This is a genomic window from Amycolatopsis tucumanensis (assembly GCF_021654135.1).
Classification (GTDB): domain Bacteria; phylum Actinomycetota; class Actinomycetes; order Mycobacteriales; family Pseudonocardiaceae; genus Amycolatopsis_E; species Amycolatopsis_E tucumanensis.
In genome coordinates, this window is the sequence record NZ_JAKGSD010000007.1 from 1 (window position 1) to 112,677 (window position 112,677).

The 112,677-nt window shown below is 71.6% G+C and carries 107 protein-coding genes, 1 tRNA gene and 1 riboswitch; of the genes, 42 read left to right on the plus strand and 66 right to left on the minus strand.

The window, feature by feature from the left end; genetic code table 11:
* Positions 1-254: 254 nt before the first annotated feature.
* From L2C96_RS09815 to L2C96_RS09825, 3 genes are all read left to right on the plus strand, one after another.
* Positions 255-1,994 (plus strand): sodium/solute symporter, encoded by a 1,740-nt coding sequence (locus tag L2C96_RS09815; RefSeq protein ID WP_237335923.1) that lies wholly within the window; start codon positions 255-257, stop codon positions 1,992-1,994.
* Positions 1,995-2,071: 77 nt separating this feature from the next.
* The gene (locus L2C96_RS09820) at positions 2,072-2,407 is read left to right on the plus strand and encodes a DUF485 domain-containing protein (protein WP_020421212.1); all 336 of its coding nucleotides are present in this window, start codon (positions 2,072-2,074) and stop codon (positions 2,405-2,407) included.
* Positions 2,404-4,002, plus strand: coding sequence for a monocarboxylic acid transporter (locus tag L2C96_RS09825; RefSeq protein ID WP_020421213.1), 1,599 nt, complete (start codon positions 2,404-2,406; stop codon positions 4,000-4,002). Before L2C96_RS09820 ends, L2C96_RS09825 begins: the two co-directional genes overlap by 4 nt.
* Positions 4,003-4,483: 481 nt before the next feature.
* On the opposite strand, the gene L2C96_RS09830 is transcribed toward L2C96_RS09825, so the two are convergent.
* Positions 4,484-5,431 carry an ArsR/SmtB family transcription factor gene (locus tag L2C96_RS09830; protein WP_020421214.1) on the minus strand — a complete coding sequence of 316 codons (948 nt, stop codon included), beginning with the start codon at positions 5,429-5,431 and terminating at the stop codon, positions 4,484-4,486.
* Between the two features lie 190 nt (positions 5,432-5,621).
* Here L2C96_RS09830 and L2C96_RS09835 point away from each other — a divergent pair, with 190 nt between their 5' ends.
* Positions 5,622-6,236 carry an RICIN domain-containing protein gene (locus L2C96_RS09835; RefSeq protein WP_020421215.1) on the plus strand — a complete coding sequence of 205 codons (615 nt, stop codon included), beginning with the start codon at positions 5,622-5,624 and terminating at the stop codon, positions 6,234-6,236.
* A 50-nt stretch (positions 6,237-6,286) separates the two neighbouring features.
* On the opposite strand, the gene L2C96_RS09840 is transcribed toward L2C96_RS09835, so the two are convergent.
* From L2C96_RS09840 to L2C96_RS09850, 3 genes are read right to left on the minus strand one after another with little or no spacing between them, the layout of a single operon-like run.
* The gene (locus L2C96_RS09840; protein ID WP_237335924.1) at positions 6,287-8,449 is read right to left on the minus strand and encodes a xanthine dehydrogenase family protein molybdopterin-binding subunit; all 2,163 of its coding nucleotides are present in this window, start codon (positions 8,447-8,449) and stop codon (positions 6,287-6,289) included.
* The gene (locus L2C96_RS09845; protein WP_237335925.1) at positions 8,446-9,438 is read right to left on the minus strand and encodes an FAD binding domain-containing protein; all 993 of its coding nucleotides are present in this window, start codon (positions 9,436-9,438) and stop codon (positions 8,446-8,448) included. Before L2C96_RS09845 ends, L2C96_RS09840 begins: the two co-directional genes overlap by 4 nt.
* Positions 9,435-9,920 (minus strand): (2Fe-2S)-binding protein, encoded by a 486-nt coding sequence (locus L2C96_RS09850; RefSeq protein ID WP_237335926.1) that lies wholly within the window; start codon positions 9,918-9,920, stop codon positions 9,435-9,437. The genes L2C96_RS09845 and L2C96_RS09850 overlap by 4 nt, the downstream gene beginning before the upstream one ends.
* Positions 9,921-10,016: 96 nt before the next feature.
* On the opposite strand from L2C96_RS09850, the gene L2C96_RS09855 reads away from it, so the two are divergent.
* Both L2C96_RS09855 and L2C96_RS09860 read left to right on the plus strand, forming a co-directional pair.
* The gene (locus L2C96_RS09855) at positions 10,017-10,679 is read left to right on the plus strand and encodes a TetR/AcrR family transcriptional regulator (RefSeq protein WP_237335927.1); all 663 of its coding nucleotides are present in this window, start codon (positions 10,017-10,019) and stop codon (positions 10,677-10,679) included.
* A gap of 74 nt (positions 10,680-10,753) precedes the next feature.
* On the plus strand, positions 10,754-11,719 hold the full coding sequence (locus L2C96_RS09860; RefSeq protein ID WP_237335928.1) for an acetylxylan esterase: 966 nt from the start codon (positions 10,754-10,756) through the stop codon (positions 11,717-11,719).
* A gap of 284 nt (positions 11,720-12,003) precedes the next feature.
* On the opposite strand, the gene L2C96_RS09865 is transcribed toward L2C96_RS09860, so the two are convergent.
* Entirely contained in the window at positions 12,004-12,714 is a 711-nt protein-coding gene (locus L2C96_RS09865; protein WP_020421221.1) for a FadR/GntR family transcriptional regulator, read from the minus strand.
* 160 nt (positions 12,715-12,874) lie between these two features.
* Between L2C96_RS09865 and L2C96_RS09870 the strand changes: the two genes are divergently transcribed.
* The 7 genes from L2C96_RS09870 to L2C96_RS09900 are packed head-to-tail and all read left to right on the plus strand — an operon-like array spanning position 12,875 to position 23,138.
* A complete protein-coding gene (locus tag L2C96_RS09870) occupies positions 12,875-14,476 on the plus strand; it encodes an ABC transporter substrate-binding protein (protein ID WP_020421222.1) in 1,602 nt (533 codons plus the stop codon).
* Positions 14,477-14,487: 11 nt separating this feature from the next.
* Positions 14,488-15,447 (plus strand): ABC transporter permease, encoded by a 960-nt coding sequence (locus L2C96_RS09875; RefSeq protein ID WP_020421223.1) that lies wholly within the window; start codon positions 14,488-14,490, stop codon positions 15,445-15,447.
* Positions 15,447-17,423 carry a dipeptide/oligopeptide/nickel ABC transporter permease/ATP-binding protein gene (locus L2C96_RS09880; RefSeq protein ID WP_237336053.1) on the plus strand — a complete coding sequence of 659 codons (1,977 nt, stop codon included), beginning with the start codon at positions 15,447-15,449 and terminating at the stop codon, positions 17,421-17,423. Before L2C96_RS09875 ends, L2C96_RS09880 begins: the two co-directional genes overlap by 1 nt.
* Positions 17,420-18,376 carry an oligopeptide/dipeptide ABC transporter ATP-binding protein gene (locus L2C96_RS09885; protein ID WP_237335929.1) on the plus strand — a complete coding sequence of 319 codons (957 nt, stop codon included), beginning with the start codon at positions 17,420-17,422 and terminating at the stop codon, positions 18,374-18,376. The genes L2C96_RS09880 and L2C96_RS09885 overlap by 4 nt, the downstream gene beginning before the upstream one ends.
* A complete protein-coding gene (locus L2C96_RS09890) occupies positions 18,373-19,296 on the plus strand; it encodes a dihydrodipicolinate synthase family protein (protein ID WP_237335930.1) in 924 nt (307 codons plus the stop codon). Before L2C96_RS09885 ends, L2C96_RS09890 begins: the two co-directional genes overlap by 4 nt.
* Positions 19,293-21,266 carry a beta-galactosidase gene (locus tag L2C96_RS09895; RefSeq protein WP_237335931.1) on the plus strand — a complete coding sequence of 658 codons (1,974 nt, stop codon included), beginning with the start codon at positions 19,293-19,295 and terminating at the stop codon, positions 21,264-21,266. The genes L2C96_RS09890 and L2C96_RS09895 overlap by 4 nt, the downstream gene beginning before the upstream one ends.
* 15 nt (positions 21,267-21,281) lie before the next feature.
* Positions 21,282-23,138 (plus strand): sialidase family protein, encoded by a 1,857-nt coding sequence (locus L2C96_RS09900; protein ID WP_237335932.1) that lies wholly within the window; start codon positions 21,282-21,284, stop codon positions 23,136-23,138.
* Between the two features lie 38 nt (positions 23,139-23,176).
* Here the strand turns inward: L2C96_RS09900 and L2C96_RS09905 are convergent, their stop codons facing one another.
* Positions 23,177-23,992, minus strand: a complete 816-nt coding sequence (locus tag L2C96_RS09905; protein WP_237335933.1) for a haloalkane dehalogenase — start codon at positions 23,990-23,992, stop codon at positions 23,177-23,179.
* On the minus strand, positions 23,989-24,807 hold the full coding sequence (locus tag L2C96_RS09910; RefSeq protein ID WP_237335934.1) for an NAD(P)H-binding protein: 819 nt from the start codon (positions 24,805-24,807) through the stop codon (positions 23,989-23,991). The genes L2C96_RS09905 and L2C96_RS09910 overlap by 4 nt, the downstream gene beginning before the upstream one ends.
* 80 nt (positions 24,808-24,887) lie before the next feature.
* Between L2C96_RS09910 and L2C96_RS09915 the strand changes: the two genes are divergently transcribed.
* A complete protein-coding gene (locus tag L2C96_RS09915) occupies positions 24,888-25,262 on the plus strand; it encodes a winged helix-turn-helix transcriptional regulator (protein WP_027936321.1) in 375 nt (124 codons plus the stop codon).
* Between the two features lie 3 nt (positions 25,263-25,265).
* On the opposite strand, the gene L2C96_RS09920 is transcribed toward L2C96_RS09915, so the two are convergent.
* A complete protein-coding gene (locus tag L2C96_RS09920) occupies positions 25,266-26,384 on the minus strand; it encodes an FAD-dependent oxidoreductase (protein ID WP_237335935.1) in 1,119 nt (372 codons plus the stop codon).
* Between the two features lie 63 nt (positions 26,385-26,447).
* Between L2C96_RS09920 and L2C96_RS09925 the strand changes: the two genes are divergently transcribed.
* Positions 26,448-27,110: a TetR/AcrR family transcriptional regulator gene (locus tag L2C96_RS09925; RefSeq protein WP_237335936.1), complete on the plus strand. Its 663-nt coding sequence runs from the start codon at positions 26,448-26,450 to the stop codon at positions 27,108-27,110.
* Between the two features lie 66 nt (positions 27,111-27,176).
* Positions 27,177-27,524 carry a hypothetical protein gene (locus tag L2C96_RS09930; RefSeq protein ID WP_237335937.1) on the plus strand — a complete coding sequence of 116 codons (348 nt, stop codon included), beginning with the start codon at positions 27,177-27,179 and terminating at the stop codon, positions 27,522-27,524.
* Between the two features lie 130 nt (positions 27,525-27,654).
* Here the strand turns inward: L2C96_RS09930 and L2C96_RS09935 are convergent.
* The 5 genes from L2C96_RS09935 to L2C96_RS09955 form a co-directional block, all read right to left on the minus strand.
* Positions 27,655-27,728, minus strand: a tRNA-Arg gene (locus L2C96_RS09935).
* An 82-nt stretch (positions 27,729-27,810) separates the two neighbouring features.
* Positions 27,811-28,548, minus strand: coding sequence for an SDR family oxidoreductase (locus L2C96_RS09940; RefSeq protein WP_039791834.1), 738 nt, complete (start codon positions 28,546-28,548; stop codon positions 27,811-27,813).
* Positions 28,549-28,601: 53 nt separating this feature from the next.
* The gene (locus L2C96_RS09945) at positions 28,602-29,510 is read right to left on the minus strand and encodes an NADP-dependent oxidoreductase (protein WP_020421243.1); all 909 of its coding nucleotides are present in this window, start codon (positions 29,508-29,510) and stop codon (positions 28,602-28,604) included.
* A gap of 66 nt (positions 29,511-29,576) precedes the next feature.
* Positions 29,577-30,974, minus strand: a complete 1,398-nt coding sequence (gene lpdA / locus L2C96_RS09950; RefSeq protein WP_017984268.1) for a dihydrolipoyl dehydrogenase — start codon at positions 30,972-30,974, stop codon at positions 29,577-29,579.
* Between the two features lie 66 nt (positions 30,975-31,040).
* Positions 31,041-31,445, minus strand: a complete 405-nt coding sequence (locus tag L2C96_RS09955) for a nitroreductase family deazaflavin-dependent oxidoreductase (protein WP_020421245.1) — start codon at positions 31,443-31,445, stop codon at positions 31,041-31,043.
* A gap of 169 nt (positions 31,446-31,614) precedes the next feature.
* Between L2C96_RS09955 and L2C96_RS09960 the strand changes: the two genes are divergently transcribed.
* Complete coding sequence (locus L2C96_RS09960) at positions 31,615-32,664, plus strand: LacI family DNA-binding transcriptional regulator (RefSeq protein WP_237335938.1); 1,050 nt, start codon at positions 31,615-31,617, stop codon at positions 32,662-32,664.
* A 725-nt stretch (positions 32,665-33,389) separates the two neighbouring features.
* On the opposite strand, the gene L2C96_RS09965 is transcribed toward L2C96_RS09960, so the two are convergent.
* Positions 33,390-34,328 carry an MCE family protein gene (locus L2C96_RS09965; protein ID WP_237335939.1) on the minus strand — a complete coding sequence of 313 codons (939 nt, stop codon included), beginning with the start codon at positions 34,326-34,328 and terminating at the stop codon, positions 33,390-33,392.
* 115 nt (positions 34,329-34,443) lie between these two features.
* On the opposite strand from L2C96_RS09965, the gene L2C96_RS09970 reads away from it, so the two are divergent.
* Positions 34,444-35,061 (plus strand): TetR/AcrR family transcriptional regulator, encoded by a 618-nt coding sequence (locus L2C96_RS09970; protein WP_237335940.1) that lies wholly within the window; start codon positions 34,444-34,446, stop codon positions 35,059-35,061.
* Here the strand turns inward: L2C96_RS09970 and L2C96_RS09975 are convergent.
* From L2C96_RS09975 to L2C96_RS09995, 5 genes are all read right to left on the minus strand, one after another.
* Complete coding sequence (locus L2C96_RS09975; RefSeq protein WP_237335941.1) at positions 35,048-35,710, minus strand: histidine phosphatase family protein; 663 nt, start codon at positions 35,708-35,710, stop codon at positions 35,048-35,050. The two genes, L2C96_RS09970 and L2C96_RS09975, sit on opposite strands and share 14 nt — an antisense overlap.
* Positions 35,711-35,745: 35 nt before the next feature.
* Positions 35,746-36,909, minus strand: a complete 1,164-nt coding sequence (locus L2C96_RS09980) for a S8 family peptidase (RefSeq protein ID WP_237335942.1) — start codon at positions 36,907-36,909, stop codon at positions 35,746-35,748.
* Between the two features lie 950 nt (positions 36,910-37,859).
* Positions 37,860-38,432: a DUF3558 domain-containing protein gene (locus L2C96_RS09985; RefSeq protein WP_237335943.1), complete on the minus strand. Its 573-nt coding sequence runs from the start codon at positions 38,430-38,432 to the stop codon at positions 37,860-37,862.
* Complete coding sequence (locus L2C96_RS09990) at positions 38,389-38,814, minus strand: hypothetical protein (protein ID WP_237335944.1); 426 nt, start codon at positions 38,812-38,814, stop codon at positions 38,389-38,391. The genes L2C96_RS09985 and L2C96_RS09990 overlap by 44 nt, the downstream gene beginning before the upstream one ends.
* A 725-nt stretch (positions 38,815-39,539) precedes the next feature.
* Positions 39,540-39,794 carry a site-specific integrase gene (locus L2C96_RS09995; protein ID WP_237335945.1) on the minus strand — a complete coding sequence of 85 codons (255 nt, stop codon included), beginning with the start codon at positions 39,792-39,794 and terminating at the stop codon, positions 39,540-39,542.
* 296 nt (positions 39,795-40,090) lie between these two features.
* Here L2C96_RS09995 and L2C96_RS10000 point away from each other — a divergent pair, with 296 nt between their 5' ends.
* Positions 40,091-40,996, plus strand: coding sequence for a hypothetical protein (locus L2C96_RS10000; protein WP_237335946.1), 906 nt, complete (start codon positions 40,091-40,093; stop codon positions 40,994-40,996).
* 39 nt (positions 40,997-41,035) lie between these two features.
* Here the strand turns inward: L2C96_RS10000 and L2C96_RS10005 are convergent, their stop codons facing one another.
* The 5 genes from L2C96_RS10005 to L2C96_RS10025 all read right to left on the minus strand — a co-directional run bounded on the left by L2C96_RS10005 (position 41,036) and on the right by L2C96_RS10025 (position 46,065).
* Positions 41,036-41,323, minus strand: a complete 288-nt coding sequence (locus L2C96_RS10005) for a hypothetical protein (RefSeq protein WP_020423395.1) — start codon at positions 41,321-41,323, stop codon at positions 41,036-41,038.
* A 530-nt stretch (positions 41,324-41,853) separates the two neighbouring features.
* On the minus strand, positions 41,854-42,228 hold the full coding sequence (locus L2C96_RS10010; RefSeq protein ID WP_237335947.1) for a hypothetical protein: 375 nt from the start codon (positions 42,226-42,228) through the stop codon (positions 41,854-41,856).
* A gap of 169 nt (positions 42,229-42,397) precedes the next feature.
* Positions 42,398-43,552 (minus strand): MFS transporter, encoded by a 1,155-nt coding sequence (locus L2C96_RS10015; protein ID WP_237335948.1) that lies wholly within the window; start codon positions 43,550-43,552, stop codon positions 42,398-42,400.
* Between the two features lie 8 nt (positions 43,553-43,560).
* A complete protein-coding gene (locus L2C96_RS10020; protein WP_027936682.1) occupies positions 43,561-45,189 on the minus strand; it encodes an acyl-CoA synthetase in 1,629 nt (542 codons plus the stop codon).
* 666 nt (positions 45,190-45,855) lie between these two features.
* Positions 45,856-46,065 (minus strand): hypothetical protein, encoded by a 210-nt coding sequence (locus L2C96_RS10025; protein ID WP_237335949.1) that lies wholly within the window; start codon positions 46,063-46,065, stop codon positions 45,856-45,858.
* A gap of 206 nt (positions 46,066-46,271) precedes the next feature.
* Here L2C96_RS10025 and L2C96_RS10030 point away from each other — a divergent pair, with 206 nt between their 5' ends.
* Positions 46,272-47,930: a bifunctional 3'-5' exonuclease/DNA polymerase gene (locus tag L2C96_RS10030; protein ID WP_237335950.1), complete on the plus strand. Its 1,659-nt coding sequence runs from the start codon at positions 46,272-46,274 to the stop codon at positions 47,928-47,930.
* Here L2C96_RS10030 and hrpA read toward each other — a convergent pair whose 3' ends face one another.
* Together hrpA and L2C96_RS10040 are read right to left on the minus strand one after the other, a co-directional pair.
* The gene (gene hrpA, locus L2C96_RS10035) at positions 47,931-51,752 is read right to left on the minus strand and encodes an ATP-dependent RNA helicase HrpA (protein WP_237336054.1); all 3,822 of its coding nucleotides are present in this window, start codon (positions 51,750-51,752) and stop codon (positions 47,931-47,933) included.
* Between the two features lie 196 nt (positions 51,753-51,948).
* Positions 51,949-53,112: a lactate 2-monooxygenase gene (locus L2C96_RS10040; RefSeq protein WP_237335951.1), complete on the minus strand. Its 1,164-nt coding sequence runs from the start codon at positions 53,110-53,112 to the stop codon at positions 51,949-51,951.
* 139 nt (positions 53,113-53,251) lie between these two features.
* On the opposite strand from L2C96_RS10040, the gene L2C96_RS10045 reads away from it, so the two are divergent.
* Positions 53,252-53,890: an HNH endonuclease family protein gene (locus L2C96_RS10045; protein ID WP_020422517.1), complete on the plus strand. Its 639-nt coding sequence runs from the start codon at positions 53,252-53,254 to the stop codon at positions 53,888-53,890.
* A gap of 34 nt (positions 53,891-53,924) precedes the next feature.
* A complete protein-coding gene (locus L2C96_RS10050) occupies positions 53,925-54,899 on the plus strand; it encodes a MerR family transcriptional regulator (RefSeq protein WP_237335952.1) in 975 nt (324 codons plus the stop codon).
* On the opposite strand, the gene L2C96_RS10055 is transcribed toward L2C96_RS10050, so the two are convergent.
* A complete protein-coding gene (locus L2C96_RS10055) occupies positions 54,820-56,001 on the minus strand; it encodes a cation:proton antiporter (protein ID WP_237335953.1) in 1,182 nt (393 codons plus the stop codon). The two genes, L2C96_RS10050 and L2C96_RS10055, sit on opposite strands and share 80 nt — an antisense overlap.
* 72 nt (positions 56,002-56,073) lie before the next feature.
* Positions 56,074-56,394, minus strand: coding sequence for a hypothetical protein (locus L2C96_RS10060; protein ID WP_237335954.1), 321 nt, complete (start codon positions 56,392-56,394; stop codon positions 56,074-56,076).
* Between the two features lie 158 nt (positions 56,395-56,552).
* Here L2C96_RS10060 and L2C96_RS10065 point away from each other — a divergent pair, with 158 nt between their 5' ends.
* Both L2C96_RS10065 and L2C96_RS10070 read left to right on the plus strand, forming a co-directional pair.
* Positions 56,553-57,770 (plus strand): Bcr/CflA family multidrug efflux MFS transporter, encoded by a 1,218-nt coding sequence (locus L2C96_RS10065; RefSeq protein WP_237335955.1) that lies wholly within the window; start codon positions 56,553-56,555, stop codon positions 57,768-57,770.
* Between the two features lies 1 nt (position 57,771).
* Positions 57,772-58,164 (plus strand): hypothetical protein, encoded by a 393-nt coding sequence (locus tag L2C96_RS10070; RefSeq protein WP_237335956.1) that lies wholly within the window; start codon positions 57,772-57,774, stop codon positions 58,162-58,164.
* Here the strand turns inward: L2C96_RS10070 and L2C96_RS10075 are convergent.
* From L2C96_RS10075 to L2C96_RS10095, 5 genes are all read right to left on the minus strand, one after another.
* A complete protein-coding gene (locus tag L2C96_RS10075; RefSeq protein WP_020422523.1) occupies positions 58,145-58,456 on the minus strand; it encodes a hypothetical protein in 312 nt (103 codons plus the stop codon). The two genes, L2C96_RS10070 and L2C96_RS10075, sit on opposite strands and share 20 nt — an antisense overlap.
* 11 nt (positions 58,457-58,467) lie before the next feature.
* Positions 58,468-58,854 (minus strand): hypothetical protein, encoded by a 387-nt coding sequence (locus tag L2C96_RS10080; protein ID WP_237335957.1) that lies wholly within the window; start codon positions 58,852-58,854, stop codon positions 58,468-58,470.
* 149 nt (positions 58,855-59,003) lie between these two features.
* Positions 59,004-59,753 carry an NBR1-Ig-like domain-containing protein gene (locus tag L2C96_RS10085; protein ID WP_020422525.1) on the minus strand — a complete coding sequence of 250 codons (750 nt, stop codon included), beginning with the start codon at positions 59,751-59,753 and terminating at the stop codon, positions 59,004-59,006.
* A gap of 117 nt (positions 59,754-59,870) precedes the next feature.
* Positions 59,871-61,214 (minus strand): FAD-dependent oxidoreductase, encoded by a 1,344-nt coding sequence (locus L2C96_RS10090; RefSeq protein WP_237335958.1) that lies wholly within the window; start codon positions 61,212-61,214, stop codon positions 59,871-59,873.
* Between the two features lie 43 nt (positions 61,215-61,257).
* The gene (locus L2C96_RS10095) at positions 61,258-62,478 is read right to left on the minus strand and encodes an NAD(P)/FAD-dependent oxidoreductase (protein ID WP_237335959.1); all 1,221 of its coding nucleotides are present in this window, start codon (positions 62,476-62,478) and stop codon (positions 61,258-61,260) included.
* A 133-nt stretch (positions 62,479-62,611) separates the two neighbouring features.
* On the opposite strand from L2C96_RS10095, the gene L2C96_RS10100 reads away from it, so the two are divergent.
* On the plus strand, positions 62,612-62,812 hold the full coding sequence (locus L2C96_RS10100; RefSeq protein WP_017984299.1) for a hypothetical protein: 201 nt from the start codon (positions 62,612-62,614) through the stop codon (positions 62,810-62,812).
* On the opposite strand, the gene L2C96_RS10105 is transcribed toward L2C96_RS10100, so the two are convergent.
* A complete protein-coding gene (locus L2C96_RS10105) occupies positions 62,813-63,817 on the minus strand; it encodes a glycoside hydrolase family 172 protein (protein ID WP_020422528.1) in 1,005 nt (334 codons plus the stop codon).
* Between the two features lie 59 nt (positions 63,818-63,876).
* On the opposite strand from L2C96_RS10105, the gene L2C96_RS10110 reads away from it, so the two are divergent.
* Genes L2C96_RS10110 through L2C96_RS10120 form a run of 3 tightly spaced genes read left to right on the plus strand, consistent with a single transcriptional unit; the run spans position 63,877 to position 65,752 of the window.
* Positions 63,877-64,698 (plus strand): ABC transporter ATP-binding protein, encoded by an 822-nt coding sequence (locus L2C96_RS10110; RefSeq protein ID WP_020422529.1) that lies wholly within the window; start codon positions 63,877-63,879, stop codon positions 64,696-64,698.
* An 11-nt stretch (positions 64,699-64,709) separates the two neighbouring features.
* Complete coding sequence (locus tag L2C96_RS10115; RefSeq protein ID WP_237335960.1) at positions 64,710-65,366, plus strand: O-methyltransferase; 657 nt, start codon at positions 64,710-64,712, stop codon at positions 65,364-65,366.
* Positions 65,363-65,752 (plus strand): NUDIX hydrolase, encoded by a 390-nt coding sequence (locus L2C96_RS10120; RefSeq protein ID WP_237335961.1) that lies wholly within the window; start codon positions 65,363-65,365, stop codon positions 65,750-65,752. Before L2C96_RS10115 ends, L2C96_RS10120 begins: the two co-directional genes overlap by 4 nt.
* On the opposite strand, the gene L2C96_RS10125 is transcribed toward L2C96_RS10120, so the two are convergent.
* The 7 genes from L2C96_RS10125 to L2C96_RS10155 form a co-directional block, all read right to left on the minus strand.
* Positions 65,742-67,337, minus strand: a complete 1,596-nt coding sequence (locus tag L2C96_RS10125; protein ID WP_237335962.1) for a transglycosylase domain-containing protein — start codon at positions 67,335-67,337, stop codon at positions 65,742-65,744. The two genes, L2C96_RS10120 and L2C96_RS10125, sit on opposite strands and share 11 nt — an antisense overlap.
* A gap of 44 nt (positions 67,338-67,381) precedes the next feature.
* Complete coding sequence (gcvT, locus tag L2C96_RS10130) at positions 67,382-68,467, minus strand: glycine cleavage system aminomethyltransferase GcvT (protein ID WP_372491193.1); 1,086 nt, start codon at positions 68,465-68,467, stop codon at positions 67,382-67,384.
* Positions 68,468-68,469: 2 nt separating this feature from the next.
* Complete coding sequence (gene gcvP / locus L2C96_RS10135) at positions 68,470-71,292, minus strand: aminomethyl-transferring glycine dehydrogenase (protein WP_237335963.1); 2,823 nt, start codon at positions 71,290-71,292, stop codon at positions 68,470-68,472.
* A gap of 125 nt (positions 71,293-71,417) precedes the next feature.
* Positions 71,418-71,512, minus strand: a riboswitch (glycine riboswitch).
* Between the two features lie 33 nt (positions 71,513-71,545).
* Complete coding sequence (locus tag L2C96_RS10140) at positions 71,546-72,310, minus strand: 3-oxoacyl-ACP reductase (RefSeq protein WP_020422535.1); 765 nt, start codon at positions 72,308-72,310, stop codon at positions 71,546-71,548.
* Positions 72,311-73,657, minus strand: coding sequence for an aldehyde dehydrogenase family protein (locus L2C96_RS10145; RefSeq protein WP_237335964.1), 1,347 nt, complete (start codon positions 73,655-73,657; stop codon positions 72,311-72,313).
* On the minus strand, positions 73,648-74,379 hold the full coding sequence (locus tag L2C96_RS10150; RefSeq protein ID WP_272882323.1) for a gamma-glutamyl-gamma-aminobutyrate hydrolase family protein: 732 nt from the start codon (positions 74,377-74,379) through the stop codon (positions 73,648-73,650). The genes L2C96_RS10145 and L2C96_RS10150 overlap by 10 nt, the downstream gene beginning before the upstream one ends.
* Positions 74,330-75,661 carry a glutamine synthetase family protein gene (locus L2C96_RS10155; protein ID WP_272882342.1) on the minus strand — a complete coding sequence of 444 codons (1,332 nt, stop codon included), beginning with the start codon at positions 75,659-75,661 and terminating at the stop codon, positions 74,330-74,332. Before L2C96_RS10155 ends, L2C96_RS10150 begins: the two co-directional genes overlap by 50 nt.
* A gap of 83 nt (positions 75,662-75,744) precedes the next feature.
* On the opposite strand from L2C96_RS10155, the gene L2C96_RS10160 reads away from it, so the two are divergent.
* Entirely contained in the window at positions 75,745-76,557 is an 813-nt protein-coding gene (locus L2C96_RS10160; protein WP_237335967.1) for an amidohydrolase family protein, read from the plus strand.
* A gap of 707 nt (positions 76,558-77,264) precedes the next feature.
* On the opposite strand, the gene L2C96_RS10165 is transcribed toward L2C96_RS10160, so the two are convergent.
* From L2C96_RS10165 to L2C96_RS10200, 8 genes are all read right to left on the minus strand, one after another.
* Positions 77,265-78,329 carry an FAD-dependent oxidoreductase gene (locus L2C96_RS10165; RefSeq protein ID WP_237335968.1) on the minus strand — a complete coding sequence of 355 codons (1,065 nt, stop codon included), beginning with the start codon at positions 78,327-78,329 and terminating at the stop codon, positions 77,265-77,267.
* A gap of 797 nt (positions 78,330-79,126) precedes the next feature.
* Positions 79,127-79,804 (minus strand): SRPBCC family protein, encoded by a 678-nt coding sequence (locus L2C96_RS10170; protein ID WP_237335969.1) that lies wholly within the window; start codon positions 79,802-79,804, stop codon positions 79,127-79,129.
* A 422-nt stretch (positions 79,805-80,226) separates the two neighbouring features.
* Positions 80,227-81,084, minus strand: a complete 858-nt coding sequence (locus L2C96_RS10175; RefSeq protein WP_237335970.1) for an FAD binding domain-containing protein — start codon at positions 81,082-81,084, stop codon at positions 80,227-80,229.
* A complete protein-coding gene (locus L2C96_RS10180) occupies positions 81,081-83,519 on the minus strand; it encodes a xanthine dehydrogenase family protein molybdopterin-binding subunit (protein ID WP_020422543.1) in 2,439 nt (812 codons plus the stop codon). The genes L2C96_RS10175 and L2C96_RS10180 overlap by 4 nt, the downstream gene beginning before the upstream one ends.
* A gap of 1 nt (position 83,520) precedes the next feature.
* Positions 83,521-84,063: a (2Fe-2S)-binding protein gene (locus L2C96_RS10185; RefSeq protein WP_020422544.1), complete on the minus strand. Its 543-nt coding sequence runs from the start codon at positions 84,061-84,063 to the stop codon at positions 83,521-83,523.
* 213 nt (positions 84,064-84,276) lie between these two features.
* On the minus strand, positions 84,277-85,389 hold the full coding sequence (locus L2C96_RS10190; RefSeq protein WP_027936543.1) for an XdhC family protein: 1,113 nt from the start codon (positions 85,387-85,389) through the stop codon (positions 84,277-84,279).
* The gene (locus L2C96_RS10195; RefSeq protein ID WP_237335971.1) at positions 85,382-86,491 is read right to left on the minus strand and encodes a vWA domain-containing protein; all 1,110 of its coding nucleotides are present in this window, start codon (positions 86,489-86,491) and stop codon (positions 85,382-85,384) included. The genes L2C96_RS10190 and L2C96_RS10195 overlap by 8 nt, the downstream gene beginning before the upstream one ends.
* 10 nt (positions 86,492-86,501) lie before the next feature.
* Positions 86,502-87,995 carry an FAD-dependent monooxygenase gene (locus L2C96_RS10200; RefSeq protein WP_237335972.1) on the minus strand — a complete coding sequence of 498 codons (1,494 nt, stop codon included), beginning with the start codon at positions 87,993-87,995 and terminating at the stop codon, positions 86,502-86,504.
* A gap of 61 nt (positions 87,996-88,056) precedes the next feature.
* On the opposite strand from L2C96_RS10200, the gene L2C96_RS10205 reads away from it, so the two are divergent.
* Together L2C96_RS10205 and L2C96_RS10210 are read left to right on the plus strand one after the other, a co-directional pair.
* Positions 88,057-88,713, plus strand: coding sequence for a TetR/AcrR family transcriptional regulator (locus L2C96_RS10205; protein WP_237335973.1), 657 nt, complete (start codon positions 88,057-88,059; stop codon positions 88,711-88,713).
* Between the two features lie 368 nt (positions 88,714-89,081).
* On the plus strand, positions 89,082-89,705 hold the full coding sequence (locus tag L2C96_RS10210) for a class I SAM-dependent DNA methyltransferase (RefSeq protein ID WP_027934495.1): 624 nt from the start codon (positions 89,082-89,084) through the stop codon (positions 89,703-89,705).
* Here the strand turns inward: L2C96_RS10210 and L2C96_RS10215 are convergent.
* Positions 89,590-90,357: a FadR/GntR family transcriptional regulator gene (locus L2C96_RS10215; RefSeq protein ID WP_237335974.1), complete on the minus strand. Its 768-nt coding sequence runs from the start codon at positions 90,355-90,357 to the stop codon at positions 89,590-89,592. The two genes, L2C96_RS10210 and L2C96_RS10215, sit on opposite strands and share 116 nt — an antisense overlap.
* 160 nt (positions 90,358-90,517) lie before the next feature.
* On the opposite strand from L2C96_RS10215, the gene L2C96_RS10220 reads away from it, so the two are divergent.
* Positions 90,518-92,047 carry a 2-isopropylmalate synthase gene (locus L2C96_RS10220; protein ID WP_237335975.1) on the plus strand — a complete coding sequence of 510 codons (1,530 nt, stop codon included), beginning with the start codon at positions 90,518-90,520 and terminating at the stop codon, positions 92,045-92,047.
* Here L2C96_RS10220 and L2C96_RS10225 read toward each other — a convergent pair.
* Entirely contained in the window at positions 92,044-92,913 is an 870-nt protein-coding gene (locus L2C96_RS10225) for an AAA family ATPase (RefSeq protein ID WP_237335976.1), read from the minus strand. The two genes, L2C96_RS10220 and L2C96_RS10225, sit on opposite strands and share 4 nt — an antisense overlap.
* Before the next feature lie 85 nt (positions 92,914-92,998).
* Here L2C96_RS10225 and L2C96_RS10230 point away from each other — a divergent pair, with 85 nt between their 5' ends.
* Positions 92,999-93,382 (plus strand): tautomerase family protein, encoded by a 384-nt coding sequence (locus L2C96_RS10230; protein ID WP_237335977.1) that lies wholly within the window; start codon positions 92,999-93,001, stop codon positions 93,380-93,382.
* A 539-nt stretch (positions 93,383-93,921) separates the two neighbouring features.
* Here L2C96_RS10230 and L2C96_RS10235 read toward each other — a convergent pair.
* The 10 genes from L2C96_RS10235 to L2C96_RS10280 all read right to left on the minus strand — a co-directional run bounded on the left by L2C96_RS10235 (position 93,922) and on the right by L2C96_RS10280 (position 101,943).
* On the minus strand, positions 93,922-94,485 hold the full coding sequence (locus tag L2C96_RS10235) for a nucleotidyltransferase family protein (RefSeq protein ID WP_308191144.1): 564 nt from the start codon (positions 94,483-94,485) through the stop codon (positions 93,922-93,924).
* Positions 94,478-95,272 (minus strand): IclR family transcriptional regulator, encoded by a 795-nt coding sequence (locus L2C96_RS10240; protein WP_017984324.1) that lies wholly within the window; start codon positions 95,270-95,272, stop codon positions 94,478-94,480. Before L2C96_RS10240 ends, L2C96_RS10235 begins: the two co-directional genes overlap by 8 nt.
* Before the next feature lie 63 nt (positions 95,273-95,335).
* On the minus strand, positions 95,336-95,737 hold the full coding sequence (pcaC, locus tag L2C96_RS10245; RefSeq protein ID WP_020421705.1) for a 4-carboxymuconolactone decarboxylase: 402 nt from the start codon (positions 95,735-95,737) through the stop codon (positions 95,336-95,338).
* Positions 95,734-96,495 carry a 3-oxoadipate enol-lactonase gene (gene pcaD, locus L2C96_RS10250; protein WP_237335979.1) on the minus strand — a complete coding sequence of 254 codons (762 nt, stop codon included), beginning with the start codon at positions 96,493-96,495 and terminating at the stop codon, positions 95,734-95,736. The genes pcaC and pcaD overlap by 4 nt, the downstream gene beginning before the upstream one ends.
* Complete coding sequence (pcaB, locus tag L2C96_RS10255; protein ID WP_237335980.1) at positions 96,492-97,817, minus strand: 3-carboxy-cis,cis-muconate cycloisomerase; 1,326 nt, start codon at positions 97,815-97,817, stop codon at positions 96,492-96,494. Before pcaB ends, pcaD begins: the two co-directional genes overlap by 4 nt.
* Complete coding sequence (pcaG, locus tag L2C96_RS10260; RefSeq protein ID WP_237335981.1) at positions 97,810-98,355, minus strand: protocatechuate 3,4-dioxygenase subunit alpha; 546 nt, start codon at positions 98,353-98,355, stop codon at positions 97,810-97,812. The genes pcaB and pcaG overlap by 8 nt, the downstream gene beginning before the upstream one ends.
* Positions 98,356-98,428: 73 nt before the next feature.
* Positions 98,429-99,172, minus strand: a complete 744-nt coding sequence (gene pcaH / locus L2C96_RS10265) for a protocatechuate 3,4-dioxygenase subunit beta (RefSeq protein WP_020421709.1) — start codon at positions 99,170-99,172, stop codon at positions 98,429-98,431.
* Positions 99,173-99,191: 19 nt separating this feature from the next.
* Positions 99,192-100,367, minus strand: a complete 1,176-nt coding sequence (locus L2C96_RS10270; protein WP_237335982.1) for a thiolase family protein — start codon at positions 100,365-100,367, stop codon at positions 99,192-99,194.
* Positions 100,364-101,092: a CoA-transferase subunit beta gene (locus L2C96_RS10275; RefSeq protein ID WP_051123640.1), complete on the minus strand. Its 729-nt coding sequence runs from the start codon at positions 101,090-101,092 to the stop codon at positions 100,364-100,366. The genes L2C96_RS10270 and L2C96_RS10275 overlap by 4 nt, the downstream gene beginning before the upstream one ends.
* A gap of 32 nt (positions 101,093-101,124) precedes the next feature.
* Positions 101,125-101,943, minus strand: a complete 819-nt coding sequence (locus L2C96_RS10280; RefSeq protein WP_237335983.1) for a CoA transferase subunit A — start codon at positions 101,941-101,943, stop codon at positions 101,125-101,127.
* 86 nt (positions 101,944-102,029) lie between these two features.
* Here L2C96_RS10280 and L2C96_RS10285 point away from each other — a divergent pair, with 86 nt between their 5' ends.
* The 5 genes from L2C96_RS10285 (at position 102,030) to L2C96_RS10305 (ending at position 106,071) form a co-directional block, all read left to right on the plus strand.
* Positions 102,030-102,197: a hypothetical protein gene (locus tag L2C96_RS10285; protein ID WP_237335984.1), complete on the plus strand. Its 168-nt coding sequence runs from the start codon at positions 102,030-102,032 to the stop codon at positions 102,195-102,197.
* A 35-nt stretch (positions 102,198-102,232) separates the two neighbouring features.
* Positions 102,233-103,207: a 2-hydroxyacid dehydrogenase gene (locus L2C96_RS10290; RefSeq protein WP_237335985.1), complete on the plus strand. Its 975-nt coding sequence runs from the start codon at positions 102,233-102,235 to the stop codon at positions 103,205-103,207.
* Positions 103,208-103,217: 10 nt separating this feature from the next.
* Entirely contained in the window at positions 103,218-103,910 is a 693-nt protein-coding gene (locus tag L2C96_RS10295) for an HAD family hydrolase (protein WP_237335986.1), read from the plus strand.
* A gap of 54 nt (positions 103,911-103,964) precedes the next feature.
* Complete coding sequence (locus L2C96_RS10300; RefSeq protein WP_237335987.1) at positions 103,965-104,558, plus strand: acyl-CoA-like ligand-binding transcription factor; 594 nt, start codon at positions 103,965-103,967, stop codon at positions 104,556-104,558.
* Between the two features lie 64 nt (positions 104,559-104,622).
* Positions 104,623-106,071, plus strand: a complete 1,449-nt coding sequence (locus L2C96_RS10305; protein WP_237335988.1) for an FAD-dependent monooxygenase — start codon at positions 104,623-104,625, stop codon at positions 106,069-106,071.
* Positions 106,072-106,114: 43 nt separating this feature from the next.
* On the opposite strand, the gene L2C96_RS10310 is transcribed toward L2C96_RS10305, so the two are convergent.
* Together L2C96_RS10310 and L2C96_RS10315 are read right to left on the minus strand one after the other, a co-directional pair.
* A complete protein-coding gene (locus L2C96_RS10310; protein WP_237335989.1) occupies positions 106,115-106,429 on the minus strand; it encodes a HesB/IscA family protein in 315 nt (104 codons plus the stop codon).
* 133 nt (positions 106,430-106,562) lie between these two features.
* The gene (locus tag L2C96_RS10315; protein WP_039791883.1) at positions 106,563-106,952 is read right to left on the minus strand and encodes a hypothetical protein; all 390 of its coding nucleotides are present in this window, start codon (positions 106,950-106,952) and stop codon (positions 106,563-106,565) included.
* A gap of 122 nt (positions 106,953-107,074) precedes the next feature.
* Here L2C96_RS10315 and L2C96_RS10320 point away from each other — a divergent pair, with 122 nt between their 5' ends.
* Both L2C96_RS10320 and shbA read left to right on the plus strand, forming a co-directional pair.
* Positions 107,075-107,539, plus strand: a complete 465-nt coding sequence (locus L2C96_RS10320) for a GtrA family protein (RefSeq protein WP_237335990.1) — start codon at positions 107,075-107,077, stop codon at positions 107,537-107,539.
* Between the two features lie 274 nt (positions 107,540-107,813).
* Positions 107,814-108,479: an RNA polymerase sigma factor ShbA gene (shbA, locus tag L2C96_RS10325; RefSeq protein WP_237335991.1), complete on the plus strand. Its 666-nt coding sequence runs from the start codon at positions 107,814-107,816 to the stop codon at positions 108,477-108,479.
* Positions 108,480-108,639: 160 nt separating this feature from the next.
* Here shbA and L2C96_RS10330 read toward each other — a convergent pair whose 3' ends face one another.
* Genes L2C96_RS10330 through L2C96_RS10340 form a run of 3 tightly spaced genes read right to left on the minus strand, consistent with a single transcriptional unit; the run spans position 108,640 to position 110,486 of the window.
* Positions 108,640-109,626 (minus strand): TIGR03557 family F420-dependent LLM class oxidoreductase, encoded by a 987-nt coding sequence (locus L2C96_RS10330; protein WP_237335992.1) that lies wholly within the window; start codon positions 109,624-109,626, stop codon positions 108,640-108,642.
* Positions 109,605-109,934 (minus strand): WhiB family transcriptional regulator, encoded by a 330-nt coding sequence (locus L2C96_RS10335; RefSeq protein WP_020421721.1) that lies wholly within the window; start codon positions 109,932-109,934, stop codon positions 109,605-109,607. Before L2C96_RS10335 ends, L2C96_RS10330 begins: the two co-directional genes overlap by 22 nt.
* 60 nt (positions 109,935-109,994) lie before the next feature.
* On the minus strand, positions 109,995-110,486 hold the full coding sequence (locus L2C96_RS10340) for a GNAT family N-acetyltransferase (protein ID WP_237335993.1): 492 nt from the start codon (positions 110,484-110,486) through the stop codon (positions 109,995-109,997).
* A gap of 268 nt (positions 110,487-110,754) precedes the next feature.
* Between L2C96_RS10340 and L2C96_RS10345 the strand changes: the two genes are divergently transcribed.
* Both L2C96_RS10345 and L2C96_RS10350 read left to right on the plus strand, forming a co-directional pair.
* Entirely contained in the window at positions 110,755-111,909 is a 1,155-nt protein-coding gene (locus L2C96_RS10345) for a saccharopine dehydrogenase family protein (protein WP_237335994.1), read from the plus strand.
* Positions 111,910-111,989: 80 nt separating this feature from the next.
* The gene (locus L2C96_RS10350; RefSeq protein ID WP_237335995.1) at positions 111,990-112,655 is read left to right on the plus strand and encodes a TetR/AcrR family transcriptional regulator; all 666 of its coding nucleotides are present in this window, start codon (positions 111,990-111,992) and stop codon (positions 112,653-112,655) included.
* Positions 112,656-112,677 lie beyond the last annotated feature (22 nt).

Genomic DNA, 112,677 nt, shown 5'->3' on the forward strand with positions numbered 1-112,677 from the left:
ACAAACCGAGCGACGCAGATGAACAGCCACTCCGCACTCGCCCCGCACCCCGCCGCCCAGCACGCCCAGGCAACGGCCCCGCGCCCAACAAACCGAGCAGCCCTGATGATCGATCTCCTACCGGCCGCCCCGAACCCCGCCGCCCGCCACTCCCGCGCACTGGCCCCGCGCCGAACAGGCCCAGCGACGCTGATGGTCGGTCCCACCACCGCCGCCCCGCACCCGCCCCGCGCCGAACCAACCGGGCAGCCCTGATGGTCGGTCTCTTCGCGGTCGCCCCGGTCGTCCTCGTCACGCTCTTCATCGGGCTGCGCGGGGTCGCCGCCATGCGCACCACCTCCGACTTCCTCGTCGCCTCCCGGCGGGTCACCCCACTGCTCAACTCGGCCGCCGTGTCGGGCGAGTACCTCTCCGCGGCCTCGTTCCTCGGCGTCGCCGGGCTCGTCGTCAAGGACGGGGTCGGCGCGCTCTGGTACCCGGTCGGCTTCACGGCCGGCTACATCGCCATGCTCGTCCTCGTCGCCGCGCCCATGCGCCGCTCCGGGGCGCTCACCGTGCCCGACTTCGCCGAGGCCCGGCTCGCCTCGCCGGCGCTGCGCAGGCTCGCCGCCGTCGTCGTGCTGGTCATCGGCGCGCTCTACCTCGTGCCGCAGTTCCGCACGTCCGGCCTGGTGCTGAGCGTGGTCAGCGGCACGCCCTACTGGGTCGGCGTCGTCCTCGCCGGGGCCGCCGTCGCCACCACGCTCGCGCTCGGCGGCATGCGCGCGGCGACCTACGTGCAGGCCTTCCAGTTCGTGCTGAAGGTCGTCCTGTTCGCCGTCCCCGCGCTGTGGCTGGCGATCACGGCCGGCGCCGCCGCCCGCGACGAGGCCCTGCACCCCGCCGAATTCACCCAGCTGCGCCAGGACACCCGCGTGGTCTTCCGCGTCGACGTCACCCTGGAGGCCGCCCAGCCCATCCAGGCCAGGGAGCCCGACGGCACACCGGTCACCCTCGCCCCCGGCCCGCACGCCTTCGCCGCGGGCGAGGAACTCGTCTTCCTCGCCGGACAGCCGGTCCCACAGCTGCCAGGCACCGCCCCGCCGGGCGCCCCGGGCTGGGAACGGCCGCTGCTCAACCTGAACAACGAAGGCCACCCGCTGCTCGGCACGCTCGCCGTGCTGGTCGCGACCGTGCTCGGCACCATGGGCCTGCCGCACGTCATCATGCGCTTCCACACCAGCCCCGACGGCCGCGCCGCCCGCCGCACCGCCGCCCTCACCGTGGCGCTGCTGTCCGCGTTCTACGTGTTCCCCGGCGTCTACGGCGTGCTCGGCCGGGTCCTGGTGCCGCACCTGTACCTGTCCGGCGCCACCGACACCGCGGTCGTCGCGCTGCCGATGCAGGTCGACACCGGCTGGGCGGGCACGTTGTTCACGGGCCTGCTCACCGCGGGCGCCTTCGCCGCGTTCCTTGCCACGTCGCTCGGCCTGCTGCTGGCGGTGTCCGGCGCGATCGCGCACGACCTCGCGCCGGGCGGGCTGGCCCGGCTGCGCGGCACCGTCGTCGCCGCCGCGGCCGCGGTCGTGCTGCTCGCGCTGTTCGCCGTGCACCTCGACGCGGGCGTGCTCGTCACGTGGGGGTTCACGGTCGCGGCGTCCACGTTCTGCCCGCTGCTCGTGCTCGGCATCTGGTGGTCGCGGCTGACCGCGCGCGGCGCGATCGCCGGGGTCCTCACCGGACTGCTCGCGACGTCCGGGGCGATCCTCGCGACACTGGCCGGTGCGGACGTGCACGGCGTGCTCGCGATCCTGCTCGCCCAGCCCGCGCCCTGGTCGGTTCCGCTGGCTTTCGGCACGATGGTGGTGGTGTCCCTGCGCGGGCGGCCGCCTGCCTGGGCGATCACCGCCATGTTGCGGCTGCACCTGGACGAGAACCCGCCGCGGCAGGCCGCTCCACGCCGCCGTTCGACCGGTTTCCGCGACCGCTTGTCGACCGTTCGTCGCGCCCGCTGACGGTTGGTCGCCACGCCACGGCGTCGCACGTCGTGACCTCCTAACGTGTCCGCCACCACACGACAAGGAGGTCTCCAGTGGCGGCCACCGAGCACGATCTCGGCCACGAGGAGTGGACGAAGGTCCACTCCAGCCCCGAATTCGCGCAGCTGCGCCGAAGGCTGCGGGGCTTCGTCTTCCCGATGACCGCGTTGTTCCTGGGCTGGTACCTGCTCTACGTCCTGCTCGCCGACTACGCGCACGGGTTCATGTCGACCAAGCTGATCGGCAACTTCAACGTCGGACTGCTGCTGGGACTGCTGCAGTTCGTGTCCACGTTCCTGATCACCGGCCTGTACGTCCGCTTCGCCAACCGGAAGCTGGACCCGATCGCCGACCGCATCCGTGAGGACGTCGAGGGAGGCGCGCGATGAACCTCGCCGCGGGAGTCGCGGGCAGCAGCCCCGCGCTCAACATCAGCATCTTCGGCCTGTTCGTGGCCGTCACACTGGTGATCGTGCTGCGCGCCAGCCGGAACACCAAGACCGCGTCGGACTACTACGCGGCCGGGCGCGCGTTCACCGGGCCGCAGAACGGGGTCGCGATCGCCGGTGACTACCTGTCGGCCGCGTCGTTCCTCGGCATCGCGGGCGCCATCGCGGTGTACGGCTACGACGGGTTCCTGTACTCCATCGGCTTCCTGGTGGCGTGGCTGGTCGCGCTGCTGCTGGTCGCGGAACTGCTGCGCAACACCGGCAAGTTCACGATGGGCGACGTGCTGGCGTTCCGGATGCGGCAGCGGCCCGTGCGCGCGGCGGCGGCGACGTCCACGCTCGCGGTGAGCTTCTTCTACCTGCTGGCGCAGATGGCCGGCGCCGGCGTGCTGGTTTCGTTGCTGCTGGGCGTGTCCAGCGGCGTCGGGCAGTCGGTGGTCATCGCGGTCGTGGGTGTCGTGATGATCATCTACGTGCTCGTCGGCGGCATGAAGGGCACCACCTGGGTGCAGATCATCAAGGCGGTCCTGCTGATCGCGGGCGCCGCGCTGATGACCGTGTGGGTGCTGGGCAAGTACGGGCTCAACCTGTCCGCGCTGCTGCAGGGCGCGGTGGACCGCTCCAGTGAGGCGGTGCTGAACCCGGGCGCCCGCTACGGCGCGACCGGCACGTCCAAGATCGACTTCCTGTCGCTGGGCCTGGCGCTGGTGCTCGGCACGGCCGGTCTGCCGCACGTGCTGATGCGGTTCTACACCGTGCCGACGGCGAAGGAAGCCCGTCGTTCCGTCGTGTGGGCGATCGCGCTGATCGGCCTGTTCTACCTGTTCACGCTGGTGCTCGGCTACGGCGCGAACGCGCTCGTCGGCGCGGACGTGATCCGCAAGGCGCCGGGTTCGGAGAACGCGGCGGCGCCGCTGCTGGCGCTGGAACTGGGCGGGCCGGTGCTGCTCGGGTTCATCGCCGCGGTCGCCTTCGCGACGATCCTCGCCGTGGTGGCCGGGCTGACGATCACCGCGTCGGCGTCGTTCGCGCACGACATCTACGCGAACGTGATCAAGAAGGGCAAAGTGGACGACCCCAACGGCGAGGTGCGGGTCGCCCGGATCACCGCCGTGGTGATCGGCGCGGTCGCGATCGTCGGCGGCATCCTGGCGAAGAACCAGAACGTCGCGTTCCTGGTGGCGCTGGCGTTCGCGGTGGCGGCGTCGGCGAACCTGCCGACGATCCTGTACTCGCTGTTCTGGAAGCGGTTCAACACCTCGGGTGCGCTGTGGAGCATCTACGGCGGCCTGGCGATCACGATCACGCTGATCGTGTTCTCGCCCGCCGTGTCCGGGACGTCGAAGTCGATGCTGCCGAACGCGAACTTCGACTGGTTCCCGCTGCAGAACCCGGGCCTGGTGTCCATTCCGGCGTCGTTCCTGCTCGGCATCGTCGGCACGTTGCTGTCGAAGGAGCACGACGAGCGCAAGCACGCGGAGATGGAGGTCCGCTCGCTGACCGGCGCCGGCGCCGAGAAGGCGACGGCGCACTAGCCGCCCCGCCTTCTCCCCGAGCCCCGGCGCCGCTGCCCTGGCGCCGGGGCTCGCTCATGCCGGGGGTGCCGTCCACGGCAAGTGCCACACGGTGGCCACGCGCGATCCCTCCCCGCGCCTCAACCCGCACCGACGCGCCGCCCCATCCAGCGGCGCCCCGCCAAGCCCGAGCACCATCGCCGCGCTGGCAGGCCACACCCAAGCCGAAACGCCGTCGCACCCGGCAAGTGCCATTCGGCGGAGCCGCGCCGCTGCCCCGGCGCCGGGGCTCGCTCACGCCGACGCGCCGCCCACGGCAAGTGCCACACGGCGGTCCGGCCCCAGGCGGGCCGGGCCTGGTTGCAATCCCCCTGCGCTCCTCAACGTCGCACCCGCATGCCGCCCCTCCGGGGGCGTTCCACCACCGCTGCCAGACGTCGTGGCCCCCTTACGCCGGGCGAGCCATTCCGCCCGGAACGCCATCCCGGATGCCGGGCCACCTTCACGTCGAAGCGCCGTCCACCAACGCCATTCCCAGCGGGGTCAGTGAATGACGCACCGTGTTGCGGTTGCGGTGGCTCGCGATCAGGCCGGCCGCCCGCAGCACCGACATGTGCTTGCTCGCCGCGGACGGGGTCACTCCCAGGCGCGCCGCGAGGTCCGAGGTGCTGCACCCGGCCGCCGCCAGGACCATCGCCGCCGCGCGGGTCGGGCCCAGCAGCGCCGCCAGGGCGCGCGGGGTGGCGTGCGGGGCACGGCGGACGCGCGGGTCTTCGGCCGCCGCGGGGTATCCCAGGCGCACGGGGCCCGTCGAGCCGGGCACGATCCACGGCTGCACCGTGAAGTAGGTGGGCACCAGCAGCACCCCGGCCGTCCGCCGCGGCGTGCCGGGGCTCGCCACGCCCGTCACCAGGTACGGCGGCTCCCACCGCAGCACCGGGCGCAGCGTGGCCAGCAGACCGTCCACCCCGCCGTCGGCCAGCGCCTGGATCCGCGCCTGCCGGTCCACTTCGACCCGCGCCCGCACGGTGTCCCAGTGCGGCGCCAGCGCGACCATGAAGTACTCCCGCAACGCCTGCACCAGCCGAGACAGCGCGGCGTCCGAACCGGACCGCAAGGCCGCGGCCCACGGCGGCAGTCCACGCGGCTCCGGCAGCGCCGCCAGCGCGGCCCGCACCCGGTCCGGCGGCGTGCCCAGCACCGCCGCGAGCCCGGACGCCAGGTCACCGCCCGCGGGCAGCAGGAACTCCGGCACCTCCCCCGAGGTGTACAGCCACCGCAGCACCGGGAACGACTCCGGCAGCCGGCCCTGGACCCGGCGTCGCCACCAGCCGAACGCCACCTCCTCGTCCCGCAGCAGCCGCACGCTGCTCGCCAGCTCCCAGCACGGATCGGCGGCGTTGCACAGCCCCACGCGGGTCAGGTCGCGCGATTTCAGCTCCAGGCGCACCGGCGATCCTCTCCGCGAAAAACTGTGGCCGCACTGGAGAGATCGTTCGCGATACCGGTCCGTTACACCGTTGAACAGCGTTGTTGAGCGTCCGGGAAATGTGGTCGACTCCGGAGCGCCCCCGCGGCGAAGATCCAGACTCCGGGGTGCGGCCGGAGGATTCCGCGCCCCGTCACGGAATGGGGAACCCATGAGAAGACTGAAGCGGCCGTTCGCGGCCGCGGCACTGCTGGCCGGCCTGCTCTCGCTGTTCGTGGCGCCGAGCGCGGGCGCGGCGCAGCAGGCCGGCGAGCCGGTCACGTCGCTGGACGGGCTGGTGCTGCGCCCGGCGCACCCGAACCAGGTCAAGGGCGGCGTCAACACGATGGCCGAGGAGCAGGCCTACCTGCTCGGCCCGGCCTCGGACCCGGGCCGCTGCCTGGACGCCGACCTCAACACCATCAACCGCAACGGCACCAAGGTGCAGCTGTGGGCGTGTGACGAGTACGCGGCTCAGCAGGCCTGGTACATCCGGCAGATCCCGGAGGGCTACTACCGGTTCCAGAACGCGTACAGCGGCCGCTACCTCGACGCCGACCTGAACACGATCAACCGCAACGGCACCGTCGTGCAGCTGTGGGACTACGTGGCCGGCGCGAAGAACCAGTGGTTCGCAGTCAACGAGATCCCCGAGGGCTACCTGCGGCTGCAGAACGTGCAGAGCGGCCGGTACCTCGACGCGGACCTGAACACCAGCTACCGCAACGGCACGGTCGTGCAGCTGTGGCAGTACGTGGCGGGCGCGCAGAACCAGTGGTGGTTCTGACGCTCCCGTGAACGCCGGGCGCCGGTTGCCGGCGCCCGGCGTTCGTCCGGTCAGAGCAGTTTGTCCAGCGTGATCGGCAGGTCGCGCACCCGCTTACCCGTCGCGTGGAACACCGCGTTCGCCACCGCCGCCGCCACTCCCGTGATACCCACCTCCCCGGCGCCGACGATGCCCAGCGGCGTCGTGGGGTCCGGGTCGTCCAGTGTGGACACTTCGATGCGTGGCACGTCGGCGTGCACGGGCACGTGGTACTCGGCCAGGCTGGGGTTCATGATCCGCCCGGTGCGCGGGTCCACCAGGGTCTCCTCGGACAGGGCCATGCCGATGCCCATCACGATCCCGCCGCGCAGCTGGCTCGCCGCGGTCTTCGCGTTGACCACCGTGCCGATGTCGAACACCCCGAGCCACCGCGAGATCCGCACCTCGCCGGTGTCCGGGTCGACGCGCACCTCGCAGAACTGCGCCCCGGTCGCGGCCCGCACCCGCCGCCGGTCGCGCAGGAACCGGCCGATGAGCCGGGCTTGCCCGGCGAGGCGGCCGAACCGGCTGTCCGACCCGACCGACACCTCCATGTGCGGCACTCCCGCCCGCCGCACGGCCGCCACCAAGTCCCCGGCCCCCTTCGGCAGCCGCCGCTTCAGCTTCTCGGCCGCTTCGAGCACGCTGGCCGCCACGCTCGCGGTCTGCGTCGAACCGCCCGCGGTGGGCGCCACCGGCAGCGCCGAGTCGCCGTACTCGACGCGCACCGCGTCGACCGGCACGCCGAGCGCGTCCGCGGTGATCTGCGCCTGGGCCGTCGCCGCACCCATGCCCATCTCCTGGAAGCCGCAGCGCAGGAGGACCGTACCGTCGGCCGACAGCCGCAGCGTCACGTTGGCGGTGAACAGCCACGCCGGGTGGTAGGCCGTGGCGACCCCCATCCCGACCAGCCACCGGCCGTCGCGCGTCGCGCCGGGCTCCGGCGCCCGGTCCCGCCAGCCGAACCGCGACGCGCCGGCTTCGTAGACCTCCCGCAGCCTGCGGTGGGTGAACTCCTTGCCGTCCAAGGGGTTGCGCTCGGGCTCGTTGCGCATCCGCAGCTCGATCGGGTCCATGCCGAGCTCGGCGGCCAGCTCGTCGACCGCCGACTCGACCGCGAACGTGCCGATCGACTCGCCGGGCGCGCGCATCGACGTGTTCGGCACCAGGTCCAGCTCGACCGTGCTCGCCTGGATGAGGATGTGGTCCGCACCGTAGAGGTGCCGCGACTGCGAGGTGACCTGCTCGGGCGCGCCGCCGACGCGGCCGGTGCGGGTCACGCTGGTGTGGATCAGCGCGGTCAGCGAGCCGTCGCGGTCCGCGCCGAGCGCGACGCGCTGGATCGACGGCGTCCGGCCGCCGACCGTGCGGTACACGTCCTCGCGGGTCAGCACGAGGCGCACCGGCCGTCCGGTCGCGCGGGCGGCCAGCGCGGCGAGGACCGTGCCCGGCCAGACCATGGCCTTGCCGCCGAAACCGCCGCCGACGAACGGCGCGATCACCCGCACGTCGGCGACGGGCACGCCGAAGCGGACGGCGAGGTGGTTGCGGCACCAGTCGATGGACTGGGTCGATTCGTGCACGGTGAGGCGGTCGCCGTCCCACTCCGCGATGGTGGCGTGCGGTTCGATCGCGTTGTGCTGGTGCGGCGGCGTGGTGTACCGGTGGTCCACGGTCACCGGCGCCTCGCCGAACGCCTTCTCCGCGTCGCCCTTCTTCGCCTCGCCCGGGGAGACCGGGCTGTACGGCTGCTTCTTCGCGTGCGGCGCCATCGACTCGAAGTCCACAGTGGAGGGCAGCAGGGCGTACTCCACGCGCACGAGCGCCGCCGCTTCCTTCGCCGCGGCCGAGGTTTCCGCCACCACCACGGCGACCGGCTGCCCGTCGAAGTGGACCTCGTCGTCCTGCAGGTAGTTCACCGAGGTGCCGGACACCAGCGTGCTGAGGTTGAGCGGGTTCACCTTGGGCGCCGGCTTGAGCGGGGGCGCGTTGTGGTGGGTCAGCACGGTGATCACGCCGGGCACCGCGCTCGCCGCCGTGGTGTCGAGGCGGGTGACGCGGCCGCGGCTGATCGTGGCGTGCACCAGCGCGGCGTGCGTGAGGCCGGGGCGGAGGTGCTCGGCCGCGAACCGCGCCGCGCCGGTCGTCTTGGCCGGGCCGTCGCGGCGGTCCAGCGGGGCGCCGATGACGCTCATGCCGCACCTCCCCCGGTGGCCAGCTGACGCAGGGTCGCCACGGTCGTGCGGACGGCCAGGCCGACCTTGAACGCGTTGGCTTCCCGGGTGATCGCGGACGCGAGTTCGGCTTCGGCGGCGCGGCGGAAGGTGTCATCGGTGGCAGGCGCGCCGACCAGGAGCCGCTCGGCCTCGACCGCGCGCCACGGCTTCGTCGCGACACCGCCGAGCGCCACGCGTGCCTCGGCGATCTCCCCGTCCTCGACGCGCAGCGCGGCGGCGACCGAGACCAGCGCGAACGCGTACGACGCGCGGTCGCGCACCTTGCGGTACCGGGAGTTCGCGGCCACCGGCACCGGCGGCAGCTCGACCGCGGTGATCAGCTCGTCGGGCGCCAGCGCCGTTTCGACGTGCGGGGTGTCGCCGGGTGCGCGGTGGAAGTCGGCGATGGGGATCCGCCGGGTGCCGCGGGTGCTCTCGACCTCGACGACGGCGTCGAGCATCGCCAGCGCGACGGCCATGTCGGAGGGGTGGGTGGCGATGCAGTGGTCGCTCACGCCGAGAACGGCCGTGGAGCGGGCGAACCCGTCGAGGGCGCCGCAGCCGCTGCCGGGCGTGCGCTTGTTGCACGGCGCGGCGTCGTCGTAGAAGTAGAGGCAGCGGGTGCGCTGCATCAGGTTGCCGCCGACGGTCGCCATGTTGCGCAGCTGGGCCGAGGCGCCGTGCAGGATCGCGTGCGCCAGCACCGGGTACCTGGCGCGGATGACCGGGTGGGCGGCGAGGCGGCTGTTGCGCACGAGGGCGCCGATGCGGACGCCGCCGCCGGGCAGCTCCTCGACGGCGGTCAGCGGCAGGCGACTGACGTCGACCACGGTGGCCGGCTGTTCGATGCCCTCGCGCATCAGGTCGACGAGGTTCGTGCCGCCGCCGAGGAACTTGGCGTCGCCGTCCGCGACGGCCGCGAGCGCGGCGGGCACGTCCGGGGCGCTGACGTAGGTGAACGATCTCATTCCGCGACCTCCCGGATCGCCTCGACGATGCCGTTGTAGGCGCCGCAGCGGCACAGGTTGCCGCTCATCCGCTCGCGGATCTCCTCGTCGCTCAGCTCCGGCGAGGTGGTCAGGTGCTCGGTGACGGCGCTCGGCGCGCCCTCCTTGTGCTCGGCGAGCATGCCCACCGCCGAGCACAGCTGGCCCGGCGTGCAGTAGCCGCACTGCAGGCCGTCGGCGCGGACGAACGCCTCCTGCAGCGGGTGGCCGAGCCCCTCGACCGTGGTGATCTCCCGCCCGTCGTACTGCACCGCCAGCGCGAGGCAGGAGTTGATGCGGTCGCCGTCGGCCAGCACGGTGCACGCGCCGCACGCGCCCTGGTCGCAGCCCTTTTTCGTGCCCGTCAGACCCAGCTCCTCGCGCAGCGCGTCGAGCAGGCTGACCTGGGGCGGGACGTCCAGCCGTTGCGCGGATCCGTTGACCCGCAGTGACACCTCGACCATGTCTGCTCCTCCCGGTTTCTCCCGAAGCTAGCAGGACACCGTCCTGTTAACAAGAGAACAGCGTCCTCTAATCGGGGGTCGTAGAATGATCCGGCGATGTCGAAAGAGTTCCTCCGCGCGCGGCGCCCGGAGCACAAGCAGCAGCGACGCGAGGCGATCCTCGCGGCCGCGCGTGAGCTCGCGCTCACCTCGGGCGTGCGGAACGTCAGCTTGGGCAGCCTCGCGGCCGCGGTCGGGCTCGCGAAGTCCAACCTGGCGCGGTACTTCGCCACCCGCGAGGAGATCTACCTCGAACTGGCGGCGCAGGAGTTCCACGACTGGGAGACGGCTGCGCTGGAGCGCATCGCCGCGGCCCCCTCGCCGGACGGCGTGTTCGACGCGCTGGTGGAGACGCTCGAGGAGCGTCCCCTGTTCTGCGACCTGCTCTCGCACAGCTCGATCACGCTGGAGCACAACGTGACCGTCGAGGCGGCGCGTGCCTTCAAGCTCCGGACAGCCGAGGCGCTGGCGAAGGTGTCATCCGCCGTCGCGCGGGCGCGGCCGGACCTGACCGAGGACGAGGCGGGCGAACTGGTCGGCGCGGCGGCCGGTCTCGCCGCACTGCTGTACCCGGCGGCCAACCCGCCGCCGGTGATGGCGAAGCTGTACGCGGAGGACCCGGTGATCGCCGAGTTGTGCATCCAGTTCGCCCCGACGGCGAAGCGGATGCTGCGGGCCCTGGCGGCGGGGCTGCCGACCCTGCGTGAGGGCCGGGACTGACCTTTTTTGTCCGGTGTGGACAGAATCGGCTGAACCCCTCGTCGGCCGCGGTTTCCGGCGCTAGGGTCCCCAGCGTGACGACGCTGTACGACCTGCCGCTGTCGGAGCTGTCCGAGTACCGGCCGCCGCTGGACGAACCCGCCGACCTGGACGCCTTCTGGGCCACCGCGCTGGCCGAGGCGGACCGGTCACCGCTGGACCCGGTGTTCCGTCCACAGGAGACTTTGCTGCGGACGGTGGAGGCGTTCGACGCGTCGTTCACCGGCGCGGCGGGACAGCGGATCTCGGCGTGGCTGCTGCTGCCGCGGGACCAGCCGGCGAAGCTGCCGTGCGTGGTGCAGTACCTGGGGTACAACCTGGGGCGCGGCCTGCCGCACGATTACCTGACGTGGTCGGCGTTCGGGTACGCGCACCTGGTGGTGGACACGCGCGGCCAGGGCGGGAAGGCGGTGCCCGGCGCGACGGGCGATTCGTGGTCGGCCGGGCCGCACGTGCCGGGTTTCATGACGCTCGGGATCCTGGACCCGGAGCAGTACTTCTACCGGCGGGTGTACGTCGACGCGGTGCGCGCGGTGGCGGCCGCGCGGGCGCACCCGTCGGTGGACGCGGACCGGATCGTGGTGGCAGGCGGCAGCCAGGGCGGCGGAATCACGATCGCCGCGGCGGCGCTGGCGCCCGGAGTCGCGGCCGCGATGCCGGACGTGCCCTTCCTGTGCCACTTCCGGCGCGGGGCGGAGATCGCTTCCGAGGGGCCGTACCTGGAGCTGGTGACGTGGCTGGCGGCGCACCGGCACCGGGCCGGGGAGGCGTTTGCCACGCTGCGGTATTTCGACGGGGCCGTGCTGGCTCCGCGGGCTTCGGCGCCTGCGTTGTTCAGCGTGGCGCTGCGGGATCCGGTTTGCCCTCCGTCGACGGTGTTCGCGGCGTTCAACCGGTGGGGCGGGGATGGGGAGATCCGGGTGTGGGAGTGGAACGAGCACGAAGGAGGGCAGGGGGCTCAAGTCGCCGAGCAGGCCTCCTGGTTGGGGCGGATTTTGTAGGCACTACGCGTAGCGTCCCCGGGCGTCGGCTTCACTTCGTTGCCGACTCGCATCGGGCAGCCGGCAACGAAAAGCAACAACCCCACCGACCAGTCCCCTCCCGCAACCCGATCCCCAGCCAAATCGGTTGCCGAGCCACCGGGTCAAGGCACGCTTTCCCGCCTTGACGCGGTGGCTCGGCAACCGAACAATTCAAGATCGGGTTCGGAAGGGGCTATCCGGGCGTAGCGAAGCGAAGCCGGCGCTTCCAGCCGCGCGCAGCGCAGAAACCCGCGTAGCGCCCTCTAATCAACCGGCGCCGCGACCCCGAATCCCCCGTACTTGCCGGCCTTCGCGCGCTTCCGCACCTCGTCGAAGTGCCGGTGCACGGCCTCCTCAGCGGCATCGGCATCCCCCGCCACCAAGGCATCCACGATCGCCTGGTGACGCTTCGCCGTGGAGCTCGCCGAGCCGGCCGGGCCGCCCAGCTCGGCCTCCGCCGCGCGGTACACGTCCCAGAACAGGCGCGTCAGCTCGCGGGCCAGGTCGAAACCGGCCTCGGCGCAGATCAGGTCGTGGAACTCGCGGTCGGCGGCCGCGCTGTCCGGGCCCTTGCGCATCCGCGCCACGCACGACTCCAGCGCCGCGATCAGCTCCGGCCGGTGCCGCCGCGCCACCCGGCGCGTCAGCTCGGTCTCCAGCATCTCCCGCACCTCGAGCAGGTCCCGCAACCGGCCCGTCGTCCCCGCCCCGGGCGTCCGGGTGCGGAACAGCAGCCACGTCCGCAGCGCCTCCGAGCCCGCCGAGCCGACGAACGTGCCGTACCCATGCCGCACCTCGACGATCCCCAGCGCCCGCAACGCCCGGATCGCCTCGCGGATCGAATTGCGGCTCACCCCGATGTCGGCCATCAGGTCCAGCTCGGTCGGCATCGGCGACCCCGGCGGGAGGTCCCGCTCGATGATCAGGTCGATGATCCGTTTGCTGATCTCGTCGCCGAGCTGAGGGCGTGCCACATCCAACTCCCCGCCTGCTGACCGCCGGATTTCCGGACATCCTACGTCAGACCCCTTGACCACGGGACGCGCCGCTGTTTACAGTCACCCGAACGCAGGACGTCCTACGTCCTACTTCCATGCTCCGGCCTGATCAACGACGCACAAGTCAGGAGACGTCATGTCGCACAGCCTGTCCGGCCTCAGCCGCCGCGATTTCCTGCGGTACACCGGACTCGCCGGCACGGCCGCGGCCTTCTCGGTCACCCTGGGGGCCTGTGGCGGACCGGCATCCACCAACACCACGGGCAGCTCCACCGGCACGCTCACCGCGGTCATCGGCTACGGCAACAACCAGACCTGGGACCCGCTGCAGACGGCATCCGCCTTCTCGATGGCCGCCAACCTGCACTGCTACGAATCGCTGGTCGAGGGCGACCCGATCACCCGCGACCCGTTCCCCGGCCTGGCCAAGGCGCTCCCGGCCGACCTCACCGGCACCAGCCTGAAGTTCGAGCTGCGCGACGGCGCCAAGTGGCACGACGGCACCCCGGTGACCGCCGACGACGTCGTCTTCACCTACGCCCGCGTGCTCGACCCCAACGAAAAGGTGCTGGTCCACAGCTTCTTCGCGGACTGGCTCGCCGAAGTGCGCAAGACCGGGGAGAACTCCGTCGAGTTCGTGCTCAAGCACCCGTTCCCGTACGCCCTCAAGCGAATCCAGACCGCCAAGATCTGCCCCAAGCACGTCTTCGAGGGCAAGTGGAAGGACGCCGCGGGCGGCAAGGTCGTCGGCTCCGGCCCGTACAAGGTCGTCGAGCAGGCCCCGCTCTCCTACACCCGCTTCGAGAAGTTCGCCGAGTACAACGGCCCGCGCCCGGCGGCCTACCAGTCCATGCTGTGGAAGTCGATCGTGGACGCCGCGCCGCGCGTCGCGGCCATCTCCGGGGCCAACCCGGAGGCGCAGATCGTGGAGAACATCCCGGCGGCCAACGCCGAGCAGCTGCGCAAGTCCGGTCGCAGCGTCGAGTTCGCCGACGGCGGCAACAACCTGTTCCTGATGTTCAACACCGCGCACGCGCCGTTCGACAACAAGCTCGTGCGGCAGGCCCTGCACTACGCCATCGACAAGCAGAAGATGATCCAGATCGGCCTGCAGGGCGCGGGCACGGCGGCGACCTCGTTCATCAACCCGAAGCTGCCCGCGTCCCAGCCGGCCGCCAACGACTTCGCCTACAACCCGGACAAGGCCAGGCAACTGCTCCAGCAGGCCGGCGTCACCAACCTGGCGATCACCCTGTCCACCACCAACACCTCGCTCGTCTCGGACTGCGTGAAGGTCATCAAGGAGGGCTGGGACGCGATCGGCGTGACCACCACGCTGGACTCGCAGGACACCAAGGCGCTGTTCTCGAAACTGGACAGCGGCAAGGACTTCGAGGTCGTCGCCACCACCAACAACCCGCTGCAGTTCGGCAACGACCCGGACCTGCTGACCCGCTACTACTACGACAAGACGTCGGTGCTGATGACCACCTACGCCCGGTGGACCGGCCCGGAGTCGCAGGCCCTGCTGGACCTGCAGAACCAGGCCGCCGCGGAGACCGACGAGACGCGCCGCGCGCAGCTCACCAAGCAGCTGCTGGACCTGATCTCCGAGCACGCCGTCATCTACCCCGTGGTGTTCACCCAGCTCGGCACGGCGTGGAACGCGCAGAAGATCACCGGCGTGCGGGCGCAGGGCTACCCGGGCATCTACCTCAACCAGGCCAAGCCGGTCTGAGGGGCGCTGCCATGGCCGTCGTCGTGCGGATGCTGCTCGCCCGCATCCTCGCCCTGATCCCGCTGGTGCTCGGGGTGGTCCTGTTCGTCTTCATCGTCATGCAGTTCTCCCCCGTGGACACGGCGGTGGCCGCGCTCGGCGACGCCAACCCCACGCCGGAACAGCTCCAGCAGTTCCGGCAGGAGAACGGCCTGCTCGACCCGCTCCCGCTGCAGTACGTGCACTTCGTGTGGCACCTGCTGCAGGGCGACTTCGGCACCAGCGTGATCACGAAGGAGCCGGTCGGGCAGGTCATCGCCACCGCGCTGCCGCTGACCGTGCAGCTCACCCTGCTGGGCCTGCTGATCGCGATCGTCGCCGGGCTCGTGCTCGGCGTGACCTCGGCGCTGTTCCGCGACCGCTGGCCGGACCAGCTGATCCGGATCGTCACGCTGGCCGGCGTCGCCGCGCCCGCGTTCTGGATCGCGGTGCTGCTCGTCCAGTGGCTCGCGGTGGGCGAGGGCCTGTTCCCCACCAGCGGGTACGTCAGCCCGGCCGACTCGTTCGGCGGCTGGCTCAACTCGCTGGCGCTGCCCGCGATCTCGCTCGCGCTGCCGGTCGCCGCGCAGCTGACGCGCATCATCCGCACCTCGATGGTCGAGGAGCTGGACAAGGACTACGTCCGCACCGCACGCGGCGGCGGCCTGCCGCCGGTGGTGGTCGTCGGCCGCAACGTGCTGCGCAACGCGCTGATCAACCCCCTCACCGTGCTCGGCCTGCGGGTCGGCTACCTGCTGGGCGGCGCCGTCGTGATCGAGACGATGTTCGCGCTGCCCGGGATGGGACAGAACATGATCCAGGCCGTCAAGGACGGCGACACCGCGAAGGTCCAGGGCTTCGTGATCACCATCGCGGTCGGGTTCGTCCTGGTCAACCTGATCGTCGACGTGCTGTACCTGATCGTGAACCCGCGCCTGCGGAGCCGGTCGTGATGCGGCAGCTGTACCGGCCCGGGCTCACGCAGCGCCTGTCACGGCCCGGCATCCGGTTCCGCCGGTTCAACACCGCGTCGTGGATCTCGATCGGGGTGCTGGCCGTGCTCGCGCTGGTCGCGCTCATCGGTCCGCTGTTGGTGAAGGACCCGTACGCGCTGGGCACCGAGGTCACCGGGCCGAACGCCGCGCACTGGTTCGGCACCGACCAGTCCGGCCGCGACATCCTCTCCCGCGTGGTGCACGGCGCCCGCTGGTCGCTCGCGATCGGGCTCGGCGCCGCCGCGCTGGCGCTGGTCTGCGGCGCGCTGATCGGGGCGCTCGCGGCCACCTCCCGGCGCGGCGTGGATTCGGTGGTCATGCGCGTGCTCGACGTGCTGATGGCCTTCCCCGGCATCGCGCTCGCGGCCGTGCTCGTCGCCGTGTTCGGCCGCGGCATCGGGGTGCTGATCCTGGCGATCGCGTTCGTCAACGTGCCGCCGGTGGCGCGCGTGGTGCGGGCGAACGTGCTGGCGCAGTACAGCGAGGACTACGTCGCGGCCGAGCACATCATCGGCGCGCGCCGGTTCTTCATCCTGGTCAAGCACGTCGCGGTGAACTGCGCCGCGCCGATCCTGGTGTTCTGCACGGTGATGGTGGCCGACGCGATCGTGTTCGAGGCGTCGCTGTCGTTCATCGGCGCCGGCATCCAGCCGCCCGACCCGTCCTGGGGCTCGGTGCTCGCCGACGGCAAGGACATGGTGCTCAACGGCGGCTGGTGGGCCACGTTGTTCCCGGGCCTGATGATCCTGTTCACGGTGCTGGCGCTGAACGTGCTGTCCGAAGGGATTTCCGACGCCTGGGCGGCGCCGTCGTCCCGCACCGCGAAGGCCGCGGAGGTCGCCAAGGCGGTCGTCGCCGAGGAGGCGGCCGAGAACGTCGCGCCGGTGCTGCCGATCCGCGGTCTGCGCGAGGTGGGCGAGCGGTTGTCCCGCCGTGCCCGTGCGCTGACCGGGCGGGACACCCTGCTCTCCGTCGAGGGGCTGACGATCGCCTTCCCCGAGCGGCACAACGGTGTCAACGTCGTCGACGACGTCTCGTTCACCGTGCGCTCGGGCGAGGTGCTCGGCCTGATCGGCGAATCGGGCTGCGGCAAGTCGCTGACCGCGCTGTCGATCGTCGGGCTGCAACCGCGGACCGCGCGGTTGTCGGGCCGGATCCGCTTCGACGGCGAGGACCTGCTCACGATGAAACCGTCCGTGCGGCGCCGGCACCTCGGGCACGACATCGCGATGATCTACCAGGACGCGCTGAGCTCGCTGAACCCGGCGATGACGATCCAGGCGCAGCTCAAGCAGTTCACCCGCCGCGGCGGCACCCGCACCCCGCGCGAGCTGGTGGAGCTGGTCAACCTCGACCCGGACCGCACGCTGCGCGCCTACCCGCACGAGCTGTCCGGCGGACAGCGGCAGCGGGTGCTGATCGCGATGGCGTTGTCCCGCAGCCCCAAGCTGATCGTGGCCGACGAGCCGACCACCGCGCTGGACGTGACCGTGCAGGCGCAGGTCATCTCGCTGCTGCTGCGCCTGCAGGAGGAGCTGGGCTTCGCACTGGTGCTGGTGTCGCACGACCTGGCGCTGGTGTCCGATGTGGCCGATCGCGTCGTCGTGATGTACGGCGGGCAGGTCGCCGAGGCGGGCACGACCGCGCAGGTCGTCGGCGCGCCGCGGCACCACTACACGCGCGGACTGCTCAGCGCGGTGTTGTCGCTGGAGGAGAACGACGCCCGGCTCACCCAGATCAAGGGCGTCGTCCCGGCCCCGGCGGACTTCGCGCCCGGCTGCCGGTTTTCCGACCGCTGCCCGGCGGCGCGAGCGCACTGCCGCACCGACCCGCCGGTGGTCGAGGGCGCCGGGATGGACCACCTCGTCGCGTGCCACCACCCCGCCGAACCGGTGGCGGAACCGGCGGTCCTGGTGAAGGGAGCGCCGGCATGACCCTGCTGGAACTGGACCGGGTGCACGTGGTGCACAAGATCCGCTCGTCCGGGCTGTTCGGGCACGACTCCGTGCACGCGCTGACGGACGCGACGCTGACCGTGCGGCCCGGCGAGACGATCGGCGTGGTCGGCGAGTCCGGGTGCGGCAAGACCACGCTGGCGAAGGTGGTCGTCGGGCTGCAGAAGCCGACCAGGGGCGTCGTGCGTTACCGCGGCGAACCGGTGGCCGACCAGCGCGAGTTCGGCCGCGACATCGGCATGATCTTCCAGGACCCGTCGACCGCGCTGAACCGCCGGATGTCGATCGCCCGCATCGTGCGGGACCCGCTCGACGTGCACCGCGTCGGCACCCCGGCGCAGCGGGCCGAGCGGGTGCGCGAGCTGATGGAGCTGGTCGGCCTGCCGCCCAGTGTCGCGGACGCGGTGCCCGGGCAGCTGTCCGGCGGCCAGCGGCAGCGCGTGGCGATCGCGCGTGCGCTGGCGCTGGAGCCGTCGCTGCTGGTCGCCGACGAGCCGACCTCGGCGCTGGACGTGTCGGTGCGCGCGCAGATCCTCAACCTGCTGCTCGACCTGCGGGACCGGCTGGGCCTGGCGATGATCTTCGTGTCGCACGACATCCAGACCGTGCGCAAGATGAGCGACCGCATCGTCACGATGTACCTGGGCCGCATCGTCGAGGACGCCCCCGCCGCGGCGATCCCCGGCGACGCACGGCACCCGTACACGCGGGCGCTGTTCTCCGCCACGCCGAGCCTGCTGAACCCGATCGAACCGATCGTCCTGACCGGGCCGGTGCCGTCCGCGGTCAGCCCGCCGAGCGGGTGCGCCTTCCGCACCCGCTGTCCGAAAGCGACGGACGAGTGCGCCGGCGCGGTGCCCCCGTCCGCCGACGCCGGCGACGGGCACACCTACCACTGCATCCACCCCGAACTCGAAGTGAGCGTGCGATGACTCGATTCACCGGCATCATCCCCCCGCTGTGCACCCCGTTCCGCGACGACTTCACCATCGACGTGGACTCGCTGCGCCGGCACCTGGACGTCCAGCTGGACGCCGGCGTGCACGGGGTGTTCGTGCTGGGCTCGTCCAGCGAGGTGGCGTTCCTGCCGGACCGGCAGCGCCGGGTGGTGATCGAGACGGCGGTGGCGCACGTCGGCGGCCGGGTCCCGGTGCTCGCCGGGTGCATCGACATGACGACGCTGCGGGTCGCCGAGCACATCCGCGTCGCCGAGGATGCGGGCGCGGACGCGCTGGTCATCACCGCGCCCTACTACACCCGCACGCACACGGCGGAGATCGAACAGCACTTCCGGCTGCTGCACGCGCAGGCCTCGCTGCCGATCTTCGCCTACGACATCCCGGTCGCGGTGCACTCGAAGCTGGACCGGGAGATGGTCCTGCGGCTGGCCGAGGACGGCGTGCTGGCCGGGCTGAAGGACTCCAGCGGCGACGAGGCCGGGTTCGGCGCGCTGCTGCTGGGCCGCCGGGAGCGCGGGCTGTCGGAGTTCGCCGTGTTCACCGGGTCCGAGCTGGTGGTGGACCTCGCGCTGCAGATGGGCGCGGACGGCGCGGTGCCCGGACTGGCCAATGTGGACCCGGCCGGGTACGTCACGATCTGGGACTGCGTGCGGGCGGGCGATCTCGCCACGGCACGGCGGGAACAGGACCGGCTCATGCGGCTGTACGACATCACGCACGCCGCGCCGCCGGAGCGGATGGGCCGTGGCTCGGCCGGGCTCGGCGCGTTCAAGGCGGCGATGAAGATGCGCGGGTTCATCGACAACTCGGTGATGGCGCCGCCGCAACTGCCGCTCAACGACGAGGAACTGTTGCGCATCAAGGGTGCGCTGACCGAGGCGGGTCTGCTGTGATCCACTACGGCGCGGACTACAACCCGGAGCACTGGGCCGAGGACGTCTGGGACACCGACGTCAAGCTGATGACCGAGGCCGGGGTCACGCTGGTGACGCTCGGCGTCTTCTCCTGGGCCAAGGTCGAGCCGCGGCCGGGCGAGTACGACTTCGGCTGGGTCGACACGGTGATGGACAAGCTCGCGGCCGCCGGGATCCAGGTCGCGCTGGCGACGATGACCGCCTCACCACCGCCGTGGCTGACCCACCGCCACCCCGAGGTGCTGCCCGTGCGCGAGGACGGGACACGGCTCTCGCCGGGTTCGCGGCAGCAGTTCTGCCCGTCCAGCCCGGTGTTCCGGGAGTACGCCGCCCGGCTGGTCGAGCAGCTCGCGAACCGGTACGGCGACCACCCGGCGCTGCACATCTGGCACGTCGGCAACGAGTACGGCTGCCACATCCGGGCGTGCTACTGCGACACCTCCGCCGAGGACTTCCGGTCATGGTTGCGCGAGCGGTACGGCACGCTGGACGCGCTGAACGCGGCGTGGTCGACGACGTTCTGGTCGCAGGGCTACTCGGACTGGGCGGAGATCCAGCCGCCGCGGGTGGCGCCGTCGTTCCGCAACCCCGCCCAGCAGCTGGACTACCAGCGGTTCTCCTCGGACGCGTCGCTGGCGTGTTACCGGGTGGAGGCGGAGGTCCTGCGCCGGGTCACGCCGGAGGTCCCGCTCACCACCAACTTCGTCGGGCTGGTGCAGAAGGCGCTGGACTGGCACGCGTGGGAGCCGCACGAGGACGTGGTGTCGCTGGACTCCTACCCCGAGCCCTACGACCCGCGGGGGCACGTCGAGGCGGCGTTCGGGTACGACGTGGTGCGGTCGCTGAAGAACGGGCAGCCGTGGATGCTGCTGGAGCACGCGCCGAGCGCGGTGAACTGGCGCAAGCACAACGGCGCCAAGGCCCCCGGTGTGATGCGGCAGGGCGTGCTGCAGGCGGTGGCGCGCGGCGCGGACGCCGCGATGTTCTTCCAGTGGCGGCAGAGCCGGGGTGGCGCGGAGAAGTTCCACTCGGCGATGGTGCCGCACGCCGGCGCGGACACCCGGGTGTTCGCCGAGGCGCGGGCGCTCGGGCAGGACCTCGCGGCGCTGGCCGACGTCGAGGGCACCCGGGTGCGATCGGACGTGGCGTTCCTGCACGACTGGAACAGCTGGTGGGCACTGGAGCTGGACGCGCACCCGTCGGCGGACGTGACGCAGCTCGACGCGCACCTGGCGCACTACGCGCCGTTCTTCGACGCCGGCATCTCCTGCGACGTGGTGCGCCCCGATCGCCTGTCCGGGTACCGGCTGGTCGTGGTGCCGAACCTGTACCTGCTCGATGCGGACACCGCCGAGGGCCTGCGCCGCTACGTCGAGGGCGGCGGGCACCTGGTGGTGTCGTTCTTCTCCGGCATCGTCGACTCGTGCGACCGGGCCCACCTCGGCGGCTACCCGGTGGCCCCGCTGCGGGAGGCGCTCGGGGTGGCGGTGGAGGAGTTCTGGCCGCTGGCGCCGGGCACCTCGGTGCCGCTGAGTCCGGAGTGGACCGGCAGCCTGTGGTCGGAAGCCGTGGAGCTGCGCGGCGCGGAGGCTGTCGCGACCTTCGACGGTGGTGACCTGGCCGGTTTCCCCGCGGTGACCCGACACGCCTACGGCGCGGGTGTCGCCTGGTACCTCGGCACGCGGCTGGACCCGGCCGGGATGCGCGAGCTGGCCGACCGGGTGGCCGCGGAAGCGGGCGTGCGACCGGTCCTGCCCGGGCTGCCCGCCGGGGTCCAGGCGGTCCGCCGGGAAGCCGCGGACCGGCAGTTCCTGTTCCTGCTCAACCACAACACGGATGCGGTCGCGGTGGACCTGGGAGAACCGGCCCCCGACCTGCTCACCGGTTCGGCGCCCTCGGCCCGGCACACGTTGCCACCGCGCGGCGTCGCAGTCCTCCGGATTCACTGACCGAAGGGAAGGCACATGAGATCGTTCGCAGCGTGGCGCGCGGTCCCGCTCGTGGCGGTGCTGTTCGCCAGTCTGCTCGGCGGCGGGGTCACCGCCTCCGCCGACACCGCCAGACCGGGCTTCGACCAGCAGTCGCTGTTCAACCCCAAGCAGGAGCAGGGCTACTTCTGCTTCCGCATCCCCGCGATCGTCAAGAGCACCTCCGGCACCCTCCTCGCGTTCGCCGAGGGCCGGGTCAACGACTGCGGCGACGCCGGTGACATCGACCTCGTCCTCAAGCGCTCCACCGACGGCGGCCGGACCTGGTCGCCGCTGGAAGTCATCAACTCCGGCGACGGCGACACACACGGCAACCCGGTCCCGATCGTCGACCAGCAGACCGGCCGGATCGTGCTGATCTCCACCTACAACGCGGGTCTCACCGGCGGCAAGAACTGCGAGGTGCCGTGCGCGCGGACCCCGCACGTGCAGTACAGCGACGACGACGGGCTCACCTGGTCCACGCCGGTGGACATCAGCGCCCAGGCCAGCAGGCCGGAGTGGAACGCCTGGTACGCCTCCGGCCCGGTGCACGGCATCCAGCTCACCAAGGGGCCGCACCGCGGGCGGCTGGTGTTCGGCGTGAACGCCGAAACCGCCGAGGGCACCGACGTGGTGGCCAACCACGGCGCGCTCGTCTACAGCGACGACCACGGCCAGACCTGGCACATCGGCGCGGTGGACACCTATTCGTTCCCGCCGAAGAGCGCCTACTCGCAGCGGCCCCAGGAGATCAGCGTCGTCGAACTGGCCGACGGCTCGATCTACGCCGGCGGCCGCGAACAGGGCGGCACCGACATCGGCAACCGCGACTACGCGATCAGCCGCGACGGCGGGGAGACCTTCAGCCAGCCGTTCCGGACGATCCCCGACCTGGTCACGCCGATCGTGCAGGGCTCGCTGCTGCGGCTGGACCGGCCGGGGCCGGACCGGATCCTGTTCGCGTCGCCGTCGGACACCGACCGGCGCCGGTGGATGATGATCCGCTCCTCCTACGACGGCGGCCGGAGCTGGGAGAACGCCGAGCAGGGCACCCGGGTGACCGACGAGTGGTCCGGCTACTCGGACATGGTCCAGATCAGCGACCGGTCCGCGCGCACCACCGAGATCGGCCTGATGTACGAGGGCGGCCCGGTCGACGCGCGTGACGAGATCCGCTTCGCCCGCTTCACCGAGGACGTGCTGGGCTGGCGCAACTCGGCCGGCCCGACCACGCGGGACGTGTCCGGCGAACGGTCGGACGCCTACCTCGTGGGCGGCCCGGTGGCCACGGCAGGCCGCTACGGCAGCGCGCTTTCGCTGGACGGCGTGGACGACTTCGTGCGCGTGCCCTACAACAGCGCGCAGGTGGTCGGCGACGGTGACTTCACGTGGACCGGCTGGGTGCGGTACGGCGCGTCGACGAGCAACCAGGTGTTCTTCTGGATGGGCGGCATGGGCTCGACCGCGCCGCAGATCTGGCTGCGCGGCGAGCCGGCGGCGAACCGGCTGATCGCGTCGATGACCACCACTGCGGGCACCAAGCAGGTGACGTCGGCGGGCGCGTTCAACGACCAGCAGTGGCACCACGTGGCGCTGCAGCGCACCGGCGGCCAGTTGCTGCTGTTCGTCGACGGCGTGCAGGTGGCGGCCGGCCCCTCGGCGGCCGGTTCGGTGACGGAGCGGGTGTCGTTCCAGTTCTGGCTCGGCCGCCGCCTCGACGGTGGCATGGGACTGAACGGCGCGCTGGACGACGTCCGGCTCTATCGCAAGGCACTGTCACCGTCCGAACTGGACGCCGTCCGGGCGAACGCCCCCGTGCGGGACGCCCTGGTGCTGCGGCTGCCGTTCTGAGTCGCGGAGTCCCGGCCCCGTGCGACGGGGCCGGGACTTCACCGCAGCCCGTGCCGGTCCAGCCAGGCGGACAACGTCGCGGCGATCGCCGCGGGCTGGTCCTCCGGGGTGTGGTGCCCGGCGGGGAGATCGTGGTGGACGATGTCGAGAGCCGCGATGTTCTCCGCGCACCACGCGATCATCCGGTCGTCCATCATCGTGTCGAAGCCGGGGCGGAACGTCATGAGCAGCTTCGGCACGTCCGCGCTGGCCGCGAGCCACTTGTCGTAGTGCTCGACACGAGCGACGACGTCGGCAGGCTCCCCGCCCAGCGGCATCGACCGCGCCCACCGCAACAGCGGCACGCGGCTCTCGCGCGTCGGGTAGGGCCGCAGGTAGGCCACGCGGTCCTCCGCGCCGAGCGCCATCGACTCCAGGAAGATGTTGTCGTCCAGCATCATCTTCTCCCCGACGCCCGGGGTTTTGAGCGCCCGGAATATCTCGGCGCCCGCGTCCGGGAACTCGTCCCAGGACATGGGTTTCACGATCGTCTCGGTGACCGCGATGCCCCGCACCCGGCCGGGGTGGCGGGCGGCCCAGTCGAAGGCGAGCGCGCCGCCCCAGTCGTGGCCGACCAGGACCACGTCGTCCAGCCCGAGGTGCTCGAACCAGGCGTCGAGGTAGCGGGCATGGTCGTCGAAGGTGTAGCCGATGTCCGGTTTCGCGGATTCGCCCATGCCGATCAGGTCGGGCGCCAGTTTCCGGCCCGGGCCGACCGCCGGCATGATGTGCCGCCACAGGTGGGACGAGGCGGGGTTGCCGTGCAGGAAGACGATCGGCTGGCCGTCGCCGGTCTCGCGGTGGTGCAGGATCACTTGAACACCGCCGCGTTCGCGCCGGCCCACTCGGCGAAGCTGCGCGCCGGGCGCCGCAGGACGCGCTCGACGTCGTCGCTGACCCGCTGCTCCTCCGGTTTCGGCGCGCCGAGGATGTCCAGTGTGGACTCCACGACCGGCTCGGGCATGGCCTGCAGCATCCGCGTCCGCGCCTCCGCCCGGCTCAGCTCGGCGAAGCGCACCGGCTCGCCCAGCGCGTCGGCGATCGCCGCCGCCTGCTGCCGCGGCGTGACGGGCTCGGGCCCGGTGATCGTGTAGGCCCGGCCGGCGTGCCCGTCCTCACGCATCGCCGCGGCGGCCACCTCGGCGATGTCCACCGGATCGACGGTCGGCAGGGCGACGTCCCCGAACGGCGCCTCGACCGTCCGCCGGGTGCGCACCGTTTCCGCCCAGGCGAACGCGTTGGAGTGGAAGCCGCCCGGCCGCAGTAGGGTCCACTCCAGGCCGGAGCCGACGACCGCGTCCTCCAGTTCCGGCGCGTGCCGCCCGGTCGCCACCCCCTGGGACGACAACAACACGACCCGTCGCACGCCGCCGGCCTTCGCTGTTCCCAGGACGCCGGCGAGGTCCCCGCCGGCCGCGAGGAAGTCCGGCGAGGTGAGCAGGAACAGTGTCGACGCCCCGTCGAGCGCGGGCTTGAGCGTCTCCGGCTCGGTCAGGTCCGCCCGCACGTGCCGCACCCCGGGCAGGTGTTCTTCCTTGCGCGACACCGCCGTCACGGCCTCGCCGGTCTTGACGAGCGCCTGCACCAGCGGCCGCCCGACGTTGCCGGTAGCTCCGGTCACCACAAACATTTCCGCTCCCGTTCTCTTCGTGTGGGAGCGACGCTACTGTCGTGGGGCTAGTAGGTACCTAGAGGAAAGTAGTGGGTCCGGTGACCGAAACCACAGTCAGTCCCGAGCTGGCCTGCCCGATCGCGCCCGTGGTCGACCTCGTGTTCAGCCGGTGGACCACGCCGATCCTGTGGACGCTGAACGAGCACGGCAGGCAACGTTTCGTGGAGCTGTCCCGCCGCATCACGACGATCACCCCGAAGGTCCTGACACAGCGGCTGCGCCAACTGGAGCGCGACGGGCTCGTGGTGCGGACCTATCACGCCGAGGTGCCGCCGCGGGTGGAGTACGAGATCAGCGACCTGGGCCGCAGCCTGGCGCCGCTGTTCGCCACCCTCGCGGAGTGGTCGCCGAACCTGGAGAAGGTCGAGCAGGCCCGCGCCGAGTACGACGCGCAGCAGAAGAAGCGCCCCTGAGCCTCAGGCCGTCAGGAAGCTGATCACGCTGTGCGGCGCGTTTTCGTCGAAGAGCATTTCGTGCGTGTGGCTGCCTTCGAGAGCCGCCGCCGTGCTGCGCGGGAACAGCGCCTGCTCGTATTCCGCCAGTGCCGCCTCGGGGTCGCCGGGATGGGCGGCGATGGCCTTGCCGAGCTCGGCGCCGTCGAACATGGCGAGGTTCGCGCCGTCGCCGGACGGGGCCGACAGGTGGGCCGCGTCGCCGAGCAGGGTCACGCCCGGCACCCGGTCCCACTTGTGCCCGATCGGCAGGGCGTTGAGCGGGCGCAGGACCGGCGCGGTGTCGCTGTCGGTGATCAGTGAGGTGAGTTCCGGCGCCCAGCCGTTGAACTCTCGCGCGACCCGCGCGAGGGCGGCGTCGGAATCGCTGAAATCGATCTCCGCGAACCACTCCTGTGGTTTGGTGAGCGCCACGTAGGTGTGCAGTGTCCCGCCGCTCTCGCGATGCGCCGTGATCCCCTTGCCCGGCACGAGCGCCATCAGCGCCCCACCGCCCACGGCCCGCGCGGCGGCGGGGTGCCGGCTGTCAGCGTCGAACAGGTAGGTCTCGACGAACGACCGGCCCACGTACCGCGGCACCGCGCCGGAGACCAGCGGCCGCACGCGTGACCACGCGCCGTCCGCGCCGACCAGCAGGCTCGTGACGACGGTGCCGCCGCCTGCGAAAGCGACCTCGTGGTGGCCGTCGCCGAGGGCGCGGACGCCGGTGACCTTGTGCCCCCAGCGGACGGTGCCTTCCGGGAGCGAGTCGAGCAGGATCCGCCGCAGCTCGCCGCGCTGGACCTCCGGGCGCCCGGCCGTGCCGTCGTCGGGCTGGTCGAGCAGGACCGCACCGTCCGGCGCGAGGACCCTGGTCGCCTCGCGGCCCTCCAGGATGATGCCGCGGAACTCGTCGAACAGGTTCGCCGCGCGGAGGGCGGGCTGGCCGTCGTGCTCGTGGATGTCGAGCATCCCGCCTTGGGCGCGGGCCCCCGCGGACGCCTCCGCTTCGTAGACCGTCACCGGGATGCCGTGGACGTGCAGGACGCGAGCGAGCGTGAGACCGCCCAGCCCCGCGCCGACGATCGTGACGTGGTTGTTCATGTCCCCTCCTTTGGAATGCCATTCCATCGTGGAACGGCATTCCAGATATGTCAAGATGGGGGCATGCCACCACGGACCCGGCGCACGGAGGGGCTCTCCCGGGAGCGGATCGTCGAAGCGGCCGTCGAGCTGCTGGACACGGCGGGCGAGGCCGGGCTGACGTTCCGGACGCTGACCGAACGGCTCGCCACCGGCGCGGGCGCGATCTACTGGCACGTGGCGAACAAGGACGAGCTGCTGACCACGGCGACGGACGCGGTCGTGGCCGAGGCGCTCCCCGCCGCGTCCGCGGGTTCGCCCGAGGAGGAGATCCGCGCCGTCGCGCTGGGCCTGTTCGACGCGATCGAGCAGCACCCGTGGCTCGCGACGCAGCTGTTGATGCAGCTGACCCGCAACCCCGGGGGCCCGGTGGCGCCGCGGATCTTCGAGGCCATCGGACGGCAGATCGGCGCACTGGGGGTCCCCGAACACAGCTGGTTCACCGCGACGTCGGTGCTGGTGCACTACATCCTCGGCACCGCGGGCCAAACCGCGACAGCCGAAGTCAGCACGACGCGGGAGGCCTTCCTCGACACGGTGGCGAGGAGCTGGGAGAACCTCGACCCGGAGGCCTACCCGTTCACCCGCGGCGTCGCGAAGCAGCTGCGCAACCACGACGACCGGGAACAGTTCCTTGCCGGAATCGATCTTGTGCTGGCCGGCGTCACCACCCGCCACTCGTCGTAGAAACCCTTGCGCCGCGAGCGCTACTCACCTCTGCCCGACGCCCACACCGAGACGTGGATGTACTTGGTGTGCGCCGAAATCGACCGGATGGCCGAGCCGCCAGGCTGGCTGCTGGCGGCCCGGGAGTGGTGGTTCGTCCTCGCCACGGTTCGTATCAACGGCGTCATGAACCCAAGCTACGACGCACATCTCGGTGAGGACGAGGCGCGGATCGGGCTGGTGCAGGAGATCCATGAGCGCGTGCTACGCCGCTTCGAGTCATTCGGCGAGAAGATGCCACGGCTGAGCGTGCCCGAGGGCGTCTGGGCCTTCGACGGCTCCGTCCCCACCGAGTTGTTCGCGGAGACCTTTGCGTCTTTCGCCGGTGTGTTGCGTGGCGAGGGCAAGGATCTGGAGCCAGATGTAGTCGCGTAAGGGAAGTGTTGCTGACTGCCGGCCCAGAAGCACCCGAGCGGCGGTGCTCGGAACGCTCGCCGAAAAGAAGCGTCAAGCACGGGCCGGTCAGGGCCTTGATCCGATAACGGGGTCCTGACCAGCCAAGAAGTGCCCCCGGCAGGACTCGAACCTGCGACCTAGAGATTAGAAGGCTCTTGCTCTATCCGGCTGAGCTACGAGGGCCTGGCGCCGACGACCACAGGCCGTCCTGACCTGCAGTTTAGTCACCGTCACTTCCCCTATCGCCGGACGGCGGGGGAACGTTTCAGCCTCTGCCGATGAACGGCATCTTCGTCGCCGTGACGGTCATGAACTGCACGTTCGCGGTCAGCGGGAGCCCTGCCATGTACAGCACGGCTTCCGCGACGTGTCTGGCGTCAAAGGTGGGTTCGGGCAGCTCGCGGCCGTCCGCCTGGCGCGCGCCCCTGGCGATTCCCGCCGTCATCTCCGTCGCCGCGTTGCCGATGTCGATTTGGCCACACGCGATGTCGTACGGGCGGCCGTCCAGCGACAACGACTTCGTCAGACCGGTGATGGCGTGCTTCGTCGCGGTGTAGGCAGCGCTGCCGGGGCGCGGGGTGTGCGCGGAGATGGAGCCGTTGTTGATGATGCGACCACCGCGCGGGTCCTGGCGCTTCATGATCCGGAACGCCTCCCGCGCGCACAGGAACGCACCGGTCAGGTTCACCGCCACCGTCTGCTGCCACGCCTCGACCGGGACCTCGTCCGGGTCGCCGGCCGGGCCGAAGGTGCCCGCGTTGTTGAACAACACGTCCACCCGGCCCCACCGGTCCGCGACCGCCTCGAAAAGGGCGCTGACCTGGGCGGGGTCGGCGACGTCGGCCGGGTGCACGAGGGCGTCCGGCGCGCCCGCGGCGGTCTCGGCCAGCGCGTCGGCTCTCCGGCCGGCCAGCGCGACGCGGTAGCCGGCGCCCAGCAGCGCCTGCGCCACGTGCCGTCCGATGCCCGAACCGGCACCCGTCACGACGGCGACCCCACCCATGCGCACCTCCCGCTCGACGCCGGCCCCAACCCGCGACCGGTCGGCACCTTCCGCTAGACAGTCAACACGACCTTGCCACGCCCGTGCCCGGTCTCGATCTCCCGGTGCGCGTCCGCCGCCTCGTCCAGGCGGTACGTCCGCCGCACCAGGAAGCTCAGCTCGCCCCGGTCGTACCGGCGCGCCAGCTCGGCCAGCCGGTCCGCCGACCGCTGCCCGCGCACCAGCTGCACCCCGAGCGACTCCGCCCGATCGTGGTCCACCAGCGTCACCACGCGACGCCGCTCCTTCACCAGTGCGAGTGAAAGATCAAGCGCGGCGCCACCCGCGCCGTCCAGGACCGCGTGCACCCCGCCGGGTGAAAGCGCTCGCAGCCGGTCCTCCAGGCCGTCGCCGTAGACGACCGGCGTCGCGCCGAGCGAGCGCACGTAGTCCTGATTCGCCGCGCTCGCGGTGCCGATCACGGACGCGCCCCACAGCCGCGCGAGCTGGACCGCCGCGGTGCCGACCGAGCCCGCCGCGGCGTGCACCAGGACCGTGTCCCCCGGGCCGACGCCGAGCTGCCGCAACGCCATGTACGCCGTCTGCGTCCCGGCGGTGAACCCGCCGGCGACGGTCCACGGCATGCCGGCCGGCTTGGCCGTGACCTGGTCCTGCCCGACCACCACGTACTCGGCGTAGCAGCCCAGCACGTTGAAGCCGAGCACCTCGTCGCCGACCGACCACGCCGCTCCGTCCCCGACCTGGTCCACCACGCCGGCGAACTCGTTGCCGGGGATCCGCGGCCACGTCAGCCCCGTCGCGTACGGCGGCTCCCAGCCGGCCCGCACCGCCGCGTCGAACGGCTGCACACCCGCCGCCCGCACGCGGACCCGGACCTGTCCCGGACCCGCCTGCGGGTCCGGGACGTCCATGGCGCGCAGAACCTCCGGGCCACCCGGCTCGGTGAACGCCGCTGCCTTCATGAGGTGCCTCCTCGATCTCGACCTGCGAGATCAACGGTGACACCTCCAGTTAACTGGAGGTCAACCTCAGAAGTTGATCATGTGACCGGCGAGACCGTGGATGGCCTCCTTGACCGCTTCGCCGAGGGTCGGGTGCGCGTGCACGTTGCGGGCCACCTCGTGCACCGTCAGGTCCCACTGCTGCGCCAGCGTCAGCTCCGGCAGCAGCTCGGTGACGTCCGGGCCGATCAGGTGCGCGCCGAGCAGCTCGCCGTACTTGGCGTCGGACAGGATCTTCACGAAGCCGCCCGCGTCGGCGAGGCCGTGGGCCTTGCCGTTGGCGGTGAACGGGAACTTGGCGACCTGCACGTCGTAGCCCTGCTCGCGCGCCTGCGCCTCGGTCAGGCCGAAGCTCGCGACCTGCGGCTGGCAGTACGTCGCGCGCGGGATCATCGTGTAGTCGAGCTCCATGGTCTCCGCGCCGCCGATCGTCTCGGCCGCCACGATGCCCATCGACTCGGCCGCGTGGGCCAGCATCAGCTTCGCGGTGACGTCGCCGATCGCGAAGATGTGCGGCACGTTCGTGCGGCAGCGCCCGTCGACGGCGATGGCGCCGCGCTCGGTCAGCTCGACGCCGGTGTTCTCCAGCCCGTAGCCCTCGACGCGCGGCTGGAAGCCGATCGCCTGCAGGACCTTGTCGGCCTCCAGCGTCTGCTGGTTGCCGCCGCTGGACACGGTGACCTTGACCTTGGCGCCGCTGTCGTCGATGCTCTCGACCTTCGTGCCGGTCAGGACCTTGATGCCGAGCTTCTTGTAGCGCTTGGCCAGCTCCTTGGACACGTCCGCGTCCTCGAGCGGCACCATCCGGTCCAGGAACTCCACGATCGTCACGTCGACGCCGTAGTTGTGCATGACGTAGGCGAACTCGACGCCGATCGCGCCCGCGCCGGCGATGATGATGCTGCCCGGCAGGTCGCGGGAGAGGATCTGCTCCTCGTAGGTCACCACGCGCTCGGACAGCTGGGTGCCCGGCAGCAGCTTGGTGGTGGCGCCGGCGGCGATGATGCAGTGGTCGAAGGTGACGGTCTCGACGCCGTTCTCACCGGTGACCTCGATGGTGTGCGCGTCGGTGAACTTGCCGCGCCCGGTGAACTCCTGAATGTTGTTCTTCTTCATCAGGAAGTGCACGCCCTTGACGCGGCCGTCGGCGACCGAGCGGCTGCGGTCGAACGCGGCGCCGTAGTCGAAGGTGATCGGCCCGTCCGAGCTGATCCCGAAGGTCTTGGCCTCCTTGGTGACCAGGTGGGCGAGCTCCGCGTTGCGCAGCAGCGCCTTCGACGGGATGCACCCGACGTTCAGGCACACGCCGCCCCAGTACTTCTCCTCGACGATCGCCGTCTTCAGGCCGAGCTGCGAAGCCCGGATCGCCGCGACATACCCGCCGGGCCCGGCACCCAGCACCACAACGTCGAAATGCGCACTCATACCCGCCACCCTATGCCCTCGCGGGCGAGCCGGTCGTGGGTGCTCGGGCCCACGACCGGCCCCTGATCAGGCGCGCTCGAGGATGACGACGGGGATCTTGCGGTCCGTCTTCTTCTGGTACTCGTCGTAGTCCGGCCAGACCTTCGCCATCTTGGGCCAGAGCACCTCGCGCTCCGCATCGGTGGCGGTGCGGGCCTTGGCGGTGAACTTGTCGGCCTTGACCTGCACCTTGACCTCGGGATTGGCCTGCAGGTTGAGGTACCAGCCGGGGTGCTGGGGCGCGCCGCCCTTGGAGGCGACGATCACGTAGGCGCCCTCGTGCTCCTGGTAGATCAGGGCGAACTTGCGCTCCTGGCCGGACTTGCGGCCGGTGGTCGTCAGGATCAGGATCGGGGCGCCCTTCTCCCAGTCGTGACCGACTTCACCATCGGTCTCCTCGTAGCGGCGGACGTGCTCGTCACCGAAGAGCATGCGGGGTCCTTTCGTCTCGGCAGATTCCTCCGTGATTCCGCAACGCGCGGCGGCGGCTGGGTATTTCCGAGGTCACTTTCGGTGATCCCCACTCGCTCGGGTGGTCCTGACCAGGCAAAAAGCGGAAACCGACCTAGAATTCGGCGCAACGCCGACCGCGGGAGGAACGATGAGCGACCGGCCGCACGTGACGCTCGAAGACGTGGCGAGGACCGCCGAGGTCTCGCTGGCGACGGCGTCCCGCGCGCTCAACGGCACGACCAGAGTGCGCGACGACCTGCGGGAGCGGGTGCTGTCGGCGGCCGCGGAGCTGGCGTACACGCCGAACGCGCACGCGCAGGCCCTCGCCGGCGGGTCGCGCCGGACGGTGGGGGTGATCTGCCACGACATCAGCGACCCGTACTTCGCGGCGATCACCCGTGGGGTGATGCGGGTGGCCGACAGCCACGGGCTGCTCGTGATGCTCGCCGGGACGTTCGCCGATCCGGACCGGGAGCTGGCGTGCGTGTCGACGCTGCGGGCGCAGCGGGCGTCGGCGATCCTGCTGACCGGTTCGGCGTTCGAGGACAGGGCGTGGGAGCGGCGGATGGCGGCCGAGCTGGAGCCGTACCGGCGCGGTGGCGGGCGGGTGGCCGCCGTGACGCGGCACCGGTCGCTCAAGGCGGACACCATCGCACCCGACAACCGGGGCGGCGCGCGGGCACTGGTGGAGGCCATGCACGGGCTGGGCCACCGGCGGTTCGCGGTGGTGACCGGGCCGGCGCGGCTGACCACAGTGGCCGATCGGGTGGCCGGGTTCCGGGAGGGGCTGGCCGGGCTGGGGATCGAACTGTCCGAACGGGACGTGTTCGCCGGTTCGTTCGACCGGGACGGCGGTTACGAGGCGACGGAGGCCCTACTGGCGGCCAAGCACAAGGCGACGTGCGTGCTGACGGCGTCGGACGTGATGGCGGTGGGGGCGGTGAGCGCGCTGCGTGCGGCGGGGCTGTCGGTGCCGGAGGACGTGTCGGTCACGGGGTTCGACGACGTGCCGCTGGTGCGGGACTTCGGGTTGACCACGGTGGCGTTGCCGCTGGAGCGCATCGGGGCGGAGGCGCTGGAACTGGCCCTGGACGACGGTGGTGCTGGTGGTGGGGCGCGGGGTCGCGTTCGGCGGGTGTCGGGCGAGGTGCTGCTGCGGGGGAGCACGGGGAAGCCCCGCCGCCGACGGCGGGGCTGACCTCTGCACGGCTCGGCCCCGGGGGCAGGTTGGCGGCGAGGGCAGGCGGCGGCTCGGGTGAGGCGCTGCTGCGCGGAAGCACCGCCAAACCCCTGCACGGCTCAGCCCTGGGGCGGTCAGGTTGGTGGCGAGAGGGCAGGCGGGGTCGGGTGGCTGTCTGGGTTGGACGCGAGCGGAGCCCACGGGGTCGCCACTGGCTCGCTCGCGGGGTACAGCCGGGTTAGGTAGTGGTTCGCGAGAGGCTTTCCCCTCGTGGGTCGCGAGTCGGCATCTCGGGTGGCGGTGACCGGTCCGTTCGTGCAATCGCCAGTGGCCCTGTCCCGCGGCGACGACTGGCCCTCTCACGCGGCGCAATGGCCCTCCCGTGCCGCGATGAGTGGTCACCTCGAGCCCCTGCGAATGGCACTCCCGTGCGACACGACCGGCCCTCCCACGCAGCGCGAGCACCCCGCCCGCGCCGCGATGAGTGGTCACCTCGAGCCCCTGCGAATGGCACTCCCGTGCGACACGACCGGCCCTCCCACGCAGCGCGAGCACCCCGCCCGCGCCGCGATGAGTGGTCACCTCGAGCCCCTGCGAATGGCACTCCCGTGCGACACGGTTGGTCCTCTCGCGCGTTGGTGGGTGGTTGGTCCACTCGCGCCTTCGCGGCTGGCCCTCTCGTTCGGTCACCACCGGCTCCGTCGCGGGCGCCACCTGGCGCTCTCGAGCACGCACCAAGCCCCTCAGTAGCAGGCCGACACCACCGGCAGGCACACGTACGTGTCACCCCAGTGCCCCTGTCCGGTGATGTTCGTGGCGTAGCGGACCAGCGGCGCGAACCGGGCGACGCCCGCCGCCAGTGCCTCCTGGTTCCGCTGCAGCATCCCGGTCAACTGGTCGAGCGAGGCCAGCACCGGGCGCAACGCCACGTCATTGTCCTCGACCAGGCCCTGCACCTCCCGGGACAACGACTGCGCCCCCGTCAGCAGCGCCGAGATCGCCGACGCCCTCGCCGCCACTTCGGCCAGCACCAGGTTCCCGTCCGCCATCAACCGCACCAGCTGCGCATCCCGGTCCGCCAAGGTGCGCGACAGCGCCGCCGTGTTGCCCAGCAGCCGCGACAGCTCCGCATCCCGGGACGCGATCGTCGTCGACAGCTGGGACAGGCCGTCCAGCGCGCCCCGCACCGAGGAGCCGCCCGGCAGCGCCGCCGACAGCGCGTCGAACGACCGGGCCAGCCGGTCCGTGTCCAGCCCGCCGACGGTCTTCGACAGGTCCCGGAACGCGTCCAGCACGTCATACGGCGCGATCGTCCGCGAGCGTGGGATCACCCCATCCAGTGGTTGAGACCCCTGAGGATCCAGCGCGAGGTACTTCTGCCCCAGCAACGTCTTGATCTTGATCGCCGCCGTCGTGCGGTCACCCAGCCAGGTGCCCGACACCTTGAACCGGACCCGCACCGACGCACCGTCCAGGCCGACGTCCACCACCTTGCCGGCCTTCACCCCGGCCACCCGCACCTCGTCGTCCACCGCGAGGCCGCCCGCTTCGCTGAATTCCGCCTCGTACGACACGCCCGCGCCGATCAGCGGCAGCGATTCCGCGTTCAGCGCCGCGACGAACGCCAGCGCCAGCACCACGAGACCGGCAATTCCGATACCGGCAGGATCCCGATCACGCATTCCGGCCCCTTCCGCCGGGTTACGCTCTTAACACGTGCCTCCGATCGAATGACGTATTCGCCGACATGTCGGAAAAGAACAACTCCCCCGGGTGACCCATGCCAGCATGTCGCCCATGACGGACTCCCAGCCCCGGTGGCGGAGACTCGAACCGGACGCGCGCAGGGAGCAGATCTTCACCTGCGCCGCCCGGCTGTTCGGCGAGCGCCCGTACGCCGACGTGTCCACATCGGACATCGCGGCGGCGGCGGGCGTCGCCCGCGGGCTGATCAACCACTACTTCGGCACCAAACGCGAGCTCTACCTGGCGGTGCTGCGCCGCACGATGACGATCCCGACCACGGCACTGGACATCGTGACCGATGGGCCGCTCGAAGAAAAAGCACGCGTCGCGGTCGACTGGTTCCTCACCCTCGTCACCAAACAGGGCAAGACCTGGCTGGTCGCCACCGCACCCGAAGGCCTCGGCAGCGATCCGGAGGTCGAGGCGATCCTCGTCGAGGCCGAACGCCGCTCGGCCGCCCGCGTGCTGGAGGCGCTGGGCGTGAAGGTCGACGCCGCGCACGCCGAGGTCTGCAACGCCCTCATCCGCGCCTACGGCGGCATGGTCAAGGCCGCGGGCCGCGAGTGGCTGCTGCGCGGCGAACTCGACCGCGACCAGGTGCACACCCTGCTGTCCCGCTCGCTGGTGACCCTGATCGAGGACGTGTTCCCGGCCGTCACCGATAAGTGAGCAGGCGGGCGGCCCGGCCCTCGAAGTGCGCGTGCTCGTTGAACGACACCAGCGTGACCCCGCCGCGCCCGGTCACCAGCTTCGTGATGCCGCAGTTCACGGTGACCCGGTTGAGCTGCAGCAACCCCATCGCAGGGTCGCCGAGCAGGTGCCCGGCGAGCGTGCCGATCACCCCGCCGCTGGTGAAGACCAGGGCGCTCTCGCCCTTGCGCAGCACCGCGACCAGGTCAGCCAGCGCGCCGCGCACCCGCTCGGCGAACTGCGGCCACGTCTCCGCGCACGGGCCGTCGTCACCGGCGCGCACCCACGCCGCCAGCGACGCGTCCAGCACCTCCTGGTACCCGCGCGGGTCGTTCGCGTCCTGCAGCGCGCCGCCGCCGTGCCGGGCGACGATGTCGACGTGGTCGTACTCGTTCCAGCGCGGGTCCTCCTTGGCCGCGGCGCCCGCCCCGAGCCAGTCCAGGACGATCTCCGCGGTGGCGCGCTGACGGGCCATCGACCCGGTCCGGCCCTCGGTGAAGCGGATCTTGCGGCGCAGCAGCTCGGCGCCGACCACGGCGCCCTGCTCGATCCCGGTGCTGGACAGCTGGTCGTAGTCGGCCGCGCCGAAGGAGGCCTGACCGTGCCGGATCAGGTGGATGGCGCCCATCGGCCGTCCTTTCGCTCGCCGTCCCCGCCCGCAGCCTAGCCAGCGGTGTTGAGGAGACGGTTGGGCGTGCCCGGGGTTGCGCCGCTGATCTTGCCCGGGGTGGCCGAGGCGATCAGGGCGTCGGCGACCTGCGCGGGTGTGGCGTCCGGGTGTCCGGCCAGGTAGAGGGCGGCGGCGCCGGCCACGTGCGGGGTGGCCATCGAGGTGCCGCTGATCGTGTTGGTCGCGGTGTCGCCGGTTCCCCACGACGACGTGATGCTCACGCCCGGCGCGTAGAGGTCGACGACGCTGCCGTAGTTGGAGAAGCTCGCCTGCCTGTCGGTCCGGTCGCTGGCCGCGACGGTGATCGCCTCGGTGACGCGCGCCGGGGAGTCGTTGCCGGCGTCGGCGCCCTCGTTGCCCGCGGCGATGGCGAAGGTGACGCCTTTGGCGATCGCCCCGCGGACGGCGTCGTCGAGGACGGTGTCGGCGCTGCCGCCCAGGCTCATGTTCGCCACGGACGGGCCGCTCGCGTTCTGCGCGACCCAGTCGATCCCGGCGACGACCTGGTCGGTGGTGCCGCTGCCCTGCGCGTCGAGCACGCGCACCGGGACGATCCGCACACCCTTGGTGACGCCGTACTCGGCGCCGCCGATCGTGCCCGCGACGTGGGTGCCGTGGCCGTGCTCGTCGGTGGCGTCGTCGTCGTTGTCGATGAAGTCCTTGCCGCCGGTGACGCGGCCGCCGAAGGTCTCGTGGCTCGCGCGCACCCCGGTGTCGATGACGTAGGCGGTGACGTCGTCCGCCGGGGTGTCGTAGCGGTAGGACGAGTCGAGCGGCAGGTTCGCCTGGTCGATGCGGTCCAGTCCCCAGGACGGCGGGTTGTGCTGCACATCGGCGATGTGCAGGACGTGGTTCTGCACGACGTAGGCGACGTCGGGGTTGGCGGCGAGGCGCTTGGCCTCGGTTTCATTGGCGCTGACCGCGAAGCCCTTCAGCGCGGCGCTGAACGTGCGGGTCGCCGAGCCGCCGTAGCGGCTGGTCAGGTCGCCGGCCCGCGAGGTGGCGCCCGGCTTGAGGACGACCAGGTAGCTGTCCGCGACCGAGCCGGGAGTGCCCGCTTCGAGGATCCGCCCTTCCCTGGCTTGAGCCGGCCCGGCCCAGACCGTCGTGGCGACGACTGCCGCCGCAAGTACGGACCACATCGCGCGCTTCCGCATGAGCCGCCGTCTCCTCTCCCCGACCGGGTGGTGCGATCTCATGCAATCCCGGGGGCCAGAGCGGGGGCAATGATTCACAGTTACCAACTAGGGAGCGGCTTGCCTGAGACCTAGGATGACCTGCACAAACAGCGACGATGCTGATCGGTACAGCCTGCGGCTTAGCCCCAGATATCCTGCACTCCGCCCGGATGATCTACGGGTTCTCGATTCACTCGCACGAGGGACATCACCGGTAAGCTCAAACACAGCGCGATCGCGGTGGGGGCAAGCTTCCCGCGTGCAGCACCGGTCCATGATGGTCACTGTTCAGAACCATGCTCGCCGAACACGTTGCGAAGCCACCCAACAGCTTCGTTAGTAAGCAGAACCTCAACTTGATCTAGTTTCCTTGCGGCGAAACCTTCTGTTTCAAGAACGAGACGGGAAACCGAGCCGATTGAAGGCGAATACGTGCCATCGTCCGCGATCTTCAGCCCGAAGCACCCACAGGTCCCTGGCCGCCAAGTCGTCACCCATGTAGACAACTTCGCCTCCGGCAGTCATACTCGGCTGCAGCGACCCTCGTCAAGTCTTCGTAATGACCATGTGACACCGGTGCCATTTTTGTGATGCAATCTGACAACAGAGAACGTGAACTGAACCATGGAAAGCATCAAGGTTCACAACGACGGCGACCTACCAAGCTTGTCGTCGAACGACTCACTCGCAATAATGTGAGCTTGGATTACTACCGACTTCGACTTCGTAATGACGAACAGGAACCCGAGCATCATCACATCGCGGTTTTGACGATCGCGGATGCGCGCCGTTACGCCGACATGATCAAAGGATAGCGAACCCGGCACAATGGAAGTTCTGATCGTGATAATCCCGGCCCCCACCGTTAGGAGCCGTGTGCCACCCGGTAATAACGCGCATCCGGCGAAGCCACCTGCGCGATTGAGGGTTCACGGTGTCTTCGGCAGCAACGCCTCCACACGAGCCGCCAAGTCTCGCGCCAGCGGGCATGCTTGCGAATTGTTCTCGGGCTGGGACATTGCCATCTGAGCGAGGACACGGGCGTGCTCGCTCACCTCGAACGCGACCGTGCATCCGAGGGCGTTCTGCACCTCCAACGCCTTCCGACCGTTCACGGTTGTTTCCGTTGCATCCGGATCGGTTTCGCGGAATTCGGCTAGCCCTTGCACCGGATCGAGTGCTAGCCCATTACTACCAAGACCAGGCTTTGTTGCCGTGCACTCGTTGCGATGGCTGATGTTGTCGCCAGGGTTGAACCCTTGTCCAGCGTTGAGTTGGTCAAGTACCTGGCAAGCGACGAGTCCGGCAAATGGATCGTTGACGTTGGCTGACGTTGGTATCCCGCTTGTCGCGGGTGAAGGCGTGCCGTGCACGGTGGACGTGCATCCGACCAAGACCGCCCCGAGAATTGTGATTGCGGCCGCCGCAAGGCCACTTCGGGTGCTGATTTTCACCGGGTCAGCCCTCTTTAAATCTGCCAAGATACCGCGTTGCCGCATCATTAGAGGCATCGTACTTGCTCATAGCGATGTCGAGCGCTTCTCTGATGGTCTTCAGATTGCTCAACACAGTCTCGTAAACCGGAATCAACGACTGTTGATCGGAGTCCATCGCTGCCTGAAAATGTATCGCGGCCTTCTGGGCGTAGTCGTCGTTGCCAAATTTGGGTTTGCGGCGAAGCCGCTCAATGTTGAGGGAAATCCGGGAGAGTCGGTCTTCGGCTTGGGTGATCGCGTTACGCAGATGCCTGCCGGTTTCTTCGTCCACTGCCCAACCACCGGACTTGGCGTCGGCCAGTAAGCGTTGAGCTTGGTCTCCCATTGCCTTGAGCTGTTCCTGATCGCCAAACGCGCCGGTCAGGCCCGCGCCGGTCCAGTCTGTCATGGTTTCGACTGCTCCCCCCGGTGCGCTCACAAGCTGCGGCACATAGAGTAGCAGGCCGCGCACATATGGTCGGTACGAAGTGACCAAGGCTCCAGCTCCCGTGGGTCTGAGCACGCTCTGACGAGATCGAAAACCCTTGGTACCAGGGGGCAGCGCGGGGGTTCTGCGCGGCGGCCGGTAGCTTCCCTGCGGCGGCGACGCCCGACTCACAGCGTAGGACAACAGCGAACGCTCTACCAACGGCCTGCACTGCGGGATGAGCGGAGGCTCCCTGGTGAGGTGACCGGGGAGCCTCTTTGATGTCCCCGTAAGCCGACAAGCCGGGACCATTGGCGATTCTTGACCCGTTCGCCTTCTCGCATGGATCAGCAATGGATCCCGACCTGCCTGCCCCGCACACGGAGCCGATTGAAAGAAATGGCGGGGTGACGCTGGTACGACTCGTCGGCCCGTGGACAGAAACCGGTCATGGCCGCGCACTAGGTTCCCGGCTGAGAGGAACCCGTTACGAAACTCCCAACTCAGGCTTTCAAACGTCACCCCGCCCAGGTTTCATAGTTCGTACAGAACGCGCTCGCGATACTCTGCCACCTGAATCGCTGCACCGGTGAGCCACCGACCGTTCTGCCGATGAAGTTGATGTAGGCCGGCTGCGAATGTTCAACATGCGCGGCCACCTTTGTTCACGCACACGTACAGCGCTGCCAATCTGCCACATCCCGGTATCACCTGTCCGACCGCTTCACGGCCTGTTGCCGGATGCGTGCCGTGGTGAGCTGGTGCCGCCGCAGCAGCTCCGCAGTCCACGTCCGCAGGGTCACCCGGTCGAGGGGATCTCGGGCCGGGTCGCAGGCGCACCAGTCCAGGTACTGATCAACACTCACCCGGTAGGAGTGCAGGGTGTTGCGGGCCAGGTTCTCCGCCTCCATGTGGATCATCCAGGAGTCCACGAGGTCGCGGAGCTGATCAGTGGTGAGCATGGCGTAGTCCTCCGCCAATGGGGTGATCTCGGCTGCACCCGATCGAGGCGGCCGATATCCGTACAGCCTAACGGCCTGCCCTCCCACTTGCGGTCCTGCGCAGGACAAAGTCGCAGGTCAGGGCAAGGTTTGTAGTCCGGGAAGAGGACCGCGACATCACAGTTACCAGTACTCACCCGATAGGGTTACTCGTTAACCACCCAATGGGATGACAGCCTGATCATCATTCTCGGACGAGTAGAGGTCACACACTGCTACCATCAGCGGTGGCGAAGTCGATTTCCAGGTGGTAGCAGGTGTCCACGTCCGAGCGCGCGGTGCCGAGCCCGTTCGCCAGCAGACTCCGGTCCGCGATCGCCCGCAGTGGGCTGAGTCTCGATCGCATCCAGGCCCGCTTGCAGGCCAGCGGCGTGCCGATCAGCGTCACGGCCCTGAGCTACTGGCAGTCCGGCAAGCGGCAGCCCGAGCGGCAGAGCTCGATCTCGGCGGTGCGGGTGCTCGAGGACGTCCTCGGCCTGCAGCGCGGTGAGCTGCTGTCCCTGCTCCCGCCGCCGCGCCCGCGCGGGCTGCCGTCCCGGCGGCAGGCGGACGGCGTCGTCAAGTTCCCGATGGAGGCGCTGCGGATCCTGCTGGAGCGGGTCGGCGCTCCGCACGCGCTGGAGCAGCAGCACCGGCTGAACCTGCTCAACCTGCACGACCGGTGCGAGATCGCGGCAGGTGGCCGCCAGCGGTCGCTGACCACGCGCTCGGTGTTCCAGGCGACCGCCGACCGGCAGGACCGCTGGATCCTGGTGTACGACCACGGCGGCGCGCCCGCGCCCACGCTGCACCAGCTGCGCAACTGCCGCAGCGGGCGGGTCGAGATCGACCCGGAGCACGGCCTGACCGTCGCGGAGCTGCTGTTCGACCGCCCGATCCACCGCGGTGAGACCTGTCTGATCGAGTACACGCTCACCAACAGCGGGCCGCCGTACCCGGACTGCGAGAACACCTACTACCGCGAGTTCCGCCGCCCCATCCGCGAGTACCTGCTGGAGATCCGCTTCGACGAGGCCGAGGCGCTGCGCAAGTGCTGGCAGTACGCGCGCCGGGGCTCGGCGGAGACCGAGGAGCGGCGAGAGCTGCACCTGGACACGGCCGGCGGGGTGCACGCCGTGGCGCTGGACTACGGGCCAGGGGTGTTCGGCATTTCCTGGGAGTGACCGGGCCGGCCGCGGCTCGCACCGCGACCGGCCCCGACCTCACGCGGACTCGAGCCTGCGGCTGGTGACCTGGTCGGCGACCTTCACCACCACGAGCGCGAGCATGCACAGCACGGCCGGCTGGATCGCCTTCGCCAGGGCGAACGCGATCATCGCCAGCGCGGCCGCGCACAGGAACCCGAGGACGACGACGCGCCAGAACCGCGCGCGCCCTTCGAGCGTGCGCTCCACGAACTCCCAGACCGGATCCTCACCCGGCGCACTGCGCACGCCGAGAACCTCCGGCGGCACGATCTCGCCCCGATCCGGCGACGGCTCGTCTGGCATTCCGGGAGTCTCCGGTTGTACCGTGGGCACTTCAGTGCCTCCTTTTGCATGGTTGGGACTGATGAATCGCGCGGCTCCCTGCGGCAACAGGGGGCCGCGCTTCATATCGCGGCCTACCGCGATACGAAGTCATAGTGCAGAAATCGATCTGTTACTCGCGCGTCAGTTCGGCGACTCCGCGACGATCGGCTCGTCCCGGTCGCCGAACGGCGAGCGTGATTAGGCAGAGCTGCATCCCAGCGACAGTGCAGTCGTTCAGGTGAACCGAACCGCGTGGCAGCCAAGATCAGCCGTCACAGTGCGCGAGTTCCCAGAATCGCATCACTCTTTCGGGTGACAATTCCCTCTGCGTATCGCTCGAACGTTCGATTCGTCGCGCTTCGCCCGTGCCCCGTCACGTTCAGGTGCACGTGCAGCGCGAGGGGAACTTCTCGCCGGGGCAACTCACCGTGCGCCAGCGACCGCTTGTCGTTCGCCGCTTCGGACGGGAGTGCGGGACCGGAACCAACCCTGGGTCGTTCTGTCGCGATTCAGGTGGACATCGAACGGGTCAGCCTGCGGCTGTGCCAGTGGTCGGCGACCTTGACCGCGACCAGCGCCACCATCGACAGCGCCGTCAGCGGGATCGCCTTCAGCAACGCGAACACGATCATCGCCAGGGACGTCACGGTGGTCAGCGCGAGCAGGACGGCTCGCCACACGCGCGCCCCGCGCTCGGCCAGCCGGCTGCCGTCCGCGCGCGCGAGCGGCGGGTTCTTCAGACCGGCGGGCCGGACGGCCGCGAGGAACGAGCCGTCGAGGACGATCCTCAGCCGTTCCGGCGATGGCACGTGACGCGGATCTTCGCGGCGCGGTTGTACGGTGGGCACGTTGATGCCTTCCTCTCCGGGAGGGACGGTCGACACCGCGCGGCTCCCTGTGGCAGCAGGGGGCCGCGCTCCACGTCGCGGTAGGGCGCGACATCACTCATCGTGCAGAAACGAGTCGCCACCGTCACGAGATCGTCGGGTTTGAGCGCTCACCGGCCGGTCAGCGTCGCCGAACGGCCCGTCTCGGTAGCCCGACGGCACTCGTTCAGGTGAAGGCCGCGAGGACGGCGGCGACCGCCGCGAGCACGGCGAGCAGGATCAGGGCCGTGCTGTACCCGCCGACCCGCTCGGCGAGCACGATCGCCCCACCCGGGGCGATGGCCGTCGCCGCGGTGATCGGGGCGTTGAACATCCCGTTGAGCGCCCCGAACCGGGTCGTCGTCCACCGGTCGGCGACCGCCGTGGCCTGCACGAGCGTGTAGGCGCCGCGGGCCATCCCCATCACCACCGCGACCGCCAGCAACGCGCCCGCGGGCCCGGGCAGCAGAGCCAGCAGGACCAGCGCGGCACAACTCGCGGCGAGGACGCCGACCGTGCGGGACGCGGGCGCGCTGGTGCGCGGCACGGCGGCGAAGACGAGCCGCCCGAGGACCTGCCCGGCCCCGACGAGCCCCAGCGCGACCGACGCGATCGCATGGCTCAGGCCGCGTTCGACGAACAGCGGCACGACCACGATCGCCGACGCGTACAAGCCGAGAGCGGCCAGAGTCATCGCCGTCTGCAGCAACCGGAACCGCGCGGAGCGGGTCACCTGCCGGACCGGGGTGGCGGCCGGTCGCGTGCGGTGGTCCGGCCAGGCCGGCGTGAGCAGCAGCCAGTGCACGGGCAGGTTGACGAGCAGGAAGACCGCGGCGTAGACGAGGTAGCTCGCGCGCCAGCCGACCTGGTCGACCAGCAACGCGGTGACCGGCGCGAACACGGTGCTCGCCAGGCCGCCGACGAGCGTCACGACGGTCAGCGGACGGGCGCGGCGGTCGCCGTACCAGCAGGTGATCGCCGCGAACACCGGCGGGTACAGCTGCGTCGCCTGCGCGACGCCGACGACCACCCAGGCGAGGAAGAACAGCGGCCTGCTCGGCGCCGTCGCGACCAGCACGAGCGCCACGGCGGCGAGCGCGGAGCCCGCGGTCATCACCGGCCGCGGGCCGTACCGGTCGAGCAGGCGGCCGACCGGGATCCCCGCGACCGCCGCGACCAGCAGGCCCGCCGAGAAGGCGAGCGTGATCGTGCCCGGTGTCCACCCGGTGGTGCCCGCGATCTGCGCGGTGGCGACCGGGAGCGCGTAGTACAGCGCGCCCCAGCTGACCACCTGGGTGCCGCACATCCCGATCAGGGCGCGGCGGAGGCGGATCTCCTCCACGGCGCGCCTCAGCTCAGCTTGTTGCGGAGGACCTTCCCGGTGGCGTTGCGTGGCAGCTCCGGCACGAACTCGACGTCGCGCGGCACCTTGTAGCGGGCGAGGTTGCCCTTGACGTAGTCGCGGATCGCGTCGGCGTCGAGCTTGGAGTCCTTCTTCGTCACCACGATCGCCTTGAGGCGCTGGCCGAAGTCGGCGTCCGGCACGCCGATCACGGCGGCTTCGAGCACGTCCGGGTGCTCGACGAGCAGGTTCTCCACCTCGACCGGGAACACGTTCTCGCCGCCGGAGACGATCATCTCGTCGTCGCGGCCGTCGATGAACAGCAGGCCGTCCTCGTCGAAGTGGCCGACGTCGCCGGTGGAGAGCAGGCCGTCGATGATCTCCTTGTGGCGGCCGTCGGTGTAGCCCTCGAAGGACAGGCCGCTGCCGACGAAGACGCGCCCGGTGACGTGCGGCTCGGTGATGCGGTTGCCCTGCTCGTCGTACAGCTGGACCTTGCAGGTGACCGGCGGGCGGCCGACGGTGCCGGGGGCCTTGCGCCAGTCCTCCGGGGTGGCGACGGTGGCGACCGCGACCTCGGTGGAGCCGTACAGGTTGTAGATCACGTCGCCGAACGCCTCGGTGGCGCGGTTGCCGAGGTCGGGGGACAACGCGGAGCCCGCGACGAAGATGATCCGCAGCGACGACGTGTCGTACTTGCCCAGGATGTCCGGGCCGAGGTCGACGATGCGCTGCAGCATGGTCGGGACGAGGACCAGCGCGGTGCACCCGTGGTCGGCGACGCCCTTCAGCGTGGCTTCGGGGTCGAACCGGCGGCGCAGCACGACCTTGCAGCCGAGCGCGAACGACAGGATGAACTGCGAGATGCCGGTGCCGTGGAAGATGGGCGCGCCGAGGAACGTGGCCTCGCCGGCGCGCAACGGGATGCGGTCGAGGAACTGGACGGTGGCCAGCACGGAGGTCCGCTCGCGCGGCGCGCCCTTCGGGGTGCCGGTGGTGCCGCTGGTGAGCAGCACGAACCCGCCGCGCTGGGGCGGCGGCGGCAGTGGGCGGTCGTCGGTGCTGGCGATGAGCTCGTCGAGGACGGGGATGCGGTCCGCCGGGTCGGGTTCGTCCACCCAGGCCAGGTAGCGGTCGACGGTGTCCGGGATGCCGGAGAGCAGGTCGGTGAACTCCTGGTCGTAGACGAGCACCTGCACCTTTTCCCGCGCCGCGACGTCGGTGAGCTGCGGTTTCGCGAAGCCGGTGTTCATCAACAGGAGGCGCGCGCCGACCTTGCCCGCCGCGATCATGACCGTGACCAGGCCGCGGTGGTCCCGGCACAGCGCCGCGATGACGGTGCCCGGGCGGACGCCGCGCTCTTCCCAGGCGCGGGCGAGGGCGTTGGAGCGCAGGTCCAGCTCGCGGAAGGTGAGCGGCCCCAGCTCGTCGACCAGCCCGATGGCGTTCGGATCGCGCCGGGCGGAGGTCTGCGCCGCGGCGGCGAACGGGCCCACCTTGCGGGTGGCGATCACGCTGCGCAGGCCCTCGTCCAGCCGGGGAAACGGGACGAGCCCGGCGCGCCACATGACCTCCAGGCCGCGGGCGGTCTCCGCCACCTTGCCGGGGAGCACGGACAAGCGGGGCGGAATACGCATGGACAGCACCTCCATTGGGCCGACCGTACTGGGAGTATGTGTGGTTACTGGACAGTAGCCGAAAGGCGAGGGGACGCGCCAGCGGTTGCGGCGGGTGAGGCGGAGCGGACAAATCGGGCGGGGTGGGGGTGGGGTGGGAAGGCGGGGGGGGCGGAGCGGAGCGGCGGAGCGGGGGCGAAGCGGAGCGGCGGGTCGCGGAGCGGGCGCGGCAGCGCGAGCGGCCCAGACGGGGCGGGGCGGCGCGAGCGGCGCGGGCGCGGCAGCGCGAGCGGCGCGCGCAGAGCGGGGCGGCACCGGCGGCGACTACCCGAGCGGAGTAGACGCGGTAGCGCGGGTGGCAGAGGGCGGCGGGGCGCGGCGACGCGCGGCCGCGCCGGGCGGGCGCCGCACGAAGCGGGCAACGCAGGCATGCGCGGGGGCGCGGGCCGCCCGGGAAACATGCCGACAACCGCGACAGTGCGGCAGCCAGAGCGGTACGGGCCTGAAGCGCCCGAGGCATCGCAGCGCGAGAGCCGCCGCGAGGGCGCGGCAGAGCGCGAGCGGCGCGGCAGAGCGCGAGCGGCGCGGCAGAGCGCGCAGTTAGCGCGGGGCGCATCAGCACCGGGCGTAGCGCGGGGCGCGGCAAGACGCGCAGTTAGCGCCAGTCGTCCAAAGCGCCAAGCGCCTTCAAAACACGGCAGCGCCAAGCGCCGAGCGCAGCCAAAACGCGGCAGCGGCGAGCGTCAAGCGCAGCCAAAGCGCGAGCTGCGGCGGGCCAGCGAGCGCGCAGCGCATGCCCTGAACCCAACCCAGCTGGGTGGTCATCCCGTCGCCTGACACCGGCGCCATCACCTTGAGCCAGGGCCGCAACCCAGCCGCCAACCGCAGGCCGAACATGCCAACCTTGCGGCCCTGGCTCAAGGTGATATGCCCAAACCGGAAGGCGACGGGATGACCACCCAGCCACCCACCCGAGGCGAGACGACAACAGTCCCCCATCATCCCGGAGCCTGCCCGTCCGGCGAGGACTATCCCTTGATCTTCAAAGCCCGGCAGGGGCGATGCGCGCGAAAACTGTCGTACCCCCAGCGCACAATGAACAGGTGCAGGTCATCGTCACGCGAGAGGAGGACGGCGACTTCCTCGTATCCACCCCCACCGAGCAACAGCACCTACCCGAGCACCACCTGGCGAAGCACCTCGAGAACCTGGAGCGGACCGAAAACCCCCGCTGGGTCTTCCCCTCGGTCCCACAGCTCTACCCCCTCCTCCTGCGCTCGAACCTCCGCCTGCGGCGCTGCCACGACCTCGCCCTCACCGAAGGTCTCCTGCTCGCGGCAGAAGGCAAAGCCGGTCAGCCCAAGGCACTGCCCGCGGCCTGGGCTCGGCTCCACGGTCAGGAACCACCGCCGGACGCGCCCGGCCACGCGGACGCCCAGCCGGCCCTCTTCGAGACCCGCGGCTCCGGCCTCCCGCCCGGCACGAGCGTCGCCGAGGCGGCTGCCGCTGTGCTCGCCGACCAGGAGCGCCGCATGAGGCACGTCGAGCACCCGGAGCGCTTCCGGTTGCTCGTCGCAGCCGAATCGGCCAGCGCGCTCGTCGCCGAGGAGATGCGGGCCCACGGGTTGCCGTGGCGGGCCGACGTGCACGACGCCCTCCTGACCGAACTGCTCGGGCCCCGCGTGCCGGCCGGCCAGCGGCCCAAGAAACTCGTCGAGCTGGCGGCGCGCATCACCGAGGCCTTCGGCGGCAAACCGGTGAACCCGGACAGCCCGCAGACCATCGTGCGCGCGTTCGGCCGCGAGGGCATCTCCATCCCCTCCGCCAGGGCACACGTCCTGCGTGACGTCGACCACCCGGCCGTCCCACTGCTCATCGAGTACCGCGAACTCTCCCGGCTGCACTCGGCCAACGGCTGGGCATGGCTCGACGAATGGGTTACCGACGGGCGGTTCCGGCCCGAGTGGGTCGTCGGCGGCGTGGTGTCCGGCCGGTGGGCCAGCAGCGGCGGCGGCGCACTCCAGATCCCCAAGACCCTGCGCGTGTGCGTGAAAGCCGACCCCGGCTGGAAACTCGTCGTGGCCGACGCCGCCCAGCTCGAACCCCGCGTGCTGGCCGCCCTCTCCGGCGACCGCCGCCTTGCCGAAGCCTCCGCCTCCACGGACCTGTACGCCCGCCTGTCCGAAGCCATGTTCGCCGGCACGATGACCCCCGAAGCCGGACGGCCCCGCGCGAAGATCGCCATGCTGTCCGCGATGTACGGCGGCACGGCCGGCGAGGCCGCGTCGCTGCTCGCCCTGCTGCGGCAGCGCTTCCCGGACGCCGTGTCCTATGTGGAGCGTGCCGCGCAAGCCGGGGAACGCGGTGAGCGCGTCCGCTCCCGGCTCGGGCGCGTCTCCCCCGCGCCGAGCGAAGCGTGGCGCGCCCTCACCGGCGGCGCGAACGAGGACGAGACCCGCGCCCGCCAAGCCGCCCGCAACTGGGGCCGCTTCACCCGCAACTTCGTCGTGCAGGCCAGCGCGGCCGACTTCACCGCGGTGCTGCTCGCCACCCTGCGCCGCAAGCTGCCCGAGCCCGCCCACCTGGTGTTCTTCCAGCACGACGAGGTCATCGTGCACACGCCCGAGGACCTCGCGCCCGCCGTCGAAGCCGCCATCGGCGAGTCCGTGCCCGAAGCCGCCGCGCTCACGTTCGGCGCCGCCTGCCCCGTGCACTTCCCCATGCAACCGGTCACCGTCGACACCTACGCCGACGCCAAATAGCTAAGCGGCGGCCTTGTCCAGCGCCCGGATCACCCGCTTCAACGACACCGGGTGCGCCGTGCCGAGGGTCTGCGCGAAGAAACTCACCCGCAGCTCCTCGATCATCCACCGCACCTCGAGCAGCTCCGGCCCCGGCGACACACCCGGCGGGAGCGCGGCGACAGCCGCCTCGTACTCGCCCGTCACCCACTCGACGTCACGCAGCAGCTCGACGTCCTTCGCGCCCGTCGACGGCAGTTTCTCCACCCGCCGCCCGATCCCACGCAGGTACCGGACCAGGTGCGGCAGCCGGTCGAACCCGGTCGCCGTGACGAAACCGGGGTACACCAGCCGCGACAGCTGCTGCCGCATGTCCGCCAGCGACTCCGCCGGCCCACGCGCGCCCTCCAGCGCCACCTCGGCCTCGTTGGCGGCCTTCAGGACCTTCTCGACCTCGGTGAGCACGTCCAGCACCGCCGGGTTCAGCGCACCGCGCACCTTCTCCAGCAGCACCGCGAACCCGGCCTCGTCCCACACCGGGCCGCCGTTGTCGGCCATCAGCTTGTCCACCGCGCAGTCGACGCAGTCCTCCAGCAGCGCCGCGACGCTGCCGTGCGGGTTCCGGCTCAGCGTCAGCTTCGCCTGGTTGGTCAACGCCCTGTTGATGAACTTCATCGGCGAGGGCATGTTGAGCCGCAACAGTTTCCGCGTTCCCTGCCACATCCGCTGCCGCTGCTGCACCGGCGTGTCCAGCATGCGCACGGCCACCGTGTCGCCCTCGTCGACCAGCGCCGGGTACGCCTTCACCTGGTGCCCGCGCCGCTTCCCGGCGAACACCCGCGGCAGCTCGCCGAAGGCGGGCGTGGTCAGGCCGGCCCGCTCGATGCTGTCCGCGGCCGCCGAGATCGTCGCCCGCACCTCGCCGCTCAGCTTCTCCTTGAGGACCGCCAGGTCCTTGCCCTCGGCGAGCTTGCGGCGCTTGTCGTTGACCACCCGGAACGTCATCCGCAGGTGGTGCGGCACCGCGTCGAGCTGCCACGCGTCCGGCGGCACCGCGACCCCGCGCAGCGCCTCCAGCTCGCGGGCCAGCACGTCGAGCAGCGGGCCGTCCTCGGGGCCGACCCTGGACAGCACCTGCGCGGCGGTGTCCGGGGCGGGCACGAAGTTGCGCCGCAGCTGCTTCGGCAACGACTTGATCAGCGCCGTGACCAGCTCCTCGCGCAACCCCGGCACCTGCCAGTCGAACCCGTCGGGCGTGACCTGGTTGAGCACCGCGACCGGGATGTGCACGGTGACACCGTCAGCGTCGGCGCCCGGCTCGAACTGGTAGGTCAGCGGGAACCGCAGCGAGCCCTGCGTCCAGGTGTCCGGGTAGTCCGATTCGGACACCTGCTGCGCGGCCTCGTTGAGCAGCATGGCCTTTTCGAAGTTCAGCAGGTCCGGCTGGGCGCCGCGGACCTTCTTCCACCAGCTGTCGAAGTGCCGCGCGGACACGACTTCCGCGGGGATCCGCTGGTCGTAGAACTCGAACAGGGTTTCGTCGTCGACCAGCAGGTCGCGGCGCCGGGCCCGGTTCTCCAGGTCCTCGACCTCGTCGAGCAGCGCCCGGTTCTCTTTGAAGAACTTGTGGCCGGTGTCCCAGTCGCCCTCCACGAGCGCGTGGCGGATGAACAGCTCGCGCGAGGTTTCCGGGTCGATGCGCCCGTAGTCCACCTTGCGGCCGACGACCAGCGGCACCCCGTACAGCGTCACCCGCTCGGAGGCCACCACCGCGCCGCGCTTGCGTTCCCAGTGCGGCTCCGAGTAGGTGCGCTTGACGACGTGCTGCGCCAGCGGCTCGATCCACTCCGGCTCGATGCGCGCGTTGACCCGGCCCCACAGCTTCGACGTCTCGACCAGCTCCGCCGACATCACCCAGCGCGGCTGCTTCTTGAACAGCGCCGAGCCGGGGAAGATCGCGAACCGGGTGCCGCGCGCGCCGAGGTAGTCGCCCTTCTCCGGGTCCTTGAGCCCGATGTGCGACAGCAGCCCGGCGATCAGCGCGGTGTGCACGCGCTGCGGGTCGGCAGGCTCGGAGTTGAGCGTGACGCCCAGCGGTTTGGCGAGCTGCCGCAGCTGGCTGTAGATGTCCTGCCACTCCCGCACGCGCAGGTAGTTCAGGTACTCCGCCTTGCAGCGCTTGCGGAACTGGCTGTTCGACAGCGTCTTCTGCAGCTCCCGCAGGTACTCCCACAGGTTCAGGTAGGCCACGAAGTCCGAGGACTTGTCGGCGAACCGGGCGTGCTGCTGGGCCGCGGCCTCCTGCTTGTCCGCGGGACGCTCGCGCGGGTCCTGGATGGACAACGCGGCGGTGATGATCATGACCTCGCGGACGCAGCCGGTGCGCGCGCCCTCCAGCACCATCCGGCCCAGCCGCGGGTCGACGGGCAGTTGCGCGAGCTGACGGCCGATCTCGGTGAGCCGCCGCTCCTTCGCAGACTCCTCCAGCGCGCCGAGTTCCTGCAGCAGCTGGACACCGGCGGTGATCTGGCGGCGGTCCGGCGGGTCGACGAACGGGAACGCGGCCAGGTCGCCCAGGCCGAGCGAGGTCATCTGCAGGATGACCGACGCGAGGTTGGTGCGCAGGATCTCCGGGTCGGTGAACTCCGGCCGGGACAGGAAATCCTCTTCGCTGTAGAGCCGGATGCAGATACCGTCGGAGGTGCGGCCGCAGCGGCCCTTGCGCTGGTTGGCCGAGGCCTGCGAGACCGGCTCGATCGGCAGCCGCTGCACCTTGGTGCGGTGGCTGTAGCGGGAGATGCGGGCGGTGCCCGGGTCGATGACGTACTTGATGCCCGGCACGGTCAGCGACGTCTCGGCGACGTTGGTGGCCAGCACGATCCGGCGGCCGGTGTGGCGGCTGAACACGCGGTGCTGGTCCGCCGCGGACAGGCGCGCGTACAGCGGCAGCACCTCGGTGTTGCGGAGGTCCATCTTGTTCAGCGCGTCGGCGGTGTCGCGGATCTCCCGCTCGCCGGAGAGGAACACGAGGATGTCGCCGGGGCCCTCGGCGCACAGCTCCTCGACCGCGTCGGCGATGGCGGTGACCTGGTCGCGGTCCTCGGAGGCCGGGTCGTCCGGGTCGACGATCGGGCGGTAGCGGACCTCGACCGGATAGGTGCGGCCGGAAACCTCCACGATCGGCGCGTCGCCGAAGTGCTTGGAGAACCGCTCCGGGTCGATGGTCGCCGAGGTGATGATCACCTTGAGGTCGGGGCGCTTCGGCAGGAGTTGCTTGAGGTAGCCGAGGATGAAGTCGATGTTGAGGCTGCGCTCGTGGGCCTCGTCGATGATGAGCGTGTCGTAGCGGCGCAGCATCCGGTCGCTCTGGATCTCGGCGAGCAGGATGCCGTCGGTCATCAGCTTGACCATGGTGTCGTCGCCGCTGGAGTCGGTGAAGCGCACCTTGTAGCCGACCGTGCTGCCCAGCTCGGTCTTCAGCTCCTCGGCGATGCGCTCGGCGACCGTGCGCGCGGCCAGGCGGCGGGGCTGGGTGTGCCCGATCTGGCCGCGCACGCCCAGGCCCAGCTCGAGGCAGATCTTCGGCAGCTGGGTGGTCTTGCCCGACCCGGTCTCGCCCGCGACGATCACCACCTGGTGGTCGCGGATCGCGGCGGCGATGTCGTCCTTGCGCTGGCTGACCGGCAGCTCGTCCGGGTAGCGGATCTCCGGCGCGCGGCGGCGCTGCACGCGGGCCTCGGCGGCGTCGATGTCGGCGGCGATCTCCCGCGCGACGCGGTCCTTGTCGCGCGCCCGGCGGGCGCCGTCGAGCCGGCGGCGCAACCGGTGCTCGTCGCGCAGCATCAAGCCGGGCAGCCGGGCCCGGAGGTCTTCGAGGGGGGATCGCGTAGACATACGGCCTCCAGGATAGCTCCGCGCGATCCGGCCGGCCTGCGAATATGTTCGCACCGCACCTCGAGTGGCCGGAGTGCTCGCCGTCACCGGGAGCGCGGCGGTCCGGGTGCCCAGGAACCGCTGGCGTCGCGGCCGCTCGGTGTGCTCAGGACCGCTGCAGCGACTCCGGCCCCAGCTCCGCGACCGAGCGGTGCCCGGTCAGCCCCAGGGTGAGGTCGAGGTCCGCGAGCAGGCTGCGCAGCACGTGCCGCACGCCGTCCTCGCCCGCGTGGCCCAGCCCGTACACCCAGGGCCGCCCGACGAGGACCGCCTTCGCGCCCAGCGCCAGCGCCTTGAGGATGTCCGCGCCGGTCCGCACGCCGGAGTCGAACAGCACCTCGATGCGGTCCCCGACCGCGCTCGCGATCGGCGGCAGCGCCTCCAGCGAACCGATCGCGCCGTCGACCTGCCGTCCGCCGTGGTTGGACACCACGATGCCGTCCATCCCGGCGTCCACCGCGCGCCGCGCGTCGTCGGGGTGCTGGATGCCCTTCAGCACGATCGGGCCGTCCCAGTGCTCGCGCAGGAACGGCAGCTGGTCCCAGCTGTGGTCGGTGCCGGTGAACAGCGACACCCACCGCAGGATCGCCGACGGCATGTCGTCCTCCGGCGCCTTCTCCAGCAGCGCGCGGAAGGCCGGGTCGGACAGCGGCGTGGCCAGGCCCTCGCCCTTGAGGAAGGGCAGGTAGGCGGAGTCGAGGTCGCGCGGGCGCCAGGCCAGGGTCCACGTGTCCAGCGTGACGACGAGCGTGGTGTAACCGGCCTTCTTCGCGCGGTTCAGGATGCTCGCGGTGACGTCCGAGTCGGCAGGCCAGTACAGCTGGAACCAGCGCGGGCCGTCGCCGGAGGCCTCGGCGACCTCCTCGATCGTGCGCGACGCCGCGGTGGACAGGATCATCGGCAGGCCCAGCGCCGCCGCGGCCCGCGCCGTCGCCAGCTCGGCGTCCGGGTGCACGATCGACTGCACCCCGACCGGCGCGAGCAGCACCGGCGCGGGCAGCTCGGACCCGAGCACCGTGGCCGACGTGGTGCGCGCGGTGGCGTCGGTGAGCATGCGCGGCACCAGCTTCCAGCGGTCGAACGCCGCGCGGTTGGCGTCCATCGTCGCGCCCGAGCCCGCGCCGCCCGCCACGTAGCCGTAGGCCTCCGGGGTCATCACCTCGCGGGCCGACTCCGCCAGCCGCGCCGGGTCGGTGGTGAACGGCGGCTTCGTCCCGCCGAGCCCGTGCAGGTAGATCTCGTTCTGGTAGCCACCGAACCGCTCGGCCACGCGAACCTCCTCGTCGACACGCCGGAGACCGCAGCGTACCGCCGGTACTTGATCAGGGGTGGTGGAAGCGACGGACGTTGCTCCGACACGCCGGAGGCGTCCGCGTACCGCCGGTACTTGATCACTTAACCTCACCGGCGTGAAGGCGCGGGTGTGGGTGCCGCTGGTGGTGGCGGTCGTGGTGGCGGTTCTGGTGGTGGTGTGGCGGCCGGGTCCGGTGCCGCCGTCGAAGGCGAATCCGGCGACGGATCCGGGCGTGGCGCGGCAGCAGCTCGCCGAGCTGCAGGTGAAGCCGCGGGGCACGCTGAACGGCTACTCGCGGGAGAAGTACCCGCACTGGGACACCGTCGAGGGCGCCTGCAACACCCGCGAGGAGGTGCTCAAGCGCTCGGGCACGAACGTCGTCGTGGGCAAGGACTGCTCGCCCACCTCCGGCACCTGGGTCAGCCCCTACGACGGCGCGACCTGGACCAAGGCGTCCGATGTGGACATCGACCACATGGTGCCGCTCGCGCAGAGCTGGGTCAGCGGCGCGTCGGCGTGGACGCAGGACCAGCGTGAGGCCTTCGCGAACGACCTGGTGCGCCCGCAGCTCTGGGCGGTCACCGACAACGTCAACCAGTCGAAGAGCGACAAGGCGCCGGACGAGTGGCGGCCGCCGCTGGAGTCGTTCTGGTGCACCTACGCCACCGACTGGATCGAGGTCAAGCACTACTACCGGCTGAGCGTCACCACCGCGGAGCAGGCGGCGCTGACCGACATGCTGAACCGCTGTTGACCTTCGAGCCACTGGAAGCCGCAGAATCGGCGGCATGCTGACCATCAGCGCGTTCGCGCGGCTGGCCGGGCTCACCCCGAGCGCGCTGCGCTTCTACGACGACTGCGGCGTGCTCACGCCCGCGCGCGTGGACGAGGCCACCGGCTACCGCTACTACCGCGAGGACCAGGTCGAACGCGCGGTCCGGCTGCGTGAACTGCGGGCGGCGGGCCTGCCGCTGGCGCAGGTCACGACCGTGCTCAACGGACCGTCGAGCGAGGCGCGGGCGGTGCTGGAGGCGCACCGCCGGCGGCTGCGGGAGGACTTCCGGGCCGCGTCGGCGGCGGTCGGGCGCCTGCTGCCGGGCCCGGTCCGGGTCGCCGGCCTCGACCTGGCGAGCGCGATCCGGCAGGTCGCCCCCGCCGCGGGCGCGCCGCTGGACTTCGTGCTGATCGAGGCCGACGGCGACGAGGTCCGCGTCGTCGCCACCGACCGCTACCGGCTCGCGCTGCGCGTCCTGCAGCCCGCGCACGGCGGCACCGGCCGGTTCGTCGTGTCCGCCGATGAGCTGGCCGCGCTCGGCCCGCGGCTGGCGCGGCAGGACGAGGTCACCCTCGACGGCACGACGCTGCCGCTGCTGGACCAGGACTTCCCGGACTACCGCGCGGTCCTCGACGCCCTGCCCGTCCCGGCGCAACGGGTCGTCGTCGCCCGCATCGCGCTCCGGGACGCGCTGCCCGCCGACGGCCCGGCCGAGCTGGTGCTCGGGCCGGACCGGCTGGCCGTCGGCGGCACGGTGCTGCCCGCCGTCTGCGGCGACGAGCTGCGCATCGGGTTCGACCCCGCCGTGCTGGGCGCGGCGTTGGAGGCGGGCGTCGGGCCCGACGTGCTGCTGGAGTTCGCCGGGCCGCTGCAGGTCGCGCGCGTCCGCTCGGCCGACCAAGGCTCGTTCACGACACTGGTGATGCCCGTCGCGCTCGGAACAGCCGGGCCAGGTTCTCCGACCGCAGCACCGCCAGCGGGCCGATGATCGCGAGCAGCAGCACGTAGCCCGCCACGAACGGCGCGACGCGGGAGTCCAGCCCGGCCGCCGCCGCGAGCGTGGCCAGCACCAGCGAGAACTCGCCGCGGGTGAGCACGGTCAGCCCGATGTTCAGCCCGGCCTGGCCGTCGAACGAGTGCAGCTTCGCCGCGATCGCGCCCGCCGCGAGGTTCAGCGCGAGCGTCAGCGCCACGGCGATCAGCACCGGCACCACGACCGTGCCGACGGCGCCCGGGTCGATGCTGAGCCCGAAGATGAAGAAGAACAACGCGCCGAACGCGTCCCGCAGCGGTAGGACCAGCTTGTGGATGCGGGGCGCGACCTTCGAGCCGCCGAGCATCATGCCGACCATGAACGCGCCGATGGCGTCGGAGACGCCCAGCTCCTCGGCGACCGCGGCGCCCAGCACGGCGACGCCGACGAAGCACACGGTCAGCAGCTCGTCGTCGGCCGAGCCGAACAGCTTCGACACCAGCCGCCCGCCCCAGCGGGCCAGCGCGGCGAGCGCCAGCAGGAAGCCGAGTGCCTTGCCGAAGTCGGCGAGCGCGGGCCAGAACGAGTCGGCGCCGGAGAGCACCGGCTGCAGCAGCGCCAGGTACAGGGCGAGGAACAGGTCCTCGATCACGATGATGCCCATGATCAGGCGTGATTCCGGGTGCCGCGTGCGACCGGTCTCGACCAGCAGTTTGGTCACGATCGCCGACGACGAGATCCCGATCGCGCCGGCGATGACCAGCGCCTCGCTGGAGCCCCAGCCGAGCAGGAACCCGAAGGCGAGCCCGCCGCCGATGTTGAGCGCGAGGTAGACCAGGCCGGACACGGCGAGCTTGCGGCCGCCCTTGGCGAGGTCGTCGAGCGAGAACTCCAGGCCCAGGTAGAACAGCAGGAACACCAGGCCGAGCCCGGCGAGCACACTCAGCTCGCCGGGGTCGTGCACCAGCGACAGGCCGGGGGTGTTGGGGCCGAAGATGAACCCGGCCAGCATGAACAGGGGGATCGTGGGCAGCCCGATGCGGGCGCCGGCTCTGGCCAGCACGCCTGCGGCGAGGAAGGCGCCGCCGACGGCGAGCAGGGCGTGTCCGGTTTGCATGTGGTGAAGTCCCTCCAGGGCATGGCGAAGCGCACCGCGGGTCGGCGCGGTGTGCGGTTGGGGTCCGGGGCGTTACCTGGAGGGCGGCGCGCGGGCGCCGAGAGCGGTGCCCCGATCACGGGCAGGTGGCGGGCCGGCAGGCGACGGCCGGTCTTCCGCGTGGCCGCGCGGTGGTTCCACGCCGACGACCGGCGGCAGGTCCGCGACCGGCAGCGGGGTGGCCGTGACGTGCGGCAACGGCTTCGCCGCGAGGGCTGCGATGCCGTCCGGCGCGGGCGGGTGCGGGTGGCTTTCCGGCGTCGTCGGCGTGATGAGGCTGAGCAGCAGCAGGGCCAGGACGAGCAGGCCGCGGACGGACCGGTGCCGGGATTCCGTTCCCAGCTTCCGCCGCACGGCACTCCCCTCGACATCGGTCCGGTTTGTCCAGTATACCAGACAGTTGAGTCCACTGTGGACTGATCGCGTCCGGGTGTTCCGCACCACAGCGAGGAATGCGAACGCGATCTCCGGTGTTCGTCGTTGCCGGGTGGATCCGGTCGAGTGGAGGCGGAGTGAGCACGACAGCGGTCACGGCACCGGCGAAGACCAGACGGACACCCGGAACCCTGCGGTACGCGCTGATCCTCGGCGGGCTGTCGGCGTTCGCGCCGCTCTCGATCGACATGTACCTGCCCGCGCTCCCCCGGATGGCCGACGACCTGCGCAGCTCGGCGCCGACGCTGCAGCTCACGCTGACCGCGTTCATCATCGGGCTGGCGCTGGGACAGCTGATCGCCGGGCCGCTGTCGGACTCGCTCGGCCGCCGCCGCCCGCTGCTGGCCGGGCTGGTGCTGTACGCCGTCGCGTCGGTGCTGTGCGCGGTGAGCCCGACGGCGGAACTGCTGGTCGTGGGCCGGTCGGTGCAGGCACTCGGCGCGGCCGCCGGGATGGTGATCGCGCGGGCGTGCGTGCGGGACCTGTTCGCAGGCACCGCGATGACGAAGTTCTTCTCGATGTTGATGCTGGTCAGCGGGCTGGCCCCGATCCTGGCGCCGGTGATCGGCGGGCAGGTGCTGCGGCTGACGTCGTGGCGCGGGGTGTTCGTGGTGCTGGCCGTGTTCGGCGCGGTGCTGCTGGTGGCCGCGGCGCTGGCGATGCCCGAGACGCTGCCTGCCGAGCGCCGCCGCCCGGCCCGGATCGGCTCGACGCTGCGTGGGTACGGCGTGCTGCTGCGGGACCGGTCGTTCGTCGGGTACGCGCTGTCGGCCGGGCTGATGTTCGCCGGGCTGTTCGCCTACATCTCCGCGAGCTCGTTCGTGCTGCAGGACGTGTACGGGCTGAGCCCGCAGGAGTACAGCCTCGTGTTCGGCGCGAACGGGCTGGGGATCGTGATCGCCGGGCAGGTCAACGGGCGGATCGTGGGCCGCGTGCGGGAGCGGACGCTGCTGACGGTCGGCCTGTCCGCCTCGGCCGTCGGCGGGGTCGGCGTGCTGGCGGCGGCGCTGGCCGGGCTGCCGCTGGGGGTGCTGCTGGCGCCGCTGCTGGTGATGGTGTCGAGCATCGGGCTGGTCATGCCGAACGCGTCGTCGCTGGCGCTGGCCGAGCACCCGCACAACGCCGGGGCGGCGTCCGCGCTGCTCGGCGTGATGCAGTTCGTGGTCGGCGGGCTCGCGACGCCGCTGGTGAGCATCGGCGGCGAGGCGAGCGCGGTGCCGATGGGCGTCGTGATGGCCGCGTTCGCCGTGGTGGCGCTGGTGGTGTTCGGGACGCTGACCCGGCGGCGGACCTGACGTGCCCTACGTCTCGCCGCGCACCCCGGCGTGGGCGGCGCGCCCCGCGTTGTTCCTGCTCGGCGTGCTGTTCGTCCCCCTCGGCGGGAGCCTCGTGCTCGACGGGCACGGCTTCGGGTTCGTGTTCGCGGCGATGGGCCTGCTGTTCCTGGTGGCGTGGTGGTTCATGCAGCCGGAGCAGGCCACCGCGCGGGCGCGGCGCCGGCAGCGGTGGGCGTGCTCGCTGAGCTTGGTGACCGCGGCGCTGGTGGTCACCGCGGTCGTGTTGTTCCTCGGCACCGGCGCGCACCGGCCCACCTTCGCCGAACTGGCGCCCGCGATCGGCGTCGGCGTCCTCGCCGTCGCCGCGCTGGTCGCGCGCGTGGTGGTCGGTGTCAGCGGGCGACGGTCTTGACGATCCCGCCGTTGTCCGGGAAGTCGATCCCGCCGCCGCACTCCAGCTTCGTGCCGTTCTTGAAGTAGACGGTGATGGCGCCCTTGCACTCGAACGCCTTGAAGCCGGCCCAGGTGCGGGTGCCGGGCTGCAGGCACAGGGCGTCCTTGCCGAAGCGGCGGATGTAGCCCGAGTAGCCCTGTCCGCAGGTGGTGATGATGTCCGAGCCCGTCACCGGCGCGGGGGTGGCCGAGGCCGGCACGGGCAGGGCGGCCGCGGTCGCGGCGACGGCCGCGATCAGGAGGGTGCGCATGTCGTGGCCTTTCAGTAGCAGCGGGCGGAGGAGATCGCGTAGGTGTAGTTGTTCGACAGGTTCGACGTGACGTCGAAGGCGATCTCGTAGCCGATGGGCGGCTCGCCGAACACGTCGGTCTTGACGGTGTGCTCCTTGCCCGGCGCGATGACGCCCTTCCACAGCTGCTTCTTGCGGGTGACGTCGCGGATCACCAGCGCGAGGCCGCGGTAGTCGTGGTTGTGGACCTTGATGTGGATGACCTGGTCGGCGGCCACCCCGGCGGTGGTGGTGCGGCCGCCCATCAGCGAGCCGCCCGCGCACACCTTCTCCGCGGCCGAGGCCTGAGGCGCCACGAGCAGCGGGAGTGCCGCGGCGAGGGGCAGCGCGGCGGCGAGTGTCCTGATCGATTTCCGCATCCGGGATCTCCTTCGTCGGTGGTACTGGCGCCGACGCTAGGGAGGTCTGGACCACTGGCGGAAGACTCGCGACGGCCACACCGCGTCCGGTGGCCAAATCCGGATGTCCACGCAGCTCAGGGCTTTGGCCACCGAGGCGGGTGGCCGAATCAGCCGGCCACCCGGACGTAGAAGTACGCCGCGCGGGTGCCCGGCAGGAGCAGCCGGCCCGCGCTGTCGGTCATCTTGAAGTACACCTGGCAGTAGCCGGGCTCGTCCGGCGCGCGCACCTCGACCGACACGCGCGCGGACTGTCCGGGCGGGGTGTCCGGGACGGGCACCACCGCGGGCGTCTGGCAGCCGTCGCCGGGGCCGAAGCCGCCCTCGCGGCGCAGCGAGCGGTCCACCCACGGCACGGTGCCGGTGTTGCGGAACTCCCACGTCTTGACGAACCGCGCCCCGGTCGGCACCACGGTCCCGTCCGGGACGGTGACGTCGCCGGCGAACTCGGACTCGTCGCCGGGGACCAGCGGCGGGAGCGCGGCGGGCGCCTCTGGGTCCGGGTCGCGCAGCAGGACGACCCCGGCCGCGACGCCGATCGCGAGCACGACGGCCGCGGCGGCCACCGGAAGCTTCCAGCGGCGCGGGGCGGGCGGCGGGTTCGCGACGCCGTCGCGGACCCGTTCCCAGTCGGCGCGCCAGCGAGCCCGGACCTCGTCCTCGTGCTCGCCGAGCACCCCGACGGCCAGCACGCGCACGAACTCCCAGGTGGTGTCCCACGACGGCAGGCGCTGCCCCCGCGCGGCGGCCGAGAGCGCGGACTTCGAAGCGAGCGCGCCGAGTTCGGTGCGCATGCGGTCGTAGGAGGGATCGCCCGCAGAGCGCTTGAGGGCCCACAACCGGTGCGCGAACGCGGCCACCGGACCCCCCGAGGGATCCGGACAACTGGCGACGCGGCCCCGCCGGGCTGCTTGGTTGATCACGAGGACCGAGGGTATTGGCGGGGTGCGCCGATCGGGTGGCGCGCAGGCGCAGGTTCAGCCGAGCAGGTGGCTCTCCCGCAGGTGCGCCAGCAGCTCGTCGCGGGGCGGGCCGGGCGCCTTCGGCGGTCCGAGCGCGGCCAGGATCGCCGCGATGCGGTCGTGCAGGGCGGCGTCCTCGTCGAACACCGCGACCCGGTCCAGCAGTCCGATCCGGCGGACCGTCCGGCGCAGCACCAGGTCGTCGTGCGGGGCCGCGGCCAGCGCGCCGGCGAACGAGAACATCGGGTAGTCGCTGTCGGGACGGGCGAGGTCCACCGGCTCGCCCCGCCAGCGCGCGGACCGGCCCGCGTCGATGCCGCACGCCAGCGCGTGCCGTTCGCGGGACTCCGGGCCCGCCTTCGCGCGGAAGCACTCCGCGAGGTCGCCGGGTGCCTCCGCGGCCGCGTCGGCCAGGGCGCGTGCGTGCGCCAGGGCGAACGACAACCCGTAGGCGAAGGCCGGGTCGGTGTGGCAGAAGGCGTCCCCGACCGCGAGGAGCTCCGTGGACCGGGTGTGGTCGACGTTGCGCAGGCCGCCCATCGGCATCACACCGGTGATCGGCTCGGCGAAGTCCGGCGAGGTCATCACGTCCAGCGGCGTGATCCTGGCGCAGACCGCCTGCCAGACCTGCTCGAAGCGGAGCACGCGCAGGTCGCGGTCCTCGCTCGGGACCAGGATGATCACCGCGAACGTGCGGTTGTCGCCGCGGAAGGTGTTGAACCCCAGGTAGCCCAGGTCGCCGCGCGGGTTCAGCAGCGGCGCGTCCAGGTATCCGGCGCCGGGCCGCAGCCGGAAGTACCGGCAGTAGTAGACGGCGCCGCAGTCGGTCGGCTCCCCCGCGGCCTCCGGCCAGCCCGGCGGCCGCCGGTAGCGGCCGAGCGCGTCCACGATGACGTCGCCGGGCACGGGCTGCCCGTCGGCCACCACCGAGCCGTCCTCGGACAGCCCGTCGACGTGCACGCCACCCCGCAGGTCGACGGCCGGTTCCGCGGCCACCGCGCGACGCAGCGCCCACTCGATGAGCGGGCGGCGCGCCCACAGGTAGACCAGGTCCTCGTCGCCCGGTTCGAGGGGCCCGTGCAGCTTCTCCGTGAGGTCCTGTTCGCTCGCGCCGGCCTCCGCGAGCGAAGTGAGGACGTCCGGCGCGTGCTCGGCCAACAGCTTCCGGCCACGGGGCAGGAAGGTGTGAGGCTGGAAGTAGTGCGGAATGCCACGGCGCTCCAGCGCGAAGGCGCTCTCCGGCGGCCCTGCGGGATCCGGCGCGTCCCGCTCCAGGACGACCGCGTCGTGCCCCGCCCTGGCCACCGCCAGCGCTGACGCGAGTCCGGCCACACCGCCGCCGGCCACGACGAATCGCATCGTCCGACGCTAGTTCTCCGCGGTGCCGCGGACAACGCGTTCCTCACCCGAGTGCGGCCAGGTCCCCCTCGCGCAGTTGCTCCGCCGTCACCCTCGCCTCGCCGTCCACCAGTGCCTTCAGCGCGTCGCCGTCGTCCCACATGTTCACGTTCATCGCGGCCGTCACCTGGCCATCGCGCAGCCAGAAGGCGGTGAACTCGCGTTTGGCCAGGTCGCCGCGGACCACCAGTTCGTCCCGCTGCGGGTCGGCGATGCCGCGGTACTCGCAGCCCAGGTCGTACTGGTCCGTGAAGAAGTACGGGGTGCGGGTGTACTGCTCCTGCCCGCCGGCCAGGTTCGCCGCCACGTGGGTGCCCTGGTTCTTCGCGTTCGCCCAGTGCTCGACGCGGATGCGGCGCCCGTACCGCGGGTGCCACTGCGCCGCGATGTCCCCCGCCGCGTACACGTCCGGCGCCGCCGTGCGCAGGGACGCGTCGACGGCCACCCCGCCCTCGTCGGCTAGGTCCAGGCCGGCCGCGTGCGCCAGGTCCACCCGAGGCTTCGCGCCGACCGCGACCAGCACCACGTCCGCGGGCAACTCGCTGCCGTCCGCCAGCCGCACCCCGGCCACGCCGCCCGGCCCGCCGGTCACCTCGGTGATGCCGCTGCCGAGCCGCCACCGCACGCCGTGCTCGGTGTGCAGGTCGGCGAACACCTTGCTGATCTCCGGCCCCAGCACCCACAGCGGCCCGGGCAGCACGTCGACCATCGTCACGTCGGCGCCGTGGTGGCGCGCCGCCGCCGCGGCCTCCGTCCCGATCCAGCCCGTCCCGATCACCACCACCCGCGGCGAGCCGGTGAACGCCGACCGCAGGGCGAGCGCGTCGTCGAGGGTCCGCAGCGTGTAGACGCCCGGCAGGTCCACCCCGCGCACCGGCAGCGTCCGCGGCTGCGACCCGGTCGCCAGCAGCAGCCGGTCGTAGGGGTGCCGCCCGCCACGCGCGTCCAGCACCACCCGCGCGCCCAGCTCGACCCGCGTCGCGCTGGTGCCGGAGCGCAGGTCGATGCCGTGCTGCGCGTAGAAGTCCGCGTCCCGCACCCAGTCGGGCTCGTCGCCCTGGCCGAGCAGGACCTTCTTCGACAACGGTGGCAGCTCGTAGGGCGGGTGCGCCTCCGCGCCGAGGACCACCACCTCGCCGTCGTAGCCGTTCTCCCGCAGCGCCGCCGCGGCCGACGCGCCCGCGAGGCCCGCGCCGACGATCACGATCCGCCTGGGCTCGGACATGGGCCGCTCCTCATCCGTGTGATCCGTGCCACCCGACGCTACTGCGGACATTTTTTCCGCGCCACCGCGTCACGCCCGCCCCGCTGGGCCGTCCCACTGTCACCTGCAAGACCACCGAAGGAAGGCGACGGACGTGGCGGCTCGAGACGAATGGTCGATCAGCTGCCGGGACCTGGCCGGCAGGCGACGCGACCTGACTGTGTTCGTGAGCAGCGGGCGTGTGGTCCTGGTGGCGCCGCCGGGCGAAGCCGCGGTGCTCGAACCGCTCGACGTCGGCAGGCTGCGCGCCGCGCTGCGCGATGCCGTCGTCGTGGTCGGCGAACGGTCCCAGTAGTCACTCCAGGTCCGCGACGGCCGCGGCCACGTCGACCGGCGGCACCGGCTGCGCCCGCTCGCACACCGTGAACGCGGCGGCGCAGTAGTCGTCGACGCGTTCGACCAGGCCGCCCCGGTCGGCCCCGATCTGCTGCAGCGTCACCTGCAGGTCGGTGCTGAACATGACCGGGTCGAGCACGTGCCAGCGGTAGAACCCGACGTACTTCGGGATCGGTCCGCGCCCGGACACCTCCAGCGGCGCGCCCGCGTACAGCCCGGCGTGCGGGCCCATCCCCCACGCCGAGCCGACGTAGTCCTCCAGCCCGGTCCCGCAGATCGTGGGGAACTCGCGGTCGCCGTCGCGGTAGACCTTCACCTCGCCCTCGCCGTACCACTGGCCGCCGTCGATCGGCCGCACCCCGCCGACCCAGCCGAGGAACCGGCCCGGCCCGCGCAGCCCCTCGGTCACCACGAAGTCCCGCTTCGACACCGTCGGGTTCTCCCGGCGGAAGCCCACGTGCAGCCGCCCGGACGCGGATTCGCCGAGCGTGTAGTCGATCTGGAAGTACAGGACGATCGGGTCCGGGTTGCCGTTGACGAGATCGACGTGGATGCGTTCGCCGAAGGCCATCGGCACGTAGCTGTTGAAGCCGCGGGCCTCGGGCATGCTGGTCAGCGCGCTGGAGTAGGCGACGGGACGGCCGTGCGGCGAGCCGAAGAAGTCCAGGCACGGCACGGACACGCTGGGGTAGGACAGACCGCCGTAGCGGACTTCGAGGTAGACGGCGCGCATGCGGGCCGGCCGGTCGGGCGGGAACGTCATCCAGATGTGCCGGATCGTCCCAGGCCCGGCGAGGTCGGCGAGGGTGACGCGCTCGCCGCCCTCGATCACCCGGCTGGGAGCGCCCTTGCGGCCGCCTCCGGCGCGGCCGCCGGCGCCGCGCTCCCCGGTGGGGTTCTCGAACGTGACCGCCCGCGAGTCGAGCACGGGCGTGACGCGAGTCAGATCCGTGACGTCGAACACCCTGTCAACGTAGGCATGATCCGTACCGTTCGCCAGACTTGTAGGTTAGCCTAACCTCTATGGCCCAGACCGTGGATCTTGTCGCCGAGCCGACCACCAGCACCCGGCTGCACGGTGACGGCCTGACGTTGGGGTACGACGGCCGGGTCGTCGCCGAAGGGCTCTCGGTCACCATCCCGGACCAGTCGTTCACCGTCATCGTCGGGCCGAACGCGTGCGGCAAGTCCACGCTGCTGCGTGCGCTGAGCAGGCTGCTCAAGCCGCGGCAGGGCATGGTCTACCTGGACGGCGAGGTCATCACGTCGCTGCCGGCCAAGCAGGTCGCCCGCAAGCTGGGCCTGCTGCCGCAGAGCTCGATCGCGCCGGACGGCATCACGGTCGCCGACCTGGTGTCCCGCGGCCGGTACCCGCACCAGCGGCTGCTGCGCCAGTGGTCCCGCGAGGACGCCGACGTGGTCGAGCGGTCGATGGCCGCGACCGGCGTGTCCGAACTGGCCGACCGCATGGTCGACGAGCTGTCCGGCGGGCAGCGGCAGCGCGTGTGGCTGGCGATGGCGCTCGCGCAGGAGACCGAGCTGCTCCTGCTGGACGAGCCGACCACGTTCCTGGACATCGCGCACCAGATGGACATCCTCGACCTGTGCGCGAAGCTGCACGCGGAGCAGGGCCGCACGCTGGTCGCGGTGCTGCACGACCTCAACCACGCGGCCCGCTACGCCACGCACCTGATCGCCATGCGCGGCGGCGAGGTCCTCGCGACCGGCACGCCGGAGGAGGTCGTCACCGCCGAGCGCGTCGAGGAGATCTTCGACCTGCCGTGCTCGGTGATCCCGGACCCGGAGACCGGAACTCCGTTGGTCATCCCGAAGGCGCGCCGGTAGTTTCGGCTCTTGTGAGCCAGGACGTGTGGAGCGCGGTCGACGACTACGTCGGCCGGACGCTCATCCCAGCCGACCCGGTGCTCGACGACGTGCGAGCGGCCACGGCCGACGCCGGGCTGCCCCCGATCGCGGTGTCCCCGGCGCAGGGCAAGCTGCTGCACCTGCTGGCGCGGATGCACGGCGCCCGCTCGATCCTGGAGATCGGGACCCTCGGCGCGTACAGCACGATCTGGCTGGCGCGTGCGCTGCCGCCGGACGGCAGGCTGGTGACGCTGGAGGCGGACCGCAAGCACGCGCAGGTGGCGGAGAACAACCTCGACGCGGCCGGGTTCGGCGAGGTCGTCGAGGTCAAGGTCGGCAAGGCGCTGGACACGCTGCCCTCTGTCGAGGGGCCGTTCGACCTGATCTTCATCGACGCGGACAAGCCGAACAACCCGGAGTACTTCCGGTGGGCGCTGCGGTTGTCCCGGCCGGGCTCGGTGATCATCGTCGACAACGTGGTGCGGGACGGCGCGCTCGCCGACGCCGGCAGCACGGACCCCGCGATCGTCGCGACCCGCGAGATGCACGAGCTGATCGCCGCCGAACCGCGGGTCGAGGCCACCGTGGTGCAGACCGTCGGCCAGAAGGGCTACGACGGGTTCACGCTCGCGCTGGTGACGGAGTGATCGACAAGGTCGCCTGGCTGCGGGTGGAGTCCGGCCGCGTGCTGGCGGCGCGCTCGCACGGCAAGTCGGCCTGGTACCTGCCGGGTGGCAAGCGCGAGCCCGGTGAGAGCGACGTGGCGACACTGGTGCGCGAGGTCGCCGAGGAGCTGTCGGTGTCGATCGACCCGGCGACCGCGGTGCACACCGCGACGATCGAGGCGCCCGCCGACGGGCAGGCGCAGCTGCTGCGGATGACCTGCTACACCGCGGACTACCGGGGCACGATCACGCCGTCCGCCGAGATCGCGGAGGTGGCCTGGCTCGGTTACGCCGACCGCCACCGCGGATCCCGCGCGTTCCAGCAGGTGTTCGAGGAGCTGCGCCGCCGCGGGGAGCTCACCGCGTAGCCAGCTCCGGCGACATCACCTCGCGCCAGATGTCCGACGGCAGGGTGGCGCCGGTCAGGGGCACGCCGTCGCGGTCGGCGCGCGGGCGTTCCTCGTCGCCGCCGACCCACACCAGCGTGGCCATCGACGAGCTCGCGCCCGCCATCCACGCGTCGGACGTGCCGTACTCGCCCGGCACGCCGCCGGCCAGCAGGGCCGCCTCGCGAGGCAGCGCGGGCACCGGCGTGGTGTCCTGGCGCCACACCACCTCGTCGCCGCGCCGCAGCTCCGCCACGAAGTGCGGCGCCACCCGCAGACCGCCGCTCGCGAAGGTCGCGAACACGCCGGCCAGGTCCAGCGGCCGCAACCGGTAGGTGCCCTCGGCGATGGTCGACGCGATCCGCACCCCGTCGGGCGCGGTCAGGGTCCGGGCGCCGTCGAGGAACTCCGGGATCCCGGCGTCGTAGGCAGCCTGCCGGATCTTCGGGCCCGTCACCACGGGCGGGTCGTCGGCGCGGGCGCGGAACTCGGCCAGCTGCACGATCGGCCGGAACGCCGAGCCCGGGCGGCGCGGGGTCACGGCGTAGTCCGTCACGCCCCAGTTCCCGCCCGCGTACGCGGTGACGCCGCCGTCGCCCGGCCGCACGGACACCACCGCCGCCCGCAGCTCCGCGGGTTCGCCCGCGAGCCGGTCGCGCACCGCGCGCTCCGCACGGTTCTGCGCGTCGCGGTCGAGCGTCAGGCGCACCGTCAGGCCCTCGCGGCGCAGCCGTTCCAGCGGCCACCCCCGCGCCTCCAGCTCGGTGAGCACCTGCTGGCGAATGTGGTAGTCGCTGTAGGAGGTCCGCCCGGCCCGCGTCTCGTCCGGGTCCAGGACCTGCGGATACGCCATGCCGGACCGGTCGGCCGGCGAGACGTACCCGCGCTCGGCCAGCTTGTCCGCGGCGTAGGCCCAGCGCCGCGCGGCCTGCTCGGGCCCCACCGTCGCCGGGTCGTGCCCGTACGGCGCCTGCAGCATCCCGGCCAGGAACGCGGCCTCGCTCCACGAGATGTCCGCCAGCTGCTTGCCGAAGTAGGCCTGCGCCGCGGCGGCCGGGCCGTGCGTGTTGCGGCCGAAGGAGATGATGTTGACGTAGCTTTCGAAGATCTGTTCCTTGCTCAGCCGGTCGGTGATCTTCGTGGCGAGCACCAGCTCCTTGAACTTGCGGAACAGCGTCGCGTCGTCCTCGCCGGTGGAGTTCTTGATGTACTGCTGCGTGATTCCCGACCCGCCGCCGACGCCGGTCACCATCGCACGCGCGATCCCCGTCGGCTCGAACCCGCCGTTGGTCCAGAACGTCGGGTCCTCGACGGCGACGATCGCGTCGACCAGCTTGCGCGGGATCTCCTCGTACGGGGTGAAGGTGCGGTCGCCGTCCGGCGGCACGACCCGCATCAGCTCGGTGCCGTCGGTGTACTGGACCACGACCGTCTTGTCGAGCTCGGCCAGCACCTCCTGCGGGCTGCGCACGTCCCACACCAGGTAGCCGATCGCGAACGCGATCGCCGGCACCCCGACGACGAGCCCGGCCAGCACGTACGCGACCCGCCGGACCCGTCGCCACACCCGCCTGCGTTTGTTCTCCACACACCACAAACGCGGTCAGGAAGTTACTTCGTTGCGCCCCGCTGGTAGAACGGCAGCGCGACGACCTCGACCGGCTCGATCCGGCCGCGGATGTCGACCGACAGCTCCGTGCCCGGCTCGCTCAGCGCCACCGGCACGTAGGCCATCGCGACCGGGTGGCCCAGCGTCGGCGACAGGGCGCCGCTGGTCACCTCGCCCACCGGCTCCTCGCCGGAGAGCACGCGGTACCCGTGCCGCGGCGCGCGCCGCCCGGCGCCACGCAGCCCGACCAGCACCTCGGACGGCTCCTGCCGCCCTGCCAGCGCCGCCTTGCCGACGAAGTCCGGCTTGTCGAGCTTGACCACGCGGCCCAGGTTCGCCTCGAACGGCGAACGCTGCCTGGACAACTCGTTGCCGTACAACGGCATGCCCGCCTCCAGGCGCAACGTGTCGCGGCAGGCGAGCCCGGCGGGCACCAGTCCGTGCGGCTGGCCGGCCTCGGTGAGGATGTGCCACACCGACGCCGCTTCGTCGGCGGGGACGTACAGCTCGAAGCCGTCCTCGCCGGTGTAGCCGGTGCGCGCCAGCAGCACCTCGTGGCCCTTCACCGTGGCGGGCATGCTCGCGTAGTACTTCAGGCCGGCCAGGTCGGCGTCGGTGACCGCGCCGACCACATCCACCGCGTTGGGGCCCTGCACCGCGATCAACGCGAACTCCGCCGAGCGGTCGGTGACCCGCGCGTCGAACCGGGACGCGCGCTCGGTCAGCTCCGCGGCGACCGCCGGCGCGTTGCCCGCGTTCGCGACCACCAGGTACTTCTCGTCCTCCAGCCGGTACACCACGAGGTCGTCGATCACGCCGCCGTCGGCGTCGCAGATCATCGTGTAGCGGGCGCGGCCCGGCTTGACCGCGGACAGCTTGCCGACGAACGCGTAGTCCAGCGCGTCGGCGGCCTGCGGGCCGGTCACCTCGATCTCGCCCATGTGGGAGAGGTCGAACAGCCCGGCCGCCTCGCGCACCGCGCGGTGCTCGGCCAGCTCGCTGCCGTACCGCACCGGCATCTCCCAGCCCGCGAAGTCGGTGAACAGCGCGCCCAGTCCCTTGTGGACGGAATACAGTGCGGTGCGCATGGTCAGCTCCCGTAGGCTTCGACGGACGGGCACGAGCAGACGAGGTTGCGGTCGCCGTGAGCGCCGTCGATGCGGCGGACCGGGGACCAGTACTTGTTCTTCGGCGACACCCCGCCCGGGTAGACCGCGGTCTTGCGGTCGTACGGCAGGTCCCAGTCGCCGGTCAGCATCTCCGCGGTGTGCGGCGCGTTGCGCAGCGGGCTCTGCTCGACGGCCCACCGGCCCTCGGCGACCTCCTCGATCTCCCGCCGGATGGCGATCATCGCGTCGCAGAACCGGTCCAGCTCGGCGACGTCCTCGCTCTCGGTCGGCTCGACCATCAGCGTGCCGGCGACCGGGAACGACATCGTCGGCGCGTGGAAACCGTAGTCCACCAGGCGCTTGGCGACGTCGTCGACCGTCACGCCGGTGCGCTTGGTCAGCGCGCGCAGGTCGAGGATGCACTCGTGCGCCACCCGCCCGTTGCGCCCGGTGTAGAGCACCGGGTAGTGCGGGGACAGCCGCGCGGCGACGTAGTTCGCGGCGAGCACGGCGACCTTGGTGGCGCTGGTCAGCCCGGCCCCGCCCATCATGCGGATGTAGGCCCACGAGATCGGCAGGATCGACGCCGAGCCGAACGGCGCCGCCGAGATCGGGCCGACACCGGTGTCCGGGCCCGCGCCGCCGGACAGCGGGTGGTTGGGCAGGTACGGCGCGAGGTGCGCGCGCACCGCGACCGGGCCGACGCCGGGGCCGCCACCACCGTGCGGGATGCAGAACGTCTTGTGCAGGTTCAGGTGCGACACGTCGCCGCCGAACTCGCCCGGCTTGGCCAGGCCCAGCAGCGCGTTCAGGTTCGCGCCGTCGACGTAGACCTGCCCGCCGGCCTCGTGCACGATGCGGGCGATCTCGCCGATGCCCTCCTCGTACACGCCGTGCGTGGACGGGTAGGTGACCATGATCGCGGACAGCGCGTCGCGGTGCTGCTCCGCCTTGGCGCGCAGGTCGTCCAGGTCGACGTCGCCGTTGTCGTTGCAGGCCACCACGACCACGCGCATCCCGGCGAGCACGGCGGACGCGGCGTTGGTGCCGTGCGCCGACGACGGGATCAGGCACACGTCGCGCTCCGGCTGCCCGTTGGCGCGGTGGTAGGCGCGGATGGCGAGCAGCCCGGCCAGCTCGCCCTGGCTGCCCGCGTTGGGCTGCAGGGACACCTCGTCGTAGCCGGTGACCTCGGCGAGCCAGCCGCAGAGCTGGTCGATCAGCTCGCGGTAGCCCGCCGCGTCCTCGGCGGGCGCGAACGGGTGCAGGCCCGCGAACTCCGGCCAGCTGATCGGCTCCATCTCGGCGGTCGCGTTGAGCTTCATGGTGCACGAGCCGAGCGGGATCATGCCGCGGTCCAACGCGTAGTCCTGATCGGACAGACGGCGCAGGTACCGCAGCATCGCGGTCTCCGAGCGGTGGCTGTGGAACACCTCGTGCGTCAGGAACTCGCTGGTGCGTGCCAGACCGGCGGGCAGCGCGGTGGCGCCGTCGGCGATGCCCGGCTCCGCCCCGAAAGCCCGCAGCACGCGGTCCACGACGTCCACAGTGGTCACTTCGTCGCAGGCGATCCGCACGTGGTCGTCGTCGACGCGGCCGAGGTTGACGCCCGACTCGCGCGCCGCGGCGACCACGGCGGCGGCCCGGCCCGGCACCCGCGTGAGCACGGTGTCGAAGAAGCTCTCGTGCACGACCTCCACGCCCGCGGACCGCAGCGCCCCGGCCAGCCCGGCGGCCAGGCCGTGGACGCGCCGCGCGATCTCCTTGAGGCCCTCCGGGCCGTGGTAGACGGCGTACATCGCGGCCAGCACGGCGGGCAGCACCTGCGCGGTGCAGATGTTCGAGGTCGCCTTCTCGCGGCGGATGTGCTGCTCGCGGGTCTGCAGCGCGAGCCGGTAGGCGGTGTTGCCGTCCGCGTCGACCGACACGCCGACCAGGCGGCCGGGCAGGGACCGCTCCAGGCCCTTGCGCACGGCGAGGTACCCGGCGTGCGGGCCGCCGTAGCCCAGCGGCACGCCGAACCGCTGGGTGGTGCCCGCCGCGATGTCGGCGCCGAACTCGCCCGGCGCGGTGACCAGCGTCAGCGCCAGCAGGTCCGCGGCCACGGTGTAGAGCGCGCCGGCGTCCTTGGCGACCTTGCCGATCGCCTCGTAGAAGCCCTTGCCGCGCAGCACGCCGGACGCGCCCGGGTACTGCACGACGACGCCGAAGAAGTCCTCCGGCAGCCCGGTGCCCAGGTCCCGCACGTCGACCTCGATGCCGACCGCCTCGGCCCGCGTCCGCACCACCGCGATGGTCTGCGGCAGGCACTCGGCGTCCAGCACGACGCGCGACGACTTCGCCTTCGACGCACGGCGCATGAGCAGGACGGCCTCGGCGACCGCGGTGGACTCGTCGAGCAGGGAGGCGTTGGCGATGTCCAGGCCGGCCAGGTTCGACACCACCGTCTGGAAGTTGAGCAGTGCCTCCAGCCGCCCCTGCGAGATCTCCGGCTGGTACGGCGTGTACGCGGTGTACCAGGCCGGGTTCTCCAGCACGTTGCGGCGGATGACCGGCGGGGTGACGGTGTCGCTGAAGCCGAGGCCGATCATCTGGGTCATCGGGCGGTTCTTCGCCGCCAGCGCCCGCAGCTCGGCGGTCGCCTCCTGCTCGGAGGCCGGGGGCAGGTCGAGCGCGCCCGCGGTGCGGATCGACGCCGGGACGGCGGCCTCGACCAGCGCGTCCAGGCTCCCGAACCCGCACTCGGCGAGCATCTTGGCCTGTTCGTGCTCGGAAGGTCCGATGTGGCGATCGGCGAAGGACATCGGGAGCTCCTCATCTACGGGTGCGGGAACTCCCCCTCTGTCATCGGCACCTGAGAGTTTCACCGCGCTCGCGGCTTTCACCTTGGGTGAGACGCGACGGCGCGCGCCTGCTTTCCAGAGTGGCCTGGCGCGGAGCGGTAACTGGTACCTGAGAGATTGGCGGGGAAGTTGCTCCTTCGGCGCCCCAGGGCTGACCTGGGGACTCTCCCGCTCCGGCTCGTGACGGCCTGCTGTTCAGTTGTCCGGCTTCAGTCTACAGCGGGGTAACGTACGCGCCCGAGATACCGCCGTCCACCAGGAACTGCGACGCCGTGATGAACGACGCATCGTCGCTGGCCAGGAAGGCCACGGCGGCGGCGATCTCCTCCGGCTCGGCGAAGCGGCCCAGCGGCACGTGCACCAGGCGTCGCGCGGCCCGCTCGGGGTCCTTGGCGAACAGCTCACGCAGCAGCGGCGTGTTCACCGGACCGGGGCACAGCGCGTTGACGCGGATGCCCTCGCGGGCGAACTGGACGCCCAGCTCGCGGGTCATCGCCAGCACGCCGCCCTTGGACGCGGTGTAGGAGATCTGCGAGGTCGCGGCGCCCATCACCGCCACGAACGAAGCGGTGTTGACGATCGAGCCCTTGCCCTGCCGCCGCATGTGCGGGATGGCGTACTTGCAGCACAGGTACACCGAGGTCAGGTTGACCTGCTGGACCTTCTGCCAGGCGTCGACACCGGTGGTGAGGATCGAGTCGTCCTCCGGCGGGGAGATGCCGGCGTTGTTGAACGCGACGTCGAGGGAGCCGAAGCGGTCGACCGCGGTCTGGAAGAGGGCCTCGACCTGCTCCTCGCTGGTCACGTCGGTGGGGACGAACTCGCCGCCGACCTCGGCGGCCGCCTTCTTTCCCGCGTCGGCGTCGATGTCGGCGACCACCACCTTCGCGCCCTCGCTCGCCAGGCGGCGGGCGGTCGCCAGGCCGATCCCGCTGCCGCCGCCGGTGATCACGACGACCCGGCCGTCGAACCGCTGCATCTATTCCTCCGTGCTGATGAAGACGTTCTTGACGTCGGTGAACGCGTGCAGTGCGTCCGGGCCCAGCTCGCGGCCGAGACCGGACTGCTTGAAGCCGCCGAAGGGCGTCCAGTACCGCACCGACGAGTGCGAGTTGACCGACAGGTTGCCCGCCTCGACGGCGCGGGACACGCGCAGAGCCCGGCCCACGTCGCGGGTCCAGATCGAGCCGGACAACCCGAAGGTGGTGTCGTTCGCGATGCGCACCGCGTCCGCCTCGTCACGGAACGGCACCACCGCGACGACCGGGCCGAAGACCTCCTCGGTCAGCAGGCGCTCGCCCGGCTTCGTCACGACCGTGGGCGGGAACCAGAAGCCCGGGCCGTCGGGTGCGCTGCCGCGGATGGCGACCTCGGCGTCGTCGAGGTAGGAGGCGACCTTTTCGCGGTGCTCGGCCGAGATCAGCGGGCCCATCTCGGACTTCTCGTCGCCGGGGTCGCCGACGACGAGGTTCCGCACGGCGGGCTCCAGCAACTCCAGGAACCGGTCGTAGACGGTGTCCTGGACGAGGATGCGGGAGCGGGCGCAGCAGTCCTGGCCCGCGTTGTCGAACACGCCGTAGGGCGCGGTGGCGGCGGCCTTCTCCAGGTCGGCGTCGGCGAAGACGATGTTCGCGCTCTTGCCGCCCAGCTCCAGCGTCACGCGCTTGACCTGCTCGGCGCAGCCTGCCATGACCTGCTTGCCGACCGCGGTGGACCCGGTGAAGACCACCTTGCGCACGTCCGGATGGGTGACGAACCGCTGCCCGACGACCGGGCCCGCGCCGGCCACGACCTGGAAGACGCCCTCAGGGATCCCGGCGTCGCGGGCCAGCTCGGCGAGGCGGAGCGCGGTGAGCGGGGTCAGTTCGGCGGGTTTGAGGACGACGGTGTTGCCGGCGGCGAGGGCGGGCGCGAGGCCCCAACCCGCTATCGGCATCGGGAAGTTCCACGGCACGATCAGGCCGACCACGCCCAGCGGCTCGTGGAAGGTGACGTCCAGCCCGCCCGCGACGGGGATCTGCTGCCCGAGCAGGCGTTCCGGCGCGGCGGCGTAGTAGTGCAGCACGTCACGGACGTTGCCGGCCTCCCAGCGGGCGTTGCCGATGGTGTGGCCGGAATTGCGCACCTCCAGGCGCGCGAGGTTCTCCAGGTCGCCGTCGACGGCTTCGGCGAAGCGGCGCAGCAGGCGGGCGCGGTCGCCGGGGGCGGTGTCCCGCCACGCGGGGAACGCCTTGCGCGCCTTCGCGATCGCGGTGTCGGCTTCCTCTTCCGTGGCCAGCGGGACGTCGGTGATGACGTCCTCGGTGGCCGGGTCGATCACCTGCACGCCGCCTCCACCAACGCCGCGAACAACCGGGTCTCCTGCGTGTCTTCTTCCGGGTGCCACTGCACGCCGACCACGAACCCCGCGCCCGGCAGCTCGACGGCTTCGATCGTGCCGTCCGCGGCGTGGCCGACGGCGCGCAGGCCGTCACCGAGCCGGTCGACGGCCTGGTGGTGGTAGCACTGGCACTTCGCGTCGGCGCCGAGGATGCCCGCGATCCGGCTGCCTTCGGCCAGGGTGACGTGCGTCGGGCCGTAGACGCCCGGCGACGGCTGGTGCCCGGTGTGGCCGACGCGGTCCGGCAGGTGCTGGATCAGGCTGCCGCCGAGGGCGACGTTGAGGACCTGCATGCCGCGGCACACGCCGAGCACCGGCAGACCTCGGTCGAGGGCGGCGCGTGCGAGGGCGAACTCGGCGTCGTCGCGTTCGGGACGGGTGACGGTCTTGTCCCCGGGCTCCTGGCCGTAGCGGGCGGGCTCGACGTCCGCCCCGCCGGTGAGGACCAGGGCGTCCACAGCGGACAGTGCTTGCGTGTCCCCGGTTGGGAGCAGGACCGGGATGCCACCGGCGTTGCTTGTCGCGTCCACATAGGAACGCGGGAGGAGTGCGGCGCCGGTGTGCCAGACGCCCCAGCTCGCCTTTTCCGTGTAGGTGGTCAGCCCGATGACCGGTTTTTCAGAGGCGTTCGAACCCACGCTGGCGCTCCCAGTCGGTGACGGCGGCATCGAAGGCGGTGAGCTCGACCCGGGCCGCGTTGAGGTAGTGCTCGACGACGTCCTCGCCGAACGCCTCGCGGGCGACCTTGCTGTCGGCCAGCAGCTCCGCCGCCTCCCTCAGCGTAGTCGGCACGGTCGGCTTGTCCGAGTGGTAGGCGTTGCCGGTGAACTCGTCGTCCAGGGGCAGCTCGTTTTCGATGCCGTGCAGGCCGGCGGCGATGATCGCGGCGACGGCGAGGTAGGGGTTGACGTCGCCGCCGGGCACCCGGTTCTCCACCCGCAGCGACTCGCCGTGCCCGACGACGCGCAGCGCGCAGGTGCGGTTGTCGGTGCCCCAGGCGACGGCGGTCGGCGCGAAGCTGCCGGGCACGAAACGCTTGTAGGAGTTGATGTTCGGCGCGAGGAAGTAGGTCAGTTCGCGCAGGCAGGCCAGCTGCCCGGCGATGAAGTGCCGCATCAGCGCCGGGTCCTGCGCGAACACCGGGGTGCCGTCCGTGCCGCGCAGGCTGAGGTGGATGTGGCAGGAGTTGCCTTCGCGCTCGTTGTACTTGGCCATGAAGGTGAGGCTGCGGTTCTCCTGCGCGGCGATCTCCTTCGCGCCGGTCTTGTAGATGCTGTGGTTGTCGCAGGTGCGCAGGGCCTCGTCGAAGCGGAACGCGATCTCGTGCTGGCCGGGGTTGCACTCGCCCTTGGCGGACTCGACGTACATGCCCGCGCCGGCCATGTCGTTGCGGATGCGGCGCAGCAACGGCTCCAGCCTGGCGGTGCCGAGCATCGAATAGTCCACATTGTACCGGTTGGCGGCTGTCAGGTCGCGATAGCCGCCGCGCCAGGCCTGCTCGTAGGTGTCGTCGAAGACGATGAACTCCAGCTCGGTGCCGACGAACGCGGCGAGGTCGCGCTGGGCGAGCCGGTCGAGCTGGCGGCGCAGGACCTGCCGGGGCGATGCGGCGACCTCGCCACCCTCGACGCGCTCGACGTCGCAAAGCACGAGGGCGGTCCCGTCGTGCCAGGGCACGCGGCGGAGCGTGGACAGGTCCGGGCGGAGGACGAAGTCGCCGTAACCGCTTTCCCAGCTCGAGATCGCGTAGCCGTCGACGGTGTTCATGTCGACGTCGACGGCGAGGAGGTAGTTGCAGGCTTCGGTGGCGTGGGTGACGACCTCGTTGAGGAAGTACTCAGCTGAGCAGCGCTTGCCCTGGAGGCGGCCCTGCATGTCGGTCATCGCGACGAGCACGGTGTCCACGGTGCCCTCCTCGGCCAGTTCGCGGAGCTGGTCGAGGGTGAGCATGCCCTTGTTCATGTGACAACCCTTGGGGTGGGCGTGGGATGCTGTCAAGCGGATCTTCGCCGGGGCCGCTGGGAGGGTGAGCGATGGCTGACGTGGTCGACGTGTGGATGCAGCAGCCGAACCAGCGCTTCATGGACCAGCCGTGGCTGGAGACGCTGGTGCGGTGGACGAACATGTCCCGCAGGGCGCCCCAGCTGAGGGCGACGCTCGACGCGATGGACGAGGCCGGGGTGCGGGTCGGCTTGCTGTCGGCCTGGCACGGGCCGGGTGGTGCCCTGATCACGAACGACGAGGTGGCGGAGCTGGTGGCGGCGCACCCGGACCGGTTCGCGGGGGTCGCGACCGTGGACCTGACGGACCCGGTGCGGGCGGTGCGGGAGATCAGGAGGTGCGTGCGGAACGGTTTCGTCGGGGTGCGGGTGGTGCCGTGGCTGTGGAACCTGCCGCCGAACGACCGCCGCTACTACCCGGTCTACGTGGCCTGTGTGGAGGAGGACGTGCCCTTCTGCACGCAGATCGGCCACACCGGCCCGCGGTGCCCGTCGGAGCCCGGGCGGCCGATCCCGTACCTCGACGAGGTGCTGCTGGACTTCCCGGAGCTGGTCGTGGTGGGCGGCCACGTGGGCTACCCGTGGATGGCGGAGGTCCTGTCCCTGGCGGCGAAGTACCCGAACTTCTACGTGGACACGTCGGCCTACGCGGTGCACCGGCTGCCCGCCGAGCTGGTCGAGTACATGCGCGACCGCGGCCGGACGCGCGTCATGTTCGGCAGCAACTACCCGATGCTCACCCCGGCCCAGGCCCTGAAGCAGCTGCCGGCGCTGGAGCTGGGGGTTTCCGCGCGGGAGGCTTTTCTGGGTGGGAACGCGCGGAGGGTGTTCGCGCTGCCGAATTGACGGTCCCAATCCCCCAGTTCGCGCTGCCGAACTGACGGTCTCAATCCCCCCAGTCTGTGCAGGCACGCTCGTCGGTACCCGCTCCGAACCAGCCGCATCGCGGCCACCTCCGGCACGCCCGCGCTGTCCCCTGCGGGCGCACCCCGCACCGCCGCGGCTATCTGGCAGCTACTCCAGCCGGCCGCACCGCCGCCCCCCGGCGCGTCCACTCCATCTCGTGCAACCCCCGTCACCCACACGGAACCACCGCAACACGGCCACCCCCGGCGCACCCGCGTCGTCCCTGCGGGCCCATCCCGCACCGCCGCGGCCACCCGGCAGCCACTCCAGCCAGCCGCAACGCGGCCACCCCCGGTAAAGCGGCCACCCCCCGGTAAACCCGCGCCGTCCCCTGCGGACCCACCCCGCGCCACCGCAGCTACCCAGCAGCCACTCCAGCCACCCACACCGCCGCCCCCGGCGCGTCCAACCACCCCATCCCGCGCAACCCCCGGCACCCACACGGAACCACCGCAACGCGGCCACCCCGGTAAACCCCCGCCGTCCCCTGCGGACCCACCCCGCACCGCCGCGGCTACCCAGCAGCCACTCCAGCCAGCCGCACCGCCGCCCCATCCCGCGCAATCCCCCGGTACCCAGGCGCATCGCAACCACCCCCGGTGCGCTCGGGCCGGTCTCGCCCCCGGGCAGCCGCGCAGGCGAGCCGCTCAGCTCGCCGCGGCCACCTTGGGGGTCGCGAGCAGCTGCCGGATCTCGCGGACTGCTGCGCGGCCCGCTCGGTTCGCGCCGATCGTGCTCGCTGATGGGCCGTAGCCGACCAGGTGCAGGCGGGGTTCGGCGGCTGCGCGGGTGCCGTCCATCCGGATGCCGCCGCCGGGTTCGCGCAGGTGCAGTGGCGCGAGGTGGTCCAGCGCGGCGCGGAAACCGGTCGCCCAGAGGATCGCGTCGACTCGCTGCTCGGTCCCGTCCGGCCACACCACGCCCGTCGGGGTCAGGTGGTCGAACATCGGCTTCCGGTCGAGGATCCCGCGGGCCTCGGCGTCGCGAACCTGGGGCGTGCGCATCAGGCCGGTCACGCTCACCACGCTCCCCGGCGGCAGCCCGGCCCGCACGCGGCGCTCGACCTGCGCCACGGCTTCGCGGCCCAGCTCGGGGCTGAACTCGACGTCCTTGAAAACCGGCGGGCGGCGGGTCACCCAGGTGGTGCCGCTCGCGAACTCGGCGATCTCGATGAGCAACTGCACGGCCGACGTCCCGCCTCCGACGACCAGCACGTGCTGCCCGCGGAACTCCTCCGCGCTGCGGTAGTCGGCGGTGTGCAACTGGCGACCGGTGAAGGTCTCCTGGCCAGGGTAGTGCGGCCAGAACGGGCGGGTCCAGGTGCCGGTCGCGTTGATCACGGCGCGGGCGGCCCAGCTGTCGCCGCCGGCGCTCTCGACGAGGAGCCGCTCACCGGCGTCCCGGACGGCGACCACCTCGACCGGGCGCCGCACCGGCAGCTCGAAGGCACGCTCGTAGCGCGCGAAGTACTCCGCGACGACCTCCGACGCCATCCGGTGCTCGTCCTGCTCGTCGAAGGCCATGCCGGGCAGGTCGTGGAACTTGTGGACCTTGTCCAGCCGCAGGGAGGGCCACCGATGCTGCCACGCGCCGCCCGGCGAGGAGTCCCGATCGAGGACGACGAACTCCAGGCCGGACCGCCGGAGGAAGTAGGCGGCCGACAGGCCGGCCTGCCCCGCCCCGATCACCACGACGTCGGTTTCGGTACGCACAACAAGTACAACATCGCCCGCGACGGCGCACTTCCCCAGCGTGGCGCGCAGCACGCCGCGGCGGGACCGGCACGCGTGGTGTGCAGTGGACCTGGCGCGGGCTGCGCCGAGTGGATGCCAGGGGCGCGATGCGGGCTTGCGCCGGGGGTAGGGCGCGACGCCGGGGCCGGGCTGTCGGAGCGCGGGTGCGGTGTCGGAGCGCGGGTGCAATGTCGCAGCGCGGCCGCCATGTCGCAGCGCGGGTGTGGTGTCGCAGCGCAGGCGTGGTGTCACAGTCCGGGCGCGGTGTTGCGGCCCGGGCGCAGTGTCGCAACACGGGCGCGCCAGCGCGCGGGGGTGCCCGGTCGGAGGGGCTGGCGCGAGGGCGTGATGTCGCAGCCCGGCCGCGGTGTCGCAAGGCCGGCGCGCCAGCGCGCGGAGGTGCCCGGTCGGAGGGGCTGGCGCGAGGGCGTGATGTCGCAGCCCGGCCGCGGTGTCGCAACGCCGGCGCGCCAGCGCGCGGAGGTGCCCAGTCGGAGGGGCTGCGGCGCGCGAGGGCGTGATGGCGCAACGCGGGCGCGCGCGGGGGCCCGGTCGGAGGGGCTGGCACGAGGGCGCGTGGCAACCAGCCGGGCGGGGCGGCGGGATCTGCGCAAGGCGTGGGCAGTCGCCAGCCGGGCGGCTGGATCTGGGGGCCCGACAGGGCGCGGCGCGTGGCGGGCAGTGCGTGCGCGGCGAACCCAGGTGGGCGGCTGGCGTGCCCGGGTGTCGTGGGGAGGTGCGCCGAGCAGGTGGGGCCGCCCGCTCGGCGCTGGGCCTCAGCGGCGGCGGATCAGGCGCACGATCGCCACGATGCCGAGTACCGCGGCGACTCCGGCGAGTACCGGGGCCAGGCGCTTGCCGATGGAGCTGCCCGCGTACTCGAAGAGGTCGATCGCCTCGGCTTCCTGCGGCTGGGGCTTCACCGTCTCCAGCTTGGGCTTCTCCGGGGCCGGTTCGGTGGTCACCCCGGACTCGGCCGGCTTCTCCTCGGCCGGGGCGGCGGGGGGCTCCGCCGAGCCTAGGCGGTCGGCCAGGTTCGTCGCGAACTGGTCCAGGATCTTGCCGCCGACCTCGGAGATCATGCCGCGGCCGAACTGCGCCGGGCGGCCGGTCACGTTCAGGTCCGTCGCCACGGAACCCTTCGTCCCGCCGTTCTCCTCGGACAGCGTCACCGTGACGGTCGCCGCCGCGGTGCCTGCTCCTCGCGAGTCCTTGCCGGAGGCCTTGATCACGATCCTGCGGGCCTGCTCGTCGGTCTCCAGGAACTCGCCGGAGCCCTTGTACAGCAGGGAGATCGGCCCCAGCTTCACCTTGACCGTGCCGGTGAACGTCTCGCCCTCGACCTTCGTCAGGGTCGCACCCGGCATGCAGGGGGCAACGCGTTCCGGGTCGGTGACCGCCTTCCACACCTCGGCGGGCGGGGCCGGAACGGTGAATTCATGGTCGAGCCGCACGGGCCGACCTCCCTTCTCCAGAAAGCTTCAAGTCCCTCGCAGCCACCTTAGTGCCGGAACCGGCGTGTGCGTGACTTCGAGGGACCCGGATCGGCGCTCCCCGCGTGGGGGAACGGCGGTCGGATGATCACATTGGTGCGTTCGGGGCCTGGCGCCGGACGAGGTTGGGAGCCGGGTGGAATGGGGGTCTCCAGATGTGAGGGGTCGGCGTGGCGGCCAGGCACGCGCGGTGGGAGTGGGGAGGCCCGCGCGGCCGGGGGCCCGGCCGGGGGCACGAGACTCGCACGGCCAGCGCCCGCCGACGGGAGCTCCACGCGCGCGCCGCCGGTGGCTGACGGGGGCACGACCTCCCCGCGGCCGCCTCGCAGGTGGTGGCCTGCGCCCGCGGCCGCCCCGGGCGGGGGCGGCCGCGGGGGCTGGGCCTACACGGCGGCCAGCGCTGCCGAGACCGCGCGGCCCGTCAGCACCTTGGCCAGCTCCTGCCGGTACTCCACGTCCGCGTTGCCGTCCGCCGTGGGGCTGGTGCCTTCGGCGGCGTGGGCGGCCGCGGCGCGGATCGTGTCGTCGGACGCCGACTGGCCCACCAGGGCCTGCTCGACCGCGGTGGCGCGCACCGGCACCGACGCCATGTTCGTCAGCGCGACCCGGGCCTCGGCGATCGTGTCGCCGTCCGTGCGGACCGTGGCCGCCACCGCGACCATCGACCACGCCTGGGCGACCCGGTTGAACTTCTCGTAGTGCGCCTTCCACCCGGTGTGCTTCGGCACGCGGATCTCGACCAGGATCTCGCCCGGCTCCAGCGCCGTCGTGAAGAAGTCCTGGAAGAACTCCGCCGCCGACACGGTCCGCCTGCCGCTGCTGCTCGCGATCACCATCTCGGCGTCCATCGCCAGCGCGGGGGCCAGCAGGTCGCCTGCCGGGTCCGCGTGCGCGATCGAACCGCCGAACGTGCCGCGGTGCCGCACCTGCGGGTCGGCCACCGTGTCGGTCGCCCTGGCCAGCAGCGCGGCGTGCTCGGCGACCAGCTGGTCGCGCTGCACGTCGTAGTGCGTGGTCATGGCGCCGATGACGATCGCGTCGCCGTCGTCGCGGACGCCCCGCAGCTCGGTGATCCTGCCGAGGTCGATGAGCGTCGTCGGCGCGGCCAGCCGCATCCGCAGCACCGGCAGCAGGCTCTGCCCACCGGCCAGCACCTTGGCGTCCTCACCGGCCGCGGCCAGTGCCTGCACCGCCTCGTCCACAGTGGACGGCGCGACGTAGTCGAAGGCAGCGGGGATCACTGCGCACCTCCCGAAGCGTCGATGGAACCCAGTCCGCCGCCGGCCTCCGCACCGACACCGCCGGCATCGGTGCGACCGCGGTGGATCGCCGACCACACCCGCATGGGCGAGCACGGCATCTCGATGTCGTTGACCCCGAACTGCCGCACGGCGTCCACGACCGCGTTGACCACCGCGGGGGTGGAGGCGATCGTGCCAGCCTCGCCGACGCCCTTGACGCCGAGCGGGTTCGACGTCGCCGCCGTCTCGGTGCGGTCGGTGACGAACGACGGCAGGTCGGCCGCCGAGGGCAGCAGGTAGTCGGCGAACGTGCCGGTGGTCAGCGTGCCGCTCTCGTCGAACACCGCCTCCTCGTAGAGGGCCTGCGCGATGCCCTGGGCGAGACCGCCGTGCACCTGCCCCTCCACGATCAGCGGGTTGACCACCTTGCCCACGTCGTCCACGCACACGTACGAGCGCAGCCGCACCCGCCCGGTCTCGGTGTCCACCTCGGCGGCGCACAGGTGCGTGCCGTGCGGGAACGAGAAGTTCTCCGGGTCGAACACGGCCTCGGAATCCAGCGTGGGCTCCATGCCCTCGGGCAGGTTGTGCGCGGCGAACGTCGCGAACGCGACGTCCTGGATCGTCGTCGACGTGTCCGTGCCGCGGACGGTGAACTTGCCGCCCTCGAACTCCAGGTCGTCCGGCGAGCACTCCAGCAGGTGCGCGGCGATCGTGCGGGCCTTGTCGACGACCTTCTCGGCGGCCTTGACCACCGCGATGCCGCCGACGGCCAGCGACCGCGACCCGTAGGTGTCCATGCCCTTGTGCGAGGACTGCGTGTCGCCGTGGATGACCTCGATGTCCTCGAAGGCGACGCCGAGCCGGTCGGCCACGATCTGGCTCCACGCCGTCTCGTGCCCCTGCCCGTGGGCGGAGGCGCCGGTGACGACCTCGACCTTGCCGGTCGGCAGCACGCGGATCGCCGCGTGCTCCCAGCCGCCTGCGCCGTAGTCCAGCGACCCGAGCACCCGCGACGGCGCCAGCCCGCACATCTCGGTGAACGTCGAGATGCCGATGCCCAGCTGCACCGGATCCTTGCGCTCACGGCGTTCCTGCTGCTCCCGGCGCAGGCCCTCGTAGTCGAACAGCTCCTTGGCGCGCTCGGTGGCGGCCTCGTAGTTGCCCGAGTCGTAGGTCAGCCCGCAGACCGTGGTGAACGGGAACTCCTCGTGCTTGATCCAGTTCTTCTCGCGCAGCTCCAGCGGGTCCATGCCCAGCTCGGCGGCCAGCTCGTCCATCATCCGCTCGATCGCGAACGTGGCCTCCGGCCGCCCGGCGCCGCGGTAGGCGTCGGTGAGCGTGGTGTTGGTGAACACGTTCGTGCAGGCGAAGTGGTAGGCCGGGATCTTGTAGATCGCGTTGAACATGAACGCGCCCAGGATCGGCACGCCCGGCCCGACGAGCCCGTTGTAGGCGCCCATGTCGGCCAGCAGCTCGACCTTGAGGCCGGTGATCGTGCCGTCGCGGTTCGCGCTGATCGAGATGTCCTGGATCTGGTCGCGGCCGTGGTGCGCGGTCTGCATGCACTCCGAGCGGGTCTCGGTCCACTTGACCGGCTTGCCGAGCTTCTGCGCGATGAGGACCGCCATGGTCTCCTCGGGCAGGACGGCGATCTTGCCGCCGAACCCGCCGCCGACGTCCGGCGCGATGACACGCAGCTTGTGCTCGGGGATGCCGAGCGTCAGCGCCGTCATCGTCTTGAGGATGTGCGGCACCTGGGTGGCCGACCACATGGTGATCTGGGTGCCGGTCGGGTCGACCACGACCGAGCGCGGCTCCATGAACGCGGGCACCAGGCGCTGCTGGCGGAACCGCCGCTTGAGCACGACCTCGCCGCCGGACAGCGCTTCCTCGACGTTGCCGCCCGTGCCGGCCTCGGCCGAGTCGAAGACCCACGTCGCCTGCTTGTTGGTGCCCAGCTCCTCGTGCACCAGCGGCGCGTCGTCGGCGATCGCGTTCTCCAGGCCGAGGACCACGGGCAGTTCCTCGTAGTCCACGTCGATGGCCTCGAGCGCGTCGGCGGCCTCGGCCTTGCTGCGGGCCACGACCACCGCGACGCCCTCGCCGGCGAAGTTGACCCGGTCGGCGGCCAGCACGGGCCGCCGCGGCTGCTTCATGTCCGGCGTGATCGGCCAGGCGCACGGCATGCCGATCGCGCTGTCCGGGTCGAGGTCGCGGGCGGTGTAGACGGCGACGACGCCCGGCATGTCCCGCGCCGCGGCCGTGTCGATGGAACTGATCCGGGCGTGGGCGAACGGGCTGCGCAGGATCGCCACGTGCAGCATCCCGGGCAGCGTGATGTTGTCGGTCCAGCGGGTGCGGCCGGTGATGAGCCGCGCGTCCTCCTTGCGGGTGCGCGCCTTGCCGACCTCGGGTTCGATCGTCGACGTCATGTCACTCGCCCCCGCCCGCGAACGCGCTGGGCGCGCGGGTGACGTCGTCACCGGACACGCGCTCGGCCTCCGGCCCCGCGCCCGGGCTCATCCGCTGCGCCGCGTCCCGCACGGCGCGAACGATGTTCTGGTAACCGGTGCAGCGGCACAGGTTGCCCTCGAGCCCCTCGCGCACGGCGTGCTCGTCCGGGTTCGGGTTGTCGGCGAGCAGGTCGATCGACTGCATGATCATGCCCGGCGTGCAGAACCCGCACTGCAGGGCGTGGTTGTCGTGGAACGCTTCCTGGACCGGGTGGAGCTTGCCGTCGCGGGCCAGGCCCTCGATGGTCGTCACCTCGGCACCGTCGGCCTGCACGGCGAGAACCGAGCAGGACTTCACGCTCTGGCCGTTGAGGTGCACGGTGCAGGCACCGCAGTTGCTGGTGTCGCACCCGATGACGGTGCCGACTTTCCCGAGCGTCTCCCTCAGGTAGTGAACGAGCAACGTGCGGGGTTCGACCTCGTCGGTGTAACTGGTTCCGTCCACGTTGACGGTGATGCGCATGAGGCCTCCAGTGGTGGGAGCTGGGTGATCGGCTTCACAAGCGAGCGTGCTACTTCCGTGCCGTTCGGACAAGTCCTGGTTGGGTGACACTTCACCCCGACTCCCGCACCTGCACGGAAAAACCCAGCTCCACCACCGCAACCGCGGAAACGGCTCGTACGAATTGACCAGTCGCAGGCCTGCGAAAGGGCCAGTCGTGGCCGCACGACGGGGTCAGCCGTGGATCCGCCCGGACAACTCCGTGAGCCGCTTCCCGCCGCCGCCCCACCGCAACGCGATGATCTCCGCGGCGATCGACACCGCGGTCTCCTCCGGTGTGCGGGCGCCGAGGTCGAGTCCGATCGGCGAGGCCAATCGCGACAGTTCCGCCTCTGTCAATCCCGCCTCCCGCAAGCGGGTGAGGCGGTCGTCGTGCGTGCGCCGCGACCCCATCGCCCCGATGTAGCCGACGTCCAGCCGCAACGCGACCTCCAGCAGCGGTACGTCGAACTTCGGGTCGTGGGTGAGCACCGCGATCACGGTCCGCCGGTCGATGCGGCCCGCCTCCGCCTCCGCCTTGAGGTAGCGGTGCGGCCAGTCCACCACGACGTCGTCGGCGTCCGGGAACCGCGACGCGGTGGCGAACACCGGACGCGCGTCGCACACCGTGACCTGGTAACCGAGGTAGGCGCCCATGCGAGCCATCGCGGCCGCGAAGTCGATCGCGCCGAACACCAGCATCCGCGGCTGCGGTTCGAAGGAGTTGACGAACACCGCCATGCCCTCGCCGCGCCGCTCGCCCTCGAGCCCGTAGTGCAGCGTTCCGGTGCGCCCGTTGGCGAGCAGGCCGCGCGCGTCGTCGGCGACCGCGTCGTCGATCCGATCGGTGCCGAGCGTCCCCGCGGTCCGGTCCGGCCACACGATCATGTGCCGCCCGCGCCGCTCCGGGTCCTCGTGCTCGATCACGGTGACCACCGCGACCGGCTCCCCGCGGTGCACCGAGTCGACGACGTCGCCCAGCTCGGGCAGTGTCTCCCTGTCGATCCGCTCGACGTAGATGTCGATGATCCCGCCGCAGGTCAGGCCCACCGCGAACGCGTCGTCGTCGCTGACGCCGTAGCGCTGCAGCACCGGCTCACGGTCGGCGACGACCTGTTGCGCCAGCTCGTACACCGCGCCCTCGACGCAGCCGCCGGACACGCTGCCGACCGCCGTGCCGTCCTCGGTGACCAGCATCGCGGCACCCGGCGCGCGGGGCGCCGAGGAGAAGGTCGCCACGACCGTGCCGACGCCGACGGCTTCGCCCTCGCGCCAGCGCTTGTACAACTCGTCGAGCACATCATGCATCGCGGATCTCCAGCAGCAGTCGTTCCAGGGTGGCCAGGCTGTGGCCGGCCAGCAAGCGGTCGACGTGCGGGAGCGCGGCCGCGATGCCGGACTGCACCGGAGCGTAGCCTTCGCGTCCCGCGTGCGGGTTCACCCAGAACACCGCGTGCGCCAGGCGGCGCATCCGGGCCATCTGCTCGCCGAGGAGGCTGGGGTCGCCGCGCTCCCAGCCGTCGGAGAACACCGTGACGACGGCGCGGCGCGCGAGCCCGCGCTGCCCCCACCGGTCCAGGAAGATCCGCAGCGTCTCGCCGAGCCGGGTGCCGCCGGCGAAGTCGGGCACCGCGGTGCCCGCGGCGAGCATCGCGCGTTCCGGATCGCGCTGCCGCAGCTGCCGGGACACCCTGGTCAGCCGGGTGCCGAGGGTGAACACCTCGACGGCGGCCGGCGCGCGGCGCACGACCACGTGCGCGAACCGCAGCAGCGAGTCGGCGTACGGGCTCATCGACCCGGACACGTCGAGCAGCAGCACCACCCGTCGCGGGCGGGTGGACCGGTTCCGGTGCGCGAGCCGGACCGGTTCGCCACCGCCCGCCAGCATCGCGCGCAACGTCCGGCCGGGGTCGAGCGCGCCGCGGCGCGCGGGCCTGCTGCGCAGGGACTTCCGCATCGGCGGTTGCGGCCGCAGCACCGCCATCAGCTCCCGCAGGTGCTCGCGTTCGGCCTTGCTCAGCTCCGCGAGATCGCGTTCCCGCAGCACTTCCGCGTCCGTGGCGGCGACGCGCAGCTGCTCGTCGTCCGACTCGGCCTCGCCCTGGCCCGCGGACTGCGACACCAGTGCGGCCATGCGGGACCGCTGCTCGCGGCGGACGGTGGCCGGCCGCGGTTCCGGTGGCGCGGCGGCGAACCACTGCGCGAACGCGTCGTCGTAGCGGATCAGGTCGTCCGGGTCCGAGCACAGCGTCAGCCTGCCCGCCCAGTACAGCTGGTCCGCCTCCCCGACGTCCAGCCGCTCGACCGCGTCGAGGTAGGCCTGCACCCGCTGCGGCCCGCAGGCGACGCCGGCTTCGCGCAGCGCGGTGGCGAAGCCGACGAATCCGGCCAGCGGGTCCTGGGTGCTCACGTGTTCATTGTTACGCGAAAATCCGATGTGAGGGGTTCCGCGTGCCGAACCAGGTCGCGAACGCCTCCTCCAGACCGGCCGTGCCGCCGTCCTCTGCTGCCCACGCGACGTGCCCGTCTGGCCTGATCAGGGCCTTGAGATCGGGCCGCCCGACGACTTCCCCCGGCGCCGGGCGGACCCGCTCGTCGTCGATCCGCGCGCCGATCAGGACGGCCCGGCCGTCGCGGCAGTGGTCGGCGAGACGGCTGCCGTCGGTGAACTCGAAGTCCGGCGCGCTCTTGCCGGCCAGGTCGTGGTCGCTGCCGACCGGGTAGCGGTGCAGCACGCCGGACAGCTTCTTCGCCAGGTACGTCGCCCCGTCGCCGGTGGCGAGCAGGTCGGTGAGCACCGAGCGCAGGGCCTTGGCGTGCGGATCGGGCCGCATCGCCGCGATCTGCGCGCGGGTCCACTCCAGCACCCACTCGCCGATCGGGTGCCGTTCGACCGGGTAGGTGTCGAGCAGCCCGTCCGGCGCGTCGCCGCGCACCGTCGCGGCGAGTTTCCAGCCGAGGTTGACCGCGTCGCCGATGCCGAGGTTGAGCCCCTGCCCGCCGAACGGCGAGTGGACGTGCGCCGCGTCGCCGGCGAGCAGCACCCGGCCCCGGCGGTAGGTGGTGGCCTGGCGGGCGTTGTCGGTGAACCGCGTGGCGCTGCGGATCGACCTGACCGTGACGTCCACTCCGGACACCCGGCGGATGCTGTCCTGCAGCTCGGCGACCGTGACCGGCGACGTGCGGTCCGCTGGCGGGCCGTCGAACTCGACGGTCAGGATCCGTCCCGGCAGCGGGCCGTGCACGTAGACGCCGGTGCTCGTGCGGTGCCAGCCCAGCCCGAGCGCGTCCGCGCCGTCCAGGTCGGCCAGCGCCTGGCGCCCGGTGATCTCCGGATCGGTGCCGGGGAAGTCGAACCCGGCCAGCTTGCGCACGAGGCTGCGGCCACCGTCGCAGCCGACGAGCCAGCCCGCGCGGACCCGGTCGCCCCCGACGAAGACCGTCACGCCGTCGTCGTCCGCCTCGAACCCGGTGACCTCGGCGCCCCGGCGCACGACCGCCCCCAGGCCGGTCGCGTGCTCCGCCAGCACCTTCTCCACGGTCTGCTGGCCCACCAGCTGCAGGTTGGCGGCCGGACCCGCGTCCCGGAACGCGGGGTCGGCGAAGTCGACCAGGTCGAGGCCGACCATGATCCCGCCGAAGTGCCCGGCGATCGGCGGCGGCGCCGATTTCGCCCGCGACAGCATCGCTTTCACCTGCGCCATGCCCTGCCGCGTCTCGTGTTCGAGCCGCTCCAGCAGGCCGCGCCGGTAGAGCGCCTCACCCGTCGCGAGGTTGATCGAGCCCGCCTTGAGGGTCGGATCGATCTCGGTCCGCCGCTCCACGACCAGCACGTCCACCCCGCCGAGCCGCAACTCGCCCGCCAGCATCAGGCCGACCGGCCCGCCCCCGGAGATCACCACGTCGAAGTCCATGGCCCCATCGTGCCACAAACTTTTACTCGGTCAAAATTTTGGTTCGGTATAGGATTCTGCTGTGGGACTGCGCGAAGAAAAGAAGCGGGCCACGCGACGGCACATCTCCGACGTCGCGACCGGCCTGTTCGCCGTCAAGGGCTTCGACAATGTGACCGTCGCCGAGGTCGCGGAGGCCGCGGGCGTCTCGAAGATGACCGTGTTCAACTACTTCCCGCGCAAGGAGGACCTCTTCCTCGACCGGCACGACGACCGGCTCCGCGAACTGGAGCGGGTCGTCCGGGAGCGGCCCGCCGGACAGGACGTGGTGACCGCGCTGCGGCGGTACCACCACGAACTGGTGCGGCAACGCCATCCGCTGTCCGGGACGCGGCCGGGGACGGTGGGGTTCCTGTCGATCCTGCGCGCCAGCCCGGCGCTCGTCACGCGCACCTACGAGCAGTCCCGCGAGATCGCCGCGATGCTGGCGGACGTGCTGACCGAGGAGACCGGCGACCCGGTGGAAGCGCGACTGACGGCGAACCTGCTGACCGCCGCGATCGACTCGATCTACGAGCGGGCGACCAGCCGCATGCTGGACGGCGACGATCCCGACGACGTGCACCGCGACCAGCCCGCGGTGATCGACCGGGCCTTCGACCTGCTGCAGCACGGCCTCGGTGGGGTGAAGCCGCGATCGCCTCGCGCGAGCGCGGCGGATCGCCGGCCAACCGGTTGATCCGCCCGCGCTCGCCGCGCGGATCGGCGACCGGCTTCTCGGAGTACCGCGGGGAACGTTCGCTCACGCCGGCGCCGCGCCGATCACCATGTTCACGCGCGACGGCCACCAGCCCACTCTCGCGAATTTCGCGGCCACCGCGCGCAACGCGATCGACGCGGGCTTCACCGGTGTCGAGGTGCACGCGGCGGGCGCAGACCTCGTCTCCCTCGGCCGCACGTTCCTCGCCGACCCGGACCTGGTGACCCGCCTGCGCCTCGGCGCATTGCTGAAACCGTTGCGGGACAAAGATTTCTCTGACACCGGCGGCGAGTCGGGCCACCCCGGCCGCCCGCCGTCGATACGGTCGCCGGGTGACCCATCTCGACATGACCCGCGCCGCCTACGACACCGTGGCGGTCGACTACGCGAAACTCCTCGAAGGCCTCCTGGAGCAGACTCCGGAGGACCTGGCGATGTTGCGGCTCTTCGCCGACTACGTGCGCCGCGACGGCGGGCAGGTGGCGGACATCGGCTGCGGCACCGGGCGGGTGACGACGTACCTGGACTCGCTGGGGGTTCCGGTCTTCGGCATCGACCTGTCGCCCGGCATGCTGGCGGAGGCGCGGCGGCGCTACCCGCACCTGCGGTTCGAGGTCGGCTCCATGTCCGACCTGGCGCTGGAGGACGCCAGCCTGGGCGGGATCCTCGCGTTCTACTCGATCATCCACACGCCGCCGGAGCTGCTGCCGGAGGTGTTCGCGGAGTTCGCGCGGGTCCTCGCGCCGGGCGGGCACCTGATGGTGGCGTTCCAGGTCGGCGACGAGCGCAAGCGGCTCGAACAGGCTTACGGGCACACGGTTTCCTACGACGCCTACCGCCTGCCGCCGGACCGCATCACGGAACTGCTGGCGGACGCCGGGCTCCCGGTGACCGCGCGGCTGATCCGCGAGCCCGCGTTCGAGTACGAGACGACTCCGCAGGCGTACCTGCTCGCGCACCGCCCGCGCTGAGGGCCTCGTTCATCGACACCAGGTGAGCCCGGCTCACCACGGCAGCCCTGGCCGCGTCCCCGGCCGCGATGGCGTCCACCAGTCCGGCGTGCGCCTCGTGGTCGGGGCCGCCGGGGCGCAGCCGCAGCATGTCGACCATCGCCTGGCGGACGCGGGGCGCGACGGTGTCGAACAGTTCCACCAGGATCTCGTTGTGCGCGGCCACGACGACGGCGCGGTGGAAGGCCGTGTCCGCGTCGACGAGTTCCTCGATCCCGAACCCCGGATCCAGGCGGCCGGCCAGCGCGCGCCTGATCCGGCGCAGGTCCGCGGGCGTGCGGCGCGCGGCCGCCAGCGCAGCCGCTTCGGACTCGATCGCGATGCGGGTTTCCACCACCGCGACGATCCCGGCGCGCCGCAGGACCGCGTCCCAGTCCTCCCGCACGTCGTGGGCGAGGACGAACACGCCCGCGCCCTGACGCGTCTCCAGCACACCCTTCGCCGCCAGCTCGCGGATCGCCTCCCGGACCGTCGACCGGCCCACGCCGAGCTGCGGCGCGAGCGTCGTCTCGCCGGGCAGCTTCGCGCCCAGTGGCCACTCGCCCGACCGGATCCGCGCCAGCAGCAGATCCGCGGCCTGCTCGGCCAGCCGGTGCCGCCGCACCTGTTCCACTGACAGCTCCTCTACTTGTCTGCGGAGTTGTGTTAGATTCTAGCTCATGATCACCCGCGTTCTCCTCCTTCGCCGCCACGGCGGGGCCTGACCGGACCGGCTCCCCGCCGTGGGAGCCGTGCTGCGCCGGTCGTCACCCCACGACCAGAGGAACGCGAACATGTACCGCTGGAACACCCAGCGCCCCTCCCCGATGCCCTCCCACCGGTACCGCGACGTGTACGCCCGCGTGCCGGTGCCACTGTCCGAACGGGACTGGCCGGCCAACCGGCTCGCGCAGGCGCCGCTGTGGGTCCCGGTCGACCTGCGGGACGGCAACCAGGCACTCGCCGAACCGATGGACCCGGAACGCAAGCGGCGCTTCTTCGAGCTCATGGTCGAGATGGGCTACAAGGAGATCGAGGTCGGCTACCCGTCGGCTTCGCAGACCGACTACGACTTCGTCCGCCTCATCGCGGAAACCGGCCTGGCGCCGGAGGACGTCACGATCGTCGTGTTCACCCCGGCCCGGCGCGACCTCATCGAGCGCACCGTCGAGTCCGTCGCCGGGATGCCGAACCCGGTGGTGATCCACCTGTACGCGGCGACCGCGCCGGTCTGGCGCGAGGTGGTCCTCGGCCGCGACCGGGACGAGTTGAAGGCGCTGATCGTGGCCGCGGGCGAGGACGTGCTGCGGCTGGCCGGCGACCGGGTCCGGTTCGAGTTCTCGCCCGAGGTGTTCAACCTGACCGAGCCGGACTACGTGCTCGACCTGTGCTCGACGATGACCGAGCTGTGGGACGCGAGCCCGGACCGCCCGGTGATCCTCAACCTCCCCGCCACCGTCGAGGTGGCCACGCCCAACGTCTACGCGGACCAGATCGAGTACATGTCGAAGAACCTCGACCGGCGCGATTCGGTGATCCTGTCCGTGCACCCGCACAACGACCGCGGCACCGGGATCGCCTGCGCCGAGCTGGCCCTCCTCGCCGGGGCGCAGCGCGTCGAGGGCTGCATCTTCGGCAACGGCGAGCGCACCGGGAACGTCGACATCGCCACGCTCGCGCTGAACCTGCACGCGCAGGGGATCGACCCGATGATCGACTTCTCGGACATTGACCGCATCCGGCGGACGGTGGAGCACTGCACGCGGCTGCCCGTGCACGAACGGCACCCCTATGTGGGCGACCTCGTGCACACGGCGTTCTCGGGCACGCACCAGGACGCGATCCGCAAGGGCCTCGCCGAGCACCGGGCCCGCGCGGCGGCGGCCGGTGTGCCGGAACGGGAGCTGGAGTGGCGGGTGCCGTACCTGCCGGTCGACCCGGCGGACCTCGGCCGCACCTACGAGGCCGTCATCCGGGTGAACTCGCAGTCCGGCAAGGGCGGCATCGCGCACCTGCTGAGCACCGGTTACGGCGTCGAACTCCCACGGCGGCTGCAGATCGACTTCGCGCGGCACGTCCAGCGGCACACCGACCGGACCGGCGCGGAAGTGACGGCGAAGGAGCTGTGGGAGCTGCTGCGGGAGGTGTACCTGGACGCGCCCGCGGTGTCCGGGGAGGTGCTGGAGCGCGCGACGTGCCCGACGACGTCCGGCGAGGTGCTCGCGTTCGTGGAGTACGCGGCGCCGGACGGGCGCGGGTGGATCGGCGGGCGCGGGCGCACGGAGGCGGAGGCGACCGCGGAAGCCCTCGCCCGGGTCGGCTAAGCCAGCACCGTGTCGAGTTTGGCGCGGACTCGGTCGAGGTCCTCGGAGTACTTGAGGACCGCGCCGAGGGTCCGGGCGGCGATCTCCGCGTCCAGTTCGCTGCGGTTGAGCGCCAGCAGCGCCTGCGCCCAGTCCAGCGACTCGGCGATCCCAGGCGGTTTCAGCAGCTCCAGCTCACGCAGCCGGCGGACGGCCGCGGCCACCTGCGTCGCGAGCCGTTCGCCGACTCCGGGCAGCCTGCGGCGCAGGATGGCGACCTCGCGGGCCAGGTCGGGGTGCTCCAGCCAGTGGTAGAGGCAGCGCCGCTTCAGCGCGTCGTGCACCTCGCGCGTCCGGTTCGAGGTCAGCAGCACCAGCGGCGGCTGCGCGGCGCGGATCTCGCCGAACTCCGGGATCGTCACGGCGTTCTCGTCGAGCAGTTGCAGCAGGAACGCCTCGAACTCGTCGTCGGCGCGGTCGATCTCGTCGACCAGCAGCACGCACGGCGACTCCTTCAGCGCCCGCAGCAACGGCCGGGCCAGCAGGAACCGCTCGGTGAACAGCGACTGCTCCGCGGCTTCGACGTCCAGGTGCTCGCGGCCTGCTTCCAGCGCGCGCAGGTGCAGCAGCTGGCGCGGGAAGTCCCATTCGTACAGCGCCTGCGCCGCGTCGATGCCCTCGTGGCACTGCAACCGCACCAGCGGCAGGCCGAGCGCCTCCGACAGCGACACGGCCAGCGAGGTCTTCCCCGTGCCCGGTTCGCCTTCGCAGAACAGCGGGCGCTGCATGCGCAACGCGAGGAACGCGGCGGTGGCGACGCCCTCGTCGGCCAGGTAGCCGACCCGGTCCAGCTCCGCCGCCAGCTCTTCGGGTGAGTTGACCTTCACCCCCCCACCCTAAGGGGTTCGCCCGCCGTTGACAGCCACTCCGCCCGGAATTATCTTTGCTTGCAAATCTACTTTGGGAGTTGAGATGCCTCATCTGACCGTGCACGTCCTGGAGAGCGACCTGGCCGGGCGCGAGACCGAGCTGATCGAAGGCCTGACCGAGGCGATCGTCGCGGTGTACGGGGAGTGGGCGCGGGAGATCGCGGTCGTGCGGCTGGTCGGGGTGCCGCCGAACCGGTGGGGCATCGGGGGCAAGCCGGCGTCCGCGCCCGCGCCGTCGGTGCTCTTCGGGATCCGGGAAGCGGCGTTCGAGCGTCCGGACGCGGACGACATCGTGGCCAGGCTGGTGGGCGGGGTGACCGACGCGATCGTGGCGGTGTTCGGGGAGCGCGTGCGGGCCGGGGTGACGGTGGAACTGGTGGGGACACCCGCGGGGCGGACCGGTGTCGGCGGGGTGGTCGCCGCTTAGCGGGGCGGGTTCGGGGCCCGGGTCCGGCGAAGTGCACCTGCGGCATGGCGCCGCTCAGCGGGGCAGGTCCGCCGGGGACCTCTGCAACCAAGGAGGACCCGTCGAACTCGGCGGCACACCCACCGGGCCGGCCAGCCTCCGCGGAGTCGACGCCGCCTAGCGGGCCGGGTCCGCTGAGGTGTCCACCTCCGGCCAAGGGCGACCACCGAACTCCACGGGACACCCGGCGGGCGGCCTGGTATCGGCGGGGGGTCGCCGCCTGGTGGGCAGGTCCGGGGTCCAGCAGGAAGCATCTGCGAGCCGGAATCCCGGCGAAGGGCGCCTGCCGGTGAACCGGCGTGGCCCGGGGTTGTCGCCGCCTGGTGGGGCAGGTCCGCGGGGGTGTCCACGTCCGGCCATGGGTGACCACCGAACTCCACGGGACACCCGCCGGGCGGACCGGGTCGGCGGGGTGGTCGCCGCTTAGCGGGGCGGGTCCGGGGCCGGAATCCCGGCCAAGTGCACCTGCCGGCGGACCAGCCTCCGCGGCGCCGGCGCCGTTAACGCCGCAGGTCCGCTGGGGTGTCCACGTCCTGGCCGCCGCCCAGGTCGGCGCACTCCACCAACCGCAGGTCGGTGCGGCCGCGGAGCCAGTCGCGGGCTCCGCGGTCGCCCGAGGCGCTCTCCGCGACCTCGTCCCACCAGCGGTGGCCGAACAGCACCGGATGCCCCGGCACCCCGTCGTAGGCGGCGCGCGCGACCACGTCCGGCGAGGCCAGCGCCCGCAGCCGCGCCACGATGCGGGCGTCCACCCCCGGCAGGTCGACCAGGTGCACCAGCACGGCCGACGCGTCCGGCAGTGCCCGCAGCCCGGCCCGCAACGACGCGCCCATTCCGCTGGCCCAGTCCGGCGACTCGACCGACCACGACGGATCCGGCAGCAACGCCCGCACATCCGAAGCCCGCGCGCCAACCACCACCCGCACCGGCGCACAACCACCGTCGGTCAGCGCGCGCAAAGCCCGGCGCAGCAACGGTTCCCCGTCCAGTTCGACCAGCGCCTTCGGACGCCCCATCCGCCTCCCGGCGCCGGCCGCCAGCAGCAGCCCGGCGCACTCACCCACGGCGCGCCTGCGCGGGTGCGACGGCCAGGTCGTCCTCGATGCGCTTCGCGGCGGCCAGCAGCGGCGGCACCATCTCCTCGATCACCGTCTCCCGCGGAGTGCGGCTGGCGTGGGTGGACACGTTCACCGCCGCCACGACGCGGCCCTGCCGGTCCCGGATAGGCGCCGCGACCGACCGCAGCCCCTCCTCCAGCTCCTGGTCCACCAGCGCCCAGCCCTGCTGCCGCACCGCCGCCAGCTCGGCCCGCAACGCGGCGGGCGAGGTGAGCGTGTGCGAGGTCAGCCGCTGCAACTCGGCCTGCTCCAGGTACCGGGCGAACCCCTCGTCGTCGAGCCCGGCGAGCAGCACGTGCCCCATCGAGGTGGCGTAGGCCGGGAACCGCGTGCCGACGTTGATGCTCACCGTCATGATCCGGGACACCGCGACACGCGCGACGTAGACGATGTCGGCGCCCTCCAGCACGGACACCGAACTCGACTCGCGCACCTCCGCGGACAGCCGCTCCAGGTGCGGCTGCGCGACCTCGGGCAGCGTCATGCTGGACAGGAACGCGTAGCCGAGCTCCAGCACACGCGCGGTCAGCGAGAAGTACTTCCCGTCCGTGCGCACGTACCCGAGGTCGACGAGCGTCAGCAGGAACCGCCGGGCCGCGGCGCGGGTCAGACCGGTCGAGCGCGCCACGTCGGACAGCGTCAGCTCGGGCGACCCGGCGCCGAACGCGCGGATCACGGCCAGGCCGCGTTCCAGCGACTGGACGTGGTGCGCGCCGCGCTCGGTCGGTTCCATATTCCCAATCTAACTGCGGCGCGAAGCGCCTCCGTCGAGGGTGGTGGCGGGCGACGGGCGGGATTAGTGGGCGCGCGGCTGGGCGGTGGGCTCTCCCATCTCGGCCAGCGTCTTCTGCGCGATGGCGAACGCCTCGTTGGCCGCCGGCACCCCCGCGTACACGCCGGCGTGCAGCAGCACCTCGCCGATCTCGTCGGCGGTCAGCCCGTTGCCGACGGCGGCGCGGACGTGCATCGCGATCTCGCCGTGGCAGTGCAGCGCGGTGAGCACGGCCAGCGTGATGCAGCTGCGGGTCTTGCGGTCCAGGCCCTCGCGCGTCCAGATCGAGCCCCACGCGGCGCGGGTGATGTAGTCCTGGAACTTCTGCGTGAACTCGGTCGCGTTGGCGGTGGCGCGGTCGACGTGCGCGTCGCCCAGCACCTCGCGCCGGACCTTCATGCCCGCGTCGTACAGCTCGTCGCTCATCGCGCCCCCTTCAGGTGGTCCAGGAGCAGTTCGGTGAACTTGCCTGCCTGCTCGTAGCTGCCCAGGTGGGCGGCGTGGTCGATCACCTCGAACTTCGCGCCCGGGATGCCGTCGGCGATGACCTGCCCGTGCGAGGGCGGCAGCGCGGCGTCGTCGGCTCCCGAGATCACCAGGGTCGGTGCGGTGATCGTGCCCAGCCCGGCGGTCAGGTCGAGCCCGGCGATGGCCTCGCAGCACGACGCGTAGCCCTCGGCCGGGGTCGTGGCCGTCATCTGCCGCAGCTCCTCGGCCAGTTCGGGGTTCGCGTCGATCCAGTCCCGCGTGAACCACCGGCCGATGCTGCCCTCGGCGATCGTCGCCATGCCCTCGGCACGCACCTGCTTCGCGCGCCCGGTCCACATGTCGACGTTGCCGGGCTTGACCGAGGTGAACGTCAGGGCCAGCGACCGGATCCGCGACGGCGCGTGCTGCCCGAGCCAGGCGCCGGTCATCCCGCCCAGCGACAGGCCGACGAAGTGCGCGGACTCGACGCCGAACGTGTCCAGCAGCTCGACGACGTCACGGCCGAGGTCGGCGATCGAGTACGGCCCTGGCGGCACCGGCGACTGCCCGTGACCCCGCGTGTCGTAGCGGACGACGCGGAAACCGTTGTCCACCAACGGCTTCACCTGCGGCTCCCACATGCGCAGGTTGCTGCCGATGGAGTTGCTCAGGACGACGAGTTCGCCGTCGCCCGCGGTCTCGTAGTGGACCTTCACGAAGTCCCCTTTCGCTTCTCCAGCACCCGTTCGACGAAGACCCGCGCGCTCCCCAGGTAACCGGCCGGGTCCAGCAGTTCGCCGATGCGCTCGCGCGACAGGTGCTTGCCCACCAAGGCGTCCTCGGCCAGCAGATCGGCCAGCTCGCCCTCGCCGGCCAAAGCGCGGCGAGTGCACGCGCTCACCGCGTCGTGTGCTTCGAGCCGCCCGGTCTCGGCCGCCAACGCGGTCGTGATCCGTTCGGACAGCAGCGCACCGCGCGTGATGTCCAAGTTCGCGCGCATCCGGTCCGCGTCGACCTGGAGCCGGTCCAGGCTCGTGCGCAGCCAGTGCACGGCGGATCCGGTGCTGCGGAACAGTTCCGTCAGCGGGCGCCACTCGGCGTGCCAGGACCCGGCGGCGCGCTGGTGCTCCTGCGCCATCGCGCCGAGCAGGGTCGCGACCAGTCCGGGCGCCTGCTGCGCGGCCGCCCCGGCCGCCACCGCGGCGACCGGGTTCCGCTTGTGCGGCATGGTGGACGAGCCGCCGCTGCCCTCGGCGACCTCGGCGATCTCCCCGACCTCGGTCTGCGCGAGCAGCACCAGCGACCGCGACGCACCGGCGACCACACCCGCCAACGAACCGAGCGCCCCGGCGAGTTCCGCGATGCGCGTCCGCTCGGTGTGCCACGGCATCGCGGGTTCCGCCAGCCCGAGCCTGCGCGCGAAGGCCGCCAGCACCGCCGGCCCCTGCTCGCCCAGCGACGCCAGCGTGCCGGTCGCCCCGCCGAGCTGCACCGCGAACCGCTGTGCCCGCAACCGGTCCGCGGCCGCGTCCAGCCCGGAGAGCCAGCCGGCGAGCTGGAACCCGAACGTCACCGGCAGCGCCTGCTGCAGCAACGTCCGTCCCGATTGGACAGTGCCGGCGTGCTCCCGCGCCAGGTCGGCGAGCCGGTCCGCGCACGCCTCGACCTCGCCGAGCAGCACGTCCACCGCACGCGCGGACACCAGCATCGCCGCGGTGTCCACGATGTCCTGGCTGGTCGCGCCAAGGTGCACCACCCGGCCCGCCTCGCCGCCGACCTGCGCGGTCAGCTCCCGCACGAGCGGCGCGGCGGGGTTGCCGACGCCGACGGACTTCGCACCGATCGCGGCGGGGTCGAACTTCCCGTCACGAGCCACGGCGGCGATCCGGTCGGCGTGCTCGCGCGGGATCACGCCCGCGTCCGCCTCCGCCTCCGCCAGCGCCGCTTCCGCGTCGAGCAGTCCCCGCAGCCAGGCGGCGTCGGAGACCTCGTCGCGGACCGGCCCGGCGGCGAGAATCGGGTCGAACAGGTCAGACATCGAAGAACACTGTCTCAGCCTCACCCTGGAGACGCACGTCGAAGCGGTACCCGTCGTCGGTCTTGGCCGCGATCAGCGTGCCGCGCCGGTCTTCCGGCACCGAGTTCAGCACCGCGTCGGCGGCGTTGGCCTCGGTGTTCTCCGGGAAGTAGATGCGCGTGACGACCCGGTGCAGCAGCCCGCGCGCGAACACCGACACGTCGATGTGCGGGGCCTGCGTCGCGCCGTTCTCGCCCGGGATCGCGCCCGGCAGCAGGGTGAGGATCTCGTAGCTGCCGTCCGGCTTGGTCGGGCAGCGGCCGAACCCGCGGAACCCGGGAACGCGGCCGCGCGGGTCGTCCGGGTGGTCGAAGTGGCCCTGCGGATCAGCCTGCCAGGTTTCGATCATCGCGTCCGGGACCGGGTTGCCCTCGCCGTCGGTGACGGTGCCACGGATCCACACCGCGCCCTCGGTGCCCTCGGGCACCACGGTCGGGCCGTCCTCCCAGGGCAAGCCGATCGCGAGGTAGGGGCCGACGGTCTGCGAAGGGGTCGTCATTCGTCCTCCTCTGTGTTCTGCGGGACACCCGCACCCGGTCGGACGAGCAAGCGCGAAAAGGGCCAAGTGTCGCTCACTCGTCCTCCTCTTCCTCGTTCTCGAACACCGACTGCTCGCGCCCGCGCACCACGATGTCGAACTCGAACGCCAGCGCCCAGTGGTCGGTCGTGCGGCTGTAATCGAACCGCGAGATCATCCGCTGCCGCGCCTTCTCGTCCGGGATCGAGTTGAAGATCGGGTCCTGGAAGAACAGCGGGTCGTCCGGGAAGTACATCTGCGTCACCAGGCGCTGCGTGAACGCCTGCCCGAACACCGAGAAGTGGATGTGCGCGGGCCGCCAGGCGTTGTCGTGGTTCTTCCACGGGTACGCGCCCGGCTTGATGGTGGTGAACTCGTACCGGCCTTCCGAGTCGGTGATGGTGCGGCCGACGCCGTCGAAGTTCGGGTCCAGCGGCGCGGGCCAGTTGTCACCGATGTGCCGGTAGCGGCCGCCCGCGTTGGCCTGCCAGATCTCGATCAGCGAGTTCGGAATGCCCCGGCCGTCGCCGTCGAGCAGGCGGCCGTGCACCAGGATGCGCTGCCCCTGCGGCTCTTCCGCGTGCTGGCGGGTCAGGTCGTTGTCGAACTCACCGAGGCGGCCGGGGCCGAGCAGCGGGCCGGTCACCTCGGTGAGCATCTGCGGCAGCAGAACGAGCGGCTGCTTCGGATGCCGCAGGGCCGTCGACCGGTAGCCCGGTGAGTCCAGCGGCGGGTGCGTGCCCTCCGGGTCCCGCCGGTAGCGCGGCAGGATCAGCTTGTTACTCGTCGGTGCTGCCATAGCACGGTTTCCTTTCTCCTCACGCTTCCAGCACGACCGCGAGCCCCTGGCCCACGCCGATGCAGATCGCGGCCAGCCCGTAGCCACCGCCGCGGCGGCGCAGCTCGTAGGCCAGCGACGCGAGAATGCGGCCACCGGAGGCGCCCAGCGGGTGCCCGATCGCGATCGCGCCGCCGTTGACGTTCACGATCGACGGGTCGAGCTTGGGCCAGTCGGCGAAGCAGGACAGGCACTGCGCGGCGAACGCCTCGTTCAGCTCGACCGCGGCCAGCTGCTCCCAGCCGATCCCGGCGCGCTCCAGCGCGATCTCCGCGGCCCGCACCGGGCCGATGCCGAACACGTCCGGGTCGACACCCGCCGCACCGCGACCCGCGATGCGTGCCAGAGGTGTCTTGCCGAGCCGGTCAGCCGCGGCCTGGTCGCCCAGCAGGACGGCGGACGCGCCGTCGTTGAGCGGCGAGGCGTTGCCCGCGGTGATGGTGCCGTTCTTGCGGAACGCGGGCTTGAGCTTGCCCAGCTTCTCCAGCGTCGAGTCGGCGCGGATGCCCTCGTCGCGGGTCAGGTCGGTGCCGGGGACGGGCACGACGTGGTCGTCGTAGAAGCCGGCGTCCCACGCCTTCGCCGCGTTGAGGTGGCTGCGCAGGGCGAACTCGTCCTGCGCCTCGCGGGTGATGCCGTACTTCTCGGCCAGCCGCTCGGTGCTCTCGCCCAGCGAGATCGTCCACTGCTCGGGCATCTCCGGGTTGACCATGCGCCAGCCGAGCGTGCTCGAATGCAGGGTCTGCGTCGCCGGGGAGTACGCCTTCTCCGGCTTCAGCAGGATCATCGGCGCGCGGGTCATCGACTCCACGCCGCCCGCGACGACCAGCGACGCGTCGCCGGTCGCGATGGTGCGGCTGGCCTGCATGACCGCGTCCAGGCCGGAGCCGCACAGCCGGTTCACGGTGGTACCGGGCACCGAGGTCGGCCAGCCCGCGAGCAGCGCGGCCATGCGCGCCACGTTGCGGTTGTCCTCCCCCGCCTGGTTGGCGTCGCCCAGCACGACCTCGTCGACCGTGCCCGGGTCGAGGTCGTTGCGGGAGGCCAGCTCACGCAGCACGTGCGCGGCGAGGTCGTCGGGGCGGACTCCCGCCAGGGCGCCGCCGTAGCGGCCGAACGGGGTCCGGATGGCGTCGAGAACGTATGCGTCACTCATTTGGCGGCCTTCAACTCCCGCAGGGCCTTCAGCTCGGCCTCGGTCGGCGGCGGCGTGGTCTCCAGCTCCGGCGCGACCTTCAGGTCCCAGCCGGTCGCCTCCTTGACCTGCTCCACCGTGACGCCCTCGTGGATCTGGGTCAGCACCAGCTCCGCGGTCTCCGGGTCGGGGCGCATCACGCCGAGGTCGGTGATCACCAGGGTCGGGCCGGCGCCGGGCAGGCCCAGCTTCTCCCGCTCGCCCTTGCCGCGGCCGTGGCCGAAGGAGGTGATGAAGTCGACCTGCTCGACGAAGCTGCGCTTGCTCTGCCGCACCACGACGTAGACCTCGTGGCAGTTCGCGGCGATCTCCGGCGCGCCACCGGCGCCCGGCAGGCGGACCTTCGGGTCGGCGTAGTCGGCGCCGATGACCGTGGTGTTGATGTTGCCGAACTTGTCCAGCTGCGCCGCGCCGAGGAAGCCGACGTCGATCCGGCCGGGCTGCAGCCAGTAGTTGAACACCTCCGGCACGCTGATCACGGCGTCGGCGGTGTCGGCGAGGATGCCGTCACCGATCGACGCGGGCAGCCGGGTGGGCTTCGAGCCGAGGGTGCCGGACTCGTAGATGAGCACCAGGTCCTCGGCGTGGGTGCGGCGCGCGAGGTTGGCCGCGGTGGAGGGCAGGCCGATGCCGACGAACACCCGCTGGCCGCCGGTGAGGGCGCGGGCCGCGGCGATCGACATCATCTCGTCGGACGTGTACGTCCGTTCGACCGTCGTCACTGGGCCACCTCCACGCCGAACACCTTCTCGTCCAGCCAGCGCTGGAACGAGTCCCTCTCCCGCCCAATGGAATCCCAATACGCGTAATACTCGTTGTCGCGCTCGGAGTACCCAGCCGCGTAGGACGGGTGCGCGCCGTTGGGCACTTCGGCGACCGCCGTGACGGCCCAGGTCGGCAGGATGACTTGGCCGGGCACCGGGGTCAGCTCGTCGACGACCTCCTCGACCGTGACCAGGCTGCGCTTGGCGGCCAGCACGGCCTCCTTCTGCACCCCGACCAGGCCCCACATCTGGACGTTGCCCGCCCGGTCGGCCCGCTGCGCGTGGATGATCGACACGTCCGGGTTGATGGCGGGCACCGCGGCCAGTTCCTCGCCGGTGAACGGGCAGGTGATCGTCTTGATCGTGTCCGTGTGCTTGGGCAGGTCCGTGCCGCGGTAGCCGCGCAGCACCGCGAACGGCAGCCCGGACGCGCCGGCGACGTAACGGTTGGCCATGCCGGCGTGGCTGTGCTCCTCGATCTCCAGCGGCACCGGCCAGGAGTTCTGCACGGCGTCGCGGAAGCGGTGCAGCGACCCGACGCCCGGGTTACCGCCCCAGGAGAAGATCAGCTTCTTCGCGCACCCGGCGCCGATGAGCTGGTCGTAGACGATGTCCGGCGTCATCCGGACCAGCGTGAGGTCCCTGCGCCGCTGGCGGATGATCTCCTGCCCCGCCGCGTGCGGGATCAGGTGGGTGAATCCTTCGAGGGCGACCGTGTCCCCGTCGTGCACCAGCTGGGCGACGGCGTCACGGAGCGACGTTATCTCGGCCATTGAGCTGCTTCCGTTCGCATTCCGCACACAAGTTCTACATATGAACATAGCTGGCCGTCCGGAGCCACGCAAGGAAGGGTGGACGCATGAGCGGACCCGAAATCGATCCGGTGACGGCCGAGAGCGAGCGGCAGGACGCCGACATCGGCGGCGAGCACACCGAGCCCACCTACCGCGACCAGGACCCCGAAGTCGGCACGGACGAAGCCGAACCGGAGGGCGAGGGCGGCCCCGGGGGCATGGACCCCGAATAGCGCGGACGGTCGCCGATCCTGCGAAGCTGGAGCCCATGCGAATCGTGGTGACGCGGCGGGTTCCGGAAGCAGCGATGGTGGTGCTCCGCGAGGCGGGCGAGGTCTGGGTGTCCGGCGAGGACCGGCCGCTCAGCCCCGACGAGCTGCGCGAAGCGGTGCGCGGCGCGGACGCGGTGGTGTGCATGCTGCACGACCGCGTCGACGGCGCGGTGGCCGACGCGGCCGGGCCGCAGCTGAAGGTCGTGGCCAACGTCGCGGTCGGCTACGACAACATCGACGTGCCCGCGCTGGCCGCGCGGGGCGTGACGGTCACCAACACGCCCGGCGTGCTGACCGACGCCACCGCCGACCTCGCGTTCGGCCTGCTGCTCGCGGTGACGCGGCGCATCGGCGAGGGTGAACGGCTGCTGCGGTCCCGCACACCCTGGTCGTTCCACCTCGGGTTCATGCTCGGCTCCGGCCTGCAGGGCAAGACCCTCGGCATCGTCGGCCTCGGCCAGATCGGGCAGGCGGTGGCCCACCGGGCCCGCGCGTTCGGCATGCGGATCGCCTACAGCGGACGGTCACGCGCGAAGCCGGAGGTGGAGTCGGCGCTGCACGCGGAGCACCTGTCGTTCCTGGAGCTGCTGCGCACCGCCGACGTGGTGTCGCTGCACTGCCCGCTGACGCCGGAGACGCGGCACCTGATCGACGCCGAGGCGCTGGGCGTGATGAAGCACAGCGCGTTCCTGATCAACACCACGCGCGGACCGGTCGTGGACGAGGCCGCGCTGGCCGACGCGCTGCTGCGGCGGGAGATCGCCGGCGCCGGGCTGGACGTGTTCGAAAAGGAGCCCGAGGTCGAGCCGCGGCTGCTGGAGATGGACAACGTGGTCGTGACACCGCACCTCGGCTCCGCCACGGTCGAAACCCGGACCGAGATGGCCCTGCTCGCGGCGCGCAACGTCGCTGCCGTGCTGGCGGGCGATGGCGCCGTTAATGAGGTGCGCCCGGACGGCGACCGCTCCTAGTCTGCGCAGCGTGCGACTGAACGGGCAGGTCCTGATCCTCGACGCCGACGACACGTTGTGGGAGAACAACGTGATCTTCGAGCGGGTCATCGACGACTACCTGGACTGGATCGCGCATCCCACGCTGGAGCGCGCCGCGGTGCGGGAGATCCTGGACGACATCGAGCGGGCCAACGCGGTGTCACACGGCTACGGGACCAAGGTGTTCCTGCACAGCCTCGGCGAGTGCTTCGAGAAGTTGCGTGAGCGTCCCGCGACCGCGGCGGAGCGCGCCCGCATCGAGGAGCTGGCGGCGGCGCTGATCAACCACGAGGTCGAGCTCATCCCGGGCGTCGCCGAGACGCTCGACGAGCTGGGCTCGCGGCACGAGCTGATGCTGCTGACCAAGGGCGATCGCGAGGAGCAGCAGCGCAAGATCGACGCGTCCGGGGTGGCCCACCACTTCCGCGAGGTGCACATCGTGCCGGAGAAGCACGTCGAGGTGTACCGCGGCCTGGCGTCAGCGCGGATGCTCGCGCCGGAGTCGACGTGGATGATCGGCAACTCGCCGAAGTCGGACATCCGCCCCGCCCGCGCGGCCGGGATGAACGCGGTGTTCATCCCCAACGCGAACACCTGGGTGCTGGAGCACGACGAGCTGGACGAGACCGACGATCGGGTGCTCACGCTGGGTTCGTTCCGGGAGCTCGTGCGCCACTTCTGAATCTTGCGTGTCACGCATGTTTGCGCGGCACGCAAGTTTTGCTACCGTGGAGCCATGGGCCTGCGGGAGCGGAAGAAAGCCGAGACGCGCTCGGCGATCAGCTGGGCGGCCATCCGGCTGGCCGTCGAGCGCGGGTTCGGCAACGTCAAGGTCGAGGACATCGCCGAGGCGGCCGGGGTCTCCCCGCGCACGTTCAACAACTACTTCTCCAGCAAAGGCGAGGCGATCGTGGCTCGCCACACCGACCGCCTCCGCAACCTCGCCGTCGCGCTCCGCGAGCGGCCGGCCGACGAGCCGTTGTGGGACGCGATCAGCGCCGCCGCCGCGGCCCAGTTCACCCCGGACCTCGCCGCGGCCGAGCACCCGGTGCCCGACCCGGCGACCTGGACGGCCGGCGTGCGCGTGATGCTCGCCGACCCCGGCCTGCAGGGCGATCTGCTCAAGGCGGGCGCGGTGGCGGAAGCCGAGATCGCCGCGGCGGTCGCCGAGCGCACCGGCGCCTCGCTCGAGCGGGACCTGCACCCGCACCTGGTGGCGGCCGCGGTCGTGGCCGCCGTGCACACCGCGATCGGCCACCACCTCCGGACCGATCGCCCGGTGGCGGACCTGCTCACCGAAGCATTCGACCTGCTCTCCGCGGGCCGGTAACTCCACCGTGGACAGCCCGGGCGGGGTACCCGGGCCGGTTCCCCCTGCGCGGAAGGATTTTTCCATGATCGACGTCGTCATCGCGGGCGGCGGGCCGAACGGCCTCATGCTCGCCTGCGAACTCGCACTGTCCGGCACCCGCGCGGTCGTCCTGGAACGTCTCGACGGCCCCCGCACCGAACCCCGCGCCAACGGCCTGGTCGGCGAGGTCGTGCGGATGCTGGACCGGCGCGGCCTGTACGAACGGCTGACCGGCGGGCCCGGCGCTCCCGAACCCGCGCGCGGGTTCGTGTTCGGCGCCTTCCCGTTGCCGCTGGCCGACCTCACCCACCACCTCTACACGCTGATGGTGCCCCAGCGGCGCATCGAGGAGATGCTCGCCGAACGCGCGGCCGAACTCGGCGTCGAGGTCCGTCGCGGGCACGAGGTCACCGGTCTGACCCAGGACGCGGACGCGGTGACCGTCGAGGTCGACGGGCACGAGCCGGTCCGCGCGCGGTTCCTCGTCGGCGCGGACGGCGGGCACAGCGTGGTCCGCAAGCTGGCCGGGATCGGGTTCCCCGGCGTGACCTCCGACGAGTCCGTGTCGTACTCGGCGGAGGTCAGCGTCCCACCCGGGCTCATCGGCCCTGGCGGCGAGCTGGAGATCCCGGGGTTCGGTGCCGTGCCGCCGTTCCAGCACCTGCGGACCGCGCGCGGGCTGATCACCTGGGCGCCGTTCCCCGACCGGAACCCGGTGGTCAGCACCATGGAGTGGGGTCTGCCCGCGAACGGCGAAGCGTCACTGGCGGAAGTGCGCGCCAGCGCCGCCCGCGTGCTCGGCGCGGACCTGCCGCTCGGGCCGCCACCCGGCGCGGGGCCGCACCTGGTGCGCCGCCTGTTCGGCGGGAACACCCGGATCGCCGAGCGCTACCGGGACCGCCGCGTGTTCCTGCTCGGCGACGCCGCGCACGTGCACTCCGCGATCGGCGGTCCCGGCCTCAACCTCGGCCTGCAGGACGCGGTCAACCTGGGCTGGAAGCTCGCGGCGGCGGTCCGCGGCGAGGTGGACGTGCTGGACACCTACGAGTCCGAGCGGCGCCCGGTCGCGCAACGGGTCGCGATGCACACGCAGGCGCAGTCGCTGCTCATCCGGCCGGGTGGCGACGTGACCGCGCTGCGGGAGCTGTTCGGGGAACTGCTCGCACTGCGCGAGACCCGGCAGCACATCGCCGACCTGATGGCCGGCGCGGACATCCGCTACGACGTCGGCGGCCCCGGTGAACCGGCCGGGCGGTTCGCACCGGACCTGCCGGACCTGCCCGCGCTCGCCCGCGGCGGGCGGGCGTTGTTGTTCGATCCGACCGGGACACTGGACGCCGGGCCGTGGCGGAACTCCGTCGACGTCGTCGAGACGCCCGGGCTGGAGACCGCGTACCTGCTGCGGCCGGACTGCTTCATCGCCTGGACCGGCTCCGACGGCGACGGCCTGCACCAAGCGCTCACGAGGTGGTTCGGCCCCGGAACGCACTGAGGGAGGGCGCCGCACGGGCGCCCTCCCTCAGAAGTCCGTTGTTCTACAGGCCCGGCTGCTGCGCGTCCGGCTGCGGCAGGACGGCGAAGTTCAGCTGTCCCTGCTCGTCCTGCTGGACGTCCAGCACCTTGTCGTCCAGGAAGATCGCGGCCTGCGGCTCCAGGAACACCTTCGCGCCCCCGTCCGCGCCCACGACCTGGTCCCCTTCCTCCGGAGCCGGTGCCACGGACAGCGCCAGCTGCGCGCCGCTGTCCTGCTGGGCCTGCACGGCGAAGCGCAGGCCACCACTGTCGGTCTGGCCCTCCTGTGCCGTCAGGGCGCTGATGGCCTCGGCGGCGGCATCGGTCAAAGCGAGCATCGTGTCAGTCCCTTCGCGTCACGTGCACTCGTACCTCCGACCGTAGGGGCACCCCCGCGCGAGCGCTGTCCTGCACCGGCCGTCATCGCCGTTCACCCTGGGTTTCGCCAGGTCAGCGCCGATGTGACCGATTTCACACAGGGTCTTCGTCCGGCGGTGTCCGGATGGCGTCCGGCACCGAGCCGGGCGGGTTGTCCGCCTTCTGGTCGACCGCGTCGCCGAGGTTCTGCCCGGCGTCGGCGACGTCCAGGCCGTCGCGGGTTTCGGTCTCGTCGGCGGGCACGTCCTCCGGCTGGACGTCCGGACGCTCCTGCGCCAGCCGCCCGTCGAGGCTCTCGCCCTCGCGTACCTCGTTCGGGGTCGTGCCGAACCGGTCGGAGGCCATGTACCGCTCCGGCGGCTCAACGCCCTCCTCGAGCGGGTCGACGCGCAACCGGTCCTCGTCGAGGTCCTCCGCGCTGTTCAACGCGGCCGGATCGGTCTCCACCGCGTCCGGCACGGGATGGCCATGAGCCTCACTCATCGGTCCTCCTCACCTGCTGTCCTAGCGGTGGCGATACCCGAGCGGCGGAACGGGCAAACCCGAGATCAAGCTCACGTGGTTGTACAGTACAAACAATTGCTGAGCGTAGGTAAGTTTTGGGTATGACCGCAACGTGGATCAGCGGGCCGGTGGCACGGGAGGCTCCCGCCGCGCACCGTCCGGCCGAACACCACCCGGTCGCCTGGTACGTCGTCGCCGGAGTGCTGACGACCGGACTGCAGGAACTCCTCTTCCTCGGCGGCCGCCCGCTGCTGGGCGCCGTGACCGCGAACGTGCTCGCCATCGCGCTGACCACGCTCGCCAACACCGAGTTCCAGCGCCGCGTAACGTTCGCCGGCCATTCCGCGTCACCCGTTCGATTGCACCTGCAGTCCGCGGCGACATTCGCCTTCTACGCGGGCTACGGATCACTCGTGCTGCTTTCGCTACACCTGTTCACCACGAACCCGTCGGCCACTCTCCAGGCGGTCGCACTCGCGGCAGCGAGCGGTCTGGGCGGGATCGTCCGGTTCGCGGTACTGCGTTGGTGGGTCTTCCGCGCCCATGACCTGCGTGTTGTCACATAGCCAAGAAGTGTGTCACTTTTGCGCTTGATTGTTCATGGGTGCTCGGTTCGCGCACCTGGAGAACTCGATCGAGCGGGCTATTGCTGCGAACGGGGTATGTCTAGTTGAAATCTGGACTGCCGGGCGACCACCACTTACGATTACGCACAGTTTCATCGGGAACGGGTCGGCAGGGACCTAGAGGGAGTACCCGTTCACCGAAAGTAACAAGAAACGCGGGCCCCCGACGGCGACCGGTCGACGGGTCATCGTTGTTGTCGTTGGGGAGCCGACCATGCGAACGAGTGTCCCGCCCGTCACTGCTGGAAGATCCGAGCCCGAGGCGCCAGGGCTGACGCCCCAGGCCTTTCCTCGGGCATCACAGCGGCTCACGAAAGAAGAGCTCGACCCGGTCGTCCGCGAAGCCGCCACCGGTGAACGCGGAGCCGTGGACCGCTTGATCCAGATGATCACCCCGGTCGCCGTCCGGTACTGCCGGGCGCGGCTGGGCGGACGCGACCTGTCCTACCTCTCGGCGGACGACGTCGCGCAGGAGGTCTGCCTGGCCGTCCTGCACGCGTTGCCGCAGTACCAGGACCGGGGCGGATCGTTCCTCTACCTGGTGCACGCCATCGCGTCCAACAAGGTCGCCGACGCCTACCGCCTGGTCTCGCGGGACCGGTCGGACCCGGTCGCCGAGCTGCCGGAACGGCCGCTGGCCGACAACGAGCCGGAGAAGCACGCGCTCGACGTCGACCTCGGCGACCGGATGACCAAGCTGCTGGCCACCCTCCCGCAGCTGCAGCAGGAGATCCTGACGCTGCGGATCGCGGTCGGCCTGTCGGCGAACGAGACGGCCGAGGCGCTGGGCATCTCGGCAGGCAACGTCCGCGTCACGCAGCACCGCGCCCTGGGCAAGCTGCGAGCCATGATCACCCGCGACGGCGACCTGCTCGACTGAACCAATCCACAACCGGCTGGCGTGGCGGTGCGGGTAGCGACCCCTCCCGCCAGCCCACCACCGCCCTCAACGGGCGCGCTGCGCGTGGCTGGAGCCGTCTCGGAACCCGCGGCGGTGCGAGCTGCACGGGTGGTGAGGCGGACCGCCGCGTCAAGACGAACTAGGCCGTGCCGTAGGCCTCGTTCAGGGCGGGCAGCAGTTCGCGCGACGCGAACTCGAAGAACCCGTCCTGGTGGTCGCCGCCGATCTGGACCAGCGCCAGATCCGTGAAGCCCGCGTCGGCGAAGGCCTGGGCGCTCTTCACGATCGGCTCGGCGTCCGGGCCGCACGGGATGGCCTGCGCGACCTCGTCGGGGGTGATGAACTGGGTCGCACCGGCGAACCCGGACGTGCCGGGCAGCTCGGCGTTGACCTTCCAGCCGCCGCCGAACCAGCGGAACTGCTCGTGCGCCCGCTGCTTGGCCGCCTCCGGGTCGGGGTCCCAGCACACCGGCAGCTGCGCGTACTTGCGCGAAGAGTCCTGCCCCAGCTGGGCGCGCTCCTCGTCCCAGGCGTGCACCAGCTCGGGCTTCGGCTCGGTGGCGATCAGCGCGTCGGCCACCGGGGCGAAGCGCGTCACCGACTGCTTGCCGGACACCGCGACGCCGATCGGCGTGCGCCGCTCCGGCAGGTCCCACAACTTCGCCGAGTCGACCCGGTAGTGCTGACCCGAGTAGTTGACGTACCCGCCGTCGAACAGGTCGCCGATGATGGCGAGCGCCTCGCTCAGCATCTCGTGCCGCACGTTCACCGGCGGCCACCCGCGCCCGACGACGTGCTCGTTCAGGTTCTCGCCCGCGCCCAGCCCGAGCGTGAACCGGTCGCCCGACAGCAGGGAGATGGTCGCCGCCTTCTGCGCCACCACCGCCGGGTGGTACCGCATGAGCGGACAGGTCACGAAGCTCAGCAGCTCGACGCGTTCCGTCACCTGGGTGACCGCGCCCAGCACGCTCCACGCGTACGGGGCGTGCCCTTGTTCGTCGAGCCAGGGCGAGTAGTGGTCACTGCACACCTCGAACGCGAACCCCGCCTGCTCGGCGGCCGCCGCGTGCCGGACCAGCTCCCTCGGCCCGGCCTGTTCGGTCATCAGGGTGTAACCGAAACGCACTCCTGCTCCTTCTCAGCGCCGGCCAGCAGCTGCTTGCGCCGCGAGATCATCGCTCGCCGCTCGGTCTCGTCGAGCCCACCCCAGACGCCGAAGGGCTCTTCGGCGGTGAGCGCGTGGTGCCGGCATTCGACGATCACCGGGCAGGACATGCAGATCTGCTTCGCCCGCGCGACCCGGTCCGCCCGCGCGAAACCCCGTTCGCCGTCCGGGTGGAAGAACACCGAGCTGTCCAAGTTCCGGCAGTTGCCGTGCCTCTGCCACTCCCACGTTTCGGCAACAGGCACCGGGAGCCGTGACGTGTCCGCCATCTCGACCTCACCTCCGCGACCATCTCAGTTGCGCGCAGGACTACCCCGGTTTTTCGGCCACTACACCTGTCGGCCGAGCGCCAGCCGCTTCTCGAACCAGTGATCGGCGTACAAGCGTTGTTCAGGAGCTTCGATCTCGCGGTAGCCGTGTTTGGCGTAGAGCCCACGAGCCTCCACCAGATCGTGCCGCGTGTCCAGCCTCATCCGCTCGCAACCCAGTGCCTGAGCTGCGGTTTCGGCCGCGCGGAGCAGTTGGTCACCACCTCCCCGGCCACGCGCTCCGGGAAGGACGAACATCCGGGTCAGCTCCGCGGTCGTGACGTCGAGCACGCGGATGCCGACGCAGCCGGTCACCTCATCGTGCGACCGCGCGAGCAGGAACAGGCCCGTCGGCGGGACGAGGTCGTCGCTGGGGTCGTCGGCCATCGCGGCGTCCAGTTCGGCCACCGTCGCGGGGCGGCCGTAGTAGCGGCTGGCGACGTCGTCGAAGTAGGCGCGCAGAACGGCTTGCGCGGCCGCGTCGGTCACGGGGACCGGGTTGATCGTCCACACGGGTCCATCGTGACGGGACCGTCCAGCGGATTTCAGAGATCGGCGGCCCGCTGGTGGCGGGCCTCGTACAGGCCGACCTCCCCGCCGGGCAGGCGGAGCTCGGCGGGGGGACAGTTTCACGATGAGCCAACCGCCGCCCGCGTCGACGTGCGGCTGTCCGAGCACGCCACGCAGGAAGGCGCGGTCGGCCTCCGCGTCGTGGCTGTACAGGATCACGTGAGCGCCATTGATCATCCATCGAGCCTAGGCAGCCGTTAGGGTGGCCCGCATGGCTTACGACGTGGTCCTGTTCGGCGCGACCGGCTTCACCGGCCGGCTCACCGCGGAGTACTTGGCCCGGCACGCCCCCGACGACTGCCGGTGGGCCCTCGCCGGTCGCAGCCGCGCCAAGCTGGAGGCCGTGCGCGACGGCCTCGGGCCGAAGTTCGCCCAGCTGCCGCTCCTCTACGCCGACGTCACCGACCCCGCGTCGCTGAAAGCGGTTGCCGAATCGGCGACGGTCGTGATCACCACGGTCGGCCCCTACGTGCAGTACGGCGAGCCGCTGGTGGGCGCGTGCGCCGAGGCCGGCACCGACTACGTGGACCTGTGCGGCGAGCCCGAGTTCACCGACCTGATGTACGTCCGCCACCACGCCCGCGCCGCCGAAACGGGGGCGCGCATCGTGCACGCGTGCGGCTTCGACTCGATCCCGCACGACCTGGGCGTCTACTACACGGTCAAGCAGCTGCCGGACGACGTGCCGATCCGGGTGCGCGGCCAGGTCCGCGTCGGGGCGACGTTCTCCGGCGGCACCTACGCCTCCGCGCTCGGCGCCGCGTCCCGGCTGCTGCCGATGGCCCAGGCCGCGCGGGAACGCAAGAAGGTGCAACACCGCCCCGAGGGCCGCCGCGTGCGCGCGGTGGCCGGCACCCCGCGGCGCGACGGCGAGACCGGCCACTGGCTGGTGCCGCTGCCGACCATCGACCCGCAGATCGTCGTCGGCTCGGCGCGGGAGCTGCCCGAGTACGGGCCGGACTTCACCTACAGCCACTACGCCGCGGTCAAGCACCTGCCGGTGCTGGCGGGCGGGCTCGCCGGGCTGGGCGCGGCGGTCGCGCTCGTGCAACTGCCGCCGGTGCGCAAGGCGCTGGGCAACCTGCGCAAGCCCGGTCAGGGCCCGAGCGAGCAGCGTCGCGCGAAGTCCTGGTTCAAGGTCCGGTTCGTCGCCGACGGCGGCGGCAAGCGGGTGGTCACCGAGGTCTCCGGCGGCGACCCCGGCTACGACGAGACGGCGAAGATGCTGGCCGAGTCCGCGCTCTGCCTGGCGCACGACGACCTGCCGTCCCGCGCCGGGCAGCTCTCCCCGGCCGCCGCGATGGGCGACGCGCTGCTGACGCGGCTGAAGAACGCGGGGCTGGCGTTCCGGACGCTGCCGTCCTGAACCACCCGGACGGGGGATACCCAAAACCGAAACCCCGACCAGGCTTAAACACAGTTCAAGTCGAGCCTTACAGTGATCGCATGGCTCGACTGACGCGCGCTGAAAGTCAGGCGCACACGCGCCGCCGCCTCCTGGACACGGCGACGGAGCTGTTCCTGCGCGAGGGCTACACCGGCACCTCGCTGGAGCGGGTGGCCGAGGAGGCGGGGTACTCGAAGGGCGCCGTCTACTCCAACTTCCGCAACAAGGACGAGCTGTGCCTGGCGGTTCTGGAGGGGGTGCGAGCGGAGAAGGCGGCGTCGGTGGACGCGACCCTGGCCGGCACCGACAGCCTCGAGGAACTCCTGGCGGCTTTCGCGGTGTGGGCAGCGGGCACCGGCGGCGACCAGGAGTGGATCCGCTTGGAGGCGGAGTACCTGCTCAACTGCCGCCGCGACCCGGAGCTCCTCGGGCGGCTGGCCAAGAGCAACGCCGAGATCGCCGACCTGGTGACGGGCCTGCTGAACACCAACGCGCGGCGCCTGGGCGTGCGGCTGCCGATGGACGCCCGGCAGGCGGCTTACGCGCTGTTCAGCATCACGCTCGGGCTGGGCCTGCTGCGCTCGGTGGACCCGGGCATCGGGGTGGATTCGTTCACCTCGATCGTGCGGCTGCTGGCGCAACCGGCGGAGGTGAAGGTGCCGGAGGCGCGCTCAGCGAGCCGCGAACCGGCAGACGGGGCGGACTCGGCCACGAGCCGCGACTGACCACGACCCGCCCCGTGGCTGC

Coding starts and splice junctions, on each gene's coding strand:
- L2C96_RS09815 (WP_237335923.1), top strand. CDS start 255: ATGGTCGGTCTCTTCGCGGTCGCCCCGGTCGTCCTCGTCACGCTCTTC.
- L2C96_RS09825 (WP_020421213.1), top strand. CDS start 2,404: ATGAACCTCGCCGCGGGAGTCGCGGGCAGCAGCCCCGCGCTCAACATC.
- L2C96_RS09835 (WP_020421215.1), top strand. CDS start 5,622: ATGAGAAGACTGAAGCGGCCGTTCGCGGCCGCGGCACTGCTGGCCGGC.
- L2C96_RS09840 (WP_237335924.1), bottom strand. CDS start 8,449: ATGAGCGTCATCGGCGCCCCGCTGGACCGCCGCGACGGCCCGGCCAAG.
- L2C96_RS09845 (WP_237335925.1), bottom strand. CDS start 9,438: ATGAGATCGTTCACCTACGTCAGCGCCCCGGACGTGCCCGCCGCGCTC.
- L2C96_RS09850 (WP_237335926.1), bottom strand. CDS start 9,920: ATGGTCGAGGTGTCACTGCGGGTCAACGGATCCGCGCAACGGCTGGAC.
- L2C96_RS09855 (WP_237335927.1), top strand. CDS start 10,017: ATGTCGAAAGAGTTCCTCCGCGCGCGGCGCCCGGAGCACAAGCAGCAG.
- L2C96_RS09870 (WP_020421222.1), top strand. CDS start 12,875: ATGTCGCACAGCCTGTCCGGCCTCAGCCGCCGCGATTTCCTGCGGTAC.
- L2C96_RS09875 (WP_020421223.1), top strand. CDS start 14,488: ATGGCCGTCGTCGTGCGGATGCTGCTCGCCCGCATCCTCGCCCTGATC.
- L2C96_RS09880 (WP_237336053.1), top strand. CDS start 15,447: ATGCGGCAGCTGTACCGGCCCGGGCTCACGCAGCGCCTGTCACGGCCC.
- L2C96_RS09885 (WP_237335929.1), top strand. CDS start 17,420: ATGACCCTGCTGGAACTGGACCGGGTGCACGTGGTGCACAAGATCCGC.
- L2C96_RS09890 (WP_237335930.1), top strand. CDS start 18,373: ATGACTCGATTCACCGGCATCATCCCCCCGCTGTGCACCCCGTTCCGC.
- L2C96_RS09900 (WP_237335932.1), top strand. CDS start 21,282: ATGAGATCGTTCGCAGCGTGGCGCGCGGTCCCGCTCGTGGCGGTGCTG.
- L2C96_RS09910 (WP_237335934.1), bottom strand. CDS start 24,807: ATGTTTGTGGTGACCGGAGCTACCGGCAACGTCGGGCGGCCGCTGGTG.
- L2C96_RS09920 (WP_237335935.1), bottom strand. CDS start 26,384: ATGAACAACCACGTCACGATCGTCGGCGCGGGGCTGGGCGGTCTCACG.
- L2C96_RS09925 (WP_237335936.1), top strand. CDS start 26,448: ATGCCACCACGGACCCGGCGCACGGAGGGGCTCTCCCGGGAGCGGATC.
- L2C96_RS09940 (WP_039791834.1), bottom strand. CDS start 28,548: ATGGGTGGGGTCGCCGTCGTGACGGGTGCCGGTTCGGGCATCGGACGG.
- L2C96_RS09945 (WP_020421243.1), bottom strand. CDS start 29,510: ATGAAGGCAGCGGCGTTCACCGAGCCGGGTGGCCCGGAGGTTCTGCGC.
- lpdA (WP_017984268.1), bottom strand. CDS start 30,974: ATGAGTGCGCATTTCGACGTTGTGGTGCTGGGTGCCGGGCCCGGCGGG.
- L2C96_RS09955 (WP_020421245.1), bottom strand. CDS start 31,445: ATGCTCTTCGGTGACGAGCACGTCCGCCGCTACGAGGAGACCGATGGT.
- L2C96_RS09960 (WP_237335938.1), top strand. CDS start 31,615: ATGAGCGACCGGCCGCACGTGACGCTCGAAGACGTGGCGAGGACCGCC.
- L2C96_RS09965 (WP_237335939.1), bottom strand. CDS start 34,328: ATGCGTGATCGGGATCCTGCCGGTATCGGAATTGCCGGTCTCGTGGTG.
- L2C96_RS09970 (WP_237335940.1), top strand. CDS start 34,444: ATGACGGACTCCCAGCCCCGGTGGCGGAGACTCGAACCGGACGCGCGC.
- L2C96_RS09975 (WP_237335941.1), bottom strand. CDS start 35,710: ATGGGCGCCATCCACCTGATCCGGCACGGTCAGGCCTCCTTCGGCGCG.
- L2C96_RS09980 (WP_237335942.1), bottom strand. CDS start 36,909: ATGCGGAAGCGCGCGATGTGGTCCGTACTTGCGGCGGCAGTCGTCGCC.
- L2C96_RS09985 (WP_237335943.1), bottom strand. CDS start 38,432: ATGATGCGGCAACGCGGTATCTTGGCAGATTTAAAGAGGGCTGACCCG.
- L2C96_RS09990 (WP_237335944.1), bottom strand. CDS start 38,814: ATGACAGACTGGACCGGCGCGGGCCTGACCGGCGCGTTTGGCGATCAG.
- L2C96_RS09995 (WP_237335945.1), bottom strand. CDS start 39,794: ATGCTCACCACTGATCAGCTCCGCGACCTCGTGGACTCCTGGATGATC.
- L2C96_RS10005 (WP_020423395.1), bottom strand. CDS start 41,323: ATGCCAGACGAGCCGTCGCCGGATCGGGGCGAGATCGTGCCGCCGGAG.
- L2C96_RS10020 (WP_027936682.1), bottom strand. CDS start 45,189: ATGCGTATTCCGCCCCGCTTGTCCGTGCTCCCCGGCAAGGTGGCGGAG.
- L2C96_RS10025 (WP_237335949.1), bottom strand. CDS start 46,065: ATGTTCGGCCTGCGGTTGGCGGCTGGGTTGCGGCCCTGGCTCAAGGTG.
- hrpA (WP_237336054.1), bottom strand. CDS start 51,752: ATGCTGCGCGACGAGCACCGGTTGCGCCGCCGGCTCGACGGCGCCCGC.
- L2C96_RS10050 (WP_237335952.1), top strand. CDS start 53,925: ATGCTGACCATCAGCGCGTTCGCGCGGCTGGCCGGGCTCACCCCGAGC.
- L2C96_RS10055 (WP_237335953.1), bottom strand. CDS start 56,001: ATGCAAACCGGACACGCCCTGCTCGCCGTCGGCGGCGCCTTCCTCGCC.
- L2C96_RS10075 (WP_020422523.1), bottom strand. CDS start 58,456: ATGCGCACCCTCCTGATCGCGGCCGTCGCCGCGACCGCGGCCGCCCTG.
- L2C96_RS10080 (WP_237335957.1), bottom strand. CDS start 58,854: ATGCGGAAATCGATCAGGACACTCGCCGCCGCGCTGCCCCTCGCCGCG.
- L2C96_RS10090 (WP_237335958.1), bottom strand. CDS start 61,214: ATGCGATTCGTCGTGGCCGGCGGCGGTGTGGCCGGACTCGCGTCAGCG.
- L2C96_RS10095 (WP_237335959.1), bottom strand. CDS start 62,478: ATGTCCGAGCCCAGGCGGATCGTGATCGTCGGCGCGGGCCTCGCGGGC.
- L2C96_RS10110 (WP_020422529.1), top strand. CDS start 63,877: ATGGCCCAGACCGTGGATCTTGTCGCCGAGCCGACCACCAGCACCCGG.
- gcvT (WP_372491193.1), bottom strand. CDS start 68,467: ATGCGCACCGCACTGTATTCCGTCCACAAGGGACTGGGCGCGCTGTTC.
- gcvP (WP_237335963.1), bottom strand. CDS start 71,292: ATGTCCTTCGCCGATCGCCACATCGGACCTTCCGAGCACGAACAGGCC.
- L2C96_RS10140 (WP_020422535.1), bottom strand. CDS start 72,310: ATGCAGCGGTTCGACGGCCGGGTCGTCGTGATCACCGGCGGCGGCAGC.
- L2C96_RS10150 (WP_272882323.1), bottom strand. CDS start 74,379: ATGCCGCCGTCACCGACTGGGAGCGCCAGCGTGGGTTCGAACGCCTCT.
- L2C96_RS10155 (WP_272882342.1), bottom strand. CDS start 75,661: ATGCTCACCCTCGACCAGCTCCGCGAACTGGCCGAGGAGGGCACCGTG.
- L2C96_RS10160 (WP_237335967.1), top strand. CDS start 75,745: ATGGCTGACGTGGTCGACGTGTGGATGCAGCAGCCGAACCAGCGCTTC.
- L2C96_RS10180 (WP_020422543.1), bottom strand. CDS start 83,519: ATGACGTCGACGATCGAACCCGAGGTCGGCAAGGCGCGCACCCGCAAG.
- L2C96_RS10185 (WP_020422544.1), bottom strand. CDS start 84,063: ATGCGCATCACCGTCAACGTGGACGGAACCAGTTACACCGACGAGGTC.
- L2C96_RS10190 (WP_027936543.1), bottom strand. CDS start 85,389: ATGCATGATGTGCTCGACGAGTTGTACAAGCGCTGGCGCGAGGGCGAA.
- L2C96_RS10200 (WP_237335972.1), bottom strand. CDS start 87,995: ATGGACTTCGACGTGGTGATCTCCGGGGGCGGGCCGGTCGGCCTGATG.
- L2C96_RS10210 (WP_027934495.1), top strand. CDS start 89,082: ATGACCCGCGCCGCCTACGACACCGTGGCGGTCGACTACGCGAAACTC.
- L2C96_RS10220 (WP_237335975.1), top strand. CDS start 90,518: ATGTACCGCTGGAACACCCAGCGCCCCTCCCCGATGCCCTCCCACCGG.
- L2C96_RS10230 (WP_237335977.1), top strand. CDS start 92,999: ATGCCTCATCTGACCGTGCACGTCCTGGAGAGCGACCTGGCCGGGCGC.
- L2C96_RS10240 (WP_017984324.1), bottom strand. CDS start 95,272: ATGGAACCGACCGAGCGCGGCGCGCACCACGTCCAGTCGCTGGAACGC.
- pcaC (WP_020421705.1), bottom strand. CDS start 95,737: ATGAGCGACGAGCTGTACGACGCGGGCATGAAGGTCCGGCGCGAGGTG.
- pcaB (WP_237335980.1), bottom strand. CDS start 97,817: ATGTCTGACCTGTTCGACCCGATTCTCGCCGCCGGGCCGGTCCGCGAC.
- pcaG (WP_237335981.1), bottom strand. CDS start 98,355: ATGACGACCCCTTCGCAGACCGTCGGCCCCTACCTCGCGATCGGCTTG.
- pcaH (WP_020421709.1), bottom strand. CDS start 99,172: ATGGCAGCACCGACGAGTAACAAGCTGATCCTGCCGCGCTACCGGCGG.
- L2C96_RS10270 (WP_237335982.1), bottom strand. CDS start 100,367: ATGAGTGACGCATACGTTCTCGACGCCATCCGGACCCCGTTCGGCCGC.
- L2C96_RS10275 (WP_051123640.1), bottom strand. CDS start 101,092: ATGATGTCGATCGCCGCGGCCCGCGCCCTCACCGGCGGCCAGCGGGTG.
- L2C96_RS10280 (WP_237335983.1), bottom strand. CDS start 101,943: ATGGCCGAGATAACGTCGCTCCGTGACGCCGTCGCCCAGCTGGTGCAC.
- L2C96_RS10285 (WP_237335984.1), top strand. CDS start 102,030: ATGAGCGGACCCGAAATCGATCCGGTGACGGCCGAGAGCGAGCGGCAG.
- L2C96_RS10290 (WP_237335985.1), top strand. CDS start 102,233: ATGCGAATCGTGGTGACGCGGCGGGTTCCGGAAGCAGCGATGGTGGTG.
- L2C96_RS10300 (WP_237335987.1), top strand. CDS start 103,965: ATGGGCCTGCGGGAGCGGAAGAAAGCCGAGACGCGCTCGGCGATCAGC.
- L2C96_RS10305 (WP_237335988.1), top strand. CDS start 104,623: ATGATCGACGTCGTCATCGCGGGCGGCGGGCCGAACGGCCTCATGCTC.
- L2C96_RS10310 (WP_237335989.1), bottom strand. CDS start 106,429: ATGCTCGCTTTGACCGATGCCGCCGCCGAGGCCATCAGCGCCCTGACG.
- L2C96_RS10315 (WP_039791883.1), bottom strand. CDS start 106,952: ATGAGTGAGGCTCATGGCCATCCCGTGCCGGACGCGGTGGAGACCGAT.
- L2C96_RS10320 (WP_237335990.1), top strand. CDS start 107,075: ATGACCGCAACGTGGATCAGCGGGCCGGTGGCACGGGAGGCTCCCGCC.
- shbA (WP_237335991.1), top strand. CDS start 107,814: ATGCGAACGAGTGTCCCGCCCGTCACTGCTGGAAGATCCGAGCCCGAG.
- L2C96_RS10335 (WP_020421721.1), bottom strand. CDS start 109,934: ATGGCGGACACGTCACGGCTCCCGGTGCCTGTTGCCGAAACGTGGGAG.
- L2C96_RS10345 (WP_237335994.1), top strand. CDS start 110,755: ATGGCTTACGACGTGGTCCTGTTCGGCGCGACCGGCTTCACCGGCCGG.
- L2C96_RS10350 (WP_237335995.1), top strand. CDS start 111,990: ATGGCTCGACTGACGCGCGCTGAAAGTCAGGCGCACACGCGCCGCCGC.